The following is a 115,343-nucleotide window of genomic DNA, read 5'->3' as shown; positions in this document are numbered from 1 at the left end:
TGCCGCGGAAGGTCGACGTTTGCCGGTCGCTTTCATCCTTCAATCGATTCCAACGATCGGTGGATGATAACGACGAGCAGTCGGCGCTACTCATGAAAGCAACGAGCACGAATAAAATCGCTAGCAGCGGCCGCATAGTTTTCCTTGGGGTGTACGCTGATCTTGAGGTTTGAGCGTATCAGTGTAAGGCTGCAGCGAGGCATCCAGCCATCCGAAGAGCAGCGGAAGTTCGCCTGACACTCATGGAACGCAATCAGATCGATCCCGCCTGGCCCAACGCACTGCGCTGGTTCCTTGCGCAGGGCCTGACCAGTTTTACTCCCTGGCACTTCATCACCGAAACGTCGGAGTTGGCCTTCGCGTCGCGCGCATTCGGCCGCGAGGATGTGAGCGGTGGCGAGGTCTTCAGCTTCGCCAGGCGCCAGGATCGCGACGACTTCGCCGGGTTGCTGGTGATGGATGGCCGCATCAGCGACACAGTCGTCTGCTTTCATCCCGTGTTCGCCGACAGTTCCACGCCATCGCCTCGCACCTGGAACATCGTCGCTGCCAGCTTCGAGGACGTCTTCGCGTTCGTGGCGGGGCAGGTGATCCCGGATATGAAGGAATGGGCGCTTGTGGAAGACGCCGCGGAGTTGTGAGCAAGACCCGGCGCTTCTCGGTGTTACCGTAGTTCCAGCCACCAGCAGGCTTCCCGCGCAGGAGACCCCGATGTTCAAGAACCTCATTCCGAAGATCTTCTACGACCGCCTGCAGGACGGACTCGACTTCTTCGTCGACGGCCTGGGCTTTGCCATCCAGTACCAGGACGGCACCATGGCGGTGGTCGCCCGCGACGGCGCCAAGGCCTATCTGGTCGAGAACCCTGAGTGGGCGGCGAAGGATCGGCCGGAGCTCAGCGTCGACACCGACGATGTCGATGCGATCTTCGCGGAAATGTCCGCGCGCGTGCCGCATCTGCTGCATCCCAATTGCAACACCGTCGCGCTCCGGCCCTGGGGTTCGCGCGAGTTCGCGATGCTGGACAAGAGCACCGTGTGCGTGAACTTTCGCGAGTGGCCCCCCGAGGGGTGAGCCAGGGCGAACGGCACCGCCCGGATCGCGTCCGCACGTGGTGCGTGCATCACTGCAGTCCGGCGTCCAGTTTTCGGGGCCGCCCGTTACCGTAGCTCGGGCGGCGTGGCGATCACCTTGATCTCGAACTGGAATCCGTACAGCCAGGTGGCGCCGACGGCGGTGACCGTCGGGTATGGGGCGCTGCCCCTAAGGGTGAAGGATCGCCGGCCGTGCCTCGCCAATCATCGATGCAGGGTGGGAGCTGTTCTCTTCCCAGGCCTCTGGCGTTGGCGGATACTCGCCGCAACGCCGCTTCCAGGCGCTGACATGACAGCTGGATACCAAGAGAACGACATGGCGTCCCAGAGAGATACGCCCTTTTGCTGGCAAGCTTGCAAGGGGGCTGAACGCAACCGCTCTTTCCGCAGCTGTACGCTGTGCGGCGCGACCTGGAACGGTCAAGGCGGCGCTGCAAGCAAAAACTACTGCAACAGTGCTTGGAAGATATGCGTCGATTGCGCGACGCTTCAGCAGCGCTGTGTCGTCTGCGCCGAGAGGACGCCGGGGGGGGCGCCGAGATGACGTTTCGATCCTGCTCCATCGCCATGTTGGTGCTGTCGGTGCTCGCGCCGGCCGCGTACGTGGCCTATTTTTCCTGGCGTTTCAACCAGTGGGCCGAGACGCGGGACGGTGTCGTGTGTGGCATGCCCCTGCTCGGGGCCTGGGGGCTCGGGTTGTTGGCCATGTGCTTTCTTTCCTTGGTTGCCCTGGGTCTCGGGGTCGTGTCGTTCGTGCGTCTGCCTGCGCCTCGGCCGCGTCGCCGTCTCGCGGAGCTGCTGCTCTTGGCTTTGCCACTTCTCGTGGCTTCATCCGTCGTTGCCGTGGTCGTACTATGGAACTGACGTATTCGGGCGGAAGGTTTGGCAACCGCCCAATCCCCATGTGAGGCCCTGGCAGCATGTTCACGTACGCGATTCTGGCATTCGCGGTGGTTGGCGGTATCGCTGGCGGTGCAGCGGTGCTGGTCGTGGCGTTCCTGCTTCCTCGCAAGTCGTGTCCGAAATGCAAGACGCTCCTGCCGAGGTTCCGCAAGCCAAGCAATGCGCGCGAAGCGATGCTGGGGGGATGGCAATGCCCGGCGTGCGGCGCAAGAGTCGCGCGGGATGGCTCGCTCCTGTCCAGTGGTTCCGATGACGGGCTCGCCTGATACTGCGGGCCACATCGCTTCATGGCTTGAATCACTGGCTGCCGTCGCGTGCAGCAGCGATTGGCGTGGTGCTGCTTGCGGCTTTTCGCTGCAATGGTGCTCGCCTCGATCGGGATGATCACGCGGCGTTTCCGAATCCGAAACATCGTCCTGCTAACGTGCGCGCCAGATAGACGCTAGGCATTCGACAGGAGCGAGCGTGAACGAGAGCGATGCGTATGTCCTCGATTCAATCCGGAAGTGGGTCTGGTCCGGCTACTACTCTGAGTCCGAGATCCGCGAGGAGATGCTCGACGACATTCTGGAAGACGGGTGCGACGAACCGATGCTGCGTGCCGCGGTCGCCAGCCAGTGGCAGGCCAAGCAGCAGGCGGAGTTGGGTTGGCCTGCGCGGACCGATTGCGATCGCCTGGATGCGGTGTTCGAGCAGTTGCACGACGTGGGCATCTGCGCGCTGGCGAATGCCGGGTACACAATGTCCGATGGTCACACCGAGGTGACCGAGGCGGTGGCGGAGGCGCCGGAAGGCCAGTACCACGGTTATTGTTTCTACCACGGGCAGGATGTGGAGTGCGCGGTGGAGGGTGGTGGGTTGTTTGTCGCGTTCGGGGATTTGCAGGATGGGGCGGATGCGGATCTGGCCGTGGGGCAGCGGGTCGCTGCGGCGTTGGCGGATGCGGGGTTCGTGTTGGCGTGGGATGGGACGTCGAAGATGCGGATCGCGGTGCCTGGATTTGTTTGGTTGCGGCGGTTTCGCGAGTAGATGGGGAATTTTCTTGCAAGTAGTGGGGCGATGCCGGATGGCGTGCCTTCGTCTGGCACGCTGGCATTGTCGGTAAGGCGGGTCGCGGCTGAAGCCGCTCCTACAGGGAGCAGGGGGCAGCGGTTGGCGATTGTTCCGAATGCTGGAGCGGTGAGATGGCGTCGCGCTTGCGCCGCGCTCACGGCGTTCGAATGAAATCCACGAACGCGCGCAGCGGCGCGGGCAGGTGGCGGCGTCCGGGGTAGTACAGGAACGGGCCGCTGAAGCTTTGCCACCACGGTTCCAGCACCGGCTCCAGCGCGCCGCTGTCCAGGTGCGGGCGCAGCCAGTCTTCGAACAGGTGGATCACGCCCAGGCCGCCCACGGCGGCGTCGATGGCCAGGTCCACCGCGGCGCCCAGGCGCACCAGCAACGGGCCGCTCGGTTCGACCAGCACGACCTCGCCGTCGCGTTCGAATTCCCAGGCCGGGATGGCGCCGCTGGCGAACTGGCCGCGCAGGCAGGCGTGCGCGAGCAGGTCGCGCGGGTGTTGCGGGTGCCCGTGCGCGGCGAGGTACTCGGGCGATGCGGCGGTGGCGAAGCGCTGCACGCGTGGGCCGATCGGCACGGCGATCATGTCCTGTTCCAGGCGCTCGTCGTAGCGGATGCCGGCGTCGCAGCCGGCGGCCAGCACGTCGACGAAGCTGTCCTCCACGATCACTTCCAGCCGGATCTCCGGATAGGCCTTCAGGAACGGGGTGACGATCGCCGGCAGCACCAGGCGCGCGGCGGCGCCCGGCACGTTGAGGCGCAGGGTGCCGCTGGGGCGGTCGCGGAAGCCGTTGACCACGTCCAGCGCCGCTTCCACTTCACCGAGGGCGGGGATCAGGCGTTCGGCCAGGCGCGCGCCGGCCTCGGTCGGCAGTACGCTGCGGGTGGTGCGGTTGAACAGGCGCACGCCGAGGCGGGTTTCCAGGCGCCGCACGGCCTCGCTCAGGCTGGAGGCGGAGCTGCCGCTGAGCCGCGCGCCTTCGCGGAAGCCGCCGCCGCGCAGCACCGCCAGGAAGGCGAAGAGGTCCTGCAGGTCCATGGTCATTGTTCGAGATCCCGCACAGCCCGTGCCGATTCGACCGGATTATCGCGCATCGGCGCGCCGCCTACAGTGCAGGCCTCACCTGGGCTTCGGCCCCCCTTTCTGGAGGCAGTCATGAGCAAGCTTTCGACAGCTGGCACCTTTTCCCTCGGCGACCGTCGCGTGACCCGCATCGGCTACGGCGCGATGCAGCTGGCCGGGCCTGGCGTGTTCGGGCCGCCCAAGGACCGCGCCGCGGCGTTGGCGGTGCTGCGCGAGGCGGTGGCCGCGGGCGTGGACCACATCGACACCAGCGACTTCTACGGGCCGCACATCACCAACCAGCTGATCCGCGAGGCGCTGCATCCGTATCCGCAGCAGCTGACGATCGTGACCAAGGTCGGCGCCGTGCGCGGCGACGACGCGTCCTGGCTGCCGGCGCAGCGCCCGGCCGAGCTGACCCAGGCGGTGCACGACAATCTGCGCAACCTTGGCCTGGAGGTCCTGGACGTGGTCAACCTGCGGGTGATGCTCGATCCGTACAAGCCCAGCGAAGGCTCGATCGAGGCGCAGTTCGGCGCGCTGGCGGAACTGCAGCAACGCGGGCTGATCCGCCATCTGGGCATCAGCAACGCCACGGCCGCGCAGGTGCAGGAAGCGCGGGGCATCGCCAAGCTGGTCTGCGTGCAGAACCACTACAACCTGGCGCACCGCGACGACGATGCGCTGATCGACGCGCTCGGCCGCGATGGCATCGCCTACGTGCCGTTCTTCCCGCTCGGCGGCTTCTCTCCGTTGCAGTCCGACTCGCTCTCGTCGATCGCGCAGGAGCTTGGCGCGACGCCGATGCAGGTGGCGCTGGCCTGGCTGCTGGCGCGTGCGCCGAACATCCTGCTGATCCCGGGGACCTCGTCGGTCGCGCATCTGCGGGAGAACCTGGCGGCGGCCGAGCTGTCGTTGTCGGCGGATGTGTTGGCTGCGTTGGATCGTATCGGGCAAGACGGCTGAAGGTGGCGTTTGACGGAGGCTTTGGCCAAAGCCTCCGTCCGCCAGAAAGCGAAAAGCCCCGGTGATCGCACCGAGGCTATGACGCCGACCGGGAGCTCCCTGTCCACTTAGATCTGGAGCCTATGGCGCATGGCTGAAAAGTTCAATGCAAATCAGCAGGCCTTTCGCAACAACGCTATCTCTCACTCCTCCAAGCAGGTAGACGTTCGGTAAATTCAAGTCGGTTCGAGTTCTTCCTGTAGGAGCGGCTTCAGCCGCGACAAACGAAGCGGCAGACATTACGGCGGCGGAAATCGTTGGATTGAAGAGCATCCACTGCGAACGCCGGCCGTGAAAGAAGCCGCCTGGGGCGCCGTGCAAATGCCTAGGCCGGACGTACCCTCATCCGCCGCTGCGCACCAACTTCCCCCCGAAAAGGGGGCCATGGTCCCGGTGGGAGAAGGGAATGTAGGTTCTGGGCCGCTCGAAGTAGCGCCCTTGATTTCCTCTTGAACGACGGCCAGACGTTCTTCGTTACGTTGCTCAGATAGAAGAACGGCAACATCTTCGTCCGACAGGACGAAATGGGCACCAAGGCGAGCCATGGAATGCCTCCTAAGAGGCAGAACGTTGGAGCGGATCAAGCCCTGATCGACGCATTCGGGTGCTCGGCCACATACGAGTTCAGCAGTGAACCCAGATTGTCCTCGTACTTGTAGAACTCGGCATCCAGCCTGTCCATCTCCGCCTCGTACTCAGGTGTGTCAGAGAAGGCTTGGTGTTGCGACCACCTGACCCGGCGGTCGTTGGATGGCAATGCGTTCGGAAACCACGAAACTGCATTGGACAGAAGGTCGTGGGACTTGCCCGCGCCGATGGTCTGCAAGTGGCCGAGGATCTCGAGGCAATGGTTGCCCAGCGAGTTCGTGAAAAGTTGGTCGAAGCCACCATTGTGGATCTCTCCGTCGAAGCACCACAGCAAGTAGACAAGCCGCGCGTCAGGAGAGAGGCGATCGATATGCTCGGTAACGCCGTCGCCCTTGTCGAAGACTACGTCTAGCGCAGCCTTGAAGACCGCATATGCGGGTTCATCCAGCTCTACTGCATCCGCGAATCGCATGATTTCCATAGACCCAATGTCCGCATTGGCCGCCCGAGGCGGCTTGAATGGATGGGCGGACCCCGTCGGTCAGCTACGGCGCAAAACCGAGCCCCGTCGCCTTCACCCGCACCCGCGCCAGGATCTTGTGCGAGGTCATGTACAGGGTGCGGCCGTCGTCGCCGAAGGCGCAGTTGGCGACGGGGCCGCCGGTTTCGATGCGGCCCAGGCGGCGGCCGTCGGGCGCGAACACCAGTACGCCGCCGGGGCCGGTGGCGAACAGGCGGCCGTCGCTGGCCACGGCGATGCCGTCCGGCAGGCCGGGGTTGGCGTCGCCGACGATGTCGGAGGCATCGGCGAAGACGCGCTTGCCGGTGACTTCGCCGCGCGCGTCCAGCGTGTAGGCGGTCCATATCGGCCGCGCCGGGTCGGAGTTGGCCACGTACAGGGTGCGTTCGTCGGGCGACAGGGCGATGCCGTTGGGCAGGCTCAGGCTGTCGTCGAGCAGGTGCACGCTGCCGTCGGGGTCCAGCCGGTACACGCCGTTGTAGCGCAGTTCCTTGACCGGGGAGGTGTCGCCGTCCTTCAGGCCGTAGGGCGGGTCGGTGAAGAACACCACGCCGTCGCTGCGCCGCACCAGGTCGTTGGGGCTATTGAGGCGGTGGCCGTCGTAGGCGCTGGCCAGAAGGGTCTTGCGCCGCGTGGCCGGATCGAGCCGGGCGACGGCGCGGGTGCCCGAATCGGCGAGCAGCACGCTGCCGGACGGTTCGGCGTGCATGCCGTTGGCGCCGGCCTCGCGCAAGGCGTCCAGCGGCGGGCCGGCGTAGCCGGACGGCTTGAGGAACACCGACAGGCCGTCGCGTTCCGACCAGCGGTACATGGTGTTCTCCGGCACGTCGTTGAACAGCAGGTAGCCGCCGTCGCGCACCCAGGTCGGGCCTTCGGACCAGGTGAAGCCCTCGGCGATGCGTTCGATGCGCGCGTCCGTCGCCACCGTGTCGCTGAACGCGGGGTCGAACGCGGTGACATGACCGATCACGGGGAAGCGCGGCGCGGGCGCCTGGCGCTTCGCACAGCAGGCGAGCAATGCCAGCACGGCGGCGGCAAGCAGGACGCGGGTCGGAAAGCGCATCGGGAGATTCCTGGGTGATGTGGCGCGATGATGCCATTGCGCAGGCGCGGGCTCTTCACTCCGGCGCACCCGGACCGGTGCGCATGCTCGCGCAACCCGTGGCGCCGCCTGCGCGGATCGGGCACGGGCTGCGCCGCACCGAGACGATGGCTACAATCGCCGCCAACATGCCTGGCCGCGGCGACGCGCGCCGGGCGTTCAAAGGAGAGGCGCATCATGGACTCTGTTTCCCCCAGCGGCATCCGCCCGGCGTCGCCGCGCGCCGGCCGCCGGCTTGCCCAGCGCGGCGCCGCGCTGCTGGCGGCGGCGCTGCTGTCCGCCTGCGCCGGTGCGCAACCCCAACCCCCATCGATTCCCAGCACAAAGGAGCGGGCCATGTCGGAGATGACGCCAGAGCAACTGGCACAAGGCGTAGTGCGGCTGATCCTGGCGATCGGCGGCAAGCAGGACCTCACCCCGGCGCAGATCGCCGCGCATGCGGGCCTGCACGTGGACGCCGACGACACGGCGCATGCGTTCAGCGCGTCCGCTCCTGTGGCCGGCGGCGGCCGCTATTCGCTGGAATCGGTCGCCGATGCCGATGGGCTGCCGCCGTCGCGGCTGGATTTCGCGTTCGCGCCGGCCTCCGCCGCGCCAGCGCGCTGCACCCAGCCGCTCGGCGTCTACAGGCAGGCGCTGACCGAGGCCGGTTTCGCCGCGCAGTGGATCTCGCCGCCGCGCCCGGGCAGCGCGGGTCGCTGGCACTTCGAGCGCGGCGCCGTGGTGGTGTACGCGTTCGTCGGCAACGCCGAGGAGCATGACGCGCAGGCTTGCGTATCGGCACTGCAGATCCTGGCCACCGCATAAGGAGATGGGTGATGGCGAACGACGATGACCTGAAGAAAATGCTGGACACGTTCGAAGCGGCGCACGCCAAGGAAGGCCAGGCGCTGCGCAAGATGCTGGACAACACGCCCGAGCTCAAGGCGCGGGTGGAGCAGGCGATCGAGCAGAAGCAGCTGTCCGGCTTCGCGCCGCATCCGCGCGACGGTGGCGGTTCCTACAACACGGAAACCGGCAGGATCCAGTTGCCGATGGACGTGCTGCGCACCGCGAAGATGGATGCGCCGCGCGACGATTCGGCCAATACCGCGCGGATCATCCTCGGCCACGAGATCGGCCATGCGATCAACAAGACGGCGATCGAAAAATCCGACGACGCGTTCAAGGACAAGATCGACCAGATCGCCAAGTCGCCCTCGCCGCACGACTACACCGAGGTGCTGAAGGCGCACGGCGCCGAGCAGCGCACGCGCGAGTCCAAGGACGAGATCGCCGGGGTCAACACGCTGGCCGACTACGTCAAGCACAGCAATCCGAAGGCAACGCTGAAGGACCTGTACAACGCCAGCACGGAGATGGCCAGCTACATCGACAAGACTGGCGAGGGCGCCAAGGCGACCTACAAGGCCAAGGACGGGCTGACCTTCGGCAGCGACCTGAAGATCGACGCCAATTCGCCGAAGAACGTCGAGGCGATGGGCAAGCTGTTCTACGACGCGCGCGGCTACCCGCAGAACTACGGCGCGCGCGACCTGGGCCTGGTCGCCGAGGCCGAGGACGCCGCGCAGTTGCGCGATCCCAAGCGCGTGCAGCCGGAAGTGCGCGCCGACCTGAAGGCGTTGGGCATCGACCAGGGCAAGGTGCCGCCGTCGTGGATCCCGAACGGCTTCCGCGATACCGGTGCGACCCTGCCGGCGCCGCGCGCCGCTGCGCCCGCGGCCGAGCCCACCGGCGCGGACCGGGCCTTGCACGACAAGGTGCGCAGCGGCGTGGCCCAGGCCGAGCAGGCGCTGGGCAAGGGCTGGGACGACAACAGCGAACGCATGACCGCCAGCCTGACCCTGCTGGCCAGGCAGAGTGGCTTCAACGAGCGCGACCAGCTGTCGGTAGGCTTCAATAAGCCCACGGCCACGCACCAGGGCGGCGAGCTGGCGTTCGTGTATCGCGACGGCGCCACGGCGTCGCCCGATCCCTACGCCAATCGCGCACAGATGCCGACCAGCGAGGCGATCGCGCGGCCGGCGCAGGAGACCTACCAGCAGCTGCAGGAGCAGACCGCGCAGCAGGCGCAGACCCAGCGCACGGTGCAGGCCCAGGAGCAGGCCACGCAGGCGCAGACCCAGGCCACCTCGCCGCCGGTGCTGACGCGCTGAGCCGGGGCCGGCGCTGCGCATCGCTGCCGGCGCCGCCCATCGCAGCGCTGCGCCCGGCAGGAGCCGCCGCCGCGGTGCGGCTCCTGCCGTTGTCCGGTCCGCCTCGACAAACGGCACCGTGTCGCCAGCCGTTCCCTTATCCCGGGACCATGGACCGTGCGTCGGCTGCCTGCGCTGCGGGCCGCAGACATAGCCCGCTAGTCACCCTGACTTAATGGCGCTGTCGCGCGGCACATGCCGCCCTATCGTGCAGCCATCACGAACGAGGGAGGGAGAGGTCATGCGCATGCGTCGCTATGCCGCTGTTTTGCTGGCCGTGTGGCCCTTGCTCGCGCTGGCATCGGATCCGCATCCGACGCGGTTGCCCAATGCCCGCGCGCTGGATGCGGAAGTGGCCCGGGCGCTGGCCGCCACGCATGCCAATGGCATCGCGCTGGCGGTGATCGACCAGGGGCGGATCGTGCATGTGCGCGCCTATGGCAAGCGCAATGCCGCCGGCGATCCATTGCGGCCGGACACCGTGATGTATGGCGCATCGCTGACCAAGATGGCGTTCGCCTACATGGTGATGCAACTGGTCGAGCAGGGCGTGCTGGACCTGGATCGCCCGATCGCCGACTACCTGGACAGGCCGCTTCCCGACTACCCCGCCGATCCCAGGTACGGGCCATGGGCGGACCTCGCCGGCGACCCGCGCTGGCGCACGCTGACCGCGCGCATGTTGCTCACCCACAGCGCGGGCTTCGCCAATTTCGCGTTCGTGGAGGCGGACGGCAAGTTGCGCTTCCATTTCGCTCCGGGCAGCCGCTACGCCTATTCCGGCGAAGGCATGATCCTGCTGCAGTTCGTGCTCGAGCGCGGCCTGGGCCTGGATGTGGGCCAGGAAATGCAGCGCCGCGTGTTCGACCGGTTCGGCATGCAGCGCACCAGCATGACCTGGCGGCCGGACTTCGCGGCCAACCTGGCCGATGGATGGACCGCGGACGGCAGCGTGGAAGCGCACGATCCGCGCAGCAAGGTGCGCGCGGCCGGCTCGATGGACACGACGATCGCCGACATGGCCAGGTTCGCCGCAGGCTATCTCGCGGGCAAGGGGCTTTCGCCGCGGAGCGCGTCGGCGCTGACCGCGCCGCAGCTGGCGATCACCACCGCGTCGCAGTTTCCGACGCTGCAGGACGAGCTGCCGCCCGAGCGCCGGCGCGCCGACCTCGCCGCCGGCCTTGGCGTGGTGGCGTTCCGCGGACCGCAAGGCGCCGCGTTCCTGAAAGGCGGGCACGACGAGAGCACCGGCAATCTGCTGGTCTGCGCCCGGCGCTACCAGCGCTGCGTGGTCATCCTGTCGAACGATGTGCGCGCCGAGCGCGCGTTCCCGGCCCTGGTCGACTTCGCGATGGGCAAGACCGCTGCGCCGTGGACGTGGGAGTACGGCGACATGCAGTTCGTCCGCTGACCTGCGTCCGCCGATTGCCGATCGCCGGTGGCCGGTGGCCGGTGGCCGAAGGCGCGCGGTGTCCGGCGCGCGCCGGACACCGCGCTAGCGCGCCTGCGCCGGCACCGCCAGCACCGCGTCGAAGGCGGGCTTGGGCTGGCGCTGGCGATCGAACAGCAGCGGATAGTTGCGGCGCCCGGGCACCGGGTAGTCGTTCTTCCACGACATGCCGTCGTCCACCCCCCACACGCTGACCCGCGCCAGCGTGTCGCGCTTGCGCCAGAACAGTTGGAACAGTTCGGCGTAGCGATCGCGCAGCTGCGCCTGCACGTCCGCCGGCAGGCCGTCACGATACGGGTCGAGGAAGCGCTTGAACTCGGGCAGCTGGAACTGCTCGTGCGCCATGACCGTGCCGATCACCTGGCCTTCCTTGGTCAGCGGCAGCACGTCCACGTCCAGTTCGGTGATCATCACCTTGACCCCGAGCGCGGCGTAGGCGTCGATCGCCGCCTCGATGTCGTGCAGGCTGGGATAGTCCAGGCCCCAGTGGCCCTGCATGCCGACGCCGTCGATGCGGATGCCGGCGCGTTGCAGCATCTTCACCATGCGCACGATGCCGTCGCGCTTTTCCGGGCGCCAGGCGTTGAAGTCGTTGTAGTACAGCTGCGCATCCGGCGCGTACCGGGCGGCGAAGCGGAACGCCTGCCGCACCAGTTCGTCGCCGTCGCCGACGCGTTCCACCCACTTGGTCTTGCGGTAGCTGCCGTCCTCGTCGATCACCTCGTTGACCACGTCCCAGGCCTGCACCTTGCCGGCGTAGCGCCCGGCCACCGCCTGGATGTGCGCGCGCATGCGTTCGATCTGCGCGTCGCGGCCGTTGGGCCTGCCCTGCGCGTCGACGAAGAACCAGTCCGGGGTCTGGTTGTGCCAGACCAGGGTATGGCCGACCACGAACATGCCGTGGCGGCGGCCGTAGTCGACGAAGGCATCGGCGGCGGCGAAGTCGAAGACGCCGGGGCGCGGATTGACCACTTCGGCCTTCATCGCGTTCTCGGCGGTGATCGCGTTGAACTGCCGCGGCACCAGCGCGGCGGAGGCGGCGTCCTTGCCGGAGACGATATCGGCATTGACCGCGGTGCCGATCAGGAACGCGCCGGCGTAGGCGTCCTTGAGGCTGGCGGCGGGCGTTGCGGCCGACGTGTTCGACGCCGTGGCAGGGTCGGCGGCCAGCGCCGACGCGGTGCCGAACAGGCAGGCCAGCAGCAGGGCCGGGACGAGCGTCTTGCGCAGTGCGGGCATGGCGGTGGTCCTTGGTCGAGCGTGGGTGTCACGCGCATGCGTGGTCCGCGCGCAGCGGCGTGCAGGCGGCGCATGCGTGCCGACAGGCGCGTCGCTCATGGCTGTACCCGCACCTGCGCGCGCGCGGCCTGCAGCGTGTCCGACGCGACATGCAACGTGATGGTGCCGGTCTTGCCCGGCAGCGCGCGCACGATCGCCAAGGCCAGGCCGTTGAAGGCGTTGCGCTCGTGCGCGGCGAACGACTCCAGGTCGGTGGGATCGCCGTTGTCGATGGCGACCAGCTCGCCCGGGCCGTCGACCCGGAAACGCAGCCGGTCGCCGGCGGTCGGTGCGGGATTGCCGTCGCGGTCGAGCAGGCGCACGCTCACGAAGGCCAGGTCGCGGCCGTCGCCGCGGATCGTGGCGCGGTCCGGCGTGGCCTGCAGGCGCGCCGCCGGCCCGGCGGTGCGCACGCGCTCGCTGGCCCACGGCTTGCCGTCCTTGTAGGCCTGCACGCGCAGCTCGCCCGGCGCATAGAGCACCTCGTCCCAGCGCAGCCGGTACTGCAGCGGCGCCTTCTTCCTGCGCCCCTGCGAGACGCCGTTGACGAACAGCTCGGCCTCGTCGCCGGAGGTGAACACGTGCACCGGCGTGACCTGTCCCTCGCGGCCGGGCCAGGTCCAGTGCGGCAGCAGGTGCGCGATCGGCAATTCGGGGCGCCAGCGCGCCTGGTAAAGCCAGTAGCGGTCCTTGGGAAAGCCGGCCAGGTCGAAGATGCCCGAGTAGGAACTGCGCGAGGAATAGTACGGCGTCGGTTCGCCCAGATAGTCGAAGCCGGTCCACACGAATTCGCCGGCGACGAACGGATGCGTGTCGAGCGAGGCGAACACCTTGTCGGCGCTGGCCCCGAAATCCACCGCGTGCAGCTCGTAGGCGCTGACCTGGTGCGCCAGCGGATCGCCGCCGCGGCCGTCGCGCACCGGTGCGCTGCTGTCCGCGGTCACCGGGAACAGGTACACGCCGCGGCTGCTCAGCGCCGAGGCGGTCTCGCTGCTGAAGATCGGCTTGTCCGGGAAGCGGGCGTGGAACAGCGGGTATTGCGGCGGCTTGCGGATGCGCTCGGTGCCGGCGAACTCGGGCGCGTCGCGGATGCCTTCGCCCTGGTAGTTGAGGCCGATGACGTCCAGCGCCGCGGGCAACGGCATGTCCGGCGCGGCGTAGTTCATCGCCGCGGTGGCCAGGCGGGTGGGGTCTTCCTCGTGCACGATGGCCTGCAGGCGTCGCGCGATGGCGGCGCCGGCCTCGCCCGTGTACTGCTCGCCGACCTCGTTGCCCACGCTCCACAGGATCACCGACGGGTGGTTGCGATCGCGGCGCAGCAGCGCGCGCAGGTCCGGCTCGTGCCAGTCGGCGAACAGCAGGTGGAAATCCAGCGGGGTCTTCTTCATTTCCCAGCTGTCGAAGAGTTCGTCGACCACCAGCAGGCCCATGCGGTCGGTCAGCTCCAGCAGTTCCGGCGCCGGCGGGTTGTGGCTCATGCGGATCGCGTTGGCGCCCATGCCCTGCAGCAACTGCAGCTGGCGCTCGGCGGCGCGCGGGTTGAACGCGGCGCCGAGCGCGCCGAGGTCGTGGTGGTTGTTGACGCCGCGGATCGGCACGTGTTCGCCATTGACCAGCAGGCCGCGGTCCGCATCCCAGCGCAGCGTGCGCACGCCGAACGGCGTCTCGTAGCGATCGATCACGCGCCCGTCCTGCGTCACCTCGGTGACCGCGACGTAGCGGTGCGGCCGCTGCGTCGGCGGCGGGCCCCACAACCGCGGCTTGGCGATGCGCGTGATGCCCTCGAGCGTGACGCTGGCGCCGGCGGCGATGCGCGTCTCGACCGCGGCGATCCGTGCCACGGCCGCGCCGTGCCGGCGGCCGACGGCGTCCAGCGCATAGATCGCGGTGCCCACCTGCACCTGTGCCGCATCGCCGCCGCTGTTGTCCAGGGTCACCGCCAGGCGCACCGTCGCCGCCTGCGCCGACACCTGCGGCGTGCCGACCTGCGTGCCCCACTGGCCGACATGCACCGGCGCGGTCTTGCTCAGCCACACGCTGCGGTACAGGCCGCCGCCGGGATACCAGCGCGCCGACTCGGGCGGGTTGTCCAGGCGGATCGCCAGTTGGTTGCTGGCGCCGAACACCAGGTACGGGGTCAGGTCCACGCGCCAGGAGCTGTAGCCGTATGGCCAGCCGCCGACCAGGCGGCCGTTGAGCCACACCGTGGCGTAGGACATCGCGCCGTCGATGTCGAGGAACACCGCGCGGCCGCGGTCGCTGGCGGGAATGTCCAGGCGCTTGCGGTACCAGCCCACGCCCCAGCTCGGCAGCCGGCCCATGCCGCCGTACGGGCCGTCCTTCAGGAACGGGCCGGCGATGGCCCAGTCGTGCGGCAGGTCCACGCGGGTCCAGGCGCTGTCGTCGAACTCGGCGTGTACGAAGGCCACGTCGCTGCCCGGGTCGCCGGGCGGGCGCGGGTGGCGCCGCGCCGGGTCGGCGATGAAGGCGTTGCCGGTGGGCAGGATCCACGGCTTGAGCACCGGCCGGGTGCGCGGCGCGGGACGGTCGGCGGCGTCGGGGCGCGCATCGGCGACCTTGCCGTCGGCGCTGCGTTCGATGTCCGGGCGTACGTCGTAGTCCAGTGTGTCGCCGACGCCGGGCGCGTCGCCGCGATGGAAGCGCCAATCGGCATCCAGCGACAGCCGTTCGCGCGGGGATGGCTGCGTTTGCGCCGGCGCTGCGGCGACGCTGCCTGCGGCGAGCAAGGCCAACGCCAGCAGCGGCGCCAGCGCGCGCTGCAGCGCGCGCCTGGGCATCGTCACCGCCAGGCCCGCACGTCCGCACGCGGGCGCGGGAGCAGCGCAGATCGCACCCGTCGTCACAGCCGGTAGGCCTGCTTCGGCAACCGATAGGCCAGGTCGCGCGCGACTTCCGCCGCCTCGTCCTCGTCGAGGCGGTGTTCGGCCACCAGCTTGGCCAGGAACGCGCAATCGACGCGGCGGGCCACGTCGTGCCGCGCCGGGATCGACAGGAACGCGCGGGTGTCGTCGTTGAAGCCGACCGTGTTGTAGAAGCCGGCGCTGCTCAGGGTCTGCTCGCGGAAACGCCACATGCCTTCGGGCGCATCGTGGAACCACCACGCCGGGCCGAGCAGCAGCGCCGGATAGTGCCCGGCCAGCGGCGCCAACTCGCGCGCGTAGGTGCTCTCGTCCAGGGTGAACAGGATCAGGGTGAAGCCGGGCGTGTTGCCGAAGCGGTCCAGCAGCGGCTTGAGCGCGTGCACGTAGTCGGTGCGCAGCGGCAGGTCGGCGCCCTTGTCGCGGCCGTAGCGCGCGAACAGCACGCGGTTGTGGTTGCGGAAGCAGCCCGGATGCAGCTGCATCACCAGGCCGTCGTCCACGCTCATCGCCGCCATCTCGGTCAGCATCTGCGCGCGGAACAGTTCCGCGTCCGCGGCGCTGGCGCCGCCGCCGCGCACGCGCGCGAACAGCCGCGCCGCCTCGGCCGCGGGCAGGTCGGCGGTGGCCGCGCTGGGGTGGCCGTGGTCGGTGGAGGTGGCGCCCATCTGCGCGAAGAACGCGCGCCGCTGGCGGTGCGCGCGCAGGTAACCGTCCCAGGCGTACACGTCCTCGCCGGTCAGCTCGCCGAAGCGGCGCAGCGCGTCGGGGAACTGCTCGTGTTCCGGGTCGATCACCGCGTCGGGACGGTAGGCGGTGAGCACCCGCCCACCCCAGCCGCTGGCGCGGATCGTGGCGTGGTGCTGCAGCGGATCCAGCGGCGATTCGGTGGTGGCGATCACCTCGATGCCGAAGCGGTCGAACAGCGCGCGCGGCCGGAACGCCGGGGTCTGCAGCGCCTCGCCGATGCGGTCGTAGTACAGGTCGGCGCTGGCCGCGTCCAGGCGCACGCGCAGGCCGAACACCTCGTGGAAGACGTGATTCAGCCACAGCGCCGACGGCGTGCCGCGCAGCAGCTGGAAGCGCTCGGCGAACACGCGCCAGGCCGCACGCGGGTCCACCGCGGCGCGGCTGCCGTCGGCGCGCGGGATGCCGAGCGCGTCCAGGTCCACGCCCTGGCTGTAGAGCATGCGGAACACGTAGTGGTCGGGCACCAGCAACAGTTCGGTGGCGTTGGCGAACGGCGCATCCGTGGCGAACCAGGCCGGGTCGGTATGCCCGTGCGGGCTGACGATGGGCAGCGCGGCGACCTGCGCGTACAGGCGGCGCGCGATCGCGCGCGTGCCCGGTTCCGGCGGCAGCAGGCGGTCGGGATGCAGGGACAGGGCGGGGGAGGGCTGGGTCATGATCGGGGTGCGGGTAGGGAGTGATGGTCGATACAGGCGGATGGGTTACGGCTTGCCGGCCACGTAGCCGCGCAGCCAGGCCAGTGCCGGACGCTCGCTGCCGTCGTCGCGGATCAGGTAGGCGCCTTCCTTGTCGCGCCACAGGCCGCGGCGGACGCCCCACAGGGTCACGCCGCGTACCGCGGGGTGCTCCCAGAACAGCGGGAACACGCGCTGGTAGTCGGCCAGCTGCTGCGCGTCGCTGAGCCCGTCCAGGTCGAATTCGGTGACGTAGATCGGCAGGCCGGTCGCGGCCAGCGTATCGAGGTTGGCGCGGTGCACGGCCATCGGCACGTCGGGCCTGGTCTCGAACGCATGTTCCTGCACGCCGATCGCATCGATCAACCGCTCGCGCTGCAGCAGCTGGACGATCTGCAGGTAGCGGCGCGTGTTGTCGGCATTGTTGGTGATGTTGTAGTCGTTGATCATCAGCCTGGCATGCGGAAACTGCCGGCGCGCCAGGCGGAACGATTGCAGCACCCACTCCCAGCCGCTGGCGCCGTCGCCGCCCAGCGCCTGCAGATAGTTGCCGCCACCGCTGTCGTCCTTGCTGGGCGGATCGTTGAGCGGTTCGTTGACCACTTCCAGCAGATCGATGTCCGGATAGCGCTGCGCCACTGCGGCGAACCATTGCTCGATCTCGGCACGTTGCGCGGCCGGCGGCAGCGTCTTGATCCATTCCGGCTGCTGGTTGCCCCATATCAGCACGTGCATCTGGAACGGCAGGCGGTTGTCCTTGGCCACGCGGTAGGCCTGGTCCAGCGCGCTCCAGTCCATGCGGTCGCGCACCGCCTCCACGCTGCCCCACTTGCCGGCGTTCTCGGGCGTGAGCTTGTTCCAGTCGCGCAGGAAATCCTGCGCCTGCTGCGGGCCGTAGGCGTTGCCGAGGAACTTCTGCTTGCCGGCGGCCAGCGGCGCGGCAGGCGTGGCCGCGGCCAGCGTCAGCAGCAGCGCGAGCGAGACCAGCTGTGCTGTCTTCATTGCGGTCCCTCCGATCCGTGTGGCCGTGCGCAGGCATGGCACCGGGACCACCGGCCGCGGCTGCGCGCGCGGCGCCATCATCGCGCATCCTCCTGCAGCCGCGCCGGCTGCAGCCGCGGCGCCAGCCATTGCACCAGCGCCAGCGCCAGCAGGTAGGCCGAGCCGGCCATCAGGAACACCGGCACGTAACTGCCGGTAGCCTCGAGCAGGAAGCCGATGAAGGTGGCGATCAGCATGCCGCCGACCGCGCCGGCGAAGCCGCCGATGCCGACCACGGTGGCCACCGCGTGGCGCGGGAACATGTCCGAGGTCAGGGTGAACAGGTTCGCCGACCAGCCCTGGTGCGCGGCGGTGGCCAGCCCGATCAGGCCCACCGCCAGCCACAGGTTGTCGGCGCGCGCGGCGAACACGATCGGCACCACCGACAGCGCGCAGATCAGCATCGCGGTCTTGCGCGCGCGGTTGACGCTCCAGCCGCGCGCGATGAAGCGCCCGGCCATCCAGCCGCCGGCGATGCTGCCGACGTCGGCGAGCACGAAGATCACGATCAGCGGCGCGCCGAGCTGCAGCAGGCTCAGCCCGTACTCGGCATGCAGGAACTTGGGCAGCCAGAACAGGAAGAACCACCAGATCGGATCGGTGACGAACTTCGCCGCCACGAACGCCCAGGCCTGGCGGTGGCGCAGCACCTGCGCCCAGCTCAGGCGCTGCGCCGGTTCGGGCGGATCGCTGCGGATGTGCGCCAGCTCCGCCGCGCTCAACCGCGGCTGCTGTTCGGGCGCGCGGTAGTTCAGCCACCACACCAGCAGCCAGGTGGCGCTGAGCGCGCCGGTGAACAGGAACGCCGACTGCCAGCCCCAGGCGCTGGCGATCAGCGGCACCAGCAGCGGCGCGACGATGGCGCCGATGTTGGAGCCGGAATTGAAGATGCCGGTGGCCAGCGCGCGCTCGCGCCGCGGGAACCATTCGGCCACGGTCTTGATCGCCGCCGGGAAGTTGCCCGACTCGCCCAGGCCGAGGAAGAAGCGCGCGATCGCGAAGCCGACCACGCTGCTCGCCAGTGCGTGGCTCATCGCGGCCAGGCTCCAGACGCCGATCGCCAGCGCATAGCCGGCGCGCGTGCCGAAGCGGTCGATCACCGCGCCGCTGCACAGCAGGCCCAGCGCGTAGGCGGCCTGGAAGGCGGTGACGATGTAGCCGTATTCGATCTCGTTCCAGCCGATCTGCACCTGCAGGAACGGCGCCAGCACGCCGAGCACCTGGCGGTCGATGTAGTTGATGGTGGTGGCGGCCAGCAGCAGCGCGCAGATGCGCCAGCGCATGCGGCCCAGGCGCGTGCCGCTGTCCGCGCTGTCGGTGCTTGCGGCGTCCGGCGACGGAATCATGCGCGCGGCACCGGCGTTGCGGCAGCGGTATGCGTCCGCCATTGCGGCGGTCGGCGCCGGCCTGCGGCGCCGTGCAGGTGCGGCTGTCGGATATTGCGATGCAGCACGCAATCTGCGCTGTTCCCGGTTCGGTGCATACGCTTCGATCCCCACAGGCCGCGGCGGTCGCCGCCGTTTGGTAGCGCTATCATTAGCACGCCGCCGCGGGCGATCCATCGTGCACAGCAGCACGAAACGCGATGCCGGCACGCGACATGCGCCGCGCATCCGCCGTACCCCGGCGCACGTTTTCCGCAATGTATCGATGCATGCCGGCGTTATGTTGCCGTGCAGCGTGACAGCCATCTTGGTAGCGCTACCATCCGCGGCCACGGCCCATGACACGGGCGTCGAAGTCGCTGCACGTTTTTCCGTCGCTCGGGCAATTCGTTGGCCGACCGCTCCGCGTGGCATCGCAGAGCCGCAGGTCGCCTGTCTTTTGGGGAGAATCACGGTGAAGAACAGTTACGCGCGCACCACGTTGTCTCATGCATTGGCCACCGCATTGCTCGGCATGGCCGCGGGCAGCGCCTGGGCGCAGACCGCGCCACCGGCAGAGCCGCCCCCGCCGCAGGCCGCCCCCACCCCCGCGCCAGCCGGCGACGATGCGGTGAAGCAGCTGGATACGGTGACCGTCTCCGGCTACCGCCGCAGCATCCAGTTCTCCACCGACGCCAAGCGCGATTCGGTGACCTTCAGCGACACCGTGTTCGCCGAGGACATCGGCAAGTTCCCGGACATGAACATCGCCGAGTCGCTCAACCGCATTCCCGGCGTGCAGCTCTCGCGCGACGTCAATGGCGAAGGACTGAACATCGCCATCCGCGGCCTGGGCACCAGCTTCACCAAGACCACGCTCAACGGCGCCAGCATCGCCACCGCCTCGATCGGCCTCAACGCGCAGAACCAAAACCGCGAGGTCGACCTCAACCTGTTCCCGACCGAGTTCTTCACCCAGCTGACGGTGAGCAAGACCCCGACCGCGAGCATGCTCGAAGGCGGCGTGTCCGGCGTGGTCGACATGCGCAGCGCGCGTCCGTTCGATCGTCCCGGCACGCACCTGACCTACCAGCTGCAGGGCGACTGGAACAGCACCAGCGAGAAGACCACGCCGCGCGGCGCGCTGATGGGCAGCTGGACCAATGAAGCCGGCACCTTCGGCGCGCTGTTCGGCTTGGCCTCGGTGCGCAGCAAGCTCGGCGTGGAAGGCTTCGAGAGCGTGGGCTGGACCAATCCGGGCCTGACCTACGCGCAGTGCGGGCTGACCCCGCCGGCGGGCACCCCGTCGACCAACCAGCCGGCCGCGTGCAACGCCAACGGCGGCGGCAACTGGCGCATCCCCGACAGCGTGCCGGTCACCGCCGGCGCCGGGCTCACCCCCGGGCAGCGCATCGACGCCGCCTGGCTGCTGGCGCACAACCCCGGCCTGAGCATCGAGCAGATCAGCGACGCGCTGATCCCGCGCCTGGGCCGCCGCGTGCAGATGCAGGGCGACCGCGACCGCGACGCGTCGGTGATGTCGCTGGAATGGCGCCCCAGCGACAGCGCGCACTTCTACCTGGATACGCTGTTCTCCAAGGCCAAGCGCACCACCGAACGCACCAGCATGAATCTGATCGGGCGCAACGGCAACATGATCCCCTTGGACATGCAGCTGGACGACAACAACGTCGTCACCGATGCCACCTTCACCAACGCGCAGTACTTCCTGGAAGCGCGGCCGTACCGCGAACAGGTCAAGTTCTGGAGCGTCAATCCCGGCGCCGAGCTGCTGTTCGGCGCGAACCAGGACATCAAGCTCAACGTGCAGGCCAATGCCACGCGCAGCTGGCTGTACCGGCAGTCGCCGAGCATCCTGGTGACCTCGCCGTTCACCACCGTCGATTACAGCAACAGCGGCGGCGACCAGCCCTCGATCGACAGCCCGCTGGACCTCAACGATCCGAACCTGGGCTGGAGCTGGACCGGCGGCCGCCTCAACATCAGCAACGAGAAGCGCCAGACCGAGACCCGCGGCGCGCGCGCCGACCTGCAGTTCGGCGAGGACAAGCGCAACGTCAAGGTCGGCGTCGCCTACGACCAGGCCGAGCGGCACATCCGCGGCTTCGACAACAGCGCCGCGTGGGAAACCCTGGTGTGCCGCGGCGGCGGCACCACCTGCACCGGCGGCGCCGGTTCGCTGATCCCGCAGTCGGCGCTGGCGTCGTATCTCAAGCCCGGCCCCGGCGGCTTCATCACCGTGGACTTCGACCGCTTCCTGCGCGACAGCGGCTACTACGGCCTGAGCGACAGCGCGCCGGAGACCAACGCCGCCAACACCGGCGCCTCCACCGGCGGCATCCTGGAGAAGAACTGGGGCTTCTACGTCGAGGCCAACGGCGAGACCGACGTGTGGAACCGGTCGATGCGCTTCAACGCGGGCGTGCGCTACGTGACCACCGACCAGACCATCAGCGGCCCGGTCACCATCGGCGGGGTGCGCCGCTACCAGGTGCTGAACTCGGACTACAACGAACTGCTGCCCTCGTTCAACGTGGCCTGGGACGTGGCCGACAGCGTGGTGCTGCGCCTGTCCGGCTCGCGCACGCTGACCCGTCCCGATCCCAGCGCGATGCTGCCCAACACCAACTTCAGCGACCCGTCAGCGCAGACCGCCACCCAGGGCAATTCCAACCTGGCGCCGTACCGCTCCACCAACGTGGACATCGGCGGCGAGTGGTACACCGGCGGCGAAGGCTTCGTCGGCCTGACCCTGTTCGACAAGCGCATCGACGGCTTCACCGTCAACGGCGTACGCCGCATCCCGTTCCTCGACCTGGGCGTGCCCTACAGCGACCTGACCGCGACCCAGCAGGCCGCGATCGACCAGCGCGGCGGGCCGAACGCGGCCACCGTGGACGTGCAGACCCAGGTCAACGCCGACGGCACGCTCAACATCCGCGGCCTGGAAGCGATCTGGGTGCAGCCGCTGGACCGCCTGCTCGACGGCCTGGGCTTCAGCCTCAACTACACCCACGTCAAGCAGGAGTCCGAGGGCGACGGCATCCAGGCGGTGGCGGTGGGCGTGGCGCCGAACCTGTGGAACGGCACCGTGTACTGGGAGAAGAACAATGCCTCGGTGCGCCTGTCCTACGCCTGGAACGACGACATGATCATCTCCGGCGCCAACCAGAACGGCATCCCCGACGCGCGGCTGATGGCCGATGCGCGCGGCCAGCTGGACCTGTCGGCCAGCTACACGCTGGCGTGGATCCGGTCGGCGCCGCAGATCACCCTCAACGTCACCAACCTCACCGACGAACCGCTGCGCACCACCTTCCAGTATCCCAACGCCACCTACGACCTGTACAAGCCTGGACGCACCATCATGCTCGGCATCCGCGGCTCGTTCTGATCCTGCCTGCCGGATGCGAGGCTCCCGCCATGCGGGGCCACCGCGTCCGGCACGCAGGCGCGCCCTCACCGGCACCCGTTCCGCCTTCGCCGTACCCTCTTCCTCCGGCCCCTCTCCCGGCGCAGAGGGCAGCACGTTCCTCCCGCGACTCCCAGGCCCATGACCAGCACGCACCGCCTCCCGCTCAGCGAAAAGATCGGCTACAGCCTGGGCGACCTGGCCGCCAACCTGATCTTCCAGACCCTGATCACGTTCCTGGCGTTCTTCTACACCGACATCTACCGCATTCCGGCCGGCACCGCGGCCACGCTGATCTCGGTGGTCGGCCTGTTCGGCGCGCTGGTGTTCACCCCGCTGGTGGGCGTGCTCGCCGACCGCACGCGCACGCGCTGGGGCAAGTTCCGGCCGTGGATCCTGTGGACCGCGCTGCCGTTCGGCGCGATCTCGCTGCTCGCCTTCAGCACCCCGGCGTTGGGCGAGCAGGGCAAGGTGATCTACGCGTTCGCCACCTACACCCTGCTGGTGTTGATCTACGTCGCCAACAACCTGCCGTATTCGGCGCTCAGCGGCGTGCTCACCGGCAGCATGGAGCAGCGCAACAGCCTGTCGGCGTACCGCTTCTTCGCGGTCACCATCGCCCAGTTCGTGATCCAGGTGCTGCTGCTGCCGCTGGTGCTGATCCTCGGCAACGGCGACAAGGCGCAGGGCTTCCAGCGCACCATGGCGCTGTTCGCGGTGGTCGGCACGCTGTGCTTCCTGATCACCTTCCTCACCACCCGCGAGCGGGTGCTGCCGATCGCCGCCGAACCGTCCAGCGTGCGCAAGGACCTGGGCGACCTGGTGCGCAACAAGCCGTGGCTGGTGATGCTGGCCCTGACCATCCTGGTGTTCGTCAACCTGGCGATGAAGGGCGGCATGTACGTGTACTACTTCAAGTACTACCTGGATGCGCAGGCGCTGGCCGGCTTCCTCGACCAGGCCGGGTTCAACGGCTTCATCGCCGGCATCAACGGGCTGCTCGCCAGCGCCGGGCTGGCCGCGCTGCACTGGCCGCAGGATGCGCCGACCTCGGCCTTCAGCGTGTTCAGCGCCGGCGGCATCCTGGCGATGATCGTCGGCATCGGCTGCTCCAAGCGCCTGGCCGACCGCTACGGCAAGCGCAACGTGTTCGGCGCGGCGCTGCTGGTGTCCACGCTGTTCCTGCTGGCGTTCGCGGTCTATCCGCCGCAGGCGATCGGCCTGGTGTTCGGCTCCTACGTGCTGCACGGCTTCTTCTACGGCATCACCATCCCGCTGCTGTGGGCGATGATCGCCGACGTCGCCGACTACTCGGAATGGAAGAACCACCGCCGCGCCACGGCGATCATCTTCTCGGCGATGCTGTGCGGGCTGAAGGTCGGCCTGAGCGTCGGCGGCGCGCTGGTCGCCGGCCTGCTCGCCTTCTACGGCTACGACGCCGCGCTGCCGCAGCAGAGCGCCGCGGTGACCGGCGGCATCCGCCTGGCGGTCAGCGTGTACTGCGCGATCCCGTTCCTGCTCGGGGTGGCGCTGCTGTTCCTGTACGAGATCGACAAGCCGCTGGAATCGCGCATCGAGCGCGAGCTGGATGCGCGCCGCCTGCAGGCCGCCGCGCTCGGCGGCTGACGTTTTTCCCCCCACGCTCTAGGTACGCAATGTCCGCCGATACCGATGCCGCAGACCTGCAGACGCTGGCCAGCAAGGCCATCTCGCAGCCCCTGGTGACCCACATGTACACCGCCGATCCCTCGGCGCACGTGTTCGAGGGCGTGCTGTACATCTATCCCTCGCACGACATCGACGCCGGCATCGCCTTCAACGACGACGGTGGCCATTTCGACATGGAGGACTACCACGTGTTCCGCATGGACAGCGCCGACGGCCCGGCGCAGGACTGCGGCGTGGCGCTGCACGTGAAGGACGTGCCGTGGGCGCAGCGGCAGATGTGGGCGCCGGACGCGGCGTGCAAGGACGGCCGCTATTACCTGTACTTCCCGGCCAAGCGCGCCGACGGCATCTTCCAGATCGGCGTGGCCATCGGCACGCGCCCGGAAGGGCCGTTCACCGCCGAGCCGCAGGCCATGGACGGCAGCTATTCGATCGATCCGGCGGCGTTCGCCGACGACGACGGCGAACACTACCTATATTTCGGCGGGATCTGGGGCGGGCAGTTGCAGAAGTACCGCGACAACGTCTACGCGCAGGCGCACGAGGAACCGGGCGACGCCGAGCCGGCGCTGGGCCCGCGCGTGGCGCGGCTGCGCGCGGACATGACCCAGTTCGCCGAACCGCCGCGGGAGGTGCGCATCCTCGACGAACACGGCCAGCCGCTGCTGGCCGGCGACCATGCGCGCCGCTTCTTCGAAGCGCCGTGGCTGCACAAGTACGGCGGGCGCTACTACCTGTCGTACTCCACCGGCGACACCCATCTGCTGTGCTACGCGATCGGCGACTCGCCCTACGGCCCGTTCACCTACCAGGGGCCGCTGCTGAGCCCGGTGGTCGGCTGGACCACGCACCACTCGATCTGCGAGTTCCAGGGCACCTGGTACCTGTTCTACCACGACGCGATGCTGTCCGGCGGCGTCACCCATCTGCGCTCGATCAAGCTCACCGAGCTGCAGCACGACGCGCAGGGGCGCATCGCGCTGGTCCATCCCTACGGCGAGTGAGGTCGCGCAGGGGCGGTTCGGAAGCGGTCGTGTCTGGTTCCGGCGCCGCGACCAGGCCGGGGTGGTGGTGGCCAGGACGAGGCGGGCAGGAACTGGGGTAGGCGCATGGAAGACCTCTCTAGGGCGGCTCGACCGCCGCGGTTGGCGCCGCTGCCCGGACCCGGCGCCGTGCCGGTTCCTGGCGCGTGCATTGCGCCGGCAAGCGCGACCGCCGAGCGCAGGCGCCGCGCACGGTGACGACGGGTACGCTGGCTGTGTATGCTCGGACGCAATGGACGACATGACGCCCGCCGAGATCTCCCAGCGCCTGGACGCCCTGCGTCGCGAACACCGCGCGCTCGACGAACAGATCCAGCGCATCCCGGCCAACCTCGACGACGAACTGCAGGCCAAGCGGCTGAAGAAGCGCAAGCTGCAGCTCAAGGACTGCATCATGCGCCTGGAAAACCTGCTGATCCCCGACGAACCGGCGTGAGCGCGGCGACGTTCTTCAGCGTCGGCCACTCCACGCGGCCGCTGGACGAATTCCTGGACATCCTGCACGGCGCGCGGATCGCGCAGCTGGCCGACGTGCGCGCGTTCCCGTCGTCGCGGCGCTTCCCGCAGTTCGACGGCGCCGCGCTGGCGCGCAGCCTGGCCGCCGCCGGCATCGGCTACACCCATGTTCGCGCGCTGGGCGGGCGCCGCGGCAGGCAGCCCGGCATCGATCCGCAACGCAACGGCCACTGGCGCAGCGCCGGCTTCCACAACTACGCCGACTACGCGCTGGGCACCGAATTCGGCGCGGCGCTGGTCCAGTTGCGCGCGCTCGGCAGCGGCGGCGCCTGCGCGGTGATGTGCGCCGAGGCCGATTGGCGCCAGTGCCACCGGCAGATCGTCTGCGATCACCTGCTGCACCACGGCCATCCGGTGATCCACCTGCTCGACGGCAAGCGCCGCGAGCCGGCCATCCTCAACCCCGCCGCGCGCACCGATGCGCAAGGGCAGCTGGTGTATCCGGCGGATGTCGTGCCTGCCGGACCGATCACCGGCGACCTGTTCGGCGGTTGAGCTGTTGAACCCAGGTGATGCCACATGTGGGAGCGACTTCAGTCGCGACGGGCCTTCCAGGTAGCGCCCGTCGCGACTGAAGTCGCTCCCACACGCGATGGGTCGATCGCCGCGTGAAAGCGGCGCCAGGCCGCCCGCCAATGCCGCCGCTTCAATCCTGCGGCACGACAGGCTCTTCCGGCTTCGCCGCCTCCGGGCTGACCCGTTCGATGGTGTGGCGGAGTTCGCGACCAAGAATGAACTTGGCGTCTTTCGCCCACGCATCCAGGCGCTCGTCGAACACCAGCTTGCTGTTCTCGTCCGGCCACACCAGCTTCAGTTCGCGCAGCTTCTGGATGAAGCCGCGGAACAGGGTCTTGTCGAAGAACTCCGGCGCGGCCGGTGCGTACAGCAGGCTCAGGCGCTGCGCGGCCTGCTGGCACAGGCTCTCCAGCTCGCCGGCGCCGAGCTTGCCGGGGCCGTTCTTGACCAGCACCGAAATGGCGATGTAGTAGCGCTCGAACGCCTGCTGCAGCGAATGCCCGATCGCGCGCAGGCGGAACACTTCGTCGGTCTGCCCGGTGTTGCGCGCGAGCACGCCGCCGTCGTCGTCGTTGACCTGCAGCAGCAGCCCTTCGCGCACGAACACCTCGATGGTGCGCTCGATGCGCTCGGCGAACTGGTCCTCGCTCCACGGGAGGAACAGTTCGGCCTGCAGGAACGGGTACACGGTGCGGCCCAGCCGCAGCAGCCCGGAGCGGCTCATGCGGCGGTTGTTCTGGAAGCAGCACGCCACCCACGAGGAGGCGGTGAACAGGTGCAGCACGTTGTTGCGGAAGTAGCTCAGCAGCACCGCGTTGTCGCCGTTGACGCTGAGCACGTCGCCGAGCGGATGCGGCGTGCGGGTCAGCACGTTGATCTCCTCGGCGTGGGCGATGATGCGCTCGGGCGAGTGCGGGGTGACGGTGACCCGGTCCGAGTACGGCAGTTCGGCCAGCAGTTTCTTGCACAGCTCGATCTGCGCGATCAGGTCGGCCTCGCCCATCGCGTGCTTGGGCGTGGACAGCAGCGCCAGCGCCAGCAGGTTGACCGGATTGACGTCGGCGGCGGCATTGATGTGCACCTGGATCTGCTGCGCCAGCGCATCGACGGTGCCGTTCAACCAGGTCGGCTTCTCGTCCTCGCCCAGCGGCTGGCCGTCCCAGTCCGGCGCGCGCTGCGCCAGCACCTGGCTCAGCGCGATCGGCTCGCCGAAGTTCACCACCACCTGGCCGTAGTTCTGCTTGAGCACCTTGGGGATGCTCCACAGCAGGCCCCAGATCGATTCCTTCTCCTTGGGCCGGCCGCTGAGTTCGTCGAGGTAGCTGTTGCCTTCCATCAGCTTCTCGTAGCCGACGTAGATCGGCTGGAACAGCACCGGCTTGCGCGGCTGGCGCAGGAACGCGCGCAGGGTCATCGCGATCATGCCGCCCTTGGGCTGCAGCAGCCGGCCGGTGCGCGAGCGGCCGCCTTCGACGAAGTACTCGATCGAGTAGCCGCCGGCCACCAGCTGCGCCACGTATTCGCTGAGCACCGCCGAATACAGCGCGTTGCCCTTGATCGAGCGGCGGATGAAGAACGCGCCGCCCTTGCGCAGCAGGGTGCCGACCACCGGCAGGTTGAGGTTGATGCCGGCCACGATGTGCGGCGGCACGATGCCGCGCTCGTACAGCAGGTAGGACAGCAGCAGGTAGTCCATGTGGCTGCGGTGGCTGGGCACGTAGATCACTTCGTGCCCGGGCGCGGCCTCCTTCAGCTTGTCCAGGTGGTGCACCAGCACGCCGGCGTAGATGCGGTTCCACACATGGGTGAGCAGGAAGCTGGCCGAACGCACCACCGGGCTGGAATAGTCGGCGGCGATCTCCCAGGCATAGGCGTGGGCCTTGCGCCAGGCGTCCATCGGCTTGCTGTTGTCGCGCTTGGCCTGCGCGGCGATCGCCTCGCGCACCGGCTCGGCGGCCAGCACCTGGTCCACCAGCAGGCGCCGGGTCGACAGGTCCGGCCCGATCACCGCCTCGCGGATGCGCCGGAAATGGGTGCGCAGCACGCGCTGCAGCTTGCGCACGGTGCGTTCCGGCGGCAACCCTTCGTCGACCGTCAGCCGCATCGACACCGGCGGGGCGAAGCGCACGATGGTGCTGCGGCCGTTGAGCAGCACGCCGAGCAGGCGGCGGAAGCTACCGACCAGCGCCCAGTTTTCCGAGAACAGCACCGCGAACCAGCCGCTCTGCTTGTCCGGGGCGCGGCCGACGAAGATCGACACCGGCACCAGGTGGATGTCCAGGTCCGGGCGCTCGCGGTGCGCCTGCAGCAGCTTGGCCAGCGAATCGGAATGGGTCTTGGCGCCGCGCTGCTCGGGGATCAGCGCGTTGTTGCTGCTGCGCCGCGACAGCGCCAGGTAGGCGCGCTTGCGCCCCAGCGGGTCGCCGGGCAGCGGCACCAGCGGCGACGGCAGGCCGGCCTCGCGGCAGGCCTTGTCCAGGATCAGCGCGTTGGACAGGCCGTAGTCCTCCAGCACGTAGACCACCGGGCGGCCGTCGTCGTACTGGCCAGGCTCGGCCGGCTCGATGTTCAGGCCCAGCCACGGATCGGCCACGCGCCCGAGCAGGCGCGCCCACAGCGGCCGCTTGGCGTTGCGCGCGGCGACCGACGGCACCGGCAGCGACGCGGCGCCTTGCGCCGGCGGCACGTTGCCGGCGGCGTCGCCGCTGGCCGGGGAGGCGGGCGCGGGCGCCGGATCCGAGGCGCGCGCAGCCGCGGCGTCGTCGGGGAAGGGAAGGGGGTTTTGTTCTGGCATCGGCGTCATTATCGCTTAGCCGGCGGTGCGGGGTCGGCGGCGGGCGCCGCCGCAGCCGCGGCAGGAGCCGCGAGCGGCGCCGCGGCGGCGGCCAGCAGCGTGTCCACCTCGTGCAAGGTATCGCGCAGGTACCAGTGGCCCTGGCGGCGCACCAGCACCGCGGTGGTGTCGATCTGCGCGCTGCCCAGCGGGTAATGGATGCGGACCACGGCCTGGTCGCCCTGCTGGCTGACCAGGCCGGTGCGCAGTTCGCGCGCGCTGGCGTCCAGGTCCAGGCCGTAGCCGGCCAGCACCGTCTTCAGCTCGCCCAGGAACGGCCCGAGCCGTTGCAGGCTCGGCTCCATGCCCAGGCCGCGCAGGTCGGCGTCGCTGCGCAGGCCGGTGCGGCGCGCGGCGGCGCTGAGCTGCGCGATCGCCGCCTGCGCGCGCTTGCGCTCGGCCAGCGGCGCGTGTTCGGCCCAGCCGCTCAGCGCCTGCACCAGTTGCACGTAGTGGCCGCGCTGTTCCGGGGTGTAGTCGCCCTGGTTGCGCAGGTACTGCACGCCGAACAGGCCCAGCGAGTGCGCGGCCTGGCGCAGGCTCGCGGTCTGCCCGCCGAACTGCGCGTCGAAGGCCCGTTGCAGCTGGCGCTCGGCGTCCGGCGCGGACAGCGTGTCGAGGATCTCGGGCAGGCGCTCGGCCAGCGGCAGCTGGGTCAGCGGCCAGCGGCTGCGGTCCTCGCTCCAGGCCTGCTGCAGGCGCCGGTAGTGGTCGGGCGGGACCGCGGCGCGGGCATAGCCGGCCAGATCGTTGCGCTGCAGCGTGTGCGCCAGTTCGCGCACCGCCGCAGCCGGTTCAGCGGCGGCGCCGGGCAGCTCGGCGGGGCTGCGCTTGCACCCGGAGAGGGCCAGCGCGGCCAGCAGCAGCGCAGGAACGACATGCAAGGGCGTGAGCCGGGTCGGGCGTGGCGGCGACATACTCAATTCGGCTCGTTCCCCAAAACGTTCCGCATCTTGCTGGGCGCGCGCGATTCCGGCAAGCCGTGCGCCCGGGGCGGCGCCGTCGGGCGATGGCGCGGCACGCGCGGCCGATGTCGCGCCGGGACAATTCCTGGCTCGATCGGACCTGTCGAGACAACGATGTCAGCCCGATGGCGGCGTATCGCACAGTGTGCCGCCACATTGCGCAATGTTGCGGCGCATCATGTAACCGCTTGCAGTTGCTGTTACCGTCCGCCCACCTCAGCGTGAGGTGGTACTGGACGGGGGTCCCAGTGCGGCACATGTCTGAAATCTTCCGAGCACTGCGTCACGGTGGCATTTTCCGCTACGGCTTGGCGCTGGCCGGCATGTTGTGTGGCCTGGCCATGACCCTGCCGGCGCAGGCGCAGGACGGCCGCCTGCCGCCGCGCGAGGCATGGCGCGCCTCCAGTTCCTCCAGCCAGGTCAAGGCGCAGGCCATCGCCTACCTGATCGACGGCGATGCCAGTACCCGCACCGGCGGCGCGTTCAGTCCCGGCCACTGGTTCCAGGTCGACCTGGGCCGCGCGGCGCGGATCGGCGGCGTGCGCCTGCAATGGGACAGCGCCAATCCGGAAGGCTTCCTGCTGCAGGTCTCCGACGACGGCCAGCGCTGGGACACGGTCTACACCATGGCCGATTCGCTGGGCGGCACCGAGACGCTGTTCTTCGCGCCGCGTCGCGCGCGCTACCTGCGCCTGGCCAGCCCCGAGCGCACCGCCGACTGGGGCGTGTCGATCTACGAGATGGAGCCGCTGGGCGAAGCGGACAGCGCGCGGCTGCGCGGCGTGCCGGCGGATGCGGCGGCGGCGCTGTGGCAAGGCAATGCGGCGCTGGCCCTGCCCGGCAAGGGTGCGCAGGCGCGGCAGCTGGACATCGCCTTCCCGCGCGCTTTCGCCAGCGCCGGACTGATCGTCGAATTCGCCGGCGCGCACGGCGCGACGCGGCTGCAGGCGCAGGACGCCGCGGGCCGCTGGAGCACGCTGGCCGAGGATCCGCAGGCCGGGCAGAGCGACAGCGCCTACCTGGCCGGCACCGCGCCGGTGCAGGCGCGCGCGCTGCGGCTGCGCGTGGACGCCGCGCCCGGCGCGAGCGCACCGGCGCTGCGCCGCCTGCGCCTGCTCGGGCCGAAGGCGGTGATGACGCCGATGAAGCGCTACCAGGTCGCCGCGCAGCGCGGCCAGGCCGCGCTGTTCCCGGCCTCGCTGCATATGCAGCAGACCTACTGGACCGCGGTCGGCATCCATGCCGGCCGGCAGAAATCGATCTTCGACGAGTACGGCAACCTGGAGGCGTGGAAGGGCGCGCCGCTGGTGCAGCCGCTGTGGCGCGACGCGTCCGGCACTGCGGCCGGCGCCGACGGCCACACGCTGACGCATGCGCTGCGCGATGGCTGGAAGCCGATGCCGTCGCTGAGTTGGTCGCCGCAGCCGGGGCTGGAACTGCGCAGCGAGACTTTCACCGTCGAGCACGGCGGCCAGCCGGTGACGCTGTTGCGCCACCGCCTGCGCAACACCGGCGGTACCCCGGTCAGCGGCACGCTGTCGCTGCTGGTGCGGCCGATGCAGATGAATCCGCCGTGGCAGAACGGCGGCCTGTCGCCGATCCACGACGTGGCCGTCGAGGACGCCGCGGTGCGGGTCAACGGCCGCGTGCTGCTGGAATCGCTGAGCGCGCCCAGCGGCGCCGGTGCCGAGGCGTTCGGCGCGCACGGCGAAACCGAAATCACCCGCCACGTCGCCGCCGGTACCTTGCCGGCGCAGCGCGCAGCGCACGACGCCGACGGCTTGGCCGCGGCGATGCTGAACTACGCGGTGACGCTGGCGCCGGGCGCGCAGCAGGACGTGGTGCTGGCGTTCCCGCTCGGCACCGCCAGCGCCGACGCGCAGGGCCGGCTGCCGCCAGCACCGGCGCTGGACCGCGCCGCGCTGCTCGGCGCCGAGGCGCGCGATCCCGGCCGCGGCTTCGACGCGCTGGCCGAGCGCGTGTCCGCCGACTGGCAACGGCGGCTGGGCAACGTCGGCCTGAGCCTGCCCGACGCCAGCCTGGTGGACATGCTGCGCGCGCAGGCCGCGTACATGCTGATCAACCAGACCGGCCCGGCGATGCAGCCCGGGCCGCGCAACTACAACCGCTCCTTCATCCGCGACGGCATGGCCACCTCGGCGATCCTGCTGCGCATGGGCCAGGCCAAGGTCGCGCGCGACTACCTGCAGTGGTACAGCGACCACGCGGTGCATCCGAACGGGCTGGTGTCGCCGATCCTCAACGACGACGGCAGCGTCAACGACGGCTTCGGCTCGGACCTGGAATACGACAGCCAGGGCGAATACATCACCTTGGTCGCCGACGTGGCGCGCCTGGATGGCGGCCCGGACAGCGTGCGCGCCTACCTGCCGAAGGTGAAGCTGGCGATGCAGTTCATGCAGGAACTGCGCGAGCGCACCCTGGTGCCCGGCTACATGGGCGAGCAGCCGGCGCCGGAACGCTTCCGCGGCATCCTGGCCCCGTCGATCAGCCACGAAGGCTATTCCAGCCCCACCCACAGCTACTGGGACGACTACTGGGCGCTGAAGGGCTGGCACGACGGCGCGTGGCTGGCCGAGTCGCTGGGCGACAAGGCGACCGCGGCCTGGGCGCGCGAACAGTACGCCGCGCTGCGCACCTCGCTGGCCGCCTCGATCCGCGCCACCATGGCCTGGAAGGGCGCCGACTTCATCCCCGCCGCGGCCGACCTGGGCGACGGCGATCCGAGCAGCGTGTCGATCGCGCTGGATCCCACCGGGCAGCAGGACCTGCTGCCGGAGCAGGCGCTGCGCACCACCTTCGCGCGCTACCTGGACGACGTGCGCAAGCGCAAGCAGCCCAATGCGCTGTGGGCGTATTCGCCGTACGAGATGCGCAACGTGCTGACCTACGTGCACCTGGACCAGCCGCAGGTCGCCGACGAGCTGCTGCAGGACATGCTGCGCGACCGCCGCCCGTTCGAATGGCAGGTGCTGGCCGAAGTGGTGCATTCGCGGCCGCGCTTCCCCCGCTACCTCGGCGACATGCCGCATACCTGGATCGGCGCCGAGTACGCGCGCACCGTGTTCGGCATGCTGATGCACGAGGGCGACGACGCACTGGTGCTGCTGCCGGGCACGCCGCCGGCCTGGGTCGACGGCGAGGGCCTGGCGGTGCAGCGCCTGCCCACCGCCTACGGTCAGCTGAGCATGCGCGCGCGCCAGCGCGGCGAGGTGTTGCGGGTCGAGCTCGGTGCCGGCCTGCGCGCGGACGCCGCGGTGCGGGTGGTGTGGCCCTCGCGCACGCGGCCGACGCAGGTGCGCGTGGACGGGCGTCGCATCGACGCCTACGACGCCACCGGGGTGGTGCTGCGCAAGCCGTTCCGGACCCTGGAGGCACGCTGGTGAATCCGCGGATCGCGCAAGCGCCGGAACAGCGCGCCAGCATCACCATCAAGGACGTGGCGCGCCTGGCCAACGTCTCGGTGGCGACGGTGTCGCGCACCATGAACGGCCACCAGCACGTGGCCGAGCCGGTGCGCGCGCGCGTGCTGGAAGCCGCGCGCACCCTGCACTACGTGCCGCACCATGCCGCGCGCAGCCTCAGCAGCCGCCGCACCCACACCATCGGCGTGGTCCTGCCCGACCTGCACGGCGAGTTCTTCTCCGAGCTGATCCGCGGCATCGACACGGTCGCGCGCGAGCGCGGCCTGCACCTGCTGGTGTCCAGCTACCACGGCGAGCCGGAGGAGCAGCGGCTGGCGGTGCGGCGCATGCCCGGGCGCGTGGACGGGCTGCTGCTGATGTCGCCCTACCTGGGCACCGGCGCCGAGGAGGCCGCCGACATGCTGCCCGGCGCGCTGCCGGCGGTGCTGATGAACTGCGCCGAGCGCATCGTCGACGCGCAGGTGCTCAACGTGGACAACTACGGCGGCGCGCGCGCGATGACCCGCCACCTGCTCGACAGCGGCCACCGCCGCATCGCCTTCATCGCCGGGCCGGACGACAACTTCGATGCGCGCGAACGCCTGCGCGGCTACCGCGACGAACTGCGCGAGCGCTGCCCGCAGGTGCCGCCGCGGGTGCTGCCCGGCGACTTCGACGAAGCCTCCGGCTACCGCGCCGGGCAGGCGCTGTTGCAGCAGGGCCAGCGCCCGGACGTGGTGTTCGCGGCCAACGACATGATGGCGCTGGGTTGCCTGTTCGCCTTCACCCACGCCGGCCTGCGCGTGCCCGACGACATCGCCCTGGCCGGCTTCGACGACGTGCCGATGGCGCGCTACGTGCACCCGGCGCTGACCACGATGCGCGTGGACATCGCCGGCTTCGGCGCGCGCGCGATGCGGCTGCTGCTCGCCGCGCTGGAGCCGCAGGCCGCGGGCGCGGATGCGCCGCTTTCCACCGATATCGCCCCGCAATTGATCGTCCGTGCGTCCAGTGCCCAGCGAGGAACCGCCATGGACTGACACCGCCCGACGCGCTCCGCCAACACCGTCTGCATCCAACTAGAAGAAACAACGAATGATCCCGTTTACTGCCCTGGGAGGGGTTTCTGTCATGAAGAGAACGCGTTCCGCTTCCAATATGCCCGCACGCAGCCTGCTGTGCTGCGCCCTGGCGACCAGCCTGTTCGCGGCGATGCCGGCGATGGCGCAGACCAGCACCGCGATCCTGCGCGGCCAGGTCGCGCAGGCCCAGGCCGGGACCGAAGTCGTCGTCACCAACACCGCCACCGGTTCGGTGCGGCGCGCGCAGGTCGCCGCCAACGGCAACTACACCATCGTCGGCCTGCCGCCGGGCACGTATACGGTCGAAGCCAACGGCGTCAAGCGCAACGTGACGCTGCAGGTCGCCTCCTCGTCCACCGTCGACCTCGACGCCGGCACCACCGCCGCGCCGGGCGGCGCCGCGACCACGCTGGACACGGTCACCGTGACCGCGCCGATGCTCAAGGACGTCAAGACCTCCGAGGTCGGCAACATCGTTTCGCTGCACCAGATCCAGCAGCTGCCGCAGGCCACGCGCAACTTCCTCGAGTTCGCCGACACCGTGCCGGGCATGGTGTTCCAGATCGACGGCAACGGGAATACCAAGCTGCGCGGCGGCGCTTCCAACGCCAGCGCCGGCAACCTGTACATCGACGGCGTCGGCCAGAAGAGCTACGTCAAGGGCGGCGGCATCGCCGGCCAGAGCGACACCCAGGGCAATCCGTTCCCGCAGCTGGCGATCGGCGAATACAAAGTCATCACCTCCAACTACAAGGCCGAGTACGGCCAGATCAGCGGCGCGGCGATCACCGCGGCGACCAAGTCCGGCACCAACGAATTCCACGGCGAGGCGTTCTACCGCTACACCGACCAGGACCTGCGCGACAAGCGCCCGGACGAGGAAGCGAACGGCAAGATCGATTCACAGACCAAGGAATACGGCTTCTCCCTGGGCGGCCCGATCATCCAGGACCGCATGCACTTCTTCGTCGCCTACGAAGGCAAGGAGAACGTGGTGCCCAAGAGCGTGCAGGCCGAGGCGAATGCGCAGCCGTACGTCGGCTTCCTGCCCGCCAACCTGGCCAGCCAGATCGGCGCGGCGAACATGCCGTTCACCGAAGACCTGTACTTCGGCAAGATCGATTTCGAGCCGACCGACCGCGACCGCATCGAGTTGAGCGGGCAGTACCGCGACGAGACCCAGACCGGCAACGTCGGCGGCACCAGCACCCCCGAGCACGGCACCAACAAGATCAACAAGGACAAGCGCGCCAACCTGCGCTGGCAGCACAGCGCCGACAACTGGTTCAACGAGTTGATCGTCGGCACCGAGAACTCGGAGAACAACCCGACGCCCAAGAGCCTCGGCAACGGCATCCTCTACAAGTATCTCGCTCCGCGCGCCGGCTCCACCGACGTGGACGAGTACAGCTTCCTGGAGACCGGCTCGGCCGGCGGCCTCAACGTGCAGCGCAAGAGCCAGAAGGGCTGGTTCCTGCAGAACGACCTGACCTTCACCAGCTTCGAGTGGCACGGCGAGCACACCATCAAGATGGGCGTGAGCTACAAGGACATCAAGCTGACCTCGCAGGACGCGGCGGCGCTGAACCCGCAGTTCAGCTACTCGGTGGACGCCAACGGCGTCGCCGCCACGCCGTACCGCGTGGACTTCATCGCCCCGTACACCACGCCGGGCCAGAAGGCCACGGTGGTGTCGCCGTCCAAGCAGTACGGCATCTATCTGCAGGACGACTGGGCCGCGACCGACAAGCTGATGATCAACGTCGGCGTGCGCTGGGACTACGAGAAGAGCCCGGCCTACACCGACTTCGTCACCTCGCCCGACTTCGTCGCCGCGCTGTATGCCGACGATCCGGAGAACCCGGGCCATCCGTGGGCCGACCGCCTGCTGCCCAGCGGCATCAACGTGGCCGACTACATCAGCACCGGCAACAACCGCAAGAACTTCAAGGACGCCTGGGCGCCGCGCCTGGGCTTCTCCTACGACTTCTTCGGCGACGAGAGCTCGGTGCTGCACGGCGGCGCCGGCCGTTCCTACGACCGCAACCTGTTCGAGCAGTTGGCGCTGGAAACCAGCAAGGCGGCGCTGTCGCCGGTCGCGGTGTACTTCCAGAACCCGGCCACCGGCCAGTGCTACCGCGCCGACCGCGTCTGCACCGCGTGGGATCCGCGCTACCTCAACGGCGTGGACCAGCTGAACACCATTCCGGGCGTCAGCGGCAGCGCCGAGCTGTTCATGTTCAACAACAAGCTCAAGACCCCGTACAGCGACCAGTACAGCATCGGCATCAGCAACCAGGTCGGCGACTGGCTCACCGACGTGACCTTCCAGCGCATCCTCAGCTACGACGGCTTCGCCATGTCGCTGATCAACCGCTATCCGGACGGTTCCTACTTCCAGAACGGCAGCGCGCCGTGGGGCGAGCCGGTGCCCGGCTACCAGAACACCATCATCGGCAGCAACGGCCTGGAGCAGCGCAGCAGCCAGGTGCTGCTGTCGGCCGAGAAGCCGTACACCAAGGAATCCGGCTGGGGCCTGACCCTGTCCTACACCCACACCAGCGCGCGCCAGAACCGCAACATCGACGAGCCGTACGCGTTCGACAAGGCGACGATCCACGACTATCCGTTCGTGAAGTCCGATGCCGTGGCCGCGCACCGCTTCGTCGCCTCCGGTTCGATCGACGGGCCGTGGGGCGTCACCTTCGGCGCCAAGGTGGTGCTGGCCACGCCCGAGCCGATCAACACCATCGCCTGCTTCGGCCATACCGACGCCGATGGCGCGACCTGCCAGCAGGTGGCGGCGCTTCCGCCGGGCAGCGGCAAGTTCCTGGTCGGCGGCAAGATCTGGGGCTACCGCACGGTGGACTTCCAGGCCACCAAGGAGTTCGCCGTGTACAACGACTTCAAGCTGTCGGCGCGGGTGAACCTGCTCAACGCCTTCAACTTCAAGAACTACTCGTCGTATGCGTACAACGGCTTCGGCAGCAACGGGCGTTTCGAGCCGGACATCACCATCAACGATACCGGCGACATCAACTACGTGCCGCGCACCGTGACCTTCGAGATCGGCGCCAAGTTCTGATCCACCGCAACGGCCCACGCGCGTGCCCGACCGGCGCGCGTGGGGTTTTTCCGGACGGGGCCGCTTGGCCCCGTTCGCGTATCGGATACTTCCTTCTTTCCGCACAGGACCGCGCACGCATGATCGCCGCCCCTCTCCGCAACCTGGTCATCGTCGGCGGCGGCACCGCCGGCTGGATGGCCGCCGCCGCGCTGGCGCGCGTGCTGGGCCCGGACTACCGCATCACCCTGATCGAATCCGAACAGATCGGCATCGTCGGCGTCGGCGAGGCCACCGTGCCGCACATCAAGGCCTTCAACAACCTGCTCGGCATCAACGAGGCCGAGTTCGTGCGCCAGACCCAGGGCAGCTTCAAGCTCGGCATCGAGTTCGTCGACTGGCACCGGCCGGGCACGTCCTACATCCACGGCTTCGGCACCGAGATCGGGCATCCGCTCGGGCTGCTGCCGTTCCAGCAGTACTGGATCAAGCAGGCGCTGGCCGGCAAGGCCAAGCCGCTGGGCGCCTACACGCTCAACACCGTCGCCGCCAAGCGCGGCAAGTTCATGACCTCGGCCAGCGATGCGCCGCCCAACTCGCCGCTGTCCAACATCGCCTACGCCTACCATTTCGACGCCTCGCTGTACGCGGCGTTCCTGCGCCGTTTCTCCGAGCAGCGCGGGGTGACCCGGCGCGAAGGCATCGTCGAGGAGGTGCAGCTGCATCCGGAATCGGGCGACGTGGTCTCGGTGCGCTTGGCCTCGGGCGAGGTGATCGGCGGCGACCTGTTCATCGACTGCTCCGGCTTCCGCGGCCTGCTGATCGAGCAGGCGCTGCACACCGGCTACCACGATTTCAGCCACTGGCTGCCGTGCGACCGCGCGCTGGCGGTGCCCTGCGCCAAGGTCGGGCCGCCGACGCCGTACACCCGCGCCACCGCGCGCGCGGCCGGCTGGCAATGGCGCATCCCGCTGCAGCACCGCACCGGCAACGGCTACGTGTATTCCAGCGCGCATCTCAGCGACGACGAGGCCGCAGCCACGCTGCTGGCCAACCTGGACGGCCCGGCGCTGGCCGATCCGCGTCCGCTGCGCTTCCTCACCGGGCGCCGCAAGCAGGTGTGGAACCGCAACGTGGTCGCGCTGGGCCTGGCCAGCGGCTTCATGGAGCCGCTGGAATCGACCAGCATCCACCTGATCCAGTCCGGCATCTCCAAGCTGCTGGAGCTGTTCCCGCGCGAGGGCATCAGCCCGGTGCTGGTGCAGCGCTACAACGACCGCATCGCCTTCGAGTTCGATCGCATCCGCGATTTCCTGGTGCTGCACTACACCGCCACCGAGCGCGACGACAGCGACTTCTGGCGGCAGTGCCGCAGCATGGCGATCACCCCGGAGCTGCAGGCGACGCTGGACCTGTTCCGCGACAGCGGCCGCTTCTACCGCAACGGCGAGGAGATGTTCGCCGAGATCAGCTGGGTGCAGGTGATGGTCGGGCAGGGCATCCTGCCGCGCGCCTACCACCCGCTGGTGGACCAGGTGCCGGCCGCGGACATCGAACGCTTCGTCGCCAGCATCGAGCAGACCATCGGCCATTGCGTGGACGCGATGCCGCCGCACCAGGCCTTCATCGACCGCTATTGCGCGGCCGCGCCGCTGTGAGCGGGCGGCCCGGGCGTGCGCCGGGCATAAAAAAAGAGGCCTCGCGCACCAAGGCGCGGGCCTCTTCAAAATCCGACCGAAGCCGGAGAACGGTTTGTGGCGCATCTCCGGCAAGGCCGGACGCTGCGCATGCTACCGGCACCGGCAAGCTAATGCAATGATTTAAGTTTTCTAGTCTAAGTCATTGATATTTTTGAGCTGGTTCAGCGCGACGTCATCGCCGCCAGGGTGTCGGCGATCTCGCGCTGGATCGCCTCGGCGGCGGCGCGCGGGTCGGCGGCCTGGCGGATCGGGCGGCCGACCACGATCGCATCGGCGCCGTCGGCGAAGGCCTGGGCCACGCCCACGGTGCGCTGCTGGTCGTCGCCGACCGGGCCGCCGGGGCGGATGCCCGGGCACACGATCGAGAAGCCGGCGCCGGTGGCGCGGCGGATCGGCGCCGCTTCCTGGCCGGAGGCGATGACCCCGTCGATGCCCGCGGCCTGCGCGGCCAGGGCACGCTCCACCACGACGTCCTGCGGGTCGCGGTCGATGCCCATCGACGCCAGGTCGGCGCGGCCCATCGAGGTCAGCACGGTCACCGCCAGCAGGCGCATGTCGCCGCCGTTGGCGGCGGCCGCGGCCTGCATCATCGCCGGGTGCCAGCCGTGGATCGTGCAGTAGTCCACCGGCCACTGCGACAGGCGCCGGATCACCCCGCCGACGGTGGCCGGGATGTCGAAGAACTTCAGGTCCACGAACACGCGCTTGCCGCGTGCGGCCAGCGTCTCCAGCACGTCGAAGTACTCGCCGGAGGCCAGCAGTTCCATGCCGATCTTGTAGAACGCCACCGCGTCGTCGAGCCGCTCGATCCACGCCAGCGCCTCGGCGCGGTCGGGCACGTCCAGGGCGAAGATCAGCCGTTCGCGCGCCTGCAGCGGCAGCGGCGCGCGGCTCACTGCGCCAGCTCCAGCGCGTCGCGCTTGGCCTGGTGGCGCGCGGCGCGCGGCTGCGCGAAGTCGTTGTTGAACAGCGCCGGTTCCCAGGACCCGTAGCTGGGGTTGGGCAGCATCCACCAGCGCTCGCCGAACCAGTCGTGGTACTGCTGCAGCAGCTGCGCGCGGCCGTCCGGGGTGTTGGCCACGACCTGCACGAAATCGCCGAGCTGGTCGCCGAACTGCATCAGCACCCGGTACTGCTGGCCGACCAGCTTGCGCCGGCAGTTCTTCTCCGAGCCGTTCTGCTCGCAGTCCTTGACCACCGTGCCCAGGCCCAGCAGCACGCTGTTGTCGGCCACCGGCAGGCCGGCGCTGCGCAGGTTGGCCAGGGTCGCGTCGGTCAGGTGCACCGCGCGGTTGGACACGTACAGCACGGTGACGCCCTTGGCGGTGGCCGCCTTGGCGAAATCGACCACGCCGGGGATCGGCTTGGCCTTCTTCTCGGCCACCCACTGGTCCCAGCTGAGCTCGTCGTACTCCTTGCCGTTGCGGATCAGCCGCGCCTGGTACGGCGAGTTGTCCAGCACCGTCTCGTCCACGTCCATCACCACCGCCGGCTTCAGCCCGGTGGCGGCATTGCCGCGCTCCTCCGGCACCAGCGCGTCCCAGTTCGGCTCCTTCAGCGCCGCATCCAGGCGGTCGGCGGCGGCGCGGTAGGTCTGCTCGGCCACGGCCTGGTATTCGGCCGAGCGCTGCATCCACAGCACCGCGTTGAGGTTGTCGTCGCCGGGCACCGCGGCGTCGGCGGTCTTGGCGGCGGGCGGCACCGCGGCCTCGGTGGCCGGCGCCTGCGGCTTGCAGGCGGACAGGGCGAGCACGGCGCAGGCCAGTGCGATGCGGGCGATCGGGGTCATCGGGCGCGGGGACCTAGGCGGGGAATCGGCCGATTTTAGCGGGTTGCGGCCGCGGCCGCGCCGGGCGGGCAGACGGCAGCGCGGCGCCGGGCCAGGCGCCAAGCCCGGAAAGGCACAACGGCCATCGGCTGTGGCCGGCGAAGGCAAGTCCTTCGATGGCGGCGCGATCGGCCAGCGGCTCTACTTGGCGCTCGACGGCGGCGGCATCGGCAGCAGGCTCAAGGCCAGGCGCAGGTCCGCCGTGCTGCCGGCGAGCTGCGTCGCCAGGCGGGCGCTGTCGGGATCGTAGGCGGCGGTCAACGCCAGCAACGGCAATGCGTCGCGCGGGGCGTAGGCGCTGCCGACCACGTGGCCGGCTTCGCCGTTGCGCGAGCGGGCCTTGTCGAAGGCGACGTCGCTGCCGACGAATTCGGCATGGGTCTTGTCGCCGCGCACATAGGGCAGCAGCCATTGCACGCTGCGCGCGAGCGAGGCGCCGTTGCGCGCCTGCCAGCGATACAGGTCTTCGCCGCGCTCGGAGAAGGCCAGGGCAAGCGTCACCAGGGGGCGCAGGTCATAGACATGGTAGGACAGCGCATCGCGCTCGATGAAGTCGATGCTCTGGCCGTCGGCGCGCAGGTTGTCGCCGATCTGTTGCTTGAATCCGTCCCTGGCGTAGGCGATCAAGGCGTCGTCGTCCAGCGCGATGCCGATCAGGCCGACGCTCTTCAGGCGATGGCTGTGCCAGTTGTTGGTGGCGGTCTTGCGCCTGGGATCGCGCGACGCGATCTCGGCGCGCGCGATGCGCCGCATCCAGTCGTCGACGTCATGGCGGGTGTCGGTGGGCAATGCCTTCCTGACGATGCGGTAGGCGAAGATCGCCGGCTCCAGGCCGGTCTCGTCGATGGGTTGGCCGCTAGGCTGGTTCACGGCGGCCCATCGGCCGAGATAATCACCGGCCTTGGTCGCATAACGCTCCTCGCCGGTCAGGGCATAGGCCACGGCGAGTGCCTGGATCTGGCGCATGTCGCCCAGGCTCGCTTCGGTGCTCGCCTTGACCGGGTCGCCTTTCAGCCGGCCGGCGGTGCTCAGCACGGCGATGGGGCGCGCGGTGGCGTGCAGCGCCGCGCCGGCCAGGCGCAGCTGTGCGACAGCCGCGTCGCTGTCGGTCCCGAGTTGGCGCCATTGCTGTTCGGTCGGCCAGAGGCGCTGCATTGCGGCGGCCGGCATGCATGGGCACAGCGCGAGGACGGCGATGGCGAGGCTTGCTCGCAATCCGGTGAACGACATGGGGGGCACTCCGTGCGGCTGCGGCGACGCGCGACGTGGGCGAATCTAGGCCGCGCGCGATGAACCAGACATGGCTCCAGCCGAGAGGGCGAGAGTCGGCGGTGGCCGCTGCAGCTGCGAGGCGGTTCGCTGCACGCTGGCGGCGAGACGGTGTCGCAAGCGCTCCCTGCGTGGAGAGGTGACGCGGAAATCCGAGCGGATGCCGCATGCCGGGCTATCCTAGCCGCCCCTGTCGCTGGTATCCCACGATGACGACCGATGCGCCGCCGCCTCCCGTTCTCTCCGCCGTCGAGGCCCGCGCGCTGGGCTGCCTGATCGAAAAGGAGGCCACCACGCCGGATGCGTATCCGCTCACGGTCAATGCGACCGTGGTGGCGGCCAACCAGAAGACCTCGCGCGAGCCGGTGCTGTCGCTGAGTCCGGGCGATGTGCAGCATGCGCTGCGCCAGTTGGAAGGGCACGGGCTGGCGCGGCAGCAGTTCTCCTCGCGCGCGGTGCGCTACGAGCATCGCCTGGCGGCGGCCTTGGATCTGACCCAGCAGCAGGTGATCCTGATCGGGCTGCTGTTGCTGCGCGGCCCGCAGACGGCGAACGAGTTGCTGGCGCGGTCCGAGCGCATGGCGCGCTTCGCCGATGCCGAGGACGTGCGGCACCAGCTGGAGCGTCTGGCGCAACGCCAGTTGGCGGTGCAGTTGCCGCGCGCCAGCGGCCAGCGCGAGGATCGCTACATGCATCTGCTCGGCGGGCCGATCGATGCGGACGCGCTGGCGGCGACGTTCAAGGCGCGTCCGGCGGCGTCGGGCAACGACGAACTGGAAGCGCGGGTGCAGGCGCTGGAGGCCGAGGTGGCGGAGCTGCGCGAGATCGTCGCCGGGCTGCAGGCGCAGGGCGGTACGCCGTAGCGCCGTCGTTACGCAGGGAGGGCCGCGGGTCGCTTGCGCGTCTTCGGCATCATTGCCGGGCTTACAGACTCGCCGACGGCGATGCGGCGAGTGGTTTCTGCCAACCGCGCGGCGACGCCGAGCGCGCGGATCTTGTTGTCTCCACTGTCGCTGGCGCGGGCTACGCGCGCGCGCCGTCGATCCTCACTCCATCTCCATCTGCGGAATCAACGCCAGCAGATCGGTCACTCCCATCTCCGCGCCGGCCTGGCTGAGCAAGGTGGTGGCCTGGCCGCGGTGGTGGGTCTGGTGATTGAAGAAATGCAGCAGCAGATCGCCGAAGCGCCGGCGATACGCGTCGCCGCGGGTATTGCGGTAATGCAGGGCGACGTCCAGGTCCGCCGCGCTCACCTGCGCCATCCAGGCGGCGATGGTCGCGTCCAGCGCCTGGCGTCGTACCAGCAGTGCAGGCAGCGTTGCGGCCTGGACGGCATCCAGCGCGGCGGGCGTCGGCGCGGCGGCGATCTCCGCCAGCGCCGGATGCTGCGCCGGATGCTTGGCGAAGCGCTGCAGCCAGATCGTGTCGGCCACCACCAGGTGGTTGAGCGTGCCCAGCAGCGAGCCGAAGAAGGCGCCGCGGTCCTGCGCGACGGCGTGCCCCGGCAGCGTCGCCGCGGCGGCATACAGGCGCTCGTTCATCCACTGGTTGTAACGGGCGAGCAACCGCAGCGATTCCAGGCTGTCCACGGCTCAAGCGTCCGACGGCACGACCGCGGCAGACAAGTCGCGGACGTACAGTTCCACCTCGTGCGCATCGGCCGCGATCCGTGTGCGGCCTTGCGCGGCGAAGCCCAGCGCCTCCAGCAGCCGGGTCGAGCGCGCGTTGTCCGGCGATACGATCGCGCACAGGCGCGGCAGTGCCAGGGTGTCCTGCGCATACGCCAGCACCGCACGCGCGGCCTCGCTGGCATAGCCATGGCCTTCGTAAGGCCGCAACAGGGCGTAGCCCAGATCCGGGCAGGGCAGGGTCGGGCGCAGCACCAGGCCGGCCACGCCGAGCCAGGCGCCATCGTCGCGGCGTTCCATCGCATACAGGCCGAAACCATGCTGGGCGTAGCTCAGCACCGCGCCATCGGCGAGGTAGTGGCGCGCCTGGGCTTCGTCGCGCACGCCGCGGTCGCCGATATGGGCCAGGAAGCCGGGGTCGTTGAGCAGCGCCAGCATTGAAGCGGCGTCACGCTCCGGCTCCAGCAGGCGCAGGCGCAAGCGCGGGGTTTCGATCACGGTGGACACGGCGCTTCCTTGTGGAGGGAGGACGATCCGATCAGCGTGGCGTGGCCTGTGCCGCTTGGCAAGTTGCACAGGCTGTCCGCCGTGCCTGGCGCCCGTGCGTGTCCTTCTTCGCGCGCCGGACGTCTCCGTTCGCAGTGCCCGGCTCCGCTGGCCAGGCGTGGTGCGCCCGCCACGAAGGATGGCTGCGCGCCAGGAGAGGGGCGAACGGTGCGGTCGCGGTTGGACCGCACCGGCAGCGCTCGCCGCCGCGCTCCAGCGCGCATCGGCAGGGCATCGTGCACGGGCGCGGATGTTCGGCAGTAGCGGCCGCCGATGCCATGCTGCAGGCGTGGCGACGCCGCCGTCGCGGGCCGCATACGCGACCTTGCGGGCAGATGCAAGCCAACGTCTAGTTAACAGCTTCACACGGTGTGTCGGTATTCTGGCGCCCATGCGATCGATCCCCCGCCTCGCCATTCTCCTGTCCCTGCTGTCGCTGGCCGGCGTCGTCCAGGCGCGCGGCACGATCGAAAAAGTCCAGATACAGGGCCTGGACAAGGACGACGATGCGGCGATGATCGAGAACATCCAGGTCTCGCTGTCGCTGTACCAGGCCATCGGCAAGGTCCAGGGCGAGTCGCGCCTGGAGTACCTGCTCAGCCAGGCCGAGCGGCAGACCCGGCAGGCGCTGGAACCGTTCGGCTACTACACCCCGACCATCACCGTCGAGGCGCCGCGCAACGACGACACGCTCACCGTGACCCTGCACGTGGACAAGGGCGAGCCGGTGCGGGTACGCAACTTCCACGTCGGCATCACCGGGCCGGCCGAGGACGACAGCTACCTGGGCCAGGACCTGCACAATTTCCGTCCCAAGACCGGCGAGGTCTTCGACCACACCACCTACGAGACCAGCAAGGTCACCATCACCCGGCGCCTGGCCGAGCGCGGCTACTTCGATGCCGACTTCACCCAGCGCAAGGTCGAGGTGACCCGCGCCGACCATGCCGCCGACATCGACCTGAGCTGGGACAGCGGCCGCCGCTACAACATGGGCGCGATCCGCTTCCACCAGGACTATTTCAACCAGACCCTGTTCGATCCGCTGGTGTACTGGGACGAAGGCAGTTACTACCACGAAGGCAAGCTCGACCGGCTGCGCGAGTCGCTGGTCAAGCTCGACTATTTCAGCGCCGTCGACATCCAGCCCAAGCCCGAGGAGGCCGACGCCGACGGCAACGTGCCGGTCGACGTGAACCTGACCCGCGCCAAGCGCAGCATCTACACCAGCGGCATCAGCTACGGCAGCGAAAGCGGCGCCGGCGTGCGCCTGGGCGTGGACCGCCGCTACGTCAACGCGCGCGGGCACAAGCTCAGCACCCAGCTGGACTACGCGCAGAAGCGCAAGAGCCTGATCACCAGCTATCGCGTTCCCGCGTTCCGCTGGCTCGACGGCTGGTACACCGCCTCGCTGCGCGCCTACGACGAGCAGACCGACTACATCGACCTGCGCAACCTCAAGCTCACCGGCAGCCGCAGCGGCGAGATCAATGAGCACTGGACCGCGATCGCCTCGCTCAATGCGCTGCGCGAGCGCTGGCGCTACGCCACCGACGAGGTGTTCGACGACGCGCTGTACCAGTATTCCACGCTGGTCTATCCGCAGATCGAAGCCGACTACGTGGGCGTGGACGACAAGGTATTCCCGCGCAAGGGCTTCAGCGGCAACCTCAGCCTGCGTGCCGGCGCCGAAGGGCTGGGCTCGGACGCCAGCTTCACCCAGGCGCACATGCGCCTGAGCTGGTTCCAGGGACTGGGCGACAACAGCCGCCTGCTCCTGCGTGGCGAAGCCGGCAGCACCTGGACCAACGCGCTGGTGGCGATGCCGCCGAGCCTGCGCTTCTTCGCCGGCGGCGACAACAGCATTCGCGGCTACGCGTTCCGCGAAGTCGGCCCGCGCACCCCCAAGCCGGACCGCTTCGCGCTCGGCGCCAAGCACGTGCTCACCGGCAGCGCCGAGTACGAGCACTACTTCAAGGGCGGCCCATGGGGCGGCGCGGTGTTCGTCGACAGCGGCAGCGCCTTCGACGATACCCCGGACTGGCACACCGGCGTCGGTTTCGGCGTGCGCTGGCGTTCGCCGGTGGGACCGGTGCGGGTGGACATCGCGCACGGCTTGAACGATCCGGACTCGCAGTTCCAGCTCTACCTCAACATCGGAGCCAACCTGTGAGCGCGACCGGCCCCGCCACGCCCGCGCCGCCGCCGCCGCGGCGCCCGCGCTTCTACCGGCGCAAGCGCTTCTGGTGGGGTTCGGGACTGACCATCGCCGGGCTGGGTTTGCTGGCCTTGCTGGCGGTGTACTGGCTGCTGCAGACGGTGGCCGGGCGCGACGTGCTGCTGGCGCAGGTGGTGGCGCGGCTGCCGGCCGGATCCTCGCTGACCTGGGAGCGCGCCGAGGGCCCGCTGGCCGGCCCGCTGATCCTGTACAACCTGGATTTCCGCTACGACCAGATCCACTTCACCGCCGAGCGCGCCTACCTGGATCCGGACATCCGCCCGCTGCTCGGGCGCAAGCTGCAACTCGATACGCTGCAACTGAAGAACGCCACGCTCAACCTGGCCAAGAGCGACGAGCCGTTCGAGCTGCCGAGCTGGCCGCAGTCGCTGCCGCAGATCGAAGTGCCGCTGGCGCTGCAGGCCGATCGCATCCTGATCAACGGACTGCGCATCACCCAGGCGCAGCAGCCGATGATCGATATCCACACGCTGAGTGGCGGCATCGAAGTGGCCAACGGCGAATTTCGCGCGAAGCGCCTGGTCGTGACCAGTGACCGCGGTGACTTCCGCGTCGATGGCGATTACGTGCCGGCGCAGGACTACAAGGCCAATCTCACCGCGAGTGCGGTATTGCCGGCTGCGCGCGGACGCACGCCGGCGCGGCTGGGCCTGATCGCGCGCGGCAACCTGGACAAGATGGAAGTGGCGATCGCCGGCAACGCGCCGGCACCGTTGCGCGCCACCCTGGTGTTCACCGGCCGCACCGATCCCACCTGGCAGTTCGCGGCGAGCAGCAAGGCGCTGGACCCGTCGCTGTTCGTGCCGCCCGGCGCCGCCGCGGCCCCCGCCAGCGAGCCGATCGCGTTCGACCTGAGCGCGTCGGGCAAGGGCGGCGACGCCAAGCTGCAGGGCCACCTCGCCTACGGCGCGCAGAAGCTGACGCTGGACCCGTCCAACGTGCGCCTGGACAACCAGGTGCTCACCGTCGCGCCGCTGCAACTGCGCGCCTTCGACGGCCAGGCGCGGCTGCGCGGTACCGCCGACTTCCGCGATCCGGACAACGCCACGTTCCGCTTCTCGGTCAATGCCAGCGGCCTGAATTTCGCCACTGCGCCGGATCCGTCCACACCGGATGCGCCGGCCGTGCCGATCAAGCTGGTCGACGCCAATCTCGGCCTGGCCGGCACGCTGAAACAGTGGGCCACCTATGGTGAAGCCACCGTATCGCGCGGCAAGGACAGCGCCGAACTGCACCTCGATGTGCGCGGCGACGACCAGCGCGCGCAGCTCAAGCAGGTGCAGGCGAAGATGCCCAGCGGAACGCTCGACCTCGGCGGCGAAGTGGCCTGGGTACCGGAATTGAGTTGGGATGTGAATGCCAAACTGGCCGGCTTCGATCCCGGCTATTTCGCGCCGGGCTGGGACGGCAACCTGTCCGGCCAGTTCGCCTCCAAGGGCAAACAGTTGCCGGCGCATGCCGACGGCAGCGCCGCCGGCTACCAGGCCAGCCTCGACGTGCCGCGCTTGAACGGCAAGCTGCGCAGCCGCCCGCTCGACGCCAACGGCAAGTTCGCGCTGCAGGGCGAACAGGGCGAAGGCAAGCTGCAACTGGCGTTGGGCGACAGCCGCGTGCAGGCGCAGGGCAAGGTCGGCGACCAGCTCGACATCGAGGCGCAACTGCAGCCGCTGCAATTGGCCGATTTGCTGCCCGGCGCCACCGGCAGCCTGCGCGGCAGCGTGCAGGTCAAGGGCCGCCGCGATGCGCCCGACCTCACCGCCGACCTCACCGGCAACGGCCTGAAGTGGGACAGCTACGGCGCCGACAGCGTCAGCCTGCGCGGGCGCCTGCCGTGGCGCGGCAGTGGCGGCGAACTGGCGCTGCGCGGCAGCGCGATCAGCGCCGGCGTGGTGCTCGAGACAGTGCGCGTGGATGCACGCGGCGCGGTGGAAAACCTGCAGCTCGATGCCGACACCCACAACGACATGGGCGCGCTCGCCTTCGCCGGGCAATTGCGCCGCGACGGCGCGCGCTGGCAGGGTGGGTTGAATACGCTGCGGGTCGCGCCGGCCAAGGGCGAGCCGTGGCAGTTGCGGCAGCCGGCCAGCTTCGACATCGCCGGCAGCGCCTTCACCCTGTCCGACACCTGCCTTGGCGCGAACGGTGGCGGCGCGCTGTGCCTGGCCGCCAACTGGCCCAAGCAGGGCCTGACCGTGCGCGGCGACGCGCTGCCGCTGTCGCTGGTGCAGCCGTGGCTGCCGCCCAACAGCGGCCGCAAGATGTACCTGCGCGGCGAACTCACCCTCGACGGCAGCTTCAAGCCGGCCGGCAACGCCTGGCAGGGATCGCTGCGCCTGGCCTCGCCGGAAGGCGGCCTGCGCCTGGGCGACAACGCGCGCGGCGAACTGGTGCGCTACGACCAGTTCAGTTTCGTCACCGACTTCACCGCCCAGCATATCCACTCCAAGCTCGGCGTCGGCTTCAAGGGCGACGGCTTCATCGACGCCACCGTGGACACCGGCTGGGATGCGTACGCGCCGCTCACCGGCGAGATCTACATGAACATGTCGCGGCTGTACTGGATGGAGCTGTTCTCGCCCGATCTGGTGCGGCCCAAGGGCCTGGTCGAAGGCCACGTCAGCCTGCGCGGCACGCGCTCGCAGCCGTCGATGGGCGGCAACGCCACGCTCAGCGACTTCACCGGCGAACTGCCGGCGCTGGGCCTGACCCTGAGCGAAGGCAAGGGCCGCTTCGACGCGCAGCCGGATGGCTCGGCGCGCATCGTCGCCTCGGTGAAATCCGGTGAAGGCACGCTCAACGTCGACGGCGGCCTATCCTGGTACGGCGACACCACGCCGCTGCAGTTGAATATCCGCGGCACCAACGTGCTGGTGTCCAATACCGCCGAGTTGCGCGCGGTGGCCAACCCCGACCTGCAGTTCGGCATCGCCAACAAGACCATGAAGTTGAACGGCCAGGTCACCGTGCCGTCGGCGGACATCGACCTTGAGCGGCTGGACCGCGGCACCTCGGTGTCCGAGGACGTGGTGGTGCTCGACCCGGCTGACCCCGAGGAAGCGCCGAGCTCGCCGCTGGAGATGGACCTGCGCGTGGTGCTCGGCGACCAGGTCAAGATGGCCGGCTTCGGCCTGAAGGGCGCGCTGACCGGCGCCATGCAGGTGCGCTCGCGCCAGGGCCGCGAGATGACCGCCACCGGCGGCCTGGACGTCAGCGGCCAGTACAAGGCCTACGGCCAGGACCTGACCATCACCCGCGGCCAGCTGACCTGGAGCAACAACATCGTCTCCGACCCGCGCATCAACATGCGCGCGCAACGCAAGGTCGGCGACGTCACCGCCGGCATCGACGTCACCGGCCGCGCCACCGCCCCGCGCGCCGACGTGTGGTCGGACCCGTCGATGTCGCAATCCGAAGCGATGTCGTACCTGGTGCTGGGCCGCAGCCTCAGCAACGCCAGCAGCGACGAAGCCGACCAGGTCACCGCCGCGGCCAGCGCGCTGTCCGCGGGCAGCGGCATCCTCGCCTCGCAACTCGGCGCCAAGCTCGGCTTCGACGACGCCGGCGTCAGCCAATCGCGCACCCTCGGCGGCTCGGTGGTCGGCTTCGGCAAATATCTCTCGCCGAAACTCTACGTGAGTTACGGCGTGTCGCTGATCGGCAGCGGCTCGGTGTTGACGCTGAAATACCTGCTCGGCCGCGGTTTCGACGCGGAGGTGGAATCGAGCACGGTGGAGAATCGTGGGTCGCTTAATTGGCGGAAGGAGAAGTAGGGGGTGCACTCCCAAGCGTTTTGAGCGACCCAAATCACTTGACAGACGTAAGCGTGATCCATCACAGTTGGACGCGAGCGGTAGGCTGGGGAAGCTGAATCGCTATTTTATCTTATAGTCACCGCGATTTTTCGGCGAGATGACGGGTCAAAACAGCGGCACGCTAGGAAGCATTTGAACGTGGGGACAACAGATATTAGATAGGAAATCGAGCTGCTTATGGCAAGCTATATGCGGCTACTCATTGATAGCCCCAGGCGCCTAAAGGGCTTCGTCTGACTACTTCCGTAGTGTCGAAATCAGAATGTGGCCGACTTCTGAGCAAGATGGAGTGGGCGACAGCACATGAATAGGGGGCACAATGACTTGGCTTGCATTATGGGCGCAATGCCTGCGGGAAAAAATTTCTGCTAAATATTCAATATCCAGTATTAGCAGTTTTAAATCTACCAAATTGATGGCATTGCTGTTTTTTGGTTTTTCTATAATTGTCGCGTCGTCAGCTTGGTGTCAAAGCCTGCCATGGCAGCAGTACGACAAAACTATCGCCAAGAAACGCGACGTTGTCGCATTATCCAACGATCTCTTTCAGGACAATGTTGACCTCTACAATGGTCGACTATCATTCAAGCACGTAGATATTGACCTGCCTGGTAACAATGCTCTGCCAGTCTCTTTGGGGCGATCCTTTGGGGTCGCTGATATGTTCGAGTACTCCAGCCAGAATCCTTTCTCTGATTGGGAGCTTGACACGCCTAGGCTCAGTGGCGTGTACGCCTCCACGTATGCGGCGGTCGGCAGTCAAGTCGCCTATTCGTGGTCTGGTCAGCGCTGTTCGTCTCAGCTGACTCCTCCAAGAGTGGGGCCATTCTGGGCGGCTGACTATTGGTATGGTTTACACGCGAGCATGCCGTATGGAGGAGAGTTGCTCGCTCCCAATGCAGCCACAAGAAAGCCAGAAGATGGTGTTGATTATCGCTGGGTAACTGCAGGATTCACTTGGTTCTCTTGCCTGCCCAGCATAAAAAATGGCGCTGGTGAAGGATTTCTAGCGATCAGCCGTGATGGAACTAAGTACTGGTTTGACTGGCTCGCGGTCTACGATGTCTGGCCTATTCTGGAGTCATATGAACTAGGGTATGGCGAACAACTGTATCGCAAGCGAAATGTGCTTTACGCCACTCGCGTAGAAGATCGTTTTGGAAATTGGATTGTTTACAGCTACAGCAATGCCTCAACTGCTTCAGCTAGGCTCAACCGGATTGAGAGCAGTGACGGCCGGCATATTGATCTTAACTATAATTCATATGGAAAAGTTGCCAGTGCCACAGATGGTGTGCGGACCTGGCAGTATACGTACGATAGTAGCGGCAAGAAACTCAAGCAAGTCACATTGCCGGATGCCAGTCAATGGAAATTCGATTTCGACGACATATATAATTTCTACATAGGTACGGGCAGCGATTCAAGTTGCGACCATCCCGGTTGGTATACAGATGCGAATACAAGTCCAACTAGGTCGATGTTGCTTACGCATCCGTCAGGAGCGGTAGGTCAGTTCTTTATTGATGCCAAGCTTCACGGCCGCAGCAATGTAAGACGTAATTGTCTCGGGCCATATGATGCGACCTATTCGGACTTTGTGCGAACATACTGGACTCCGAGTCTGATTAAGAAGCGCATAACTGGGCCCGGCTTACAGGCGGTCGAGTGGCAATATAGCTATGTCAACTCAGCTGAGGAAGGAAATTTTACCGCGCCGAATGCTGGCACACCTCCAGGAAGCTGGGCTGCCACAACCAATCTCCCTTATGGTGACCCTGTATGTGTTTCTGATAGCTGCGCCGGTACTACTGTAACTGAAGTCGTCAATAACGCCGGAGAGTGGCTTCGCTATACTTACGGCAATAGCTATCGCTATAACGAGCACAAGCTACTCAAACTCGAAAAAGGAACCAGTTCCAATGCTATTGCAAGCGTCGAAAACTATGTCTACGAGCTTGCATTGACTGGGCAGCCTTTTCCGACTCCTGTAGGTACAAGTACGCAGTATAAGGGTGATACCTACACCGAAGCCTATCTGCGTCCAATGAAGAGCGTGATTCTAGTTCAAGATGGCGTCACTTACCGAACCACAATCAATTCATTTGATGTGTTCGGGCGCCCGTTGAGCGTTACAAAGAGCAGCTCGCCCTGACTGTCTTAATAAGTGAAATTTTCATGGATCTGAATATTGGGGGGCTTATGAGGTGTAAAATAGCTCTGGTTTTGTTGCCTTTCGCAGGTGTTATTTTTTTAAGTGACGCTGTGGCTCAAAACTATGTAAAAACGGAAAACATTTCGTATTCGGATAGTCCATCAAAGTGGATTTTGGGCTTAACCACTCGGCTCGTTGTCAATGGCGTAGTAGTGGATGAGATCGCATACAATAATTATGGTCAGCCAAGTGAGATTAGGAAATTTGGAAAAATTCAGCAGTCTTTGACATACAACGCTGATGGCACATTGGCTAGCGCGAAGGATGGCGGCGGAAATGTGACGAATATGTCTTCATGGAAGCTTGGAATTCCTCAGTCGATTAAATATCAAAATGGGACAACACAATCGGCAGATGTAGATGACAGGGGTTGGATAAAGTCAATTACTGACGAAAATGGCTATGTGACCACTTATGGTTACGACGCCATGGGTCGGTTAGCTAGCATCGCGTATCCAAGCGATGACAGTGCGACCTGGAATATTACTGCGCAGGCGTTCGAGCGGGTCTCAGCGGCGGAGTATGGGCTACCGGCCGGACACTGGAGGCAGACTGTAGCTACCGGCAATGCACGCAAGCTAACCTACTACGATGCGCTGTGGCGACCGCTTGTCACTCGAGAATACGATGCCGGCAATGAGGGGGGGACTCAGCGCTTCCAGCGTTTTGCTTACGACCATGAGGGACGAGTCACCTTCTCCTCTTACCCTGGTAGCAGCGATGCACTCAGTACCGGCGTTTGGACCAGCTACGATGCATTGGGTCGGAAGACCTCGGTGTCCCAGGATTCCGAGCTGGGCACGTTGACGACGCTGACCGAATACCTGCCGGGCAACCAGACGCGCGTCACCGATCCGCGTGGCAACAAGACGCTGACCGGCTACCAGGTCTTCGATCAGCCCGATTACAAAACGCCGGTCTGGATCCAGCATCCCGAAGGCGCCTACACCGACATCAACCGCGACGTCTTCGGTAAACCGCTGTCCATCCGCCGCCGCGACGCCAATGGTGCGGTGTCGGTGACCCGCAGCTATGTCTACGACAGCTATCAGCAGCTATGCAAAACGGTTGAGCCGGAAACCGGAGCGACCGCGAACGGTTACGACGCGGCAGGCAATCTCGTCTGGACCGCGGCCGGCCTGTCCTTGCCTAGTACCTCTGCATGCGATGCGGATGCTGCCTATGCGTCCGGCCGCCGCATTGATCGCAGCTACGACATGCGCAACCGGATCAAGGCGCTGAGCTTCCCCGATGGCAACGGCAACCAGGCCTGGAGCTATTGGCCGGATGGGGCGGTCAAGCAGATCACGACCATCAACAACGGCGTCGCCACCTACAACAGCTATGCCTACAACAAGCGCCGGCTGCTGATCGCCGAAAGCCAGGGCCAGGCCGACGGCGAAACCTGGGCGCTGGGCTATGCCTACGACGCCAACGGCAATCTTGCCGCGCACCGCTACCCATCGGGACAGACGGTGGACTATGCGCCCAATGCGCTGGGCCAGCCTACCAAGGCCGGCAGCTATGCCACCGGCGTGAGCTACTACCCGAACGGAGCGATCAAGCAGTTCACCTACGGCAACGGCATCGTCCACACCCTGACACAGAACGCGCGGCAGTTGCCGGACACCAGCCAGGATGCCTACGGTGGCACCGCGTTCCTCAGCGACGGCTACGACTATGACGCCAACGGCAACGTCGCCGCTATCAGCGACGGCGCTACGGGGCGTGGTGGCCGAGGCAACCGCGATATGACCTACGACGGCTTGGATCGCCTGATATCCGCCAAGTCGGCTATGTTCGGCTCCACGCCGGCCACCTACAGCTACGACGTCCTCGACAACCTGACCCACGTCGTTGCTCCGGGCCGCGATCACTACTACTGCTACGACGCCAACTGGCAGCTCACCAACGTCAAGGCCGGCAGTTGCGGCGGCAGCACGGTCATCGGCATGAGTTACGACCCGCAGGGCAATCTCAGCAACAAGAATGGCCAAGCGTTCGTGTTCGACTACGGCAATCGCCTGCGCCGGGCGACGGGCAAAGAGAGCTACCGTTACGACGGCAATGGTCGCCGCACACTGGCCACGCAGAGCGCCGGCAATATCGGTTCGCTATACGATCAGGCGGGCGCATTGCGCTATCAAAAGAACCAACGCCAGTCAAAGGCAACCGATTACGTCATGTTGGGCGGTAGCCTGGTGGCCGAGGTCGATTGGCCGTTCGGACAAACGGCGGCGGTCAAGGACTATGTGAACTGGACGGCGGTCGGCGGTGCGACGCGCTACGTGATGGAAGAGAGCGTGGATGGCGTGACGTGGACATCCGTTTATGAAGGCGCCGATCCCAGTTGGACATCGCTTGCCAGGCCTTCCGGCACCTACTCGTATCGTGTTTCGGCATGCACGTCGGATGGAGCATGCAGCGCAGTTGCGAACGTGACGCATACGCAGGGACCTGCGTTCGACATCGTGCCTATTCTCTATCAATTGCTGCTTAACTAAACCATTCAATGGGGGATCGATATGTTTTTTAAAGTTCTAGGGGTGTCGGTTTTAGTTGCTGGGATCAGCCTCTGCCAGACAGTCCAGGCAGCTAATCTGGTAGGCCCGACAAAGATCACCTATGTCGAAAATGGTTGGGATGGCGAAGGGATCGCCATCCATAGTTCGATAGATGGCCCAGCGGGATGCACGGCTTCCCTGAATGACTTTGGCATAGAGAAGAGCCATGCAGCATATAAGGAGCTCGTGGCAATGGCGTTGTCCGCATACGCTTCTAATGCGGATGTCGAGATCATCGTTGATGCCGGAAAATGCGTTTTCGGCGCTCGCACCAAAGTTCTATCCATCCGCCTTAAGAGATAAGTCAGTCGAGCGAACTGCAGCGAAGGTAGCCACTTTCTTATCGAGCCGAGAGTTCCGATGCAGAAAGAGATGGTCGCGCTCTTGCTGATGCCATACAAAACAACGTGCCTGCCACGCTCTATGTGGATGGCTGTAGTGGCGGTGTCATGAAGTTGAAGTCCGTATCCATTTCAAAGAGTTGAAGGGCATGAAAATAAAAGTGTTGGTACCGGTTTTGATTGGTTTATTGAGTGGGCAGGCGAGCGCTAACGAATCCATTAGCAATGTCGAGGTAGTCCAGATCGGCACGTATCAGGCGAACGCCAGTCATTTCGTGTGGTTCAGTGCCACACCGGAGGAGTGCAGAGCCGCGAATCCCGGAAATCCGGTCATGGGATTCAGCGAAACGCAGCCAGGAGGAAAGGCTATGCTCGCGGTCCTCATGACGGCTCTGGTCAATAAGCGGAAAGTGGATGTGCAAGCCAGTGGGTGCAGTATTTTCGAAATCTATTTGAGATAGCTGGTCGTGGTGGTGAGTTGTGGTAGCGATGCGGCATCTTTTTTACTGAAAAGCACTGCTAACCGTGCGCACGATGATGCCTCTAGTGAATGAAATCAATCACTCAAAAGTGCAAGGACGAGTCATGTTGAAAATCCGGGTGGTTAAGGCAATGCTGCGCGTCACCGCTGCAGCGGCCATTTCATTGCTCGTCGCATTCAGCGCATTGGCGCAGACGGTTCGGTATGTCCATACTGACGGACTGGGGTCGGTCGTACTGAAGACAGACAAAGAGCGGAACATCATCGAACGCGGTGAATACGAGCCATATGGAAGTCTGTTGAATCGCCCACTTACGGACGGGCCTGGGTATACCGGGCATGTCATGGACTCGGCGACTGGGCTGACGTATATGCAGCAGCGTTATTATGAAGCTGACATAGGGGTATTCCTTAGTGTAGATCCTATTGCAGTTAACACATCGACAGGGTGGAACTTTTGTCGGTATTGTTATGCTGCGAATAATCCTTACAAGTTTAAAGATCCTGATGGTCGTATAGTCGATACCATCGCTGATATCGGATTCATAGCATACGACACCTATCAATTAGTGAAAGAGCCAAGCTGGACAAATGCGGCCGCACTTGGAGCCGATGTAGTCGGAGCAGCCATACCTTTTGCTACGGGGTTGGGAACGGGCGTTAGAGCAGCCGCTCATGGCGCAGAGGCATTAAGAGGAGCTGATAAAGCAAATGATGCAGCCAGGGCGACTGAAGCTACGATTAGCTCATCTGATGCAGCAGTTGACGCAGGCAGGGCGGCGCCCGATTTTATCGTTTCACCCGGAGGCACTGCATACCCGGTTCCTAAAGGAGCTGAGGGTCCTGTAGCTGTAGTAAATCCCGGTGGTCGGCAGACAGGCACTGCTTTTATCGGGGGTGCTGGCGGCAAGAACGGGCAAGTTTCAACAATTAGAATAATGGACGCCACGCCGCCAAAAGGTAGTAGTCCTGGATACCCAAACGGATATATAAAATATGAAAATTCTGCGAAGCAAGGCGTGGATCCCTATAGCGGGAAGACAATTCCTAATTCACAATCACACTATCCTATAGATCCATGAATAATCCACTCCAAGTGTTAGAAGGTAAAAATATTTATCTCTCACAAGAAGGAGGCGTGCTGTCGTTGTTATCCCAGGATGGGTGGAGTTTGATAATCTATAATTGCACGAAACTTTTGTCCTCAACAGGGGAGGAAATTTTTTCGTCAATAGGAGATACAAAGACTGTCGCCAGTACTGATTTAAGTGAGAAATTTATCTTTATAAATTTTGACGATGGCTCGTCATTGCGTGTAGATTTATCTTTAGATGCATATACTGGGCCGGAGGCGATGCAACTAGCCGGACCAAATGGAGAGATTATTATATGGAGCTAGCTGCGTTAAAATAATTTTAATAATAGAAATCTTAATGACCAGAAATTTCCGCCGATTCCTGAAGGCTATGGCAACGGGGTCTGGCAACGGAGTCAGGTTCACTTATTCAGTGGTTATGGTGAGTTTGCGTGGCCGATGGGCGAGTCTGATGCCGGTGAAGCGATAGGTCTTGACCTCGACCGGTAACGGGGTCAGGTTAACTTATTCAATGTCATGGCGGCTTTGCGTAGCCGATGGGCGAGCCTGATGCCGGCGGAGCGATGGGTCTTGGCCTCGAACATAGTGCGGAAGACGTCGTGGCCAAAAGCGCGCTGTTGCTAGAGCTGAATAGGGATATCGGCGAGTAGTTCGTCTGTCAGGATTTCATCGAGCAAGGCGCGATATGCGCTGGACAGCTTGGCTGCGCCTTTGCCCAAGGCGAGCCAGCATGGATGCGGCGTCAATGCGGAATGCTCCCGTTGACCGAGATTGGCTGGCCAGCTGGACCAGCGGTACGCGTTCTGGCTATATTTTCCTCATGGTGAGCTGGACTTGGTCACTCTTGTCGGGCGGGCCATGGCATCGTAGGCATCCACGCGTTTGGAATAAATGACGCCATTTCTTTGCATGCGAACTTCTTTGATGGGCCGGATACGCGCGTTTAGTGGATTTCCCTTTGGTGCGATCAGATCTCCATATGCCGCTGGATATGTTCCGGATGAACCGTCATCCTTCACATAGTTGGTCTGCTGAAGGACCGTGCTGTTCCGACTAACCTTCTCCGAGATCAGGTCACCAAAGTCTTGCGTGTACGAGTTGCCGAACACATAGTCGACGACCGAGCCATCGGGCTGCTGTACGACGGTGGTTGAGGTGCAGCCCGAACTGCATCCGCCAGTAAATGACCATCGTGGCTGATAGCTGTAGCTCCAGATCATGTCATTCATGCCAGGCCCACTGATCTTCTTGGTGGCGATCGAGCGGGCCAAGTAGGCATTCGGGATGCCATTGGATCCGAATCCGAAGTTGCTGGAACTGGTGCCGATCAATCCACATCCGCCTGGTGTGTTGTCGGAGCCGTGGATCAAACTTCTGATCGTGAACTCGCCCTGGGCGCCGCTCGGATGGCGCATGGTGACAATGTTGACGTAGGCGCTATCAGCGGGATCTTGAGAGCGGAAACCGGTCGCCGATTGTGCGCAGGAGTTTGTGTAGAAGCCCGCTGGAAGCGTTGGAGGCACCATGTACCACCACATTGCACCGTAATGCGTGGCGTTGTCAGCGGGGAAGCTCCAATGAGACTGGTCCGGTAGCACGACCTCCGATAACTTTTTGCCGTAGTAGGTGTCAACATATGTATATCGCCACACTGATGTGCCCGCATGGACTTCGGAAACCTTTCCCGCTGTGTCATACGAAACGTCAATCCTGGCTCCATCGTTGGACGCTATCGAAGTTAGTCTGTGCGGATTCGCTGGATCGAAATTGTACTGGACATAGTTTCCAAACCTGTCCTCTACCTTGCTGGCATAAAGGAACACATCCATCGTCGGTACGAGCAGCCCGGTCGGGTTTGTGCCATCGCCATTCGCGTCTCGATAGTACTCTGTGTTTAATACATCTGAAGCGTTGCGGGTGGCCATCCAGTCGAAGTAATACTTGTTGCCACCTGGTGTCCGAACCAAAAATCCTTCGCCATTACCGTTTTTGATACTGGAAATACAGCTCACGCGCCAGAATCCATTGGCCGCTCCGATGTAGCTTGCGCCGTCCTGAGGTGTCGCTTGACCGGACACAAGCTTCAGCAGACTTTCGTATCCGACACCGGGTGCATTGATAAATATCCCACTCCAATACATGTCGGCTGGCATCACGCGCGTGTTGTAGTCGGGCGACGGACCCACCCATTCCGAAGGCGCCAATATTGGGCTGCTGCAACGAGCGTAACTTGACTTCGCGTCCCAACCTCTGCGGCTATCATAGGTTCCCATCATGTAAGGGATGTCGATTTCCCAGCCCGCACCCAAAGGCGCTGCCGCCCTATCCAATCCTTGTTTCTGCCGAGGTGTGTGCCTGCTGAACTCTACGCGGAGATTGCTGTTCGTTGGCAACGCCACGTCGGTCTGCGAAAACTGAACCGTACCATCCTTTAGGTTGATGCTATCGCCGAAAAGATCGTTTCCCAGTACCGTGATAGCGCCCGCTCCGCGAAGTCGTTCGTCGTAGGTCTTCTCAGTGCTAACGTATTGTGCGTTTGCAGTCCCGGCGAGAAGTAAAAGCCCTAGTGCCACGTACCTCATTAAAATCCCCTTTTTAAACTGCTGAAGACCGTTTGCAATAGTGCTACTGCGTGACCGAAAGAATGTGCGCCCAAGGCTAGCCTTGCGCTGTTCCCACTCAGGCACTAAACGACTTCCCCTGGAGCAAGACTAACCCAGTAGACAATAGCCCGCCAGATCACTTTCCGAGATGGTCTGACGAGTTCCGAGGATATTTTCCTAACCCGTCCGATCTTTCGCAAGACTGCCGGGTGTCGTAGTTGGATGCGCAGAGAGAAAGCCCGTATTCGAGGATGTGCGATGGTCGACGCACCGTTGGATGGCTCCTTGAGAAGAATTGGTTCGCTGTTGTCGCCAAAGCGACAGCACGATAAGGTCACGCGCTAACTTTGTAGTTGTGGACTGCCGCATGCCTACACCCAGCAATCTCGCCGCCTCGCTCACCCTAAGCCTCGCCCTCACCGCCACCGCCCATGCCGACGAAGGCATGTGGATGCCATCCCAGTTGCCGGAGTTGGCCAAGCCGCTGCGCGAGGCGGGATTTCGCGGCGATCCGCGCGATCTGGCGGCGGTGACGCAGCCGCCGTTGAGTGCGGTGGTGAAGGTCGGGGGCGGGACCGGGGCGTTCGTGTCGGGCGAGGGCTTGCTGCTGACCAATCACCACGTGGCCTATGGGGTGATCCAGTACAACACCTCGGCCAAGGAGAACCTGATCGAACAGGGGTTCATCGCCAAGGATCGCGGCGAGGAACGGGCGGCCAATCCGGATTTCCGGGTGCTGGTGACGGTGGGCTTCGACAAGGTCACCGACCAAGTGCTGGGGCCGGCCAAGGGCAAGGCCGGGCGCGCGTATTTCGATGCAGTTGACGCGGCGAGCAAGCGCATCGTGGCCGATTGCGAACGCGAGGGCGGTGTGCGCTGCAGCGTCGCCAACATGTATTACGGCACCGACTTCTACCGGATCCGCCAGCTGGAACTGCGCGATGTGCGCCTGGTGTATGCGCCGCCGCGGGCGATCGGCAATTACGGCGACGAGATCGACAATTTCATGTGGCCGCGGCACAGCGGCGATTTCACCTTGCTGCGCGCCTATGTCGGCAAGGACGGCAAACCGGCCGACTATAGCGCCGACAACGTGCCGTACCAGCCGCCGGCGCATCTGCAGATCGCCACGCAGGGGCCGAAGGCCGGGGACTTCGCGATGCTGGCCGGCTATCCGGGCATCACCTACCGGCATCGCACGGCGGCGGAGTTCGACGAACAGGTGAACTGGACGCTGCCGCAGCGGGTGGCCGTGTTCGACCAGATGATCGCGGTCATCGAGGCGGCGGGCAAGGCGGATGCGGAGGCGCGCACGCGCTATGCGGCGCAGCTGCAGTCGCTGAAGAACAACCGCAAGCGCGCGGCCGGCGAGCTGGGAGGCATGCAGCGCAGCGATGCGGTGCGGCTGCGCGGCGAGGACGAGCGCGGCATGCTCGCCGTCACGCAGGGCGACGATGCGCGCGACATCGCGGCCCTGCAGGCGTTGTTGGCCGAGGCGTCGGCGCTGCGCGAGCGCGATCTGCTGTTGGCCTTGATCGGGACCCAGACCCAGCTGTTGCGTTCGGCGCTGACGCTGGAGCGGCTGCGGGTGGAATCGGCCAAGCCCGACGATCAGCGCGAGACCGGCTATCAGCAGCGCGACCAGGCGCTGATCGAGGGCACGCTGAAGCAGGTACAGCGGCGTTACTCGCCTGCGGTGGAGAAGGCGCTGCTGAGTGCGCTGCTGACGCGCTACCAGGAGTTGCCCGATGCGCAGCGCGTGGCTGAATTCGATGCGGCGTTCGGGCGCACGCCGGCGCAGTTGCAGCAGGCCTTGGACAAGCTCTACGCCGGGACCAGGCTGGGCGAGGAGGCCGAACGCCTATCCCGCTTCGCCGCCGCGCGCGAGGGCAAGCCGGTGGCGGCCGATCCGCTGACGGCGTTGGCCGCGGCGCTGGTGCCGGCGCAACTGCGCCTGGAGAACGAGCGCAAGACGCGCGAGGGCGAGCAGTTGCGCCTGCGTCCGGCCTACATGCGTGCGCTGTTCGCCTGGCGCAAGCAGCAGGGGCGGGCGGTGTATCCGGACGCCAACAGCACGCTGCGCGTCAGCTACGGACGGGTCGAGCCGCTGGCCCCGCGCGATGCGGTGAGCTTCGCCCCGGTGACCACGGTGGCCGGCATCGTCGAGAAGAACACCGGCCAGGAGCCGTTCGATGCGCCCAAGCCGCTGCTAGCGGCGATCGCGAAGGGCGATTTCGGCAGCACTGCCGATGCGCAGCTGAAGACGCAGCCGGTGAATTTCCTGACCAACCTGGACACGACCGGCGGCAATTCGGGTTCGCCGGTGCTCAACGCGCGCGGCGAGCTGATCGGGTTGAATTTCGACAGCAACTGGGAAGCAGTCAGCGCCAGCTGGTGGTACGACCCGCGCTACAAGCGGGCGATTCATGTGGACATGCGCTACCTGCGCTGGCTGCTGGCGAAGGTGTATCCGGCGCCGCAGTTGCTGCAGGAGCTGCGGTTGCCTGCGGAATGAGTAAGGCCGTGCCCGGCAAGTGCCGGGCTTGGTGCTCCACGGTGATGCCGGCGGCCGAAGTGGGGCGCACGGCATTTGGATGGAGCAGCGTGCATCCGGGTGCGGCGCCATGCGCGGTGGTCCGTCGCCGGCCAGGCGGTGCCGTGGTGCGCGCGCTACGATCCGCGCGTTTCGGCGCGCATGCCGATCTGCACGCGCCGCAACGTTCTTCACGGGCGTCCCGGTAGGTTGTGGCGATGTTGCCGACACCGCTGCCGCGCACGTTCTACGCCCGCGACGCGCGCCTGGTGGCGCCGGAGCTGCTGAACAAGCTGCTGGTCACCAATGACGGCCGCTGCGGTCGCATCGTCGAGGTCGAAGCCTACTGCGGCGCCGAGGATCCGGCGGCGCATTCGTTCCGCGGCATGACCCCGCGCACGCAGGTGATGTTCGGCCCGCCCGGCCATCTGTACGTCTACTTCATCTACGGCATGCATTGGGCGTTGAACGCAGTCTGCGGCGGTGCGCCCGGGCATGCGGTGCTGATCCGTGCGCTGGCGCCGGTCGCAGGAATCGAGGCGATGCAGTTGGCGCGCGGCGCGGGACGTATCGCCGATCTCACCCGCGGACCCGGCCGGCTGGCAAAGGCGCTTGGTGCTTCGGGTGCGGACAACGGGCTGGATCTGACCCAGGCCAGCTCGCGCCTGTGGCTGGGCGAGGATGGCACGCCTCCACCTGCGGATCCGGTCGCCACGCCGCGCATCGGCATCAGCAAGGCCACGGAGGCGCTGTGGCGTTGGTATGTGCCTGGCGATCCGAACGTGTCGGGGCCTGCGCTGCCGGGAGCGAAACGCAGTGGCACGCGCGCGAGCTGACGGGTCGCGTTGGGTCCACGCATGCCGGCGCATGGCGCGGCGGGACAGGCGGGAACCGACAAGGCGTCGGGACTGAAGTCCCTCCCACAGTGCACCCAGCAAGTGAGCCGCAAGTCCCTGTGGGAGTCAACTGTCATGCAGAAGCGATCGCAGGGGGGCTGTAAGGTGCCTGATCGCGTGCGATGGCGTTGAGCCATCGCAGGTACTTGTGCATGCACGCGACGATGGCGACCTTGGCGGGTTTGCCCGCGCTGGTCAGGCGTGCGTAGGTGTGTGACAGCGGCGAGCCTGCACGGATCGCGGCCCAGGTGGCCATGTACAGCACCCGCCGCACGTCGGCGCGTCCGCCCTGGATGCGGCGTTGGCCGTGCCAGCGGCCGCTGTCTCGATTGAACGGCGCCAGCCCGACCAAGGCGGCGATCTTGCGCGGTGGCACGCTGCCCAGCTCGGGAAGCCGGGCCGCCAGGGTGGCGCGCAGGATCGGGCCAAGCCCAGGCACGGTCGGCAAGCGTGAACAGGCCGCACCGACCTGGGCGATTTGCCGGGAGATCTCCTTGATGCGCTGTTGCAGCAGCGCGATCACCTCGAGCCACTGGTCACGCACCGCCTCGCAGGTCACGTGCTCCATGCACCGGCGCTGCGCATCGCGCTGGGCGACCAGGGTGCTGCGCAGGTGAAGCAGTTCGCGCAGCGCTTGCACTGGCGCAGGCAGCACGGCAGTGGGCTGACCGGGGAGGCATTGGGCCGCCACGGCCAGCAACCGCGCATCCAGGGCGTCGGTCTTGGCCTTGAGCCCCAACGCGTGCGCCAGCGCCCGGGGGCGCTGGGCAGACAGCCGGACCACGGGCAGGCCAGCCTGTGACAGCACTTGCAGGACCGCCCGTTCGTAGCCGCCGCTGGCTTCCAGCACGATCCGCTCGCATCCCAGCGACGCCAGCCGCAGGGCCAGGCGGGCCTGCTCCTCGGGCGTATTGGCCTGGGTCCAGTCCAGCCCGTCTGGCAAGACATGAATGGCCAGTTCGGCCTTGGCGACATCAATCCCGACAAAGCGTTGCAGCGACATGGACGTTCTCCGCAGTAGACTCAGGGACGAGAGATCTCCTGCCGATGCCCATGCTTGTCGGTTCGAGCTCGCGGCTCAGGCAACTGTTCGGGCTTGTGGGGCAGGAGAAACGGAGTGCGGCGGCCCTGACTCCTACCCGTGCTTGCGACGCACTGCGACTTAGCGGCCTGCCGCACTCCGCTCTCACCTCAACGATAGACCCGTAGAAGACACAAGCGACTTCAGTCGCGACGAGCGAAGCGGTGGAGTTGCCGCGACCGGAAGGTGCCGTGACTGAAGTCCCTCCCACAGTGCACCCATCGAATTGGCCGCAAGCGCCCTTGTAGGAGCGGCTTCAGCTGCGACGAGCGAAGCGGCGGGGTTGCCGCGACCGGAAGGCGTCGGGACTGAAGTCCCTTCCACAGTGCCCCCATCGAGTTGGCGGCGAGTGCCCTTGTAGGAGCGGCTTCAGCCGCGACGAGCGAGGCGGCAGGGTTGCCGCGACCGGAGGGTGTCGGGACTGAAGTCCCTCCCACAGTGCATCCATCGAGTTGGCGGCAATCGCCTTTGTAGGAGCGGCTTCAGCCGCGACGAGCGAAGCGGTGGGGTTGCCGCGACCGGATGGTGTCGGGACTAAAGTCCCTCCTACAGTGCGTCTCAGCGAATTGGATGCAGTTCCCTATGGGAGCAGCTCGAGCCGAAACCAAGCGACTCGATAGCGATCGCCAAAATGGGGGAGAGGCGCGTTACACAGCGCCGACGTTCGCACCACCAGGCGCCGCGCCATCCAACTGCGCGATTGCATCCGCCACCACCGCATCGAACGGCGCGTCCACGTCCACCGAGATCACGTCCGGCTCCTCCAGCGGCAGTTCCAGCGTATCGATCTGGCTCTGCAACAGGCCTGGCGGCATGAAGTGGCCGCTGCGCCGCGCCAGGCGCGCGGCGATCACGTGCGCGGCGGCGTGCAGGAACACGAAACGCATCGGCACGCCGCTGTCGCGCAGTTGCTGCCGGTGCACGCGACGCAATCCGGAAAAGGCGAGCACGACGCTCTGGCCGGCATCGATCGACTGGCGCAGGCGCAGCGCCAGCGCCGCCACCCACGGCACGCGCTGCGCATCGGTGAGCGGCACGCCGCGCGCCATCTGCGCCTTGGCCTCGGCGCTGTGGACATCGTCCGCGTCCAGGAACACCAGGCCGTAGTGCGCGGCCAGCGCCTGCGCGACGCTGGTCTTGCCGCTGCCGGAAATGCCCATCACGACGATGGCTTCGCTGCGCTGCGGCAAGGAATTCTGGGATGTCGCGTCCATCACGGGCGGTTATACCTTGCAGGGGGTTTGGCATGATGCGCGCGCCGGCGTTGGCGATGCGTGCAGCGTGGTGTAGCGTCGGCACGCGACGACCAGCGGAACGCGCCTTGCGCGGTTCCATGATCGCATGCCCACCCGCACAGGATTGCCGATGCCCACACCGCCGCAACGCGCCGATGCACCGCTGCGCTGGACCGAGAAGGTCGGCTACGGCATCGGTGACATGGGCTTCAACTTCTACTGGGCCAACATCTCCGCGTTCCTGCTGATCTTCTACACCGACACCATGGGCCTGCCGGCGGCGGCGGTGGGCACGATGATCCTGCTGACCAAGGTAGTCGATGCGGTCACCGATCCGCTGATGGGCGCGCTCGCCGACCGCACCCGCACGCGCTGGGGCAAGTTCCGGCCCTACCTGCTGTTCGCGGCGCTGCCGATGGCCGCCAGCGGCGTGCTGGCCTACACCACGCCGGACCTGGGCCCTGCCGGGCGCCTGGTCTGGGCCTACGTCACCTTCGGGCTGATGATGCTGATGTACACGGTGATCAGCATTCCGTACTCGGCGCTGTCCGGGGTGATCACCGCCGACAGCCAGCAGCGCACCACGCTGATCAGCTTCCGCTTCATCGCCGCCTTCGCCGGTACCACGCTGGTCAACTACGCCACGCTGGACATGGTGCGCTGGTTCGGCAATGGCGACGATGCGCAGGGCTGGCAGCGCACGATGCTGGTCTACGGCATCGTCGCGGCGGCGCTGTTCGCGATCGTGTTCGCGACCACGCGCGAACGCGTGCAGCCGCAGCCGCAGCCGCGCGCGCCGGTGCTGCAGGACATCGCCGACCTGCTGCGCAATCCGCCGTGGCGGGTGTTGTTCGCGCTGGCGCTGATCATCATGATCACCATCGTCATGCGTGCCGGCGCCGGTGTGTACTACTTCAAGTACTACGTCGGCCGCCCGGACCTGACCGGCTGGTTCCTGGGCAGCTATTCGGTGGCGCTGGCGGTGGGCGCGGCGGCCACGCCGCTGCTGACCCGGTTGTTCGACAAGCGCCGGCTGATGATGGGATTGATGGCGCTGGTGGGTGTGCTCAGCTGCGCGATGTTCTTCGTCCCGCGCGAGGCGATCTGGGCGCTGTTCGGCATCAACCTGCTGATCGGCCTGGCGCTGGGGCCGAAATCGCCGCTGGCGTTCTCGATGTACGCCGACACGGCCGACTACACCGAATGGAAGACCGGGCGCCGCGCCACCGCGATGACGTTCTCGGCGGCGACGTTCTCGCAGAAGCTCGGCGGCGCGCTGGCCTCGGCCTGCATCGCATGGATGCTGGCGGGCATGGGCTATGTGGCCAACCAGGCGCAGAGCGACGCCTCGCAGCTGGGCATCGTGCTGCTGCTGACGGTGATCCCCGGCGCGGTCGCGCTGCTGGCGGCATGGACGATGCGGTTCTATCCGCTCGACGATGCCGCGCTGCTGCGCATCCAGCAGGAACTGGCCGCGCGCAAGCGCGCCGCGGAGGAAGCGAACGCATGAGCATCGACCCCGGGACGAGCGGGTTGCTGGCGCCCAGCGCCGACGGCGAGCGCTACACGCTGCACAGCCCGACCGCGCTGCCCAATGCCGGCGGGTTCCTGTGGAACCGGCGGATGATGATCCAGGCCACCTGTCGCGGCTATGCCACCGCGCAGTTCATGCAGCCGGAGCCGGCCAAGTACGCGCACGCGCCGAACCTGGAGGCCAGGACCTTCATGCAGCCGGAGCAGCCGTACTACGCGCACCATCCAGGGCGCTTCTTCTATCTCAAGGACGAGGACAGCGGCGCGCTGTACTCGGTGCCGTACGAGCCGGTGCGGGCGACGCCGCAGGCGTTCCGCTTCTCGGTCGGCAAGTGCGACATCGCCTGGTGCGTGCGCTACGCCGAGATCGAGGTGGAGCTGCGCCTGCAGTTGCCGGTCGAGGACACGGTGGAGCTGTGGCAATGCCAGGTGCGCAACCTGGACGGGCGCGCGCGGCGGATCGCGCTGTATGCGTATTTCCCGGTCGGCTACATGTCGTGGATGCACCAGAGCGGCGAGTACCGCGCCGACCTCGGCGGCATCGTCTGCCGCAGCGTCACCCCCTACCAGAGGGTCGAGGACTACTTCCGCAACCGCGACTTCAAGGACTGCACCTTCCTGCTGCACGAGCAGGCGCCCGATGCCTGGGACGCGCGGCAAGCGGCATTCGAGGGCGAGGGCGGCCTGCATGCGCCGAGCGCGGTGCTGCAGCCGCGGCTGGGCGGCAGCGACGCGCGCTACGAGACGCCGACCGCGGCCCTGCAGTATTGCCTGGCGCTGCAGCCGCAGCAGGAGCACACGCTGCGCTTCCTGTTCGGCCCGGCGCGCGACGATGCGGAGATCGGCGCGCTGCGCCAGCGCTATCTGTCCGCGGACGGATTCACCGCCGCCGCCGCCGCGTACGCCGATTACCTGGCCGAGGCGGACGGCTGCCTGCACATCGCAACGCCCGATCCGTGCCTGGACAACCTGGTCAACCACTGGCTGCCGCGGCAGGTGTTCTACCACGGCGACGTCAACCGCCTGACCACCGATCCGCAGACCCGCAATTTCCTGCAGGACCACATGGGCATGAGCTTCCTGCGCCCGCAGACCGCGCGCGCGGCGCTGCTGCATGCGCTGTCGCAGCAGGAAGCCGGCGGCGCGATGCCGGACGGCATCCTGCTGATCGACGGCGCGGAGCTGAAGTACATCAACCAGGTGCCGCATACCGACCATTGCGTGTGGCTGCCGGTGTTCCTGTCGGCCTACCTGGACGAGACCGGCGATGCGGCGCTGCTGGACGAGGTGGTGGTCGGTGCCGACGGGCATGGTGCCAGCGTCGCCGAGCGGCTGGACGCGGCGATGCGCTGGCTGCTCGGCGCGCGCGACGCGCGCGGGTTGAGCTACATCGCGCAGGGCGACTGGTGCGACCCGATGAACATGGTCGGCTACCGCGGCCGCGGCGTGTCCGGCTGGCTGTCGGTGGCCACGGCGTACGCCTTGCAGCTGTGGGCGACGATCTGCGAACGGCAGGGCCGCAGCGCGCAGGCGGCCGCGTGCCGCGCCGGCGCGGCCGAGGTCAACGCCGCGGTCAATCGCGAACTGTGGGACGGCGACTGGTACGCGCGCGGCATCACCGACGACGGCGTGTGCTTCGGCATCAAGGACGACGCGGAAGGCCGCATCTACCTGAATCCGCAGAGCTGGGCGCTGCTCGCCGGCACCGCCGACGCTGAGCGGCGCGAGCGCCTGCTGCAGGCGGTCGACGCGCAGCTGGACACGCCGTACGGGCCGACCATGCTGGCGCCGCCGTATACCGCGATGCGCGAGGACGTGGGCCGGCTGACCCAGAAACATCCAGGTTCGGCGGAGAACGGTTCGGTCTACAACCATGCCGCGGCGTTCTACCTGCACGCGCTGTACGCGATCGGCGACGCCGACCGCGCCTGGCGCGTGCTGCGCGCGATGATCCCGGGACCGGACCTGGCCGACTACCTGCAGCGCGGCCAGCTGCCGGTATTCGTGCCGAACTATTACCGCGGCGCCTGGCGCGAGCTGCCGCGCACCGCCGGCCGTTCCAGCCAGCTGTTCAACACCGGCACCGCGGCGTGGCTGTACCGCTGCGTGATCGAGGGCCTGTTCGGGTTGAAGGGCGAGGGCGATGCGCTGGGCGTGCGCCCGCAGCTGCCGTCGCCGTGGAGGCAGGCAACGGTGCAGCGCCGCTTTCGCGGGGCGCTGTTCGAGGTGCGCATGCAGCGCGTTGCGGGGTGCGTTGCGCAGCAGGTCAGCGTGGATGGGCGGGTGCTGGAGGTGCCGCGGATCGAGGGCATCGAGCCGGGGCGCCGTTATCTGGTCGAGGTGGTGTTGCCGGGTGGGTGAGGGATCGGACGGTCTGGCGTTCTGTCGCGGCTGAAGCCGCTCCTACAGGGTGCCAGTCGCCTACCGCTGTAGGAGCGGCTTCAGCCGCGACAGGCAGCCTGCTACGCCCGTGCCGTATCCGCGGTCTCGACCAGGTCGTCCCATTGCAGCCGGGTATTCGCCGCATCGTCGCTTTCCAGCAGCGCGCGGCGGGCGGCGCGGCGCATGGCGCGGCTGATCCAGGTCTGCAGGTCGCGGCCGGAGCGGCCGGCGCTGCGTTCGGCCAGCCAGCTGGCCGCGTCGGCGGCGTCGAACGCCAGCGGCTTGCCGTGCAGCAGGCGCGCGACGATCGCGTTGCGCGCGGCGGCGTCGGGCAGGCCGATCTCGATCTGCCGGTCCAGCCGCGACAGCAGCGCCGGGTCGATCCGCTCGGCGTGGTTGCTCGCGGCCAGCAGGAACACCTGCCCGGCCTGGCTGGCGACGCCGTCCAGTTCCTGCAGCAGCTGGCCGACGATCTCGCGGGTCAGCGCATCGTCGCCGTCGATTCCGCGCGCCGGGGCGACGATGTCGATCTCGTCGACGAACACGATGCACGGCGCCTGCGCGCGGGCACGCTCGAACGCGGCCTGCACGCGCTGGCCGGACTGGCCCAGGTAGGCGGCCTTGAGGTCGGCGCCGGTCAGGGCGATGAAGGCCAGGCCCGACTGGCTGGCCAGGATCCGCGCGAGCTGGGTCTTGCCGGTGCCGGGCGGGCCGTACATCAGGATCCCGCGCGGCACCGGCACGCCCAGCGTGGCCAGGGTCTCGGCGTTGCGCAGTTCCTTGCCCAGGCCGACGAATTCCTCGATCACCGCCGCCGGCAGCACGATGTCGTTCCAGTCCAGCGGCGTCACCCGGGTCGAGCCCTTGCCGCGCAGCAGGCGCAACTGCGCCAGCAGCGCATCGCCGTCGAGCTCGCCGTCCAGGCACTCGGCCGCCACCCGTGCCACCAGGGTGTGCAGGTCGCGGCCGGACAGGCCGCTGCTGTCGGCGACCACGCGCGGGTCCAGCGCCAGCGCGAAGCCGGCGCGTTGCAGTTCGCCGCCGAGGATGCGCGCGCGCGCATCGGCATCGGGCAGGCCGATGCCGATGCTGGCGGTGAAGCGCGACATCACCGCGTCGTCGAGCAGTTCGGGACGATTGGTGGCGCCGATCACCAGCACCTGGCCGCGGGCCTCGTGGAAGCCGTCCCATTCGGCGAGGAAGGTCTGCACCAGCTCGGCGCCGAAGCTGTCGCTGTCCACGCCGCCGCGGCGCGCGAACACGCTCTCGCATTCGTCGATGAACAGGATCGCCGGCGCCTTGGCGCGGCAGCGTTGCCAGATCGCCTGCACCTTGGGACCGGTGTGGCCGACGTGCGCGGCCTTCAGGTCGGCCACGCCCAGCGCCTCGAAATGGCAGCCGGCATGGCGCGCCAGCTTGCGCGCGATCAGGGTCTTGCCGGTGCCCGGCGGGCCGTGCAGCAGCATGCCCTTCGGCGCCGGCGTGCGTCCGGACACGAACAGGTCCACCAGTTTCAGGATCTGGTCCAGGGTGCTGTCGGGCAGCGCCACGTCGGCCCAGTGGCGGTGGATCGCGTCCAGGCTCTGCAGCCGCTGCTGCAGCATGCGCTGCTGGCTGCGCGCGTCCATCCACGCGTCCACGTGCCGGTGCAGCTCGGCGATCGGTTGCGCCTGCGCGGCCGCGGTCGCCGCGACCGCCAGCGCCAGCTCGCGCACGCACGCCTGTTGCGCGCCGTCGAACTCGGTGGCGATCGGGATCAGCGCGGCGGCACGGCGATCGTCGGGCAACAGCAGCAGCGCCTGCACGCGCGGTTCCGGTTCGGCGCCGTCGTGCAGCGCCAGCATGCGCGCGCCGGCCAGGTCGCCGTGCGCCGCGTCGATCTGCCAGCGACCCTGCAGTTCGCGCAGCGGCCATGGCGCGCGGGTGACGCGGTACGGATAGGCGGTGTCGTGGCGGTCGTCGCGGGCGAACTGCATCAACGCCAGCGGCCGCTGCGCGAAGCCGGCCAGCAGCGCGCGTTCGTCCTGGCTGACATGCCGGGCCAGCAGTTGCGCGCCGCCGATCGCCAGCAGCGCGTAGATCAGCAGCGACGGCAGCGCGCGCTGCAGCAACAGCAAGGTGTCGCGCTGCATGCCGAGATGGCGCCACCAGTCCAGATAGCCGCGCCCGTCGCCCAGCCAGTGCGCGCTCATCCACGGCAGCGCCAGCAGCAGGAACGCGAGCAGCGCCAGCCGCCAGCGCCAATCCGGCAGCAGCGGGCGCAGCAGCAGCGCCGGCCACCATGCGCGGCGGCGTTCGCGGCGCAGCACGGCGGCGGCGGCCTGCGCGGCCTGGGCGACGACGTCGCGGCGGATCGCGGCCACGGCCTGTTCCACCGCCGGCAGGTGCCGCTCCACCTCGGCCTCGGCGGTGGCCTGGCGCGCCTGCGCCTGCTGCAGCTGGGCCTGCAGCCGCAGCCGTTGCTGCTGCAGATAGTTGGCCCGCGACTCGGCTGGAACGGAGGACATCAGCGTGGGCGGGCGCGGGCGTTCACTGCACGAATCCTGGCCGGCGCGCGCTGCGCCGGCGGCGCGACTGCCGTGCGCTGCGCGGCGGAGCCGGCCTGCGGCGCGCAGCGGTCGAAGTGGACGTTCACGCCGGTCGTGCGTCGGCTGGCGCGGCGAATGCGCGCGACCACAGCAGCGGGTCGCTGCCGTCGAGCAGCACCCAACCCTGCGCGCGCGCCTGCAGCGGATCCTGCAGGACCTGCTGCGGCGCGACCGTCGCAGCGCCCGGCACCCCCCACAGCCCGGCCCAGGCATTGCCGCCGGCGCGCCCGGCCGCCTGCACCGCGCGCTCGGCCAGCGCCACGCTGTCCTGCAGGCGCGCCTCGGCGCGCTGCGACAGCGGGAACGGCGCCACGCCGACCGACACCGTCAACGGCAGCAGTTCGCCCTGGCCGGCATCCACGCGCAGGCGTTCGGCGGCGCCGCGCAGGTGCGCCGCCAGCGCGAACGCGGCCGCCGCGGAGGTGTCCGCGCGCACCACCAAGAATTCTCCGCTGCCCCAGCGCGCGACCAGGTCGTCGGCGTCGCAGCCCTCGCGCAGGCAGCTGGCCAGCGCCTGCAGCGCGCGGTCGCCGGCGGCATGGCCGTAGCGCGCGTTCAAGGCCTTGAACCCGTCCACGTCGACCAGGACGAGCGCGCAGCGGTGGTCGCCTTCGGGTTCCGCCGCCGCGTCCGCCGGTGTCGCCAACAGCGCCTGCATGCGGCGCTCGGTTTCCGGCCGGCTCATCAGCCCGGTCAGCGGGTCGCGTTGGCCGAGCTCGAGCGCGTCGCGCTGGCGGCGCCGGCGCAGGACCACCAGCACCACGCCCAGGGTCAGTGCCAGGGCGATGCCGATCGCGATCGTGCCGGTCTGGTCGGCATGCGCCACGCGCGCATCGATCGTTGCGGGAGGCAGCTTGCGCGCCGCGTCCGCCTGCAGCTTGGCCAGCGCGGCGATGGTCGCGCCGCGCGCCTGGGTGCGGTCCATCGCGTGCGCTTGCTGCGCATCGCGCGCGGCGGCGGCGGTATCGCCCAATGCGGTGTGGATTTCGCCGAGCAGGTCCAGTCCGTCGCGGATCTCCAGCATGTAGTTGCTGCGCGTGGCCATGGCCTGCGCCTGCTCGGCGTAGGCCAGCGCATCGGCGTCGCGCTTCTGTTCCAGGCGCAGCCGCGCCAGGCGTTGCAGGCTGACCACCGCGCCCTGCGGATCGCCATGCGCCTGCTGCCATTGCAGCGCCTCCTGGAACAGCGCTTCGGCGCGATCGGGGTGGCCGCCGGCGCGCTGGATGTCGCCGCGATGGCTGGCGATGCGGTTCAGCAGCACATCCTGGCCGCCGAGCGTGGCCGCGGTGCGTGCGGCACGATCGAAGGCGCGGTCGGCCTCCTCGTAGCGCTTGAGCACCAGCAGCGCGTATCCGTAGTTGTAGTACAGCGACATGTCGCCGGGCGAGTCCGGCCGCTGCAGCCCTTCGGCCAGGGCGATCGCCTGGCGGAAGTAGCCCAGCGCGCCCTCGTGATCGTCCAGCGCGCCGCGCATCAGCGCGATGGCCATCAGCGCGCTGATCTGCAAGCCGACGTCGCCATTGGCCACCGCATCGGCCTGCACCTGCTCCAGCAGCTTCGCCGCGCGCGGCACCTGCCCCAGTTGCTGCAGCAGCTGCGCCGTCTGCAGCCGCTCGCCGGCGCGCACCTTCGGCGGCAGCGCCGGATCCTGCAGCAGCGTCAGCAGGCGCTCGGCGGTCGCCGCCGAACTGGCGCTGTCGCCCAGGATGTGCTGCGCGGCGGCCAGGCAGCCGGTGGCGATCACCCGCGCCGGCAGCGGCAGCGGCTTGGCCAGCAGGTCGTTGGCGATCCCCAGCGATACCTGCGGCTGCTGCACCAGGCCCAGGCGGCAACGGCGCAGCTGCGGCTCGTAGGGGTCGCTGCCGGGAATGGTCTGCGCCAGCGCGGGGCCGGCCGACAGGCCGACGAGCGCCAGGAGCAGCGTCCGGCCCAGGACAACGAAGATGCGGTGCGAGGTCATGGAGGGTATCCAGGGGTCGAACGGCGGATCGGCCCGCTGCGCCATGCGCCGCGCCATCCCATCGGCGCCGCGCCCGCATCCAGCGGAGAGACGGAGGTGGCTAATATAGCCGCAGTCCGCATCCCGATCGTCGATGCGTTTCCTGCCGGTCCGCCGCATGACGCCTGGTCCCGCTTCCCCGCCTTCCTCCATTGCCGCGCCTGGCGGCGGCGTGTCGCGCCTGTGCCGCTGGTGGCGGGACATCCCGCTGGCCGACCGGGTCGACCGGCGCAATGCGGCGATGCTGCAACTGGTGCTGGTGTTCGTGGGCCTGTACCAGCCGGCGATGATCCTGCTGGCATGGGGGCGGCTGGGCGCGAGCATGGATCCGGTGGCGCTCTGGCTGGCGGGGACCAACACGCTGGCGATGTGGGCCTGCTTCGCGCTGCTGCGGCGCGGCGCGTTCCTGTGGGCGGCGCGGCTGTTCGTGCTGGTGAGCCTGGCGCTGCTGACCGTGTCCTACCTGCGCTGGGGCCTGGAGGCACAGCTGCGCGGCCAGTTGAGCCAGCTGCTGCCGGTGTTGATCGGCGGCCTGCTGCTGAGCCGGCGCGCGCTGTGGGGGGCGGTGGCGTGGCTGGCGCTGGTGGTGGCGATCGGCGCCTGGCGCGATGCGGCGCGCGCGTTCTTCCTGCCGGCGCTGTGGCCGCGGATCCTGGAGAGCGCCACCGTCGGCATCGCCGGCTTCGTCGTCGCCGCGCTGGTGCTGGACCAGTCGGTGGCGGCCTTGCGCGAGAGCCTGGACCTGGCGCGCCAGCGCGGCAACGACCTGGCCCGCTCGCGCGACCGGCTGCAGCTGGAGATGCAGGAAAAGGAGCGCTCGCGCGACCAGCTGGTGCACGCGCAGAAGATGGAGAGCGTCGGCCGCCTGGCCAGCGGCGTGGCGCACGATTTCAATCACCTGCTCAGCCTGATCATGGGCTACGCGGCGCGCGCGCGGCGCAGCGACGATCCGCAGCAGCTCAAGGCCGCCCTGCAGGGCGCCGACGCGGCGGCGCGGCGCGCGGCGGCGGTGACCCGCAAGCTGCTGGATTTCAGCCGCCAGGAAGCCACCCGGCTGGAAGTGTTCGAGCCGGCCGAGACGATCGCCGGCATGCGCCCGATGTTCGACCAGCTGTTCGGCATGGGCGTGCAGGTGCGCCTGCAGCTGCACGAGGCGCCGTGCCCGGTGCGCTTCGACCGCGCGCAGCTGGAGCTGATCCTGCTCAATCTCGCCGCCAACGCGCAGCAGGCGATGCCCGAAGGCGGCCGCTTCGAGCTGACCCTGGCGCCGCGCCCCGACGCCACGCTGGAGATCGCGGTGCGCGACAGCGGCCACGGCATGAGCGAGGAGGTGCGCGTGCGCTGCCTGGAGCCGTTCTTCACCACCAAGCCCAGCGGCCAGGGCACCGGCCTGGGGCTGGCGGTCAGCGCCAACCTGATCGCCGCGGCCGGCGGCGCGCTGCTGGTCGAGAGCGCGCCGGGGCAGGGCAGCGTGTTCCGCCTGCGGCTGCCGCTGCACGCCGGCGCCGCGGCCGTCCCGTGAACGGCCGCGGCGCACAGGCCCTAGACTGCGGCGATCGTCTCGGAGACCTCGCCCTTGGTTTCTAGCTGGATCCTGCTGCTGGTGTCGGTCGGCTACGCGGCGCTGCTGTTCGCGGTGGCGTGGTGGGGCGACCGGCGGCCGCTGTACCCGGAACGGCCGTGGCTGCGCCCGGCGGTGTACAGCCTGGCGCTGGCGGTGTACTGCTCGTCGTGGACCTTCTACGGCGCGGTCGGCAGCGCGGTGCGCAACGGCGCCGGCTACCTGCCGATCTACCTGGGCCCGCTGCTGCTGCTGCTGTTCGGCTGGCGCATCATCGAGCGGCTGGCGCTGATCGCGCGCAGCGAGAACACGGTGTCCATCGCCGACTTCATCTCCTCGCGCTACGGCCGCTCGCGGCGCCTGGCGGCGCTGGTGGCGGTGATCGCGCTGATCGGCGTGGTGCCCTACCTGGCGCTGCAGTACAAGGCGGTGGCGATGAGCCTGCAGGTGCTCAGCGGCCAGTCCAGCGCCGGGGCGCCGTTCTACGCCGATCCTGCGCTGTACGTGGCGCTGCTGATGGCGCTGTTCGCGACCTTGTTCGGCACCCGCCAGGTCGATGCCACCGAGCACCACCACGGCATGATGCTGGCGATCGCGCTGGAATCGGTGGTCAAGCTGCTGGCGATGGTCGCGGTGGGCGTGTTCGCCTACGTGTGGCTGAGCGGCCGCGACGGCCGCGTGCTGCAGTCGGCGCATACCTTGTTCCAGAACACGCCGCCGGTCGGCTTCATCTCGCAGACCCTGCTCAGCTTCCTGGCCATCGTGTGCCTGCCGCGGCAGTTCCACGTGGCGGTGGTGGAGTGCAGCGACATCGGCGACATCCGCAAGGCGCGCTGGCTGTTCGGCCTGTACCTGGTGGTGATCTCGGCGATGGTGGTGCCGATCGCCGCGGCCGGCGTCGCCCTGTTCGGCCATTCCGGCGAGGTGGCCCGCGACAGCATCGTGCTGGCGCTGCCGCTGGCCGAGGGCCGCACCGCGCTGGCGCTGGTCGCCTACGTGGGCGGCTTTTCCGCCGCCACCGGCATGGTCATCGTCTCCAGCATCGCGCTGGCGACGATGATCAGCAACGACCTGGTGATGCCGGTGCTGCTGCGCCGCCGCGGGCACCAGGCGGCCGGCGCCGACGTCGCTTCGCGGGTGCTGTGGATCCGGCGTCTGGCGATCCTGCTGCTGGCGCTGATCGCCTACGGCTACTACCGCAGCAGCAGCAACGACAGCAGCCTGGCCTCGTACGGGCTGATGGCCTTCGCCGCGGTGGCGCAGTTCGCGCCGGGCGTGATCGGCGGGCTGTACTGGCGCGGCGCCAGCCGCAGGGGCGTGGAGACCGGCATGGTGCTGGGCTTCGCCACCTGGATCTACACCTTGCTGCTGCCGGCGCTGACCCAGGCCGGCTGGCTGGCGCCGGAATGGCTGCGCGACGGGCCGTTCGGCATCTCCTGGCTGCGCCCGCAGCAGCTGTTTGGCATGAGCGGCTGGGATCCGCTGGCGCATGGCACGTTCTGGTCGCTGCTGCTCAACGTCGGCACCATGATGCTGGTGTCGGCGCGCTGGCGCCCGGGCCTGGACGAGCGCTTGCGCGCGGCGCCGTTCCTGGAGCCGTATTCGCAGCGGCCGGCGGTGGCCGGCGACTGGCTCGGGCATGTGCAGGTGATCGACCTGCAGGCGCTGGCCGAACGCATGGTCGGCGAACGCCACGCGCGCCGCGCCTTCGCCGAACAGGCGCAGTTGCTCGGCCGCGAGCCGCAGCCCAACGCGGTGGCCGACCGCGCCTGGGTGCAGTTCACCGAACGCCTGCTCGCCGCCTCGATCGGCGCGGCCTCGGCGCGCCTGGTGCTGACCAGCCTGCTGCGCGGCTCGGGCATGGACCTGGGCGAAGTGGTGGCGGTGCTCGACGAGGCCGGGCAGGAGCTGCGCTTCAACCGCGAGATCCTGTCCACCACGCTGGAGAACATCAGCGCCGGCGTCAGCGTGGTCGATCCGGCGATGCGCCTGACCGCGTGGAACCGGCGCTACCAGCAGATGTTCGGCTATCCCGACGGCATGCTCTACGTCGGCCGCCCGGTCGCCGACCTGATCCGCTACAACGCCGAGCGCGGCGAACTGGGCGAGGGCCGGATCGAGGACCAGATCAACCGCCGCATCGGGCACCTGCGCGCCGGCACCTCGCACGTGTTCGAGCGCACCCGCAGCGACGGCAAGGTGATCGAGATGCGCGGCCAGCCGCTGCCCGGCGGCGGCTACGTGACCAGCTACAACGACATCACCGACTACAAGCGCGCCGAGCAGGCGCTGCTGGAGGCCAACGAGACCCTGGAGCAGCGCGTGGCCGAGCGCTCGCGCGAGGCCGAGCTGGCGCAGCAGTCCAAGACCCGCTTCCTGGCCGCGATCAGCCACGACGTGCTGCAGCCGCTCAACGCGGCGCGGCTGTTCGCCTCGGCGCTGCGCGAAGCGCACCAGAACGAGGAACAGCGGCACCTGGCCGAGCGCGTGGACGCCTCGCTGCGCGCGGCCGAGGAGCTGCTCGACGGCCTGCTCGACGTGTCGCGGCTGGATGCCGGCGGCATGCGCCCGGCGATCGAGGATTTCGATGCCAGCGTGCTGCTGCGCGAGCTGGCCGCGCAGTACACCCCGGTCGCCGCCGGCCGCGGCCTGCGCATGCACGTGTACGCGCGGCCGATCTGGGTGCGCAGCGACCGCCGCCTGCTGCGCCGGGTGCTGCAGAACTTCATCGCCAACGCGCTGCGCTATACCCGCCAGGGCCGCATCGTGCTGGGCATGCGCGGCCGCGGCGCGGCGCTGGAACTGCAGGTGTGGGACACCGGCCCGGGCATCCCCAAGCACCACATGCAGCAGATCTTCGAGGAGTTCCAGCGCTACCAGCAGCCGTTCGACTGGGGCGAGCAGGGCCTGGGCCTGGGCCTGTCGATCTGCCAGCGCATCTCGCGCCTGCTCGGCCACGACCTGGATGCGCGCAGCGCGGTCGGCCACGGCAGCATGTTCTCGATCGCCGTGCCGCGGGTGGCGCCGGTGCCGCAGAAACAGCAACGCCAGCAACGCAGCGTGGCCGCCAGCGACTCGCTGGCCGGGTTGCGCGTGCTGTGCGTGGACAACGACCAGGAAATCCTCGACGGCATGCGCGCGCTGCTCGGCCGCTGGCAGGTGGAGGTGATCTGCGCCAGCACCGTGGACGAAGCGCTGCCGCTGGCGGCGCGCGCGCCCAACGTGATGCTGGTCGACTACCACCTGCACGACCGCCTGGACGGACTGGACACGCTGGACGCCTTGCGCGAGGCGATGGTCGGCCCGGTCGCCGGCGCGCTGCTCACCGCCGACGGCCGCGACGAACTGAAACTGCAGGCGCGCGAACGCGGCTACCGGGTGCTGACCAAGCCGGTCAAGCCGGCCTCGCTGCGCGCCTTCCTCACCGCGTACCACGACCCGATCAAGAGCGACTAGAACGGCGCTGCGTACCCGAAGTGTGTGCGTCTTTTGCCGGGCGCCGGCACGGTGTGCGTGGCGACCCGCGAAACCGCCCGGCTATGGTGGCAGCCCTTTCCGCCTGCCCGTCGTGGACCGCCAGCGCATGACCCTACCGGACGACTCCGCGATCCCGCCGCTGCCCGCCTTGCTGGCGGCCCTGGAGGCCGGACAGGCGCAGGCGCTGGAGCAGGGCGCGCGCCGCTACCTGCAGCACGCGCCCGGCGACGCACTGGTCGGCAGCCTGCTGGCGATGAGCCTGCAGATGCAGGGCCAGCCGGCGCAGGCGGCCGCGCTGTACCGCGAACTGGCCGCGCGGCAGCCGCAGGACGTGGCGCACTGGAACAACCTGGGCACCGCCTTGCGCGAGGCGCGCCGTTTCGCCGAGGCGCGGCAGGCGTATGCGCAGGCGCGCGCGTTGACGCCGGACGATCCGATGCTGCACCACAATCTCGGCCTGCTGGCGATGGACGACGGCGACTACGGCGCCGCCCGCGAGCATCTGCTGGATGCGCACGGCCTGGTGCCGGAGTCGCCGCACCTGCGCGTGCACGCCGCCATGGCCTGCCACGAATGCGGCGACTTCCAGCGCGTGGAGGCGCTGATCGCCAACTGGCGGCAATGGCCGGCGCAGGACCCGGAGACCACGCTGGAACTGGCCTGGCTGCTGTCGCAGGCAGGCCAGACCGATGCGGCGTGCGAACTGCTGCGCGCCTGCGCCGCCGCCCCGATGCCGCAGCCGGAGCGCGCCTGGTCGCGGCTGGTGCTGGTGCTCGAACGCGCCAACCGGCTCGAGCAGGCGCGCCAGGCGGCCGCGCAGCTGCCGGCGCCGGAACGCATCGAGGACCCCGACGCGCGCCACGACGCGATCAACGCGCTGGCGGTCCTGGCGATGCGCGATGGGCAGTGGGACGACGCCTACCGATTGCTGTCGGGCTTGCTGAGCGCCGGTGCCGGCACCGACAAGCGCAAGCAGAGCAACCTGTTCTTCGCCCTGGCCCGCGTCTGCGACCGCCTGGGGCGCCACGGCGAGGCGCTGGCGGCGTGCGCGCAAGGGCATGCCGGGCAGGTCGAGGGCGTGGCGTCATTGGTGCCCGAGCTGGCCGCCGCGGATGCGGCGCCGCTGCCGGTCGCGCGTCACCGCTGGGATCCGGCGCGCTACGCCGCGGCGTTGCCGGTGGCCGCTCCGTCGCACGACGCATCGCCGGTGTTCGTGGTCGGTTTCCCGCGCTCGGGTACCACCTTGCTGGAACAGATGCTCGATGCGCATCCGCAGCTGTGCGCGATGGACGAGCGCCCGTTCCTGCAGGGCCTGGCCGAGCGCATCGAACGCCGCGGCCTGGCCTGGCCCGATGGCCTGGGCGAACTGGACGACGCCGACTGCGCCGCCTTGCGCGCCGACTACTGGCAATCGGTCCGCGGCGTGGTGGAGCTGCAGCCGGGACAGCGCCTGGTCGACAAGAATCCGCTGAACCTGCTGCGCCTGCCGCTGATCCGGCGGCTGTTTCCCGAGGCGCACGTGATCCTGGCGCTGCGCCATCCCTGCGACGTGCTGCTGAGCTGCTACATGCAGGCGTTCCGCTCGCCGGCGTTCGCGTTGTTGTGTTCCAGCGCGCAACGCCTGGCGCAGGGCTACGCCGATGCGATGGCGTTCTGGCTGTACCACGTCGAACTGCTGCAGCCGCACGCGCTGGAGCTGCGCTACGAGGACCTGGTGGCCGATCCGCAGGCGCAGGTCGCGCGGCTGGGCAGCTTCCTGCAACTCGAACAGCCGGCGCGGTTGCTCGAGTTCCAGCGCCATGCGCGCGCCAAGGGCTTCATCAGCACGCCCAGCTATGCGCAGGTGGTGGAAGGCATCAACCGCAAGGGCCTGGACCGCTGGCGCCCGTATCGCGGCTTCTTCGAACCGGTGCTGCCGCTGCTGCGGCCCTATCTGCAGCGCTGGGACTACCGCGTCGACTGAGGCCGGCGCGCTGCGCCCACGGCAGATGCCCGTGGCGCCTGCCCATCCAGTCGCGCGGATGCGCATGTCTTCGAACGATGTAGCGTTTATGACGGCCGCTGGCGCAATCCGGCACATCGAAACAACACTTTTCTTATAAAAAACTAACAAGTGCTTGACGGTCCCAGCGACCGCTTGCCCGAGGTCTCCAACAAAAAGACGTCGCGCCTTGCGCGATTCGTATCGGTGCGCGCCCGTGCGTACCGCTGGCGTTCTGTTGCCCATCACATGAGGTTTTCCCCAATGTCCGCACCAAAGAACAGACTCGCCCAGGCCATTTGCCTGGGATTGGCCACGCTTCCCGCTTCGCTCTACGCGCAGAGCGCCGATACCGCCGCGGCGTCCGCGGGCAACGGTGCGGTCGACCTGGACCGCGTCACCGTGACCGGCTCGCTGGTGAAGCGCGTGGACGTGGAGACGGCCAGCCCGGTCACCGTGGTCGATCGCCAGCAGATCCAGCAGAGCGGCAAGCAGACCCTGGGCGACCTGATGCAGTCGCTGCCCGGCATCGCCGGCGATGCGACCAACCCGCAGGTCAACAACGGCGGCGGCGACGGCGCCTCGACGGTGTCGCTGCGCGGCCTCGGCGACCAGCGCACGCTGATCCTGATCGACGGCCACCGCATCCTCAACAACGACATCAACTCGATCCCGGCCAGCATGATCGACCACGTCGAAGTGCTGAAGGTCGGCGCCTCGGCGATGTACGGCTCCGACGCCATCGGCGGCGTGGTCAACTTCATCCTGCGCAAGAACTTCGAAGGCGGCGAATTCGTCGCCAACTACGGCCAGGCCAGCCGCGGCGACGGCGCCCGCCAGGGCGGCACCTTCACCTTCGGCAAGACCTGGGACCGCGGCAACGTGGTGGTCGGCATCGACTACAACAAGCAGAAGGAGATCTCCTCGGCCAACCGCGAGTTCTCCAAGTACGCGATGTACCTGTCCAGCGGCAGCGTCTACAAGGGCGGTTCCAGCCGTACCCCGAACGGCTACTACAAACTGCCGGCGAGCACGCTGGCCGCCAACGGCTGCAGCACCGGCGGCGCGATGACCAGCGACGGCAGCGGCGGCTACAAGTGCTACTCCTCCTCCTCCGACGCCTACAACTACCAGGCGCAGAACCTGCTGATGACCCCGCAGCAGCGCGTCAACAGCTTCGTGCTCGGCAGCTTCAACGTGACCGACAACGTGCAGGCCTACGTCAACGCCTACCACAACCACACCATGTCGCACTACGCGATCGCGCCGCTGCCGTTCGATGCGCAGAGCGACGGCATCACCATCGCCGCCGACAATCCCTACAACCCGTTCGGCGTCGAGTTCGGCCCCGACGGCTACGAGTACCGCTCGCGCTTCACCTCGCTGGGCCAGCGCGAAGGCTTCTACGACACCACCACCGACCAGGACGTGCTCGGCCTGAAGGGCAGCATCGGCGACACCAGCTGGGTGTGGGACGCCAACTTCAACTACGGCCACTACAAGCAGCGCAACTGGAGCCACGGCTACGTCGACTACGCGGCGTTGCAGGATGCGATCACCTCCGGCGAACTGAACATCTTCGACCAGACCGACGCCGATACCGTGGCCTGGATGAACAGCCACGAGTCGATCCCGCGCTACCAGACCACCACCATCACCCGCCAGTGGGAAGCCAGCGCCAACGGCAGCGTGTGGGAGCTGCCGGCCGGCAGCGCGCAGCTGGCGGTCGGTGCGCTGTACCGCAAGGAGAGCCTGGACTACACCGTGTCCAGCAATGCGGTGATCAACAGCGACAACACCTGCGACATCTCCTCCGAGGCCTGCTCCTCGCCGCTGAGCGGTTCCTTCAGCGTCAAGGAAGCCTACGCGCAGCTGTTCATCCCGGTGCTGGCGCAGTCCTCGCCGATCGGCGCGCTCAACGTGACCCTGAGCGATCGTTTCTCCGACTACAGCAGCGTCAGCTCGACCAACAACAGCGCCTCGTTCCAGCTGGAGTGGCGCCCGATCCACGACCTGATGGTGCGCGGCACCGTGGCGCAGGTGTTCCGCGCGCCGACCATCTACGACCTGTACCAGGGGCCGACCGCGAACTCGCCGACCTTCACCGACCCGTGCATCGGCTACAGCGGCAGCGGCCACGAAAACGCCTGCGCAGGCGTGGAGACCGGCTGGACCGGCTCGGGCCTGTCGCAGACCAACGCGATCGTGTCGGGTTCGAGCTATGCCGGCTACGACCTGAAGCCGGAGAAGGGCACTTCCTACGACTACGGCATCGTCTACAGCCCGGACTACGTGCCGGGCCTGTCGCTCAACGTCGACTGGTGGAAGGTCAAGCTCGACGACCTGATCCAGTCGATCTCCGCGCAGACCGTGGTCAACAGCTGCTACAACGACAACAACAGCCCGTACTGCAGCTACATCCACCGCTATGCGGCGGGCACCGCCAGCGCCGGCAACATCGACTACATCGAGACCCCGGTGGTCAACATCGGCAAGCTGGACACCCAGGGCATCGATTTCGGCGCCAACTACGCCCTGCCGCAGACCGCGTTCGGCAAGTTCACCCTGGCCCTGGACAGCACCTACCTGCAGCGCTACGACATCGACACCGGCGACTCGGTGGTGCACATGGCCGGCAAGTACAACTCGTCCTACGGCAACTACGCACGCTGGCGCGCGCGCGGCCAGATCGGCTGGAAGCTGGGCAACTGGGACGCGACCTGGACCACGCGCTGGATCGGCAAGATCCAGGTCGGCAGCACCGACCTGTCGGAGAACATGTCCGCCGATGCGGCAATCAAGGGCGTGGTGCTGAACTACGGCAGCTACATGTACCACGCGCTGCAGCTGGGCTACGACATGACCGACGCCAACATCCGCTTCGACCTGGGCGTGGACAACCTGTTCAACAAGCAGCCGCCGGTGCTGTACCAGAACAACGTGCTGAACGCGAACACCGACGTGAGCACCTACGACACGGTCGGCCGCTACTACTGGATGCGCGCCACCTATCGGTTCTGAGCGGTGCCCGCCGGCGTCCCTTGCGCTCGCAAGGACGCCGGATCGCGACACGCGGCGCGCCCAGCTGGGCGCGCCGTTTTTCTTTGAGGGGGTGGCTGTGACAACGAGGCAAGACGATCCAGCGGCGCGGCTGCAGGCACTGTGGCGTGGCTTCGAACAGGGAGGCTTTGCGCAAGTGCAGGCGGCCGCTTTGGCCTGGCAGGCACAGGGCGACGCACCGCCGGCGTTGGGCCTGCTGCTGGCGGCATTGGCGCAGGAGGCGGGAGCGTGGACGCGCGCCACCGACCTGTATCGCGGCCTGGCGCAGCAGGAGGGGGCGCTGCAGGCGCCGGCGCGGATGGGCTGGGCGGCGGCGTTGTCGGCGCAAGGCGACGACGCGGGCGCCGAAGGCGTGTTGCAGGACCTGCTGCGCGGCCAGCCGGACCACTACATCGCCCACCTGCGCTTGGGCGAATTGCGCGCGGCGCGCGGCGCCGCGTACGCGGCGGCGGGCAGCTACTACGCCGCCATCGTGCATGCCCAGCGCCAGGGCCGTTGGCTGAGCGCGGACAGCACCGCGCCGGCCTTGCGCGAACGGGTGCGCAGCGCGATGGCCGCGGTCGATGCCGGCCGCCGCGACCTGTTCCTCGGCCTGCTGCAGCCGTTGCGCCGCGACTACGGCGCCGCCGCGCTGGACCGGGTCGAACGCGGCCTGCTGGCCTACCTGGGCCTGTTGCCGGCGCAGTATGCCGATCCGTCGCAGCGGCCGACCTTCTTCCACGTGCCCGACGTGCCGGCCGCCGCGTATCCGCCGCTGCAGCTGTTCCCCTGGTTGCAGGAGCTGGAGCAGGCCACCGCGGCGATCCGCGCCGAGATGCTGGCCACGCGCGAGCACGCCGGTGCCTATGCGCCGTTTCTCGGTGCGCCCGCGGGCCAGCTGCCACCGGGATTGCTCGCCGGCGACCGCGGCAGCCCGGCGTGGGATGCGTACTTCTTCTACCGCCATGGCCAGCGCGACGCCGCGCATGCGCAGCAGTGCGCGCACACCGCGGCCGCGCTGGAGCGCACGCCGCTGGTGCGCATCCGCGCGCACGCGCCGGAGATCTGCTTCTCGGTGCTGGCGCCCGGCACCCACATCCTGCCGCACCGTGGCGTCACCAATACCCGCCTGACCGTGCACCTGCCGTTGCTGGTGCATGGCGACTGCGCGCTGCGCGCCGGCGGCCAGCTGCACGTCTGGCAGGAAGGCCGGGCGATGGTGTTCGACGACACCTTCGAGCACGAGGCCTGGAACCGCAGCGACCGACCGCGGGTGATCCTGCTGATGGACACCTGGAACCCGCACCTGCAGCCGGTCGAACGCGAGGCGGTGACGCGCCTGGTCGAGGGCATCGGCGACTTCAACGCGCAGGTGCCGCAGTGAACCGCAACCGACAGCGCAACGCGCCACGACGGAACCCGCATCCATGAAGCACGCCGATCTTCGCCACTACGTCCGCGTCTACGACGCCGCGCTGGATGCCGGCTTCTGTAGCCAGCTGGTCGCGCAGTTCGAGCGCGCGTCGGCGCAGCACAGCCACAATGGCGCCGGCGCGCGCGCCGGCCTGGGCGACAGCGCCTGGACCGAACTCAACGTGACCCAGGCGGCCGATCCGGCCTTCCAGGGATTCTTCATCGAGCAGGTGCGCGCCGCACTGGCGCGCTACAACGCCGACCTCGGCCTGTCCGCGCCGGTGCCGTGGCGCCCGCGCCTGGCCGACCTGCGCATCAAGCGCTACCGCGCCAGCGCCGGCGAGCGCTTCCAGCCGCATTTCGATGCCTGCGACGAAGAGACCGGGCGCTACCTGGTGCTGCTGTGGTACCTCAACGACGTGGCCGAAGGCGGGCAGACCCGCTTCGTCGACCTGGACCTGGAGGTCGCGCCGCGCACCGGGCGCCTGCTGATGTTCCCGCCGTACTGGATGTACATGCACGCCGCGCTGCCGCCGCGCAGCGGCGACAAGTACATCCTCTCCACCTACCTGGAATTCACCGCCAAGCCAGTCCCATCGCAGCGCTGACGCCGGGCGAATCCAGCACCACGTCGGCGTCGCGATCCGCCGTTCCCAATCCCCAATCCCGACTCCCCAATCCCGGCCTCAATGCAGATGCTCGTACAGGATGGTGCTGCCGATCGCGATCAGCAGCGCGCCGCCGACGATCTCGGCGCGCTTGCCGGCCAGGGTGCCGAGCACGCGGCCGAGCATGATGCCCAGGGTCACCATGGTCAGCGTGCACAGGCCGATGACTACGGCGACCTCGACGATGTTGACGTCGAGGAAGGCCAGGCCGACGCCGACCGCCATCGCGTCGATGCTGGTGGCCAGGCCGGTGGCGGCCAGGTTCCAGAAGCCGTGGCGCCTGGGCGCGTCGGTGATGTCCTCGGGCGCATCGGGCTTGAGCCCGGCGACGATCATGTGCACGCCGAGCGCGCCGAGCAGGCCGAACGCGATCCAGTGGTCGAACGCGGTCACGTACTTGGCCGCGGCCTGGCCCAGCAGCCAGCCCAGCACGGGCGTCAGCGCCTCGATGCAGCCGAAGATCAGGCCGGCGCGCAGCGCGTCGCGCCACAGCGGCCTGCGCATGGCCGCGCCCTTGCCGACCGCCGCGGCGAAGGCGTCGGTGGACATGGCGATGCCGAGCAAAAGAATCGAAAGAAACGACATGTGGGGGACCGCGCCGGGGCATGAGACGAACGACGAGCGCGCGCGCCCGGCTTTCGCCACGCAAGCTCGCCGCTGGTCTCGCCAACCGAGATGGTGCCCGCACCACGGCGCAGCGGCCGAGTGTGTTGATGCGGGCGCTGTCCGGACACGCCGGACAGCAGGCTACTCCCCAAGGGACGCGCAGTCTAACAGCGGCAAATGCCGGCGAATACGCTTCGAACGCACGCGAACCTGCGCCTTTTCTTCTTAGCAACGGCTATATGGGGCGCGCGTCTCCGGCGCTGCGGTGAAGTGCCGGAGGCGGTGCGGCGCAATCGCTGGATGTGCGGGCGATGGTGCGCGTTGCGGATATCGGTCGCGGCTGAAGCCGCTCCTACAGTGGGTGGCATCGAACCGCGCCGTCTTCCTGTAGGAGCGGCTTCAGCCGCGACCGCTACTTCCAGACAACACCAAGGTCCGGTGAGCGCGAAGGACGCCGGCGGAGCGCGCAACACGCGCAAGCGACCAGAGGTGGGGAAACCCTGCAACAGGGCCACCCAAACCGCGCTCCCCGCAGCGGCTTCAGCCGCGACCGACGCTCCCGGCAATGGCAATCCCGCCGTAACCGCACGCCGATGACCCTCGGCAGCTGCGTGCGAACAGGCAGCCGACCGGCGCTCGCCCCAACCGCGCCGCCCCGGCCTTCGCCAGGACCTGCCCCGCGCTCAATCCTCTTCCAGCGGCAGCACGATGCCGTCGCTGTCGATGGCCAGCTTGCCGGCCATCAGCACCGCCTGGGTGCGGTTGGTGACCCCGAGCTTGCGCAGGATCGCGGTGACGTGCGCCTTGATGGTGGCTTCGGACACGCCCAGGTCGTAGGCGATCTGCTTGTTGAGGCGGCCGGCGCCGAGCATCTGCAGCACCCGGAACTGTTGCGGGGTCAGCTCGCGCAGGCGCTGCCCGACCTCGCGTTCGGCGCGGTCGGTGGGCGGCACGTTGTGCGCTTCCGGCGGCGCCCAGCGCTCGCCGTCCAGCACCGTGCCCAGGGCCAGGCCGATGGTGTCCGAATCGGCCGACTTGGGAATGAAGCCGAACGCGCCGTGGTCCAGCGCGCGGCGCATCACCGTCGGTTCCTCGCGCGCGGACACCACCACCACCGGCAGCTGCGGGTGCAATGCGCGCATGTGCACCAGCGCGCTGAAGCCCTGCGCGCCGGGCATGTTGAGGTCCATCAGCAGCAGGTCGGCGTCGGCATGGTGGTCGGCCAGCGCATACAGCGCCTCGACGCTGTCGGCCTCGTACAGCTGCACCCCCGGCATCACCCGCTGCACCGCGCCGCGCAGCGCCTCGCGGAACAGGGGGTGGTCGTCGGCGATCAGCAGGGTGGGCATGGGGCTGGGATTCGGGATTAGGGAGTGGGGATTCGCAACAGCAACAGCGGGTGTGGCTGCGTCAGTGAGATTGGACGTGGGCAGGGGATCGCTTTGGCGAATCCCCACTCCCGACTCCCGAATCCCGGCGGGCGCGCATCAGCGCGCCAGTCGTTCGTTGACCAGCGAATCGACCACCGACGGATCGGCCAGGGTCGAGGTGTCGCCGAGCTGGTCGGGGGCGTTCTCGGCGATCTTGCGCAGGATGCGGCGCATGATCTTGCCCGAGCGCGTCTTGGGCAGGCCCGGCGCCCACTGCAGGTGATCGGGCGCGGCGATCGGGCCGATCTCCTTGCGCACCCAGGCCACCAGTTCCTTGTGCAGTTCCTCACTGGGCGTCTCCTCGGCCACCAGGGTCACATAGGCGTAGATGCCCTGGCCCTTGATGTCGTGCGGGAAGCCGACCACCGCGGCCTCGGCCACCTTCGGATGCGAGACCAGCGCGCTCTCCACCTCGGCGGTGCCGATGCGGTGGCCGGAGACGTTGATGACGTCGTCCACGCGGCCGGTGATCCAGTAGTAGCCGTCGGCGTCGCGGCGGCAGCCGTCGCCGGTGAAGTAGCTGCCCGGGTAGGTGCGGAAATAGGTGTCGATGAAGCGCTGGTGGTCGCCGTAGACGGTGCGCATCTGCCCCGGCCAGGAGTCGCGCAGGACCAGGTTGCCTTCGGTGGCGCCTTCCAGGAGTTCGCCGTCGGCGTTGACCAGGGCCGGCTGCACGCCGAAGAACGGCAGCGTCGCCGAGCCGGGCTTGAGGTCGATCGCGCCGGCCAGCGGGGTGATCAGGATGCCGCCGGTCTCGGTCTGCCACCAGGTGTCCACGATCGGGCAGCGGCCGTCGCCGACCACGTCGAAGTACCAGCGCCAGGCCTCCGGATTGATCGGTTCGCCGACGCTGCCGAGCAGACGCAGCGACGCGCGCGAGGTGCGCTTGACCGGCGCCTCGCCCTCGCGCATCAGCGCGCGGATCGCGGTCGGCGCGGTGTAGAAGATCGTCACCTGGTGCTTGTCGATGACCTCCCAGAAGCGCGACACGTTCGGGTAGTTGGGCACGCCCTCGAACATCAGCGCGGTGGCGCCGTTGGCCAGCGGCCCGTAGACGATGTAGCTGTGGCCGGTGACCCAGCCGACGTCGGCGGTGCACCAGTAGATGTCGTCCTCGCGCAGGTCGAACACCGCCTCGTGGGTGTAGGCCGCGTACAGCAGGTAGCCGGCGGTGGTGTGCAGCACGCCCTTGGGCTTGCCGGTGGAGCCGGAGGTGTAGAGGATGAACAGCGGGTCCTCGGCGTTCATGCGCTCGGGCTCGCACTCGGCCGGCTGGCTGTCGACCACGTCGTGGAACCAGCGGTCGCGCGGGGCCTGCATGTCCACCGCGCCGCCGGTATGGCGCACCACCAGCACGGTCTCCACGGTGGTGGTGCCGGGCAGCTTCAGCGCCGCGTCGACGTTGCCCTTGAGCGGGATCTTCTTGCCGCCGCGCAGGCCTTCGTCGGCGGTGATGATCAGCTTGCTGCCGCAGTCGATCACCCGGTCGGCGATCGAATTGGGCGCGAAGCCGCCGAACACCACCGAGTGGATCGCGCCGATGCGCGCGCAGGCGAGCATCGCCACCGCCGCGTCGGGGATCATCGGCAGGTAGATGGTGACGCGGTCGCCCTTGCGCACGCCGAGCGCGCGCAGCGCGTTGCCGAGCCGGCACACGCGCTCGTACAGCTCGCGGTAGCTGACGTTGTAGGACGGCGCGTCCGGGCTGTCCGGCTCGAACAGCAGCGCGGTCTTGTCGCCGCGCGTGGCCAGCTGCCGGTCCAGGCAGTTGACGCTGGCGTTGAGCTCGCCGTCGTCGAACCAGCGGATATGGAAATCGTCCAGGGCGAAGTTCACGTCCTTGATCCGGGTCGGCTTCTTGAACCAGTCCAGGCGCTCGGCGGCCTGGCCCCAGAACGCCTCCGGCTGTTCCACCGATTGCCGGTACAGGGTCTGGTACTGGGTCTTGTCGACCCTTGCCCGGGCGGCGAACTGCGGATCGACGGGGTAGATATCGGCCATGGTGCCCTCTGCAATGAACGGGGCGCCGCATGCGGCGGCGCGTCATGGCGCAGTTTGCCGCATCCACTGTTAAGCGCGCACGCGCCGGGCTTTAGACGATGGTCGTAAAGACCGCGCCCGTTCGACTAATGGCCAATAGGCGCGGCCTGCCGCGGCGCGCACCCTGCATCCAGCCGTGCCTGCGCGCGGCGGACATCCATTATTCGGGAGGGAGTAATGAGCAACCGCATCGCATCCTTGGCACGGCGCCCGTTGGCGGCCGCGCTGTTCGTGGCGCTGGTCGCGCCCGGCGCGGCCTTCGCCCAGAGCGGCAAGACCCCGTCGGCGCGCGAGCAGGCGCTGGAGGCCCGCGTGGCCGAGCTGGAGCGGCAGGTGCAGCTGCTGCTGTCCTCGCAGCAACAGCAGCAGGGCCAGATCGCACAGACCCAGACCGAGGTGGCCGCGGTCAAGTCCAGCCAGGCCGCCCAGCCCGCGCTGCCGGCCGGCAAGGCGCCGATCCAGGTGACCACGATCACCCCCGGCGCCGCGCCCGGCACCACGTTCAAGGTCGGCGGCTTCATCAAGGCCGATTTCCTGGCCACCCGCACCGGCGACGGCCAGCTCGCCGACGACGCCACCGGCCGCGCGCTGTACCTGCCCGGGCAGACCCCGGTCGGCGGCGGCAAGTCCGGCACCGACTACAACGCGCACGCCAAGTTCTCGCGCATCAACTTCGGCGTGGACAGCGTCACCGACGCCGGCAACAAGGCCGGCGCCTTGGTGGAACTGGACTTCTTCGGCAACGCGCTGGGCAACCAGACCGCCACCAACACCTACGGCGCCACCCTGCGCCACGCCTACATGTACTGGAACCACTGGCTGGCCGGCCAGACCTGGTCCAACTTCATGGACCCGGCGGCGCTGCCGGAAGCGGCCGACTTCATCGGCCCCACCGACGGCGTGATCTTCGTGCGCCAGGCGCAGGTGCGCTACACCAACGGCGGCTTCAGCATCGCCCTGGAGAACCCCGAAACCACCGTGTACAACCGCAGCGCGACCGGCGTGATCACCAGCGCCAGTTCCGACCGCGGCGCGTTGCCGGACCTGACCGTGCGCTACGGCTGGAAGGGCGACTGGGGCAGCTTCGGCATCGCCGGCCTGCTCGGCCAGCTCAAGGTGGACAACCGCGCCACCGGCGCCGACGCCAGCAAGGCCGCCGGCGGCCTGACCCTGGGCGGCAAGTGGGTGGCCAGCGACAGCGACAGCCTGTTCTACCAGCTCAGCGGCGGCGAGGGCATCGGCCGCTACATCGGCCTGGGCATCGCCCAGGACGCGGTCTACGACGCGGCCGACCGCGACCTGGACACGGTCGGCGTGGTCGCCGGCTACATCGGCTGGCGCCATGCGTTCTCGCCCAAGCTGCGCACCAACCTGATCTACGCGCGCAGCGACTACGACAACGACACCGCGCTGACCGGGCTGGGCGTGACCAAGAACGTGCAGAGCATCCGCGGCAACATCTTCTACACGCCGATGCCCAAGGTCGACGTCGGCGCCGAGCTGATGTATGGCAAGCGCGAGATCGAAAGCGGCGCCAAGGGCGACATCACCCGCCTGCAGTTCACCACCAAGTACAGCTTCTGAGGCCACGGCCGGCGCGGCGCCCTGGGAGGGCGCGCCGCGCCGCCGCGGACTCGCCCCGCACCCGCGACGGACCGCGCCACCCGACCCACTTGACCGCCACCGCCACACCACCCGCTTCGGAGGGGAAGCTTCCTATGTCCAGCACCGCCATCAACCCGTCGGGCCAGACCCTGACCAAGGGCCACAAGAAGGTGATCTTCGCCTCCAGCCTGGGCACCGTGTTCGAGTGGTACGACTTCTACCTGTACGGCTCGCTCGCCGCGATCATCGCCAAGCAGTTCTTCAGCGGGGTCAACGAGACCACCGGCATGATCTTCGCGCTGCTGGCCTTCGCCGCCGGCTTCTTCGTGCGCCCGTTCGGCGCCGCGTTCTTCGGCAGCCTGGGCGACCGCATCGGCCGCAAGTACACGTTCCTGGTCACCATCCTGATCATGGGCATCTCCACCTTCCTGGTCGGCGTGCTGCCCAACTACGCCAGCATCGGCGTGGCCGCGCCGGTGATCCTGATCGTGCTGCGCCTGGCGCAGGGCCTGGCGATGGGCGGCGAATACGGCGGCGCGGCGACCTATGTCGCCGAGCACGCGCCGCCGAACAAGCGCGGCCTGTACACCAGCTTCATCCAGACCACCGCCACGCTGGGCCTGTTCCTGTCGCTGCTGGTGATCCTGGTGTGCCGCCTGACCCTGGGCACCGAGGCGTTCGAGGCCTGGGGCTGGCGCATCCCGTTCCTGGGGTCGATCATCCTGCTCGGCGTGTCGGTGTGGATCCGCCTGCAGCTGAGCGAGTCGCCGCTGTTCCAGCAGATGAAGGCCGAGGGCAAGGGCTCCAAGCAGCCGTTCCGCGATAGCCTCAAGGACGGCAACTTCAAGCTGATGCTGATCGTGCTGCTCGGCGCCACCGCCGGCCAGGCCGTGGTCTGGTACGGCGGCCAGTTCTACGCGCTGTTCTTCCTGCAGAGCACGCTCAAGGTCGACCCGACCGTGTCCTACCTGCTGATCGCCGCGGCGCTGGCGCTGGCCACCCCGTTCTTCCTGTTCTTCGGCTGGCTGTCGGACAAGATCGGCCGCAAGAAGATCATCATGCTCGGCTGCCTGCTGGCGGCGGTGACCTACATGCCGCTGTTCAAGGGCATCACCCACTTCGCCAACCCGGCGGTGGAGGAGGCGCGCGCCAAGTCGCCGGCACAGGTGCTCGCCGATCCGGCCACCTGCAGCTTCCAGTTCGATCCGGTGGGCGTGCGCAAGTTCACCAGTTCCTGCGACGTGGCCACCGCCGCGCTGACCAAGGCCGGCGTGCCGTACGAAGTGCAGCCGGCCGCGCCGGGTTCGCTGGCGCAGGTGCGCATCGGCGGCAGCCAGGTCGCCTCCTACGAGGCCGCCGGGCTGAGCAAGGCCGACGCCAAGCCCAAGGCCGATGCCTTCGGCAAGGAGCTCAAGGGCGCGCTGACCGCGGCCGGCTATCCGGAGAAGGCCGATACCGCCCGCATCAACATCCCGATGACGATCCTGCTGCTGTGGGTGCTGGTGCTGTACGTGACCATGGTCTACGGCCCGATCGCCGCGTTCCTGGTCGAGCTGTTCCCGACCCGCATCCGCTACACCTCGATGTCGCTGCCGTACCACATCGGCAACGGCTGGTTCGGCGGCTTCCTGCCGGCGATCTCCTTCGCCCTGGTGGCCGGCACCGGCAATATCTACTACGGCCTGTGGTACCCGATCGGCATCGCGCTGATGACCCTGGTGCTGGGCACGCTGTTCCTGCGCGAGACCCGCAACGTGGACATCACCAAGTAAGCGATCGCGCCCTTGCGCCGGATGCGTCCGGCACGGCGACGCCGGCCTTCGCGCCGGCGTCGTCGTTTGCGCGCTGCGCCATGCGCGGGATTCGCCGGCGCCGGCATGCGTTTACCATGCGCGGTAGACACCGCCCGCAGGCCGCCGCATGCGCTACCGCTGGATCCTGTTCGACGCCGACGACACCCTGTTCCGCTTCGATGCCTATGCCGGCCTGCAGCGCATGTTCGCCGGCTACGGCGTGGCCTTCGCCGAGCAGGACTACGCCGACTACACCGCGCTCAACCGGCCGTTGTGGGTGGAGTACCAGAACGGCGCGATCACCGCGCTGCAGCTGCAGCAGCGCCGCTTCGCCGGCTGGGCGCAGCGCCTGCAGACCGCGCCGGAGACCTTGAACGCCGCGTTCCTGGCGGCGATGGCCGAGCTGTGCGCGCCGCTGGACGGCGCGGTGGCGCTGCTCGATGCGCTGCGCGGGCGCGCGCGGCTGGGCCTGGTCACCAACGGCTTCACCGCGCTGCAGCAGGCGCGGCTGCAGCGCACCGGCCTGCACGACCGCTTCGAGGTCGTCGCCATCTCCGAGCAGATCGGATACGCCAAGCCGCATCCGCGCATCTTCGACCACGCGCTGGCGCAACTGGGCGATCCGCCGCGCGCGCAGGTGCTGATGGTCGGCGACAACCCGCATGCCGACATCGCCGGCGGCCTGGCCGCCGGCCTGCACACCTGCTGGGTCAACGCGCACGGCGTGGCCGCGCCGGAGGGTATCGTGCCGCACTACGAGGTGGCGACGCTGGCGCAGCTGCAGGCCTTGTTGCTCGAAGCGACATGACCGCCCGTCGCGCCGCCGCGCGCCCTCGCTGACGCGCACCCTGCACGCCGCCGCGCCCCTTCGCCGACGCGCACCCTGTAGGAGCGGCTTCAGCCGCGACACACCGGTCGGCGCAGGCCATGCGTGCTGAGGGAGGAATCGAAACGCTTGCAGGATGGTCGATGGCAGGCATCCGACGCCGTCGCGGCGAGGCCCCGTCCGCACGGCGGCGGCGCACCGGTCGGCCCGTTGTGGGAGCGGCTTCAGCCGCGACGCGGCAAACCCTCGGTCACCCGCCAAGCGCGCTCCGGCATGGCCGCGACCATGGCCGGCCGACGCCACGCCACCGCCTGTCCTGCATCGCCCGCATCGGGGCCAGGTGCCGCATCGTATAGTGCGCGCATGTCCATTCCCGACCCCACCTCCAGCGCCGCCGACACGCCGCTCGCCGACCTGCCGGCCACCCTGCAGCGGCTGCGCACGGCCTGGCAGGCGGCCAAGCCCGGGCAGGCGCAACGCCGCGACGATCTGCTGCGCCTGCGTGCGGCGCTGAAGCGGCGCCTGCCGGAGATGGCCGACGCCATCGCCGCCGATTTCGGCCATCGCTCGCGCCACGAATCGCTGCTCGCCGACGGCATGACCGTGCTCGGCGAGATCGATCACCTGCTGCGCCATCTCAAGCGCTGGATGCGGCCGCAGCGGGTCGGCGCCGGCTGGCGGCTGTGGCCGGCGCGCGCGGAAGTGCGGCCGGTGCCGGTCGGCGTGGTCGGGGTGATCGCGCCATGGAACTACCCGGTCAACCTGGCGCTGATCCCGCTGGCCACCGCCATCGCCGCCGGCAACCATGTCTACCTGAAACCGTCCGAACACACACCGCGCACCGCGCAGTTCCTGCAGTCGCTGCTGGCCGAGGTGTTCCCGCCGCAGCGGGTGGCGGTGGCGCTGGGCGCGGCCGAGGTGGCCGGCGCCTTCGCCGCGCTGCCGCTGGACCACCTGGTGTTCACCGGCTCCACCGCGGTCGGGCGCAAGGTGATGGCGGCCGCGGCGCCGAACCTGACCCCGCTGACCCTGGAGCTGGGCGGCAAGTCGCCGGCCATCGTCTGCGCCGACTACCCGCTCGCGCAGGCCGCCGCGCGCCTGGCCACCGGCAAGTGGTTCAACGCCGGGCAGACCTGCATCGCCCCGGACTACGTGCTGATCGATGCCGGCCGCAGCGCGGCGCTGGTGCAGGCGCTGCGCGCGCAGGTGCTGGCGCGCTACGGCGACTTCGCACAGGCCGACGACTACACCCGCATCGTCAACGAAGGCCATTACCGGCGCCTGCGCGGCTATCTGGACGACGCCCGCGCGCGCGGCCTGGAAGTCGTCGAACTGGCCAGCGTCGAACCCGAGCGCGCCGAGCGCGAACGGCTGATCGTGCCGACCGTGGTGCTGCAGCCCGGCGACGACGCGCTGCTGATGCAGGAGGAAATCTTCGGCCCGATCCTGCCGCTGCGCAGCTACCGCACGCTGGACGAGGCGATCGCGCTGGTCAACGGCCGCGACCGGCCGCTGGCGCTGTATCCCTTCAGCCACGACCGCGCGCAGGTGGAGGCGATCCTGCACGCCACCGTCGCCGGCGGCGTCACCGTCAACGACAGCCTGCTGCATTTCGCCGCCAACGCCTTGCCGTTCGGCGGCATCGGCCCCAGCGGCATGGGCGCCTACCACGGCCGCGCCGGCTTCGACGCCTTCAGCAAGGCGCTGCCGATCCTGTGGCAGTCGCGCTGGGCCGCCAGCGACTGGCTCAAGCCACCCTACGCGAAGATCGCGCGCCTGATCGATCTGCTGCTGCGTTGATCGCGCAGGCCGGGCACGCCTGCGACGTCCACGGCCGTTTCGAATCCGATCCGGACACCGAGGCGCGCCATCCGCGGCACAGGCGCGTGCGCGATGCCGCCCGCCGTAGACAACGACGGCGGCAAGCGTCAAGCGCAGCGGGCTGCCGTGCCGCGGTCGCGCACCGGAAATAATTAATTCATAGTTAGTAATTAGATTCTGCCCCCGACGCCACCGCCGATCACGGTCGGCTTCGGCCTCTGCGCGGCCCTCCGCCGCGTTCGGAGCGCGCAGCAAGCGAGCCCGCCGCAGCGTCGACCTGCAGGCGCTCGTCCACCCTTGGCGCCACTTCTTTCCAACTGGGACAGAGACCAATGAACAGCAACCTCGTGCAACATCCGCTGGCGCGCGCCTGCCGCGTGCTGGCGGCGCTGGCCACCCTGGCCGCCGCGCCGCAACTGGCGCTGGCGTCCTGCAGCGACAGCGTCGAAACCAAGATGAGCCACATCATGTTCAAGGACGGCGGCGGCAACAGCGTCGTGCTTGCGCACCGCGGCCTGTGGGGCAAGTATTCGGGCATCGGCGACATGCCGGAGAATTCGCGCGGCGCGCTGCAGACCGCCAACGACCAATGCATGGACGGCGTCGAACTGGACATCAAGATGACCAGCGACGGCGTGCCCGTGGTCCTGCACGACTACAACCTGGGCCGCACCACCAACGTGTGGACCGCGTTCCGCGGCGGCACCGAGTACAACCCGGCCAACAACACCGGCACCAACCCGGCGGTGAGCACGGTGCCGTGGTCCACGGTGAGCAAGCTGTTCCTGCTCACGCCCGACCGCCGCACCACCACCGGCTACCACGTGCCGCGCGTGGACGAGCTGTTCGCCTACTACAAGCAGCACAACCTGAAGACGCCGATGGTGTTCGACATCAAGGACGCCGCCTCGGTGCGCGCGGTGAACCGCGCCGCCGACGCCGCATTCTCGGTCGCCGAAGGCAACTACGTCGCCGCCAAGGTCAACGCGACGCTGTATCCGACCCGCGCGGCGTACCGCGCCGACGGCAACGGCATGATCGGCATCCCGGTGTTCACCACCAACATGCTGACCAAGATCGACGTCGCCAATTCGATCCTGGCCTGGATCACCGAGCGCAAGTCGATGGAGGTCAACGTCAAGCAGCTCGGCGGCCTGCTGCAGAAGGATGCAGACGCCGTGCGCGAGTCCGGGGTCCGGGTCGGCGTGTTCCAGGCGATCCCCGACGGTCCCGGCGGCGGGCAGTTCTACAACAACACCGGCGCCTGCTGCTATCGCCTGTCGGACCTGTATTTCTCCTACTCCGGCGGCCGCGACACCGCGGACAACCGTGGCGACCTCAACTACATCGTCAACCAGCAAGCCTTCGACCTGATCACCACCGACGATCCGAAGACCGCGATGGCCTACCTGCGCGCGCGCGGCAAGCACGACTGAGCCGTTGTGTTCGACCGGCCGGCCCGGACGGGCCGGCCGTTTCCGACGACGGCGCGCTCGCGCCGTCCGCTACGCCATTCCAGGAACCGACCATGTCCCTTTCCCTCGCCAAGCGCGGTGCCGCCGTCGCCTGCCTGCTTGCGGCCTGCCATCTCGCTGCCGCGTCCGCTGCCGCTGCCGCCGCTGCCGATCCCCCCGGCGCCGATCCGGTGGTGCTGCGTGTCGGCGCCTCGCGCTTCACCGCCAGCGAATACCGTGCGCTGGCCGGCAACGGCGCGCCGACCGCTGCCGGCATCGACGATCCGCAGGCCGTGCGCCGGTTCGCCGATCGCGTGATCCTGCTCGAGCAGGCCAGGCAGCACCATCTCGAACGCGACCCGGTGGTGGCCGCGCGCCTGCGCCAGGCCGTCGACGCGATCCTGGCCGAATCGGCGATGGCCGCGCTGGCCAGCAGCGCACGCATCGACGCGGCGCAGCTGCGGCAACAGTTCGAGGCCCATCCCGGCGACTACGACGAATACCAGCTGAGCCACATCTTCGTGGCCTTGCATCCGCAATCCGACGCGCGCCGCGGCCACGACCTGTCCGAGGCGCAGGCGCTGCAGCGGGCCGACGCGCTCAGGCGGCAACTCGATGCCGGCACCGACTTCGCCGCGCTGGCGGCGCGCGAGTCCGACGACGGCAGCACCGCGATGGACGGCGGCCGGCTTTCATCGACGTTCGGCCGCTACCTGGCCGACCCGTTCGTCGCCCCGGTGCAGCGGCTGGCGGTGAACCAGGTATCGGCGCCGGTGCGTGGCCCCGACGGCTATCACCTGATCCGGCTGGACGCCAAGACCGAGGCGCGCTTCGATGCGGTGCGCGGGCAGATCGAGGTGCAGCTGCGCGAACAGGCGGCGGCGCAGGCGCTGCAGCAATTGCGCCAGGCCCATCCGCTGAGCTTCGACCGTGCGGCGTATGCCGCCGCGGCGCACTGAGCCGGGCATGCACACGAGCGTACGCGCGCGTCCGCCGACCGCGACGTTGCGTGGTCGCCTGCGCGTGGCCGCCGCGGCGTTGGCGTGCGCGGCGCTGGCCATCGCGCTGCTGCGGCCGCCGGCGCCGGCGCCGGCCACGGTCGCCGGCGCCGCGCGGCCGCGCACGCAAGCCGCGGTGACGCGAGGGCCGCCGGAGATGCCGCCTGCCGCCGTCGCGGCAACGGCCACGCCGCCGCCTTCGGCCTGGACCGCCGGCGTGGACGCGCAGCGCATGTACGCCATCGCCATGCAGTACGACGCGTGCCGGCAGCGCGCGCAGGCGCCGCCGCCCAGCGCCGTGTTGCCGCCCGGGATCGACGAGATGGACCGCGCGGCGGCCGCGGCGCAACGCGACGCCGAACGCCAGCGCCGCGACGCCTGCGCCGGCATCGGCCGTGCGCAGTACGCGCAGATCGACACGATCCTGCGCAGCGCCGCCGCGCAGGGCGACGCGGATGCGCAGCGCAGCCTGCTGGCGCAGCGCCTGCGCAGCCTGCTCGACCGCGCCGGCGCCGGCCAGCGTCCCGGCGAACGGATCGCGCTGTCGGCGGCCGACGAGGGCGAGGCCGAGGCCGTCGTCGCCGAGCTGGAAACGCTGGCGCTGCGCGGCGACCGGCCCGCGATCGAGGACCTGGCGCAGGTGCTGGAGTCGCCGATCCCGGCCATCGCCGATCCGGCCTATGCGGCGGCCTGGCGGCTGGCGGCGCGGCAGGCGCCGGGACAGCCGTTCCCACCGCCGGAACGGCTGGCCGGCGGCGAGGAACTGCTCGACGCGCTGGACCCGGCGCAGCGGCAGCAGGCGCTGGCCCTGGCCCCGGACCTGTACGCGCAGTGCTGCGCGCGCCGCTGAGCGGACGCCGCCGCGGCCGTGCCGGATTGGCCGTCGCGGCGGGCAGCGGTCAGAATACCGGCCGGCTGCCCCGACATGGATTCTCCCCTTGAAGATCGCCTCCTGGAACGTCAACTCGCTCAACGTGCGCCTGCCGCACCTGCAACAGTGGCTGGCGGCGTTCGCGCCGGACGTGGTCGGCATCCAGGAAACCAAGCTGGAGGACCACAAGTTCCCGGATGCGGCGCTGGCCGCGGCCGGCTACCGCAGCGTGTTCGCCGGGCAGAAGACCTACAACGGCGTGGCGATCCTGTCGCGCGCGCCGGCCAGCGACGTGCAGATCGGCGTGCCCGGCCTGGACGACGAGCAGAAGCGGGTCATCGCCGCCACCGTCGGCGACCTGCGCATCGTCAACCTGTACGTGGTCAACGGGCAGGACGTGGGCACCGACAAGTACGCCTACAAGCTGCGCTGGCTCGAGGCGGTGCACGACTGGCTCGCCGCCGAGCTGCAGCGCCATCCGCGCATGGTGGTGCTGGGCGATTTCAACATCGCCCCGGACGCGCGCGACGTGCACGACCCGCTGGTGTGGAGCGACAACCACATCCTCACCTCCACCGCCGAGCGCGGCGCGCTGCACCGGCTGCAGGCGCTGGGCCTGCACGACGGCTTCCGCCTGCACCACGACGACGGCGGCATCTTCAGCTGGTGGGACTACCGCCAGGCCGGCTTCCGCCGCGACCTCGGCCTGCGCATCGACCTGACCCTGGTCTCCGATGCGCTGAAGGCGCAAACGCGCGCGGCCGGCATCGACCGCGAACCGCGGACCTGGGACCGCCCCAGCGACCACGCGCCGGCCTGGATCGAACTAGAGGAGGGCGGCGCGTGAACGAACGTCATCCGCGCCGCTGGATCGACAAGGTCGGCGACACCGCGATCGCGCCGCTGCACCGGCTCAGCTGCCACTGCGGCGCGGTGCAGATCGACCTGGAACTGCCGCACGGCATCGTCGATCCGCGCCGCTGCAACTGTTCGCTGTGCCGCCGCCGCGGCGCGATCGTCGCCTCGGTGCCGCTGGCCGCGCTGCACCTGCGCCAGGGCGAGGACGTGCTGCGCCTGTACCAGTTCCACACCCACACCGCGCAGCATTACTTCTGCGGGGTGTGCGGGATCTACACGCATCACCGGCGCCGCTCCGATCCCAACGAATACGGCTACAACGTCGGCTGCCTGGACGGCGTGGACCCGTATGCGCTGGCGATCGCGGTCCCGGTCAGCGACGGCGTGCGGCATCCGGCCGATCGCGCCACGCCATGAGCGGCGCCGCAAACGCAAACGCCCGGCGGACCGGGCGTTTGCGCAACCTGCGGGGGCGCCTGCGTTTAGCGCGCGCGGCCGCGGGTGAACAGGTTGACGATGGCCAGCAGGATCACCGCGCCGATCAACGAGTACAGGAACGTCCACAGGGTGATCGCCTGGTTGATGCCGCCGCCGAACAGCCAGCCGGCGATCAACGCGCCGACGATACCGACGACGATGTTCAGGATGATGCCCTGCTGTGCGTCACGGCGCATGATGATGCTGGCCAGCCAGCCCACGATGCCGCCGACGATCAACCAGATGATGATGCCCATGGATAAGACTCCTCGGTTCTGCCCGCACCGGGAGCGGTGTGGCGTGCGCCATTTAAGGAGCGCTGCCGTGAAGCGCCCGTGTTCCCAGGCCGGCCCGGCGCAGCGGCCATTGTGGTTTGTGGGCGCGGCGTGAGTGCGCCTGCCGATGCGCCGCTGCGCGCGGATCCGCCGGACTGGCGCGTCGGCCCGGTGACGCTGTGGCTGCGCCCGCATCCGCCGCGCACGCCGGGCGAGGCGCAGGCGCGGCGCCTGCTCGCCGCCGAGCTGGCCACGCCGGAGGCGCAGCTGCCGTTGCGCCGCGACGAACGCGGCCGGCCCTGGCTGCACGCGCCGCTGGCGCATGTGGGAACGGGATGGAGCCACAGCGGCGACTATCTGCTGGTGGCGATCGGCGCGCATGTGCGGCTGGGCGTGGACATCGAGCGCCAGCGCGCGCGGCCGCGGCTGCTGGAACTGGCGCAGCGCTTCTTCCATCCGGACGAGGTCGCGCTGTTGCAGGCGCTGGCCGCGCCGGCGCGCGAGGCGCTGTTCTTCCGCCTGTGGTGCGCCAAGGAAGCGCTGCTGAAGGCGCATGGCCACGGCTTGTCGTTCGGACTGCACCGGCTGCGCTTCGCCGAGGACGCTGCCGGTGTTCTGCACCTGGCCTGGTGCGACCCGGCGCTGGGCGTGGCCGCGCGCTGGCAGGTGCACGAATGGATGCCGCTGCCGGGCTATCGCGCCGCGCTGGCCTGGTATCCGCTGGAGCCGGCGTAGCGCTGGCAGGCCCTTCGCCAGAGCGCGTTCTGTGGGAGTCGCTCCCACAAGGTCGCGCCGATTGCCGCTGCCGCCGCTCACGCCTCCACCGCACCCGCGCGGCCGTCCTCGACCACGAAGCGCTTCAGCGTGGACACCGTGGCCAGGCGCTCGCGGCGTTCGGAGATGGCCTGCAGCCGGGTCTCCATCCGCGCCTGGCTCAGCGACACCGACACGTAGCCGCGCTGGCGGCTCTCGAAATAGCGCACGTGCGGGTTGCGCGGCAGCATCTGCGCGATCGCCTCGTACGGCGGGCCGTTGGAGGTCACCGAGGTGCCGACGAATTCGGTGGCCAGGGTCGGCGACTGCGGATCGGCGGCGTCGGCCTTCAGGTCGGTGACCCAGTAGGAATGGATGTCGCCGCCCCAGAACACCGGATTGCGCACCTTGGTGTCGGCGATCGCGCGCAGCATGCGCTCGCGCGTGGCCGGGTAGCCGTCCCAGCCGTCGGTCCAGTGGCCGAGGTGGCCGTCCTTGGGGTCGCGCTGCAGCATCGGCGCGACCAGCAGGTCCTGCGCGATCACGTTCCAGCGCGCGCCCGAGCGGGCGAAGCCGTCGTGCAGCCAGCGTTCCTGCGCCGCGCCGAGCATGCTGCGCGACGGGTCGTCGATGTCGCGGCAGCCGGGCGCGGCGACATGCCCGCCGCGCCAGCCGTTGGGCAGGATGCACGGCTGCTCGTTGCGGTACTGGCGGCCGTCGAGCACGAAGAAGCGCGCCAGCGCGCCGTAGTCGAGCGCGCGGTACAGGCGCATGTCCGCGCCGTGCGGGCGGTTGCGCGCGCGCAGCGGGAAGTGCTCGTACATCGCCTGGTAGGCGGCCGCGCGGCGGCGCAGGAACTGCGCGGTGGGGATCGTCGGATCCTGCGACCAGCGGTTGGCGTAGTCGTTCTGCACCTCGTGGTCGTCCCAGGTCGCCACGCAGGCGGCCGCGGCGTGCAGCGCCTGCAGGTCCGGGTCGGTGCGGTACAGCGCATAGCGGTTGCGGTAGCCGGCCAGGTCGGTGCATTCGCCGCTGCCGTGCGCGCGCACGATCTGCGTGGCGGCTTCGCCCTTGCTGCTGTATTCGTAGATGTAGTCGCCGAGGAAGAACACCAGGTCCGGCTGCTCGGCGGCCAGGTGCCGGTAGGCGCTGAAATAGCCCTGTTCCCAGTGCGAGCAGGACACGAAGCCGAAGCGCGCCTCGCCCAGGCTGCCCGGTGCCGGGGCGGTGCGCGCGCAGCCCAGCGGGCTCTGCGCGCCCAGGGCCTCGAACCGGTACCAGTACGGCCGGCCCGGCTGCAGGCCGCTCACCTCCACGTGCACCGCATGGCCCCAGCGCGGATGCGCCGTGGCCACGCCGCGCTGCACCACCTGCGCCATGCCCGGGTCGGTGGCCACGCTCCAGCGCACCGGCACCGCCGCGCGCAGGCCGCCCTGGCCGTCGGCGGCCAGCGGCTGCGGGGCCAGCCGGGTCCACAGCACCATGCCGTCGGCCAGCGGATCGCCGGCGGCCACGCCCAGGGTGAACGGATCGTCGAACCCGCGCGCCCGCGCGAACGGACTCAGCAGCGGCGTGGCGGCCAGCAGGCCCAGCCCGGCCAGGACCCGGCGCCGGCCAGGATCGGGCAGGGCGCCGGCGGCGGCCGAGGGGCGTTTCTGGATGTCCGACATGCCGCTGCACCGCGATTGCAATGAACCGCCGCGTATCGTCGGCCGCGACGATGTCCGCTACATGGCAGTGACCTTGGCGGCACCTGCGATAATCGGGCGATGAACGACGCCTCCCTCCCCGACTCCGTCCGCGCCGCGCTCGACCAGGGCCTGCGCGCGCAAGGCCTGGACGCCGCCGCGCTGGCGCCGCCGCTGCTGGCCTACCTGGCGCTGCTGGCGCGCTGGAACCGCACCTACAACCTCACCGCGGTCCGCGACCCGCACGAGATGGTGACCCGCCACCTGCTCGATTCGCTGGCGATGCAGCCGTTCGTGGAGGCGGGCGAGCTGGCCGACCTGGGCACCGGCCCGGGGCTGCCGGGGATCCCGCTGGCGATCGCGCGGCCGCAGCTGCGGGTGACCCTGGTCGAGAGCAACGGCAAGAAGGCGCGCTTCCTGCGCGAGGCGGTGCGCCAGCTGAAGCTGGACAACGCGCGCGTGGCCGAATCGCGCGCCGAGGCGGTGGACGAAGCCGGCGCCTACGACCTGCTGACCGCGCGCGCGCTGGACACGCTGGCCGGCATCATTGCCGTCGGCGGCCACCTGCTGCGGCCGGGCGGGCGGCTGCTGGCGATGAAGGGCGTGCGCCCGGACGAGGAGATCGCCGCGCTGCCGCCGGGCTGGGTGGTGCAGGCGGTGCACCCGCTGCAGGTCCCGGGGCTGGGCGCGGACCGCCACCTGGTGGTGGTCGAGCGCGGCTGAGCCGCCCGGCGCCGACGCCGATTTCCGCCATGGGGGGGTGTGCCCGCATAATGCCCGGTCCCACCCATCGCCGACGAGGCTCCCGCATGGCCCGCATCATCGCCATCGCCAACCAGAAAGGCGGCGTCGGCAAGACCACCACGGCGGTCAACCTGGCGGCGGCGCTCGCGCGCCAGCCGCAGCGCGTGCTGCTGGTGGACCTGGATTCGCAGGGCAACGCGACGATGGGCAGCGGCATCGACAAGCGCGAGCTGGCCGCATCCACCTGCGACGTGCTGCTGGGCGAGAGCAGCGCCGCGCAGATCCGGGTGACCGCGCCGGAAGGCTTCGACCTGCTGCCCGGCAACATCGACCTGACCGCCGCCGAGATCCAGCTGATGGACCAGCCGGCGCGCGAGCAGCGGCTGAAGACCGCGCTGGCGCCGCTGCGCGCCGAGTACGACTTCATCCTGATCGACTGCCCGCCGGCGCTGTCGCTGCTGACCTTGAACGCGCTGACCGCCGCCGACTCGATCATCGTGCCGATGCAGTGCGAGTACTACGCGCTGGAAGGGCTGACCGCGCTGCTGGAGACGATCGAGGCGCTGCGCGCCAACCTCAATCCGACCCTGGAGATCGAGGGCGTGCTGCGCACCATGTTCGACGTGCGCAACAACCTGGCCAACGCGGTGTCGGCGGAGCTGACCAACCATTTCGGCGACAAGGTGTTCCGCACCATCGTGCCGCGCAACGTGCGCCTGGCCGAGGCGCCCAGCCACGGCCAGAGCATCGTCGGCTACGACCGCACCTCGCGCGGCGGCGTCGCCTACCTCGGCCTGGCCGGCGAGATCGTGCGCCGCCGCAACGAACGCAACAAGGCCGCCACGGCCGTGGAGACCGTCTGATGAGCGCCAAGCCCCCCGCCCTCGGAGCGAAGAAGCGCGGCCTGGGCCGCGGCCTGGAAGCGCTGCTGGGCCCGAAGGGCGGCACCGCGGCCGCCGCACCGGCCTCCGACGATGCGGTGCAGCCCGGCGAGAGCCTGCGCCAGCTGCCGGTCGGGCAGCTGCAGCCGGGCAAGTACCAGCCGCGCCAGGAGATGGACGAGGGCAAGCTGCAGGAGCTGGCCGAGTCGATCAAGGCACAGGGCGTGATCCAGCCGATCGTGGCGCGCGAGCTGGAGCCGGGCAGGTTCGAGATCGTCGCCGGCGAACGCCGCTGGCGCGCCTCGCAGCTGGCCGGGCTGAGCGAAGTGCCGGTGGTGGTGCGCGAACTCGACGACCGCACCGTCATCGCCATGGCGCTGATCGAGAACATCCAGCGCGAGGACCTCAATCCGCTGGAGGAAGCGCAGGCGCTGCAGCGGCTGATCGACGAATTCGCGCTGACCCACGCCGAGGCCGCCGAAGCGGTGGGCCGCTCGCGCGCCTCGGTGTCCAACCTGCTGCGCCTGCTGGAGCTGCCGCCGGCGATCCGCGCGCTGCTCGAGGCCGGCCGGCTGGAGATGGGCCACGCGCGCGCGCTGCTGACCCTGTCGCCGGAACTGGCCAGCCGGCTGGCTTCCGACGCCGCCGACCAGGGCTGGTCGGTGCGCGAGGTCGAGCACCGCGCGCAGCAGTTCGCCGCCGGCAAGGTGCCCAACAACCGCAAGGCCAAGCCCGGCCGCGTCGCCCCGCAGGCCGACATCGCCTCGCTGGAGACCGAACTGTCCGAATCGCTGGGCACCAAGGTCGCCATCGCCCACGGCCGCGGCGGCAAGGGCAAGCTGGTGATCCACTACACCGACCTGGACACGCTCGACGGCGTGCTGGAGCGGCTGCGCGCACGGCAGGGCTGAGGCCCTTCCGCCGCAGAGGGCCCCCAGGGAACCAGTTGCGCCACGCCACGCGGACCATCGCCCCGGGCTGGCGCGATGCCCGCGGCGGCCGCTGGCCACGAACCGGGAGCAATGCATGAGCAACCAGCACGACGACATCAGCCCCGGCGGCAGCCCGATCCTGCTGCACACGCAGGAGACGGACTTCGCGCCGGCAGGCGGCGATTCCTGCATCGAGCAGATCAGTGCGCATATCGAGCGGCATCTGGGGCCGATCGCGGGCGTCCTGCACGAGATCGTCTCCGACACCGTGCACATCGACGTGCATGTGGTGCCGGCCTGCGCGGACGTGCCGTACCTGCGGCTGGTGACCTCGGGCATGAGCGACCTGCCGATGACGCTGTCCGAGGGGGTGGAGGCGCCGCGGCACATGGAACTGATGCTGAGCCTGCCGGCCGACTGGCCGCTGCGGCAGCAGGACTTCGAGGACGAACGCCACTACTGGCCGATCCGCCTGCTCAAGACCCTGACGCGGCTGCCGCACAAGCACGCCACCTGGCTGGGCTTCGGCCACACCGTTCCCAATGGCGACCCGGCCGAGCCGTACGCCCCCGGCGTCGGTTTCGACGGGGCGATCGTGCTGCCGCCGGTGAGCGCGCCGGAGGCGTTCGGCGAGCTGGTCATCGATGCGGACAAGACCATCGTGTTCATGACCATCGTGCCGCTGTATCCGGAAGAGATGGCGCTCAAGCTGAAGAAGGGCAGCGAGGCCTTGCTGGACCGCTTCGACGCCAAGGGCGTCGGCGACATCGTCGAACCCGGCCGGGTCAACGTGGCCAGGAAGCGCTTCGGCCTGTTCTGAGTGCTGCGCCCGCTCCGCAACCCCGTCCCCCCGCATTCCCCAGGATCCCTGCCATGACCATTCTCGTTACCGGTGCCGCGGGCTTCGTCGGCGCCTATACCTGCCGCGCGCTGGCCGCGCGCGGCGAGACCGTGGTGGGGCTGGACAACTACAACGACTACTACGACCCGCAGCTCAAGCGCGACCGCGTCGCCGCGCTGTGCCCGCAGGTCGATCTCCGCCGGCTCGACCTCGCCGACCGCGACGGCCTCACCGCGCTGTTCGACGAGATCCGGCCCGAACGCGTGGTGCACCTGGCCGCGCAGGCGGGGGTGCGCTATTCGCTGCAGAACCCCTACGCCTACGTCGACAGCAACCTGGTCGGCTTCGTCAACGTGCTGGAACTGTGCCGGCACCGTGGCGTGCAGCACCTGGCATACGCCTCGAGCAGCTCGGTGTACGGCGATTCGGCGACCCCGCCGTTCTCCGAGGACCAGCGCATCGACCAGCCGCGCTCGCTGTACGCGGCGACCAAGGCCGCCAACGAGCTGATGGCCTACACCTATGCGCAGCTGTACGGCCTGCGCGCCACCGGCCTGCGCTTCTTCACCGTGTACGGCCCCTGGGGCCGGCCGGACATGGCGCCGCTGCTGTTCAGCCGCGCGGTGCTGGCCGGGCGCCCGATCGAGGTGTTCAACCACGGGCGCATGCGCCGCGACTTCACCTTCGTCGCCGACATCGTCGCCGGCGTGCTCGGTGCGCTCGACCACCCCTCGGCGGACCCCGTGCCGCACCGCGTGTTCAACCTGGGCAACCACACCCCGGTCGAGCTGGAGCGCTTCATCGGCGTGATCGAGGCCGCCGCCGGCCGCGCCGCCGAGAAGCTTTACAGGCCGATGCAGCCAGGCGACATGGTCGAGACGATGGCCGATACTGCGCGCGCGCATGCGGCGTTCGGCTTCGATCCGAGCACCCCGATCGAGGTCGGGCTGCCGCAGGTGGTGCAGTGGTGCCGCGATTATTTCGGCGCCGCGGCCTGAACCTTCAGCCCCGGGTCACCGGCCCGGGGCACAATGCGCGGTCTTTTTGCGTCTCCCCCTTGCGTTGCCGTCGAGCCCAATCGAGCCATGAACCAGCCTTCCCTTTCCGTCGTCGTCCCGGTGTTCAACGAGCGCGACAACGTGCCGCCGCTGGTGGCCGAGATCGTCGCCGCGCTGCGCGGCGTGACCGATTTCGAGATCGTCTATGTCGACGACCATTCGCGCGACGACACCCTGGCCGTGCTGGACGGGCTGAAGGCGAGCGTGCCGGAACTGCGGGTGCTGCACCACGTCACCCAGAGCGGGCAGAGCACCGCGGTGCGCAACGGGGTCAAGGCCGCGCGCGGCGCATGGATCGCCACCCTCGACGGCGACGGCCAGAACGACCCGGCCGACATCCCCAAGCTGCTCGCCGCGCGCGCGGCCGCGGACGCGCAGGTCAAGCTGTTCGCCGGCTGGCGCGTGTCGCGGCAGGATTCGGGCAGCAAGCGCTGGGCCTCCAAGTGGGCCAACGCGATCCGCGCGCGCATGCTGCGCGACGACACCCCCGACACCGGCTGCGGCATCAAGCTGTTCGAGCGCGACGCGTTCCTGGACCTGCCGTACTTCGACCACATGCACCGCTACCTGCCGGCGCTGATGCAGCGCGCCGGCTGGCGGACCCTGAGCGTGCCGGTGAACCACCGCCACCGCACCTCCGGCGTGTCCAAGTACAACAACCTCAACCGCGCGCTGGTCGGCATCCGCGACCTGCGCGGCGTGGCCTGGCTGATCGCGCGCAGCCGCCGCACCGTGGTGCAGGAGCGCTGAGATGGAAGTGCACTTCCTCAACGAACCGATCCAGGCGCTGTACTGGACCGGACTGCACGTCACCGGCTGGAAACTGATCGGCTACGTCGGCGCGCTGATGTTCGGCGGCCGCTGGCTGGTGCAGTTCGTCGCCTCCAAGCGCGCCGGCAAGCCGGTGATCCCGCGCCTGTTCTGGTACATGAGCGTGGTCGGCAGCCTGATGACGCTGAGCTACTTCCTGTTCTCGGCCAAGCAGGACTCGGTCGGCGTGCTGCAGAACCTGTTCCCCGCCTTCACCGCCTTCTACAGCCTGTACCTGGACATCAAGCACCGCGGCTGGCACCGCGACCGCGCGTCGCATTGAGGCTGCTGCGGTCGCGCTTTCCAGTTCCGACGGGGATCTTGTCGCGGCTGAAGCCGCTCCTACAGAAGAGCACGGCTCCCTGTAGGAGCGGCTTCAGCCGCGACCGCTTTCGCTCCCTCATGCGCGGGCAACCAGATCGCATCCCAATACGGGTAGTCGCCTAGACGACGGACCAAGCCGGCGCGCAACGGATTGGCGACGATGTAGCGTGCCGCGGTCAGCATGTCGTCCTCGCGCCGCAGTGCACGGTCGTGGAATCCCGGCGACCAGACCCTGCCGCCGCGACCGCGTGCGCGATTCACTGCGTGGGCGCAGCGGCCCTTGGCGCGTTGCAGTGCGTCGGACAGCGTCGCGCTCGCATGCAGTTCGACCAGGCCATGCCAATGATCGGGCATCAATACCCAACACAGCAGGCGCACGTCTGGCCAGCTGCCCGGTGCGGAAAGGCAGGCAGCCGCGGCACGTGCGCAACGCCAGTCCGAAAACAGCGGTGCGCGTTGGAAGGTCACCATGGTCAACAGATAGATGCGCCCGGCCTCGTCGTGGCGGCCGCGGCGCAATGCGGCATGTCCTGCGGAATGGGCGAGCGGAGGCATGGCATGCAGCGTGCCGGGATCGGCGGCTGACGCCAGTCGGCCGGAGTCTGTGCGCCGTGTCGGGGAATGCCTCGCGTTGCGCGGCCGGATGCCTGAGGCCGCGCGTTCCGTCGCGGCAGGACTTCCGGCCCACCCCCTGCCGCGCCCGGGGTGCGATCATCGGGATCCCGTTCCCACCTGCCTGTTGCCGCCCATGCCGATCGCCAAGACCCCGCTGGCCGCTTCCCTGTTGCTCGCCCTGGCGCTGTCCGCGCCGGCGCTGGCCGCACCGCCGGCAACGCCGCCTGCGGCGGCGGCCGCGTCCGCCACCGATGCCCGCTTCCAGGCCATCTACGAGAAGGAGTGGACATGGCGGCAGGCGCAGGTCGGGCAGGCCGACGAGGACAGCGACAGCAGCGGCGACAACCAGCGGCTGCCCGACGTCGGCGCGGCGGCACAGGCGGCGCGGCTGAAGGTGTGGGACGACGTGCTGCGCCAGCTCGATGCGATCGACCCGGCGCAGCTGTCGGCCGACAACCGGGTCAACCTGGCGGTGTACCGCCCGCAGATCGAGAACCTCGCCGCCGCGGTGCGCCTGCGCGCCTACGAGATGCCGTTCAACTCCGACAGCTCGTTCTGGTCGGACCTGGGCTTCATGGCGCGGCGCACGTTGCGCACGCCGGCCGAGTACCGCGCCTACATCGCGCGGCTAAACGACGTGCCACGCTATTTCGCGCAGCAGACCGACAACATGCGCGCCGGGCTCAAGCGCGGCTTCAGCGTGCCGCGCGCGGTGCTGGAAGGGCGCGACGGTTCGATCGCCGGCGTCGCCGAGCTCAAGGACCCCACCGCCGCGGCGCTGTACGCACCGTTCAAGCAGCTGCCGGCACAGATCCCGGCGGCCGAGCAGCAGCAGTTGCGCGAACAGGCGCAGGCGGCGATCCGCGACAAGGTGATCCCGGCCTATGCGCAGCTGCTGCGCTTCTATCGCGAAGAGTACGTGCCGCAGGCGCGCACCACGCTCGCCGCCGAGGCGCTGCCCGACGGCAAGGCCTACTACCAGCAGCAGATCCGCGAATACACCACGCTGGAGATGCGCCCCGAGCAGATCCACCAGCTCGGCCTGCAGGAAGTGGCGCGGATCCAGAAGGAGATGGACGCGATCATCCGGCAGGTCGGCTTCAAGCCGCCGGCCGGGCAGCAGACCTTCCCGGCGTTCCTGCAGTTCCTGCGCACCGACCCGCAGTTCTACGTCAAGACGCCACAGGAACTGCTCGACCGCGCCGCCTGGATCGCCAAGCGCGTGGACGGGGAAGTCGGCAAGTTCATCGGCACGCTGCCGCGCGGACGCTTCACCATCGTGCCGGTGCCGCCGGAGATCGCGCCGTTCTGGACCGCCGGCCGCGGCGGCGTGGGCACCTACTGGCTCAACACCTACAACCTGCCGTCGCGTCCGCTGTACAACCTGCCGGCGCTGACCCTGCACGAATCCTCACCCGGCCACTCGCTGCAGGGCGCGCTGGCCGAAGAGCAGGGCGCGCAGCCGGCGTTCCGCCGCGAGAACTACATCTCCGCCTACGGCGAGGGCTGGGCGCTGTACACCGAGAAACTGGGCAAGGAGATGGGCATCTACGAGACCCCGTACGAGGATTTCGGCCGGCTCAGCTACGAGATGTGGCGCGCCTGCCGGCTGGTGATCGACACCGGCGTGCACCACAAGGGCTGGAGCCGCGAGCAGGCGCTGGCCTACCTGCGCGAGCACACCGCGCTCAGCGAGCACGAGGTCACCACCGAGGTCGACCGCTACATCTCCTGGCCGGGGCAGGCGCTGAGCTACAAGCTCGGCGAGATCGCCATCCTCAAGCTGCGCGCCGAGGCCGAGCGGGAGCTGGGCGCGGACTTCGACATCAAGGCCTTCCACGACGCGGTGCTGAAGCAGGGCTCGGTGCCGCTGCCGCTGTTGCAGCAGCAGGTGCGCGCGTTCATCGCCGAGAGCAAGCAGCAGGCCGCCACCCGCAAGTCCGCCCAGGCCAAGCCCGAATAGCCGCCGCGCGCGCTCCCTTCTCCCATCGGGAGAAGGTGGCGCGCAGCGCCGGATGAGGGTGCGACCGCTCGCGCAGGGGGGGGCAAGAACCCACGCCGGATGAGGGTACGACCGCCAGCGAGCGCGCTGTCACCCGCGAGGGCGCGACCGCCAGCGAGACGGCAACTGCCAGCGTCGGATCAGGCCGCGACCATCATCGCCGAGGGCAAGCAGCAAGCCGTCACCCGCAAGTCCGCCGCGGCCAAGCCCGAATAGCCGCCGCGGCGCATAAAACGCGCGACGCCTCTCCCTTCTCCCACCGGGAGAAGGTGGCGCGCAGCGCCGGATGAAGGTACGACCGCTCGCGCAGCGTGGGGTGCAAGAACCCGCGCTGGATGAGGGTACGACCGCCAGCGAGCGCGCCGTCAGCAGCGAGGGCGCGACCGCCAGCGAGACGGCAACTGCCAGCGTCGGATCAGGCCGCGACCATCATCGCCGAGGGCAAGCAGCAGGCCCGTCACCCGCAAGTCCGCCCAGGCCAAGCCCGAATAGCCGCCGCGGCGCATAAAACGCGCGACGCCTCTCCCTTCTCCCACCGGGAGAAGGTGGCGCGCCGCGCCGGATGAGGGTACGACCGCTCGCGCAGCTTGGGGCGCAGCCGCCAGCGCCAGATGACCAGGCATCGGATGAGGGCAAGCCCGTCAGCAGCGCATCAAGGCACGACCTTCAGCGCCGGATGAAGGTCCGGCCGCCAGCGTCAAATGAAAGACCCTCGCCGTCGCGATCCGCGCCACCTGCGATTGTGTAACCCCGCCCGCATCGCTAGGCTGGCGCCATGTCCATCCGCCGTGCCCGCCTGTTGCACCCGTTGCTGCGCCTGATCGCGCTGGCGATGCTGGCGCTGGGCGTGCTGGTGGCGCCGGTGGCCTGCGCGCTGGGCGACGTCCATGCCTTGGCGCACGACCAGGCGCACGTGGACGAGGACACGCCGCACCGCGGCGACGGCGACGGCGACGGCAGCGGCGAGCGCGATGGCGCCGGCCTGCTGCATGCGCTGATGCACAGCGGCTACTGCCATGGGCAGAGCCCGGCGCTGTTGTCGTCGCTGGCCTGGGAAGGCGTGCCGTTGCCGGCGCTGCTGCGCCCGGCGGCCGCGCACCAGGACTACCGCTCGCACCTGCTGGACACCCCGCTGCGGCCTCCGATCGCGGCTTGATGCACCGCCGGCGGCTGCCGGCCCGTCCATCGATCCCCGACTCCGGAGACATCCCATGTGGTTGCGACTGGCGGCTGTTGCCGCCTTCGCGGTCGCGCCCTGCGCGTGGGCGCAGGCCGTGCCGCCCGATGCTGTGCTCACCCTGGACGACGCCTTCGCCCGCGTCGCCCGGACCCATCCCGACCTGCGCCTGGCCGACGGCCAGCAGCGTGTGCTCGCCGCCGAGGCCGAGCGCGACGCGCTGCGTCCGCCGTTGCGGCTGGGCGCCGAACTGGAGAACGCCTTCGGCAGCGGCGACGCGCGCGGCCTGGACCAGGCCGAACTGACCGTCACCCTGGCCGGCGTGCTCGAACGCGGCGGCAAGCTCGACGCGCGCAGGACCCTGGCCCAGGCGCGCATCGACGCGCTGGCGCCGCAGCGCGAACTGGCGCGGCTGGACCTGCTCGCCGAGGTCGCGCGCCGCTACCTGGCGATCGCCGCCGCCGCGCAGCGCCAGGCCATCGCCGCCGCCGACCAGGCGCAGCGCCAGCGCACCGTCGCCGCGGCGCGGCAGCGGCTGCAGGCCGGCGCCTCGCCCGAATCGGTGCTGCTGACCGCGCAGGCGTTGCAGGCGCGTGCGGAACTGGAGCGCGACCGCGCGCAACAGGAGCACGATGCCGCGCGCCGCCACCTGTCGGTGCTGTGGGGCGAGCGCGATCCGGGCTTCGCGCGGGTGGCCGGCGATCCGCTGGCGCTGCCGGCGGTGCCGGACTTCGCCGTGCTGGCCGGCGTGCTCGACGCCACCCCGGAACTGGCGCGCTTCGCCGGCGAGGCGCGCGTGCGCGAGGCGCGGTTACGCCTGGCACGCAGCCAGGCGCGGCCGGACCTGGACTGGCAGTTCGGCGTGCGCCGGCTGCAGGACGGCGACGCCACCGCCCTGGTCGCCGGGGTCTCGCTGCCGTTGGGCAGCGCGGCGCGCGCGCTGCCGGAGATCCGCGCCGCCGAGGCCGAGCGCGACCTGCTCGGCGTGGAGCGCGAGGCGCAGGCGCTGGCGCTGTATTCCACGCTCGCCGACGCGCATGGCCGCTACCGCGCGGCACAGCTGGAAGTGGCGCGCATGCGCGGCGACGTACTGCCGAAACTGGCGCGTGCCGAGGCCGCCGCCGAGCGCGCCTACCGCGGCGGCGCGATCAGCTATCTGGAGTGGGCGCAGCTGCAGGCGCAGCACGGCGATGCGCGGCGGCAACAGCTCGCCGCGGCGATCGAGGCGCAGACCGCGCTGATCGAGATCCAGCGCCTGACCGGGCAGCCGTTCGTGATCGCGCGCGCGGCGGAGGCGCCGCGATGAGCCGTTCGCTGCTTTTGCGCATCCGCAATGCGTTGCCGTCCGCCGCCGCACCGGTGCAGGGATGTCCATTGCCGTGGTTCGTGCAGCAGGCCAGCGGCAGCGTCGCACCTGCCTCGTGCCAGCGGTTGCCGATCGGCGCGACCATCTTCGCGTTAGCCGCACTGCGCCGCGCGCTGCGCCAGCGTCGCGCGCGGCATGCAGCGCTGGCGCTGTACGTGGCGCCGTCCGATTCCGGCCGTTGTGCGGGTACGGCGATCGCCAGCGCCGATCGCAAGGATCCGCCGCCTGCGATGCCGCCGCGCGAGCCGCGCCACGCGGCGCCGGCGAATGCCATCGCTTCCGACCCCCTTCTCCCGACGCCTGGCGCTCGCCGCCGGCGTCTTTCAGGACGCCCTACGATGAAACTCGAATCCGCTGCGCTGATCGCGCCGCTATTGCTTGGGCTGCTGCTCGGCGGCTGCTCCAGCGCCGGTGACGACACCGGCCACGACGCAACCGACGCGCACGGCGCCGCCGGCGAGGCCCATGCCGAGGAAGCGCGCAAGGGCGCGCACGGCGGCCGCCTGCTCGAGCAGGACGGCGCCGCGGTCGAACTGGCGATCGCCGAGGACGGCACGCCGCCGACCTACCAGGCCTGGCTGTACCGCGACGGCAAGCCGTTGCCGCCCGGCGCCGGCAGCGTCGAGGTGCAGCTCAAGCGCCTGGGCGGCGCGACCGAGACGCACCGCCTGCGCGCGCGCGACGACGGCAGCCTGCTGGCCGACAGCGTGGTGCGCGAGCCGCATTCCTTCGACGTGGAGGTGCGCGCCACGGTGCAGGGCAGGCCGCTGCGCTGGACCTATCCCAGCTACGAGGGCCGCACCCGGATCGCGGCCGCGATCGCCGCCGATGCCGGTATCCGCGTGGCGCCGGTCGGCCCCGGCAGCATCGCCGACGAGCA

At 68.7% G+C, this 115,343-nt stretch carries 84 protein-coding genes and 1 pseudogene (2 of these 85 cut by a window edge); 57 read left to right on the top strand and 28 right to left on the bottom strand.

Going from position 1 to position 115,343, the window contains the following annotated elements:
* Positions 1 to 136, bottom strand: the start of a protein-coding gene (locus AB3X10_RS22955; RefSeq protein WP_369977851.1) for a hypothetical protein. Its footprint begins 269 nt before the window's first position; 136 of the gene's 405 nt are visible here — the first part of the coding sequence; it begins with the start codon at positions 134 to 136; its stop codon lies beyond the left edge, outside the window.
* 106 nt (positions 137 to 242) lie between these two features.
* On the opposite strand from AB3X10_RS22955, the gene AB3X10_RS22950 reads away from it, so the two are divergent.
* Together AB3X10_RS22950 and AB3X10_RS22945 are read left to right on the top strand one after the other, a co-directional pair.
* Complete coding sequence (locus tag AB3X10_RS22950) at positions 243 to 641, top strand: hypothetical protein (RefSeq protein WP_369977849.1); 399 nt, start codon at positions 243 to 245, stop codon at positions 639 to 641.
* A gap of 70 nt (positions 642 to 711) precedes the next feature.
* On the top strand, positions 712 to 1,074 hold the full coding sequence (locus tag AB3X10_RS22945) for a hypothetical protein (RefSeq protein ID WP_369977847.1): 363 nt from the start codon (positions 712 to 714) through the stop codon (positions 1,072 to 1,074).
* Positions 1,075 to 1,160: 86 nt separating this feature from the next.
* Here AB3X10_RS22945 and AB3X10_RS22940 read toward each other — a convergent pair.
* Positions 1,161 to 1,262 (bottom strand): annotated as a pseudogene (locus AB3X10_RS22940) (RidA family protein); the annotation flags it as partial.
* Positions 1,263 to 1,634: 372 nt separating this feature from the next.
* Between AB3X10_RS22940 and AB3X10_RS22935 the strand changes: the two are divergent.
* From AB3X10_RS22935 to AB3X10_RS22925, 3 genes are all read left to right on the top strand, one after another.
* On the top strand, positions 1,635 to 1,958 hold the full coding sequence (locus AB3X10_RS22935; RefSeq protein WP_369977845.1) for a hypothetical protein: 324 nt from the start codon (positions 1,635 to 1,637) through the stop codon (positions 1,956 to 1,958).
* A gap of 56 nt (positions 1,959 to 2,014) precedes the next feature.
* The gene (locus AB3X10_RS22930) at positions 2,015 to 2,263 is read left to right on the top strand and encodes a hypothetical protein (protein ID WP_369977843.1); all 249 of its coding nucleotides are present in this window, start codon (positions 2,015 to 2,017) and stop codon (positions 2,261 to 2,263) included.
* A gap of 199 nt (positions 2,264 to 2,462) precedes the next feature.
* On the top strand, positions 2,463 to 3,026 hold the full coding sequence (locus tag AB3X10_RS22925) for a DUF6891 domain-containing protein (RefSeq protein ID WP_369977841.1): 564 nt from the start codon (positions 2,463 to 2,465) through the stop codon (positions 3,024 to 3,026).
* A 178-nt stretch (positions 3,027 to 3,204) separates the two neighbouring features.
* On the opposite strand, the gene AB3X10_RS22920 is transcribed toward AB3X10_RS22925, so the two are convergent.
* Positions 3,205 to 4,101, bottom strand: a complete 897-nt coding sequence (locus AB3X10_RS22920) for a LysR family transcriptional regulator (RefSeq protein ID WP_369977839.1) — start codon at positions 4,099 to 4,101, stop codon at positions 3,205 to 3,207.
* A 111-nt stretch (positions 4,102 to 4,212) separates the two neighbouring features.
* Here AB3X10_RS22920 and AB3X10_RS22915 point away from each other — a divergent pair, with 111 nt between their 5' ends.
* Positions 4,213 to 5,085, top strand: a complete 873-nt coding sequence (locus AB3X10_RS22915; protein ID WP_369977837.1) for an aldo/keto reductase family oxidoreductase — start codon at positions 4,213 to 4,215, stop codon at positions 5,083 to 5,085.
* 619 nt (positions 5,086 to 5,704) lie between these two features.
* On the opposite strand, the gene AB3X10_RS22910 is transcribed toward AB3X10_RS22915, so the two are convergent.
* Both AB3X10_RS22910 and AB3X10_RS22905 read right to left on the bottom strand, forming a co-directional pair.
* Entirely contained in the window at positions 5,705 to 6,193 is a 489-nt protein-coding gene (locus AB3X10_RS22910) for a DMP19 family protein (protein ID WP_369977835.1), read from the bottom strand.
* A gap of 64 nt (positions 6,194 to 6,257) precedes the next feature.
* Positions 6,258 to 7,295 (bottom strand): SMP-30/gluconolactonase/LRE family protein, encoded by a 1,038-nt coding sequence (locus tag AB3X10_RS22905; protein WP_369977833.1) that lies wholly within the window; start codon positions 7,293 to 7,295, stop codon positions 6,258 to 6,260.
* Between the two features lie 216 nt (positions 7,296 to 7,511).
* Between AB3X10_RS22905 and AB3X10_RS22900 the strand changes: the two genes are divergently transcribed.
* From AB3X10_RS22900 to AB3X10_RS22890, 3 genes are all read left to right on the top strand, one after another.
* Entirely contained in the window at positions 7,512 to 8,141 is a 630-nt protein-coding gene (locus AB3X10_RS22900; RefSeq protein ID WP_369977831.1) for a hypothetical protein, read from the top strand.
* Positions 8,142 to 8,152: 11 nt separating this feature from the next.
* On the top strand, positions 8,153 to 9,490 hold the full coding sequence (locus AB3X10_RS22895) for an XVIPCD domain-containing protein (protein ID WP_369977829.1): 1,338 nt from the start codon (positions 8,153 to 8,155) through the stop codon (positions 9,488 to 9,490).
* A 286-nt stretch (positions 9,491 to 9,776) separates the two neighbouring features.
* Positions 9,777 to 10,940: a serine hydrolase domain-containing protein gene (locus tag AB3X10_RS22890; RefSeq protein WP_369981974.1), complete on the top strand. Its 1,164-nt coding sequence runs from the start codon at positions 9,777 to 9,779 to the stop codon at positions 10,938 to 10,940.
* An 84-nt stretch (positions 10,941 to 11,024) separates the two neighbouring features.
* On the opposite strand, the gene AB3X10_RS22885 is transcribed toward AB3X10_RS22890, so the two are convergent.
* From AB3X10_RS22885 to AB3X10_RS22865, 5 genes are all read right to left on the bottom strand, one after another.
* Positions 11,025 to 12,218 (bottom strand): endo-1,4-beta-xylanase, encoded by a 1,194-nt coding sequence (locus AB3X10_RS22885; RefSeq protein ID WP_369977828.1) that lies wholly within the window; start codon positions 12,216 to 12,218, stop codon positions 11,025 to 11,027.
* A gap of 95 nt (positions 12,219 to 12,313) precedes the next feature.
* The gene (gene galB / locus AB3X10_RS22880) at positions 12,314 to 15,055 is read right to left on the bottom strand and encodes a beta-galactosidase GalB (protein WP_369977826.1); all 2,742 of its coding nucleotides are present in this window, start codon (positions 15,053 to 15,055) and stop codon (positions 12,314 to 12,316) included.
* 62 nt (positions 15,056 to 15,117) lie between these two features.
* Entirely contained in the window at positions 15,118 to 16,542 is a 1,425-nt protein-coding gene (uxaC, locus tag AB3X10_RS22875) for a glucuronate isomerase (RefSeq protein WP_369977824.1), read from the bottom strand.
* A 45-nt stretch (positions 16,543 to 16,587) separates the two neighbouring features.
* Positions 16,588 to 17,562, bottom strand: coding sequence for an endo-1,4-beta-xylanase (locus AB3X10_RS22870; RefSeq protein ID WP_369977823.1), 975 nt, complete (start codon positions 17,560 to 17,562; stop codon positions 16,588 to 16,590).
* Positions 17,563 to 17,639: 77 nt separating this feature from the next.
* Positions 17,640 to 18,947 carry an MFS transporter gene (locus AB3X10_RS22865; protein ID WP_369977821.1) on the bottom strand — a complete coding sequence of 436 codons (1,308 nt, stop codon included), beginning with the start codon at positions 18,945 to 18,947 and terminating at the stop codon, positions 17,640 to 17,642.
* Positions 18,948 to 19,500: 553 nt separating this feature from the next.
* Between AB3X10_RS22865 and AB3X10_RS22860 the strand changes: the two genes are divergently transcribed.
* The 5 genes from AB3X10_RS22860 to AB3X10_RS22840 all read left to right on the top strand — a co-directional run bounded on the left by AB3X10_RS22860 (position 19,501) and on the right by AB3X10_RS22840 (position 26,120).
* Positions 19,501 to 22,380, top strand: coding sequence for a TonB-dependent receptor (locus AB3X10_RS22860; protein WP_369981972.1), 2,880 nt, complete (start codon positions 19,501 to 19,503; stop codon positions 22,378 to 22,380).
* 159 nt (positions 22,381 to 22,539) lie between these two features.
* Complete coding sequence (locus AB3X10_RS22855) at positions 22,540 to 24,024, top strand: MFS transporter (protein ID WP_369977820.1); 1,485 nt, start codon at positions 22,540 to 22,542, stop codon at positions 24,022 to 24,024.
* Between the two features lie 29 nt (positions 24,025 to 24,053).
* On the top strand, positions 24,054 to 25,070 hold the full coding sequence (locus AB3X10_RS22850; protein WP_369977819.1) for a glycoside hydrolase family 43 protein: 1,017 nt from the start codon (positions 24,054 to 24,056) through the stop codon (positions 25,068 to 25,070).
* A 271-nt stretch (positions 25,071 to 25,341) separates the two neighbouring features.
* Positions 25,342 to 25,545: a YdcH family protein gene (locus AB3X10_RS22845; protein WP_369977817.1), complete on the top strand. Its 204-nt coding sequence runs from the start codon at positions 25,342 to 25,344 to the stop codon at positions 25,543 to 25,545.
* Positions 25,542 to 26,120 (top strand): DUF488 family protein, encoded by a 579-nt coding sequence (locus AB3X10_RS22840; RefSeq protein ID WP_369977816.1) that lies wholly within the window; start codon positions 25,542 to 25,544, stop codon positions 26,118 to 26,120. Before AB3X10_RS22845 ends, AB3X10_RS22840 begins: the two co-directional genes overlap by 4 nt.
* Before the next feature lie 151 nt (positions 26,121 to 26,271).
* Here AB3X10_RS22840 and plsB read toward each other — a convergent pair whose 3' ends face one another.
* Positions 26,272 to 28,944: a glycerol-3-phosphate 1-O-acyltransferase PlsB gene (gene plsB / locus AB3X10_RS22835; protein WP_369977814.1), complete on the bottom strand. Its 2,673-nt coding sequence runs from the start codon at positions 28,942 to 28,944 to the stop codon at positions 26,272 to 26,274.
* Positions 28,944 to 29,891 (bottom strand): hypothetical protein, encoded by a 948-nt coding sequence (locus AB3X10_RS22830; RefSeq protein WP_369977812.1) that lies wholly within the window; start codon positions 29,889 to 29,891, stop codon positions 28,944 to 28,946. Before AB3X10_RS22830 ends, plsB begins: the two co-directional genes overlap by 1 nt.
* A 371-nt stretch (positions 29,892 to 30,262) precedes the next feature.
* Between AB3X10_RS22830 and AB3X10_RS22825 the strand changes: the two genes are divergently transcribed.
* The 4 genes from AB3X10_RS22825 (at position 30,263) to AB3X10_RS22810 (ending at position 39,168) form a co-directional block, all read left to right on the top strand.
* Positions 30,263 to 33,346 carry a discoidin domain-containing protein gene (locus tag AB3X10_RS22825; protein WP_369981970.1) on the top strand — a complete coding sequence of 1,028 codons (3,084 nt, stop codon included), beginning with the start codon at positions 30,263 to 30,265 and terminating at the stop codon, positions 33,344 to 33,346.
* Entirely contained in the window at positions 33,343 to 34,404 is a 1,062-nt protein-coding gene (locus AB3X10_RS22820) for a LacI family DNA-binding transcriptional regulator (protein ID WP_369977810.1), read from the top strand. The genes AB3X10_RS22825 and AB3X10_RS22820 overlap by 4 nt, the downstream gene beginning before the upstream one ends.
* Before the next feature lie 91 nt (positions 34,405 to 34,495).
* Positions 34,496 to 37,531, top strand: coding sequence for a TonB-dependent receptor domain-containing protein (locus tag AB3X10_RS22815; protein ID WP_369977809.1), 3,036 nt, complete (start codon positions 34,496 to 34,498; stop codon positions 37,529 to 37,531).
* A 119-nt stretch (positions 37,532 to 37,650) separates the two neighbouring features.
* On the top strand, positions 37,651 to 39,168 hold the full coding sequence (locus tag AB3X10_RS22810) for a tryptophan halogenase family protein (protein ID WP_369977807.1): 1,518 nt from the start codon (positions 37,651 to 37,653) through the stop codon (positions 39,166 to 39,168).
* Between the two features lie 203 nt (positions 39,169 to 39,371).
* On the opposite strand, the gene pyrF is transcribed toward AB3X10_RS22810, so the two are convergent.
* From pyrF to AB3X10_RS22795, 3 genes are all read right to left on the bottom strand, one after another.
* Entirely contained in the window at positions 39,372 to 40,106 is a 735-nt protein-coding gene (gene pyrF, locus AB3X10_RS22805; RefSeq protein WP_369977805.1) for an orotidine-5'-phosphate decarboxylase, read from the bottom strand.
* Complete coding sequence (locus AB3X10_RS22800; protein ID WP_369977803.1) at positions 40,103 to 40,999, bottom strand: 5'-nucleotidase, lipoprotein e(P4) family; 897 nt, start codon at positions 40,997 to 40,999, stop codon at positions 40,103 to 40,105. Before AB3X10_RS22800 ends, pyrF begins: the two co-directional genes overlap by 4 nt.
* Positions 41,000 to 41,179: 180 nt before the next feature.
* Entirely contained in the window at positions 41,180 to 42,193 is a 1,014-nt protein-coding gene (locus AB3X10_RS22795; RefSeq protein ID WP_369977801.1) for an alginate lyase family protein, read from the bottom strand.
* Positions 42,194 to 42,516: 323 nt separating this feature from the next.
* On the opposite strand from AB3X10_RS22795, the gene AB3X10_RS22790 reads away from it, so the two are divergent.
* Complete coding sequence (locus AB3X10_RS22790) at positions 42,517 to 43,170, top strand: YceH family protein (protein WP_369977799.1); 654 nt, start codon at positions 42,517 to 42,519, stop codon at positions 43,168 to 43,170.
* A 183-nt stretch (positions 43,171 to 43,353) separates the two neighbouring features.
* Here the strand turns inward: AB3X10_RS22790 and AB3X10_RS22785 are convergent, their stop codons facing one another.
* On the bottom strand, positions 43,354 to 43,896 hold the full coding sequence (locus AB3X10_RS22785; RefSeq protein WP_369977797.1) for a DinB family protein: 543 nt from the start codon (positions 43,894 to 43,896) through the stop codon (positions 43,354 to 43,356).
* Positions 43,897 to 43,899: 3 nt separating this feature from the next.
* Positions 43,900 to 44,442: a GNAT family N-acetyltransferase gene (locus AB3X10_RS22780; protein WP_369977795.1), complete on the bottom strand. Its 543-nt coding sequence runs from the start codon at positions 44,440 to 44,442 to the stop codon at positions 43,900 to 43,902.
* A gap of 430 nt (positions 44,443 to 44,872) precedes the next feature.
* On the opposite strand from AB3X10_RS22780, the gene AB3X10_RS22775 reads away from it, so the two are divergent.
* From AB3X10_RS22775 to AB3X10_RS22745, 7 genes are all read left to right on the top strand, one after another.
* Positions 44,873 to 46,654: an autotransporter assembly complex protein TamA gene (locus AB3X10_RS22775; RefSeq protein WP_369977793.1), complete on the top strand. Its 1,782-nt coding sequence runs from the start codon at positions 44,873 to 44,875 to the stop codon at positions 46,652 to 46,654.
* Positions 46,651 to 50,490 carry a translocation/assembly module TamB domain-containing protein gene (locus AB3X10_RS22770; RefSeq protein ID WP_369977791.1) on the top strand — a complete coding sequence of 1,280 codons (3,840 nt, stop codon included), beginning with the start codon at positions 46,651 to 46,653 and terminating at the stop codon, positions 50,488 to 50,490. Before AB3X10_RS22775 ends, AB3X10_RS22770 begins: the two co-directional genes overlap by 4 nt.
* Positions 50,491 to 50,851: 361 nt before the next feature.
* On the top strand, positions 50,852 to 52,687 hold the full coding sequence (locus tag AB3X10_RS22765; protein ID WP_369977789.1) for a hypothetical protein: 1,836 nt from the start codon (positions 50,852 to 50,854) through the stop codon (positions 52,685 to 52,687).
* Positions 52,688 to 52,710: 23 nt separating this feature from the next.
* Positions 52,711 to 55,251 carry an RHS repeat domain-containing protein gene (locus AB3X10_RS22760; RefSeq protein ID WP_369977787.1) on the top strand — a complete coding sequence of 847 codons (2,541 nt, stop codon included), beginning with the start codon at positions 52,711 to 52,713 and terminating at the stop codon, positions 55,249 to 55,251.
* A 550-nt stretch (positions 55,252 to 55,801) separates the two neighbouring features.
* Positions 55,802 to 56,113: a hypothetical protein gene (locus tag AB3X10_RS22755; RefSeq protein ID WP_369977785.1), complete on the top strand. Its 312-nt coding sequence runs from the start codon at positions 55,802 to 55,804 to the stop codon at positions 56,111 to 56,113.
* Between the two features lie 85 nt (positions 56,114 to 56,198).
* A complete protein-coding gene (locus AB3X10_RS22750) occupies positions 56,199 to 57,215 on the top strand; it encodes an RHS repeat-associated core domain-containing protein (protein WP_369977783.1) in 1,017 nt (338 codons plus the stop codon).
* Positions 57,212 to 57,532 (top strand): hypothetical protein, encoded by a 321-nt coding sequence (locus AB3X10_RS22745; RefSeq protein ID WP_369977781.1) that lies wholly within the window; start codon positions 57,212 to 57,214, stop codon positions 57,530 to 57,532. The genes AB3X10_RS22750 and AB3X10_RS22745 overlap by 4 nt, the downstream gene beginning before the upstream one ends.
* Before the next feature lie 515 nt (positions 57,533 to 58,047).
* On the opposite strand, the gene AB3X10_RS22740 is transcribed toward AB3X10_RS22745, so the two are convergent.
* Positions 58,048 to 59,811 (bottom strand): wall associated protein, encoded by a 1,764-nt coding sequence (locus AB3X10_RS22740; protein WP_369981968.1) that lies wholly within the window; start codon positions 59,809 to 59,811, stop codon positions 58,048 to 58,050.
* A gap of 388 nt (positions 59,812 to 60,199) precedes the next feature.
* On the opposite strand from AB3X10_RS22740, the gene AB3X10_RS22735 reads away from it, so the two are divergent.
* Positions 60,200 to 62,347: a S46 family peptidase gene (locus AB3X10_RS22735; protein ID WP_369977779.1), complete on the top strand. Its 2,148-nt coding sequence runs from the start codon at positions 60,200 to 60,202 to the stop codon at positions 62,345 to 62,347.
* A 236-nt stretch (positions 62,348 to 62,583) separates the two neighbouring features.
* Positions 62,584 to 63,201 carry a DNA-3-methyladenine glycosylase gene (locus tag AB3X10_RS22730; RefSeq protein WP_369977777.1) on the top strand — a complete coding sequence of 206 codons (618 nt, stop codon included), beginning with the start codon at positions 62,584 to 62,586 and terminating at the stop codon, positions 63,199 to 63,201.
* A 133-nt stretch (positions 63,202 to 63,334) separates the two neighbouring features.
* On the opposite strand, the gene AB3X10_RS22725 is transcribed toward AB3X10_RS22730, so the two are convergent.
* Both AB3X10_RS22725 and AB3X10_RS22720 read right to left on the bottom strand, forming a co-directional pair.
* Positions 63,335 to 64,264, bottom strand: coding sequence for an IS110 family transposase (locus AB3X10_RS22725; protein WP_369975348.1), 930 nt, complete (start codon positions 64,262 to 64,264; stop codon positions 63,335 to 63,337).
* A gap of 725 nt (positions 64,265 to 64,989) precedes the next feature.
* On the bottom strand, positions 64,990 to 65,556 hold the full coding sequence (locus AB3X10_RS22720) for a gluconokinase (RefSeq protein WP_369977775.1): 567 nt from the start codon (positions 65,554 to 65,556) through the stop codon (positions 64,990 to 64,992).
* Positions 65,557 to 65,707: 151 nt separating this feature from the next.
* On the opposite strand from AB3X10_RS22720, the gene AB3X10_RS22715 reads away from it, so the two are divergent.
* Positions 65,708 to 67,087, top strand: a complete 1,380-nt coding sequence (locus tag AB3X10_RS22715) for an MFS transporter (RefSeq protein ID WP_369977773.1) — start codon at positions 65,708 to 65,710, stop codon at positions 67,085 to 67,087.
* Positions 67,084 to 69,471, top strand: a complete 2,388-nt coding sequence (locus AB3X10_RS22710) for a GH36-type glycosyl hydrolase domain-containing protein (RefSeq protein WP_369977771.1) — start codon at positions 67,084 to 67,086, stop codon at positions 69,469 to 69,471. Before AB3X10_RS22715 ends, AB3X10_RS22710 begins: the two co-directional genes overlap by 4 nt.
* Positions 69,472 to 69,572: 101 nt before the next feature.
* On the opposite strand, the gene AB3X10_RS22705 is transcribed toward AB3X10_RS22710, so the two are convergent.
* Both AB3X10_RS22705 and AB3X10_RS22700 read right to left on the bottom strand, forming a co-directional pair.
* Positions 69,573 to 71,999, bottom strand: coding sequence for an AAA family ATPase (locus AB3X10_RS22705; RefSeq protein ID WP_369977769.1), 2,427 nt, complete (start codon positions 71,997 to 71,999; stop codon positions 69,573 to 69,575).
* A 124-nt stretch (positions 72,000 to 72,123) separates the two neighbouring features.
* Positions 72,124 to 74,040, bottom strand: coding sequence for a sensor domain-containing diguanylate cyclase (locus AB3X10_RS22700; protein WP_369977767.1), 1,917 nt, complete (start codon positions 74,038 to 74,040; stop codon positions 72,124 to 72,126).
* A 157-nt stretch (positions 74,041 to 74,197) separates the two neighbouring features.
* Here AB3X10_RS22700 and AB3X10_RS22695 point away from each other — a divergent pair, with 157 nt between their 5' ends.
* The 6 genes from AB3X10_RS22695 to AB3X10_RS22670 all read left to right on the top strand — a co-directional run bounded on the left by AB3X10_RS22695 (position 74,198) and on the right by AB3X10_RS22670 (position 86,158).
* On the top strand, positions 74,198 to 75,601 hold the full coding sequence (locus tag AB3X10_RS22695; RefSeq protein WP_369977765.1) for a sensor histidine kinase: 1,404 nt from the start codon (positions 74,198 to 74,200) through the stop codon (positions 75,599 to 75,601).
* 54 nt (positions 75,602 to 75,655) lie between these two features.
* Complete coding sequence (locus AB3X10_RS22690) at positions 75,656 to 79,096, top strand: NahK/ErcS family hybrid sensor histidine kinase/response regulator (RefSeq protein WP_369977763.1); 3,441 nt, start codon at positions 75,656 to 75,658, stop codon at positions 79,094 to 79,096.
* Positions 79,097 to 79,223: 127 nt separating this feature from the next.
* The gene (locus tag AB3X10_RS22685; RefSeq protein ID WP_369977761.1) at positions 79,224 to 81,080 is read left to right on the top strand and encodes a tetratricopeptide repeat-containing sulfotransferase family protein; all 1,857 of its coding nucleotides are present in this window, start codon (positions 79,224 to 79,226) and stop codon (positions 81,078 to 81,080) included.
* 282 nt (positions 81,081 to 81,362) lie between these two features.
* Positions 81,363 to 84,119, top strand: a complete 2,757-nt coding sequence (locus AB3X10_RS22680) for a TonB-dependent receptor (protein ID WP_369977759.1) — start codon at positions 81,363 to 81,365, stop codon at positions 84,117 to 84,119.
* Between the two features lie 190 nt (positions 84,120 to 84,309).
* A complete protein-coding gene (locus tag AB3X10_RS22675; protein WP_369977757.1) occupies positions 84,310 to 85,521 on the top strand; it encodes an aspartyl/asparaginyl beta-hydroxylase domain-containing protein in 1,212 nt (403 codons plus the stop codon).
* Between the two features lie 43 nt (positions 85,522 to 85,564).
* Positions 85,565 to 86,158 (top strand): 2OG-Fe(II) oxygenase, encoded by a 594-nt coding sequence (locus AB3X10_RS22670; RefSeq protein WP_369977755.1) that lies wholly within the window; start codon positions 85,565 to 85,567, stop codon positions 86,156 to 86,158.
* Between the two features lie 78 nt (positions 86,159 to 86,236).
* On the opposite strand, the gene AB3X10_RS22665 is transcribed toward AB3X10_RS22670, so the two are convergent.
* From AB3X10_RS22665 to acs, 3 genes are all read right to left on the bottom strand, one after another.
* On the bottom strand, positions 86,237 to 86,803 hold the full coding sequence (locus tag AB3X10_RS22665) for a manganese efflux pump MntP family protein (protein ID WP_369977753.1): 567 nt from the start codon (positions 86,801 to 86,803) through the stop codon (positions 86,237 to 86,239).
* A 704-nt stretch (positions 86,804 to 87,507) separates the two neighbouring features.
* Positions 87,508 to 88,173: a response regulator transcription factor gene (locus AB3X10_RS22660; protein WP_369977751.1), complete on the bottom strand. Its 666-nt coding sequence runs from the start codon at positions 88,171 to 88,173 to the stop codon at positions 87,508 to 87,510.
* A 138-nt stretch (positions 88,174 to 88,311) separates the two neighbouring features.
* Entirely contained in the window at positions 88,312 to 90,255 is a 1,944-nt protein-coding gene (gene acs / locus AB3X10_RS22655; protein WP_369977749.1) for an acetate--CoA ligase, read from the bottom strand.
* 216 nt (positions 90,256 to 90,471) lie between these two features.
* On the opposite strand from acs, the gene AB3X10_RS22650 reads away from it, so the two are divergent.
* The 9 genes from AB3X10_RS22650 to AB3X10_RS22610 all read left to right on the top strand — a co-directional run bounded on the left by AB3X10_RS22650 (position 90,472) and on the right by AB3X10_RS22610 (position 100,937).
* Positions 90,472 to 91,878 carry a DcaP family trimeric outer membrane transporter gene (locus tag AB3X10_RS22650; protein WP_369977747.1) on the top strand — a complete coding sequence of 469 codons (1,407 nt, stop codon included), beginning with the start codon at positions 90,472 to 90,474 and terminating at the stop codon, positions 91,876 to 91,878.
* Between the two features lie 134 nt (positions 91,879 to 92,012).
* Positions 92,013 to 93,671 (top strand): MFS transporter, encoded by a 1,659-nt coding sequence (locus tag AB3X10_RS22645; RefSeq protein WP_369977745.1) that lies wholly within the window; start codon positions 92,013 to 92,015, stop codon positions 93,669 to 93,671.
* A gap of 148 nt (positions 93,672 to 93,819) precedes the next feature.
* Positions 93,820 to 94,500 carry a pyrimidine 5'-nucleotidase gene (gene yjjG, locus AB3X10_RS22640; protein ID WP_369977743.1) on the top strand — a complete coding sequence of 227 codons (681 nt, stop codon included), beginning with the start codon at positions 93,820 to 93,822 and terminating at the stop codon, positions 94,498 to 94,500.
* A 381-nt stretch (positions 94,501 to 94,881) separates the two neighbouring features.
* Entirely contained in the window at positions 94,882 to 96,318 is a 1,437-nt protein-coding gene (locus AB3X10_RS22635) for a coniferyl aldehyde dehydrogenase (RefSeq protein ID WP_369977741.1), read from the top strand.
* 443 nt (positions 96,319 to 96,761) lie between these two features.
* On the top strand, positions 96,762 to 97,775 hold the full coding sequence (locus tag AB3X10_RS22630) for a glycerophosphodiester phosphodiesterase family protein (RefSeq protein ID WP_206229593.1): 1,014 nt from the start codon (positions 96,762 to 96,764) through the stop codon (positions 97,773 to 97,775).
* 92 nt (positions 97,776 to 97,867) lie between these two features.
* Entirely contained in the window at positions 97,868 to 98,752 is an 885-nt protein-coding gene (locus tag AB3X10_RS22625; protein ID WP_369977739.1) for a peptidylprolyl isomerase, read from the top strand.
* A 7-nt stretch (positions 98,753 to 98,759) separates the two neighbouring features.
* Positions 98,760 to 99,641 (top strand): hypothetical protein, encoded by an 882-nt coding sequence (locus AB3X10_RS22620; protein WP_369977737.1) that lies wholly within the window; start codon positions 98,760 to 98,762, stop codon positions 99,639 to 99,641.
* 88 nt (positions 99,642 to 99,729) lie between these two features.
* On the top strand, positions 99,730 to 100,509 hold the full coding sequence (gene xth / locus AB3X10_RS22615; RefSeq protein ID WP_369977735.1) for an exodeoxyribonuclease III: 780 nt from the start codon (positions 99,730 to 99,732) through the stop codon (positions 100,507 to 100,509).
* The gene (locus AB3X10_RS22610; protein WP_369977733.1) at positions 100,506 to 100,937 is read left to right on the top strand and encodes a GFA family protein; all 432 of its coding nucleotides are present in this window, start codon (positions 100,506 to 100,508) and stop codon (positions 100,935 to 100,937) included. Before xth ends, AB3X10_RS22610 begins: the two co-directional genes overlap by 4 nt.
* A 65-nt stretch (positions 100,938 to 101,002) precedes the next feature.
* Here the strand turns inward: AB3X10_RS22610 and AB3X10_RS22605 are convergent, their stop codons facing one another.
* Positions 101,003 to 101,254, bottom strand: a complete 252-nt coding sequence (locus AB3X10_RS22605) for a GlsB/YeaQ/YmgE family stress response membrane protein (protein ID WP_003466992.1) — start codon at positions 101,252 to 101,254, stop codon at positions 101,003 to 101,005.
* A gap of 129 nt (positions 101,255 to 101,383) precedes the next feature.
* Here AB3X10_RS22605 and AB3X10_RS22600 point away from each other — a divergent pair, with 129 nt between their 5' ends.
* Positions 101,384 to 102,007: a 4'-phosphopantetheinyl transferase family protein gene (locus AB3X10_RS22600; protein ID WP_369977731.1), complete on the top strand. Its 624-nt coding sequence runs from the start codon at positions 101,384 to 101,386 to the stop codon at positions 102,005 to 102,007.
* Positions 102,008 to 102,084: 77 nt separating this feature from the next.
* Here AB3X10_RS22600 and AB3X10_RS22595 read toward each other — a convergent pair whose 3' ends face one another.
* Positions 102,085 to 103,695: an alkaline phosphatase D family protein gene (locus AB3X10_RS22595; protein WP_369977729.1), complete on the bottom strand. Its 1,611-nt coding sequence runs from the start codon at positions 103,693 to 103,695 to the stop codon at positions 102,085 to 102,087.
* Positions 103,696 to 103,794: 99 nt separating this feature from the next.
* On the opposite strand from AB3X10_RS22595, the gene rsmG reads away from it, so the two are divergent.
* From rsmG to AB3X10_RS22560, 7 genes are all read left to right on the top strand, one after another.
* Positions 103,795 to 104,436, top strand: a complete 642-nt coding sequence (gene rsmG, locus AB3X10_RS22590; protein WP_369977727.1) for a 16S rRNA (guanine(527)-N(7))-methyltransferase RsmG — start codon at positions 103,795 to 103,797, stop codon at positions 104,434 to 104,436.
* 86 nt (positions 104,437 to 104,522) lie between these two features.
* A complete protein-coding gene (locus tag AB3X10_RS22585; RefSeq protein WP_369977726.1) occupies positions 104,523 to 105,320 on the top strand; it encodes a ParA family protein in 798 nt (265 codons plus the stop codon).
* Complete coding sequence (locus tag AB3X10_RS22580; RefSeq protein WP_369977724.1) at positions 105,320 to 106,249, top strand: ParB/RepB/Spo0J family partition protein; 930 nt, start codon at positions 105,320 to 105,322, stop codon at positions 106,247 to 106,249. Before AB3X10_RS22585 ends, AB3X10_RS22580 begins: the two co-directional genes overlap by 1 nt.
* 115 nt (positions 106,250 to 106,364) lie before the next feature.
* The gene (locus AB3X10_RS22575; RefSeq protein WP_369977722.1) at positions 106,365 to 107,090 is read left to right on the top strand and encodes a suppressor of fused domain protein; all 726 of its coding nucleotides are present in this window, start codon (positions 106,365 to 106,367) and stop codon (positions 107,088 to 107,090) included.
* Positions 107,091 to 107,143: 53 nt separating this feature from the next.
* Positions 107,144 to 108,109 carry an NAD-dependent epimerase/dehydratase family protein gene (locus AB3X10_RS22570; protein WP_369977720.1) on the top strand — a complete coding sequence of 322 codons (966 nt, stop codon included), beginning with the start codon at positions 107,144 to 107,146 and terminating at the stop codon, positions 108,107 to 108,109.
* A gap of 87 nt (positions 108,110 to 108,196) precedes the next feature.
* Complete coding sequence (locus tag AB3X10_RS22565) at positions 108,197 to 108,919, top strand: glycosyltransferase family 2 protein (protein WP_369977718.1); 723 nt, start codon at positions 108,197 to 108,199, stop codon at positions 108,917 to 108,919.
* Position 108,920: 1 nt separating this feature from the next.
* A complete protein-coding gene (locus AB3X10_RS22560; protein ID WP_263111488.1) occupies positions 108,921 to 109,262 on the top strand; it encodes a lipid-A-disaccharide synthase N-terminal domain-containing protein in 342 nt (113 codons plus the stop codon).
* 59 nt (positions 109,263 to 109,321) lie between these two features.
* Here the strand turns inward: AB3X10_RS22560 and AB3X10_RS22555 are convergent, their stop codons facing one another.
* Complete coding sequence (locus tag AB3X10_RS22555; RefSeq protein ID WP_369977717.1) at positions 109,322 to 109,858, bottom strand: REP-associated tyrosine transposase; 537 nt, start codon at positions 109,856 to 109,858, stop codon at positions 109,322 to 109,324.
* Between the two features lie 193 nt (positions 109,859 to 110,051).
* Between AB3X10_RS22555 and AB3X10_RS22550 the strand changes: the two genes are divergently transcribed.
* From AB3X10_RS22550 to AB3X10_RS22535, 4 genes are all read left to right on the top strand, one after another.
* Positions 110,052 to 111,881, top strand: a complete 1,830-nt coding sequence (locus AB3X10_RS22550; RefSeq protein ID WP_369977715.1) for a DUF885 domain-containing protein — start codon at positions 110,052 to 110,054, stop codon at positions 111,879 to 111,881.
* An 814-nt stretch (positions 111,882 to 112,695) separates the two neighbouring features.
* Positions 112,696 to 113,076 (top strand): hypothetical protein, encoded by a 381-nt coding sequence (locus AB3X10_RS22545; RefSeq protein WP_369977713.1) that lies wholly within the window; start codon positions 112,696 to 112,698, stop codon positions 113,074 to 113,076.
* 55 nt (positions 113,077 to 113,131) lie between these two features.
* The gene (locus tag AB3X10_RS22540) at positions 113,132 to 114,403 is read left to right on the top strand and encodes a TolC family protein (RefSeq protein WP_369977712.1); all 1,272 of its coding nucleotides are present in this window, start codon (positions 113,132 to 113,134) and stop codon (positions 114,401 to 114,403) included.
* Positions 114,404 to 114,801: 398 nt separating this feature from the next.
* Positions 114,802 to 115,343 carry the 5' portion of an efflux RND transporter periplasmic adaptor subunit gene (locus AB3X10_RS22535; protein ID WP_369977711.1) on the top strand. It continues 730 nt past the right edge of the window, so only the first 542 of its 1,272 coding nucleotides appear in the window; it begins with the start codon at positions 114,802 to 114,804; its stop codon lies off the right edge, out of view.

The organism is Xanthomonas sp. DAR 80977 (assembly GCF_041240605.1).
Classification (GTDB): Bacteria; Pseudomonadota; Gammaproteobacteria; order Xanthomonadales; family Xanthomonadaceae; genus Xanthomonas_A; species Xanthomonas_A bundabergensis.
This window is presented reverse-complemented; position numbering and strand designations above follow the sequence as displayed.

What these genes read in the sequence shown, in the direction of transcription:
- AB3X10_RS22705 (WP_369977769.1), bottom strand. Translation starts at nt 71,999, where the DNA reads ATGTCCTCCGTTCCAGCCGAGTCGCGGGCCAACTATCTGCAGCAGCAA.
- AB3X10_RS22935 (WP_369977845.1), top strand. Translation starts at nt 1,635, where the DNA reads ATGACGTTTCGATCCTGCTCCATCGCCATGTTGGTGCTGTCGGTGCTC.
- AB3X10_RS22790 (WP_369977799.1), top strand. Translation starts at nt 42,517, where the DNA reads ATGACGACCGATGCGCCGCCGCCTCCCGTTCTCTCCGCCGTCGAGGCC.
- AB3X10_RS22755 (WP_369977785.1), top strand. Translation starts at nt 55,802, where the DNA reads ATGAAAATAAAAGTGTTGGTACCGGTTTTGATTGGTTTATTGAGTGGG.
- AB3X10_RS22680 (WP_369977759.1), top strand. Translation starts at nt 81,363, where the DNA reads ATGTCCGCACCAAAGAACAGACTCGCCCAGGCCATTTGCCTGGGATTG.
- AB3X10_RS22885 (WP_369977828.1), bottom strand. Translation starts at nt 12,218, where the DNA reads ATGCCCGCACTGCGCAAGACGCTCGTCCCGGCCCTGCTGCTGGCCTGC.
- AB3X10_RS22915 (WP_369977837.1), top strand. Translation starts at nt 4,213, where the DNA reads ATGAGCAAGCTTTCGACAGCTGGCACCTTTTCCCTCGGCGACCGTCGC.
- AB3X10_RS22810 (WP_369977807.1), top strand. Translation starts at nt 37,651, where the DNA reads ATGATCGCCGCCCCTCTCCGCAACCTGGTCATCGTCGGCGGCGGCACC.
- AB3X10_RS22920 (WP_369977839.1), bottom strand. Translation starts at nt 4,101, where the DNA reads ATGACCATGGACCTGCAGGACCTCTTCGCCTTCCTGGCGGTGCTGCGC.
- AB3X10_RS22725 (WP_369975348.1), bottom strand. Translation starts at nt 64,264, where the DNA reads ATGTCGCTGCAACGCTTTGTCGGGATTGATGTCGCCAAGGCCGAACTG.
- AB3X10_RS22565 (WP_369977718.1), top strand. Translation starts at nt 108,197, where the DNA reads ATGAACCAGCCTTCCCTTTCCGTCGTCGTCCCGGTGTTCAACGAGCGC.
- AB3X10_RS22865 (WP_369977821.1), bottom strand. Translation starts at nt 18,947, where the DNA reads ATGATTCCGTCGCCGGACGCCGCAAGCACCGACAGCGCGGACAGCGGC.
- AB3X10_RS22945 (WP_369977847.1), top strand. Translation starts at nt 712, where the DNA reads ATGTTCAAGAACCTCATTCCGAAGATCTTCTACGACCGCCTGCAGGAC.
- AB3X10_RS22860 (WP_369981972.1), top strand. Translation starts at nt 19,501, where the DNA reads ATGGCCGCGGGCAGCGCCTGGGCGCAGACCGCGCCACCGGCAGAGCCG.
- AB3X10_RS22950 (WP_369977849.1), top strand. Translation starts at nt 243, where the DNA reads ATGGAACGCAATCAGATCGATCCCGCCTGGCCCAACGCACTGCGCTGG.
- AB3X10_RS22550 (WP_369977715.1), top strand. Translation starts at nt 110,052, where the DNA reads ATGCCGATCGCCAAGACCCCGCTGGCCGCTTCCCTGTTGCTCGCCCTG.
- AB3X10_RS22595 (WP_369977729.1), bottom strand. Translation starts at nt 103,695, where the DNA reads ATGTCGGACATCCAGAAACGCCCCTCGGCCGCCGCCGGCGCCCTGCCC.
- uxaC (WP_369977824.1), bottom strand. Translation starts at nt 16,542, where the DNA reads ATGACCCAGCCCTCCCCCGCCCTGTCCCTGCATCCCGACCGCCTGCTG.
- AB3X10_RS22740 (WP_369981968.1), bottom strand. Translation starts at nt 59,811, where the DNA reads ATGAGGTACGTGGCACTAGGGCTTTTACTTCTCGCCGGGACTGCAAAC.
- AB3X10_RS22605 (WP_003466992.1), bottom strand. Translation starts at nt 101,254, where the DNA reads ATGGGCATCATCATCTGGTTGATCGTCGGCGGCATCGTGGGCTGGCTG.
- AB3X10_RS22830 (WP_369977812.1), bottom strand. Translation starts at nt 29,891, where the DNA reads ATGTCGCCGCCACGCCCGACCCGGCTCACGCCCTTGCATGTCGTTCCT.
- AB3X10_RS22620 (WP_369977737.1), top strand. Translation starts at nt 98,760, where the DNA reads ATGCACACGAGCGTACGCGCGCGTCCGCCGACCGCGACGTTGCGTGGT.
- AB3X10_RS22760 (WP_369977787.1), top strand. Translation starts at nt 52,711, where the DNA reads ATGGATCTGAATATTGGGGGGCTTATGAGGTGTAAAATAGCTCTGGTT.
- AB3X10_RS22845 (WP_369977817.1), top strand. Translation starts at nt 25,342, where the DNA reads ATGGACGACATGACGCCCGCCGAGATCTCCCAGCGCCTGGACGCCCTG.
- AB3X10_RS22570 (WP_369977720.1), top strand. Translation starts at nt 107,144, where the DNA reads ATGACCATTCTCGTTACCGGTGCCGCGGGCTTCGTCGGCGCCTATACC.
- AB3X10_RS22870 (WP_369977823.1), bottom strand. Translation starts at nt 17,562, where the DNA reads ATGAAGACAGCACAGCTGGTCTCGCTCGCGCTGCTGCTGACGCTGGCC.
- AB3X10_RS22800 (WP_369977803.1), bottom strand. Translation starts at nt 40,999, where the DNA reads ATGACCCCGATCGCCCGCATCGCACTGGCCTGCGCCGTGCTCGCCCTG.
- AB3X10_RS22700 (WP_369977767.1), bottom strand. Translation starts at nt 74,040, where the DNA reads ATGACCTCGCACCGCATCTTCGTTGTCCTGGGCCGGACGCTGCTCCTG.
- AB3X10_RS22545 (WP_369977713.1), top strand. Translation starts at nt 112,696, where the DNA reads ATGTCCATCCGCCGTGCCCGCCTGTTGCACCCGTTGCTGCGCCTGATC.
- acs (WP_369977749.1), bottom strand. Translation starts at nt 90,255, where the DNA reads ATGGCCGATATCTACCCCGTCGATCCGCAGTTCGCCGCCCGGGCAAGG.
- AB3X10_RS22905 (WP_369977833.1), bottom strand. Translation starts at nt 7,295, where the DNA reads ATGCGCTTTCCGACCCGCGTCCTGCTTGCCGCCGCCGTGCTGGCATTG.
- AB3X10_RS22895 (WP_369977829.1), top strand. Translation starts at nt 8,153, where the DNA reads ATGGCGAACGACGATGACCTGAAGAAAATGCTGGACACGTTCGAAGCG.
- AB3X10_RS22730 (WP_369977777.1), top strand. Translation starts at nt 62,584, where the DNA reads ATGTTGCCGACACCGCTGCCGCGCACGTTCTACGCCCGCGACGCGCGC.
- AB3X10_RS22720 (WP_369977775.1), bottom strand. Translation starts at nt 65,556, where the DNA reads ATGGACGCGACATCCCAGAATTCCTTGCCGCAGCGCAGCGAAGCCATC.
- galB (WP_369977826.1), bottom strand. Translation starts at nt 15,055, where the DNA reads ATGCCCAGGCGCGCGCTGCAGCGCGCGCTGGCGCCGCTGCTGGCGTTG.
- AB3X10_RS22825 (WP_369981970.1), top strand. Translation starts at nt 30,263, where the DNA reads ATGTTGTGTGGCCTGGCCATGACCCTGCCGGCGCAGGCGCAGGACGGC.
- plsB (WP_369977814.1), bottom strand. Translation starts at nt 28,944, where the DNA reads ATGACGCCGATGCCAGAACAAAACCCCCTTCCCTTCCCCGACGACGCC.
- AB3X10_RS22775 (WP_369977793.1), top strand. Translation starts at nt 44,873, where the DNA reads ATGCGATCGATCCCCCGCCTCGCCATTCTCCTGTCCCTGCTGTCGCTG.
- AB3X10_RS22795 (WP_369977801.1), bottom strand. Translation starts at nt 42,193, where the DNA reads ATGCAGCGCCTCTGGCCGACCGAACAGCAATGGCGCCAACTCGGGACC.
- AB3X10_RS22695 (WP_369977765.1), top strand. Translation starts at nt 74,198, where the DNA reads ATGACGCCTGGTCCCGCTTCCCCGCCTTCCTCCATTGCCGCGCCTGGC.
- AB3X10_RS22650 (WP_369977747.1), top strand. Translation starts at nt 90,472, where the DNA reads ATGAGCAACCGCATCGCATCCTTGGCACGGCGCCCGTTGGCGGCCGCG.
- AB3X10_RS22735 (WP_369977779.1), top strand. Translation starts at nt 60,200, where the DNA reads ATGCCTACACCCAGCAATCTCGCCGCCTCGCTCACCCTAAGCCTCGCC.
- AB3X10_RS22660 (WP_369977751.1), bottom strand. Translation starts at nt 88,173, where the DNA reads ATGCCCACCCTGCTGATCGCCGACGACCACCCCCTGTTCCGCGAGGCG.
- AB3X10_RS22625 (WP_369977739.1), top strand. Translation starts at nt 97,868, where the DNA reads ATGTCCCTTTCCCTCGCCAAGCGCGGTGCCGCCGTCGCCTGCCTGCTT.
- AB3X10_RS22575 (WP_369977722.1), top strand. Translation starts at nt 106,365, where the DNA reads ATGAGCAACCAGCACGACGACATCAGCCCCGGCGGCAGCCCGATCCTG.
- AB3X10_RS22540 (WP_369977712.1), top strand. Translation starts at nt 113,132, where the DNA reads ATGTGGTTGCGACTGGCGGCTGTTGCCGCCTTCGCGGTCGCGCCCTGC.
- rsmG (WP_369977727.1), top strand. Translation starts at nt 103,795, where the DNA reads ATGAACGACGCCTCCCTCCCCGACTCCGTCCGCGCCGCGCTCGACCAG.
- AB3X10_RS22585 (WP_369977726.1), top strand. Translation starts at nt 104,523, where the DNA reads ATGGCCCGCATCATCGCCATCGCCAACCAGAAAGGCGGCGTCGGCAAG.
- AB3X10_RS22855 (WP_369977820.1), top strand. Translation starts at nt 22,540, where the DNA reads ATGACCAGCACGCACCGCCTCCCGCTCAGCGAAAAGATCGGCTACAGC.
- AB3X10_RS22555 (WP_369977717.1), bottom strand. Translation starts at nt 109,858, where the DNA reads ATGCCTCCGCTCGCCCATTCCGCAGGACATGCCGCATTGCGCCGCGGC.
- AB3X10_RS22645 (WP_369977745.1), top strand. Translation starts at nt 92,013, where the DNA reads ATGTCCAGCACCGCCATCAACCCGTCGGGCCAGACCCTGACCAAGGGC.
- AB3X10_RS22635 (WP_369977741.1), top strand. Translation starts at nt 94,882, where the DNA reads ATGTCCATTCCCGACCCCACCTCCAGCGCCGCCGACACGCCGCTCGCC.
- AB3X10_RS22715 (WP_369977773.1), top strand. Translation starts at nt 65,708, where the DNA reads ATGCCCACACCGCCGCAACGCGCCGATGCACCGCTGCGCTGGACCGAG.
- AB3X10_RS22665 (WP_369977753.1), bottom strand. Translation starts at nt 86,803, where the DNA reads ATGTCGTTTCTTTCGATTCTTTTGCTCGGCATCGCCATGTCCACCGAC.
- AB3X10_RS22900 (WP_369977831.1), top strand. Translation starts at nt 7,512, where the DNA reads ATGGACTCTGTTTCCCCCAGCGGCATCCGCCCGGCGTCGCCGCGCGCC.
- AB3X10_RS22685 (WP_369977761.1), top strand. Translation starts at nt 79,224, where the DNA reads ATGACCCTACCGGACGACTCCGCGATCCCGCCGCTGCCCGCCTTGCTG.
- AB3X10_RS22745 (WP_369977781.1), top strand. Translation starts at nt 57,212, where the DNA reads ATGAATAATCCACTCCAAGTGTTAGAAGGTAAAAATATTTATCTCTCA.
- AB3X10_RS22910 (WP_369977835.1), bottom strand. Translation starts at nt 6,193, where the DNA reads ATGGAAATCATGCGATTCGCGGATGCAGTAGAGCTGGATGAACCCGCA.
- AB3X10_RS22930 (WP_369977843.1), top strand. Translation starts at nt 2,015, where the DNA reads ATGTTCACGTACGCGATTCTGGCATTCGCGGTGGTTGGCGGTATCGCT.
- yjjG (WP_369977743.1), top strand. Translation starts at nt 93,820, where the DNA reads ATGCGCTACCGCTGGATCCTGTTCGACGCCGACGACACCCTGTTCCGC.
- AB3X10_RS22815 (WP_369977809.1), top strand. Translation starts at nt 34,496, where the DNA reads ATGAAGAGAACGCGTTCCGCTTCCAATATGCCCGCACGCAGCCTGCTG.
- AB3X10_RS22710 (WP_369977771.1), top strand. Translation starts at nt 67,084, where the DNA reads ATGAGCATCGACCCCGGGACGAGCGGGTTGCTGGCGCCCAGCGCCGAC.
- AB3X10_RS22890 (WP_369981974.1), top strand. Translation starts at nt 9,777, where the DNA reads ATGCGTCGCTATGCCGCTGTTTTGCTGGCCGTGTGGCCCTTGCTCGCG.
- AB3X10_RS22765 (WP_369977789.1), top strand. Translation starts at nt 50,852, where the DNA reads ATGACTTGGCTTGCATTATGGGCGCAATGCCTGCGGGAAAAAATTTCT.
- AB3X10_RS22850 (WP_369977819.1), top strand. Translation starts at nt 24,054, where the DNA reads ATGTCCGCCGATACCGATGCCGCAGACCTGCAGACGCTGGCCAGCAAG.
- AB3X10_RS22560 (WP_263111488.1), top strand. Translation starts at nt 108,921, where the DNA reads ATGGAAGTGCACTTCCTCAACGAACCGATCCAGGCGCTGTACTGGACC.
- AB3X10_RS22670 (WP_369977755.1), top strand. Translation starts at nt 85,565, where the DNA reads ATGAAGCACGCCGATCTTCGCCACTACGTCCGCGTCTACGACGCCGCG.
- AB3X10_RS22580 (WP_369977724.1), top strand. Translation starts at nt 105,320, where the DNA reads ATGAGCGCCAAGCCCCCCGCCCTCGGAGCGAAGAAGCGCGGCCTGGGC.